The organism is Pseudoalteromonas sp. SR43-7 (assembly GCF_014163785.1).
Classification (GTDB): Bacteria; Pseudomonadota; Gammaproteobacteria; order Enterobacterales; family Alteromonadaceae; genus Pseudoalteromonas; species Pseudoalteromonas distincta.
Genome location: NZ_JACJDY010000003.1, coordinates 1 through 115,343, shown reverse-complemented (window position 1 = coordinate 115,343; position 115,343 = coordinate 1). Strand labels below are relative to the sequence as shown.

The 115,343-nt window shown below is 38.5% G+C and carries 101 protein-coding genes (1 of these 101 running past the window's edge); 54 read left to right on the top strand and 47 right to left on the bottom strand.

From position 1 onward, the window contains the following. Positions 1–347 carry the start of an insulinase family protein gene (locus H5087_RS03155; RefSeq protein WP_182671139.1) on the bottom strand. Its footprint begins 2,536 nt before the window's first position, so 347 of the gene's 2,883 nt are visible here — the first part of the coding sequence; it begins with the start codon at positions 345–347; the stop codon falls past the left edge of the window. Positions 348–586: 239 nt separating this feature from the next. Between H5087_RS03155 and H5087_RS03150 the strand changes: the two genes are divergently transcribed. Then, complete coding sequence (locus H5087_RS03150; protein WP_002959052.1) at positions 587–1,003, top strand: MAPEG family protein; 417 nt, start codon at positions 587–589, stop codon at positions 1,001–1,003. A gap of 67 nt (positions 1,004–1,070) precedes the next feature. On the opposite strand, the gene H5087_RS03145 is transcribed toward H5087_RS03150, so the two are convergent. Further along, positions 1,071–1,811, bottom strand: coding sequence for a peptidylprolyl isomerase (locus tag H5087_RS03145; RefSeq protein ID WP_138490388.1), 741 nt, complete (start codon positions 1,809–1,811; stop codon positions 1,071–1,073). Positions 1,812–2,061: 250 nt separating this feature from the next. Here H5087_RS03145 and H5087_RS03140 point away from each other — a divergent pair, with 250 nt between their 5' ends. Together H5087_RS03140 and ushA are read left to right on the top strand one after the other, a co-directional pair. Beyond that, complete coding sequence (locus tag H5087_RS03140) at positions 2,062–2,247, top strand: hypothetical protein (protein WP_024594581.1); 186 nt, start codon at positions 2,062–2,064, stop codon at positions 2,245–2,247. Positions 2,248–2,334: 87 nt separating this feature from the next. Next, on the top strand, positions 2,335–3,966 hold the full coding sequence (ushA, locus tag H5087_RS03135) for a bifunctional UDP-sugar hydrolase/5'-nucleotidase UshA (RefSeq protein ID WP_182671138.1): 1,632 nt from the start codon (positions 2,335–2,337) through the stop codon (positions 3,964–3,966). Between the two features lie 29 nt (positions 3,967–3,995). On the opposite strand, the gene H5087_RS03130 is transcribed toward ushA, so the two are convergent. Continuing rightward, the gene (locus H5087_RS03130) at positions 3,996–4,940 is read right to left on the bottom strand and encodes a hypothetical protein (RefSeq protein WP_182671137.1); all 945 of its coding nucleotides are present in this window, start codon (positions 4,938–4,940) and stop codon (positions 3,996–3,998) included. Then, a complete protein-coding gene (locus tag H5087_RS03125) occupies positions 4,933–5,799 on the bottom strand; it encodes a hypothetical protein (RefSeq protein ID WP_182671136.1) in 867 nt (288 codons plus the stop codon). The genes H5087_RS03130 and H5087_RS03125 overlap by 8 nt, the downstream gene beginning before the upstream one ends. A gap of 251 nt (positions 5,800–6,050) precedes the next feature. Between H5087_RS03125 and H5087_RS03120 the strand changes: the two genes are divergently transcribed. The 3 genes from H5087_RS03120 (at position 6,051) to H5087_RS03110 (ending at position 13,590) form a co-directional block, all read left to right on the top strand. Next, positions 6,051–6,905: a S1/P1 nuclease gene (locus H5087_RS03120; protein ID WP_182671135.1), complete on the top strand. Its 855-nt coding sequence runs from the start codon at positions 6,051–6,053 to the stop codon at positions 6,903–6,905. A gap of 43 nt (positions 6,906–6,948) precedes the next feature. Beyond that, a complete protein-coding gene (locus H5087_RS03115) occupies positions 6,949–10,131 on the top strand; it encodes a TonB-dependent receptor (protein WP_182671134.1) in 3,183 nt (1,060 codons plus the stop codon). A gap of 336 nt (positions 10,132–10,467) precedes the next feature. Next, positions 10,468–13,590 (top strand): TonB-dependent receptor, encoded by a 3,123-nt coding sequence (locus H5087_RS03110; RefSeq protein WP_182671133.1) that lies wholly within the window; start codon positions 10,468–10,470, stop codon positions 13,588–13,590. Between the two features lie 52 nt (positions 13,591–13,642). On the opposite strand, the gene H5087_RS03105 is transcribed toward H5087_RS03110, so the two are convergent. Continuing rightward, positions 13,643–14,074: a MarR family winged helix-turn-helix transcriptional regulator gene (locus H5087_RS03105; protein WP_182671132.1), complete on the bottom strand. Its 432-nt coding sequence runs from the start codon at positions 14,072–14,074 to the stop codon at positions 13,643–13,645. Between the two features lie 150 nt (positions 14,075–14,224). Here H5087_RS03105 and hmgA point away from each other — a divergent pair, with 150 nt between their 5' ends. Beyond that, positions 14,225–15,526 (top strand): homogentisate 1,2-dioxygenase, encoded by a 1,302-nt coding sequence (gene hmgA, locus H5087_RS03100; protein WP_182671131.1) that lies wholly within the window; start codon positions 14,225–14,227, stop codon positions 15,524–15,526. Between the two features lie 2 nt (positions 15,527–15,528). Beyond that, a complete protein-coding gene (gene maiA, locus H5087_RS03095) occupies positions 15,529–16,158 on the top strand; it encodes a maleylacetoacetate isomerase (RefSeq protein WP_182671130.1) in 630 nt (209 codons plus the stop codon). Positions 16,159–16,169: 11 nt separating this feature from the next. On the opposite strand, the gene H5087_RS03090 is transcribed toward maiA, so the two are convergent. Then, positions 16,170–16,403 (bottom strand): TIGR02647 family protein, encoded by a 234-nt coding sequence (locus H5087_RS03090; protein WP_007375551.1) that lies wholly within the window; start codon positions 16,401–16,403, stop codon positions 16,170–16,172. Positions 16,404–16,529: 126 nt separating this feature from the next. Here H5087_RS03090 and H5087_RS03085 point away from each other — a divergent pair, with 126 nt between their 5' ends. Then, a complete protein-coding gene (locus tag H5087_RS03085; RefSeq protein WP_182671129.1) occupies positions 16,530–16,832 on the top strand; it encodes a DUF1496 domain-containing protein in 303 nt (100 codons plus the stop codon). 54 nt (positions 16,833–16,886) lie between these two features. Continuing rightward, the gene (locus H5087_RS03080) at positions 16,887–17,195 is read left to right on the top strand and encodes a VF530 family DNA-binding protein (protein ID WP_024591820.1); all 309 of its coding nucleotides are present in this window, start codon (positions 16,887–16,889) and stop codon (positions 17,193–17,195) included. A gap of 51 nt (positions 17,196–17,246) precedes the next feature. Here the strand turns inward: H5087_RS03080 and H5087_RS03075 are convergent, their stop codons facing one another. Further along, positions 17,247–18,866, bottom strand: a complete 1,620-nt coding sequence (locus tag H5087_RS03075) for a diacylglycerol kinase family protein (protein WP_165742538.1) — start codon at positions 18,864–18,866, stop codon at positions 17,247–17,249. A gap of 349 nt (positions 18,867–19,215) precedes the next feature. Here H5087_RS03075 and H5087_RS03070 point away from each other — a divergent pair, with 349 nt between their 5' ends. From H5087_RS03070 to H5087_RS03045, 6 genes are all read left to right on the top strand, one after another. Further along, positions 19,216–19,740, top strand: a complete 525-nt coding sequence (locus tag H5087_RS03070) for a sigma-70 family RNA polymerase sigma factor (protein WP_007582398.1) — start codon at positions 19,216–19,218, stop codon at positions 19,738–19,740. Next, the gene (locus tag H5087_RS03065) at positions 19,737–20,420 is read left to right on the top strand and encodes an anti-sigma factor domain-containing protein (RefSeq protein WP_182671128.1); all 684 of its coding nucleotides are present in this window, start codon (positions 19,737–19,739) and stop codon (positions 20,418–20,420) included. The genes H5087_RS03070 and H5087_RS03065 overlap by 4 nt, the downstream gene beginning before the upstream one ends. A 156-nt stretch (positions 20,421–20,576) precedes the next feature. Beyond that, entirely contained in the window at positions 20,577–22,169 is a 1,593-nt protein-coding gene (locus H5087_RS03060) for a DUF4331 domain-containing protein (protein ID WP_182671127.1), read from the top strand. An 11-nt stretch (positions 22,170–22,180) separates the two neighbouring features. Continuing rightward, positions 22,181–22,690 (top strand): Ig-like domain-containing protein, encoded by a 510-nt coding sequence (locus tag H5087_RS03055; RefSeq protein ID WP_182671126.1) that lies wholly within the window; start codon positions 22,181–22,183, stop codon positions 22,688–22,690. Between the two features lie 53 nt (positions 22,691–22,743). Beyond that, positions 22,744–23,769, top strand: coding sequence for a hypothetical protein (locus tag H5087_RS03050; RefSeq protein WP_182671125.1), 1,026 nt, complete (start codon positions 22,744–22,746; stop codon positions 23,767–23,769). Next, positions 23,766–24,878 (top strand): HupE/UreJ family protein, encoded by a 1,113-nt coding sequence (locus H5087_RS03045; protein WP_182671124.1) that lies wholly within the window; start codon positions 23,766–23,768, stop codon positions 24,876–24,878. Before H5087_RS03050 ends, H5087_RS03045 begins: the two co-directional genes overlap by 4 nt. Positions 24,879–24,946: 68 nt before the next feature. Here the strand turns inward: H5087_RS03045 and H5087_RS03040 are convergent, their stop codons facing one another. From H5087_RS03040 to H5087_RS03010, 7 genes are all read right to left on the bottom strand, one after another. Beyond that, positions 24,947–25,570, bottom strand: coding sequence for a TetR/AcrR family transcriptional regulator (locus tag H5087_RS03040; RefSeq protein ID WP_182671123.1), 624 nt, complete (start codon positions 25,568–25,570; stop codon positions 24,947–24,949). A gap of 96 nt (positions 25,571–25,666) precedes the next feature. Continuing rightward, positions 25,667–27,085, bottom strand: coding sequence for an efflux transporter outer membrane subunit (locus H5087_RS03035; RefSeq protein ID WP_182671122.1), 1,419 nt, complete (start codon positions 27,083–27,085; stop codon positions 25,667–25,669). After that, positions 27,082–30,216 (bottom strand): efflux RND transporter permease subunit, encoded by a 3,135-nt coding sequence (locus H5087_RS03030; protein ID WP_182671121.1) that lies wholly within the window; start codon positions 30,214–30,216, stop codon positions 27,082–27,084. Before H5087_RS03030 ends, H5087_RS03035 begins: the two co-directional genes overlap by 4 nt. A gap of 12 nt (positions 30,217–30,228) precedes the next feature. Continuing rightward, the gene (locus H5087_RS03025; RefSeq protein WP_182671120.1) at positions 30,229–31,398 is read right to left on the bottom strand and encodes an efflux RND transporter periplasmic adaptor subunit; all 1,170 of its coding nucleotides are present in this window, start codon (positions 31,396–31,398) and stop codon (positions 30,229–30,231) included. Between the two features lie 284 nt (positions 31,399–31,682). Continuing rightward, the gene (locus tag H5087_RS03020) at positions 31,683–32,984 is read right to left on the bottom strand and encodes a hemolysin family protein (protein WP_002959027.1); all 1,302 of its coding nucleotides are present in this window, start codon (positions 32,982–32,984) and stop codon (positions 31,683–31,685) included. 147 nt (positions 32,985–33,131) lie between these two features. Further along, positions 33,132–33,821 carry a transporter substrate-binding domain-containing protein gene (locus tag H5087_RS03015; protein ID WP_182671119.1) on the bottom strand — a complete coding sequence of 230 codons (690 nt, stop codon included), beginning with the start codon at positions 33,819–33,821 and terminating at the stop codon, positions 33,132–33,134. Between the two features lie 129 nt (positions 33,822–33,950). Further along, positions 33,951–35,060: an arginase family protein gene (locus H5087_RS03010; protein ID WP_182671118.1), complete on the bottom strand. Its 1,110-nt coding sequence runs from the start codon at positions 35,058–35,060 to the stop codon at positions 33,951–33,953. Between the two features lie 454 nt (positions 35,061–35,514). Between H5087_RS03010 and udp the strand changes: the two genes are divergently transcribed. Next, positions 35,515–36,270, top strand: a complete 756-nt coding sequence (gene udp / locus H5087_RS03005) for a uridine phosphorylase (RefSeq protein ID WP_007375563.1) — start codon at positions 35,515–35,517, stop codon at positions 36,268–36,270. Between the two features lie 90 nt (positions 36,271–36,360). Here udp and cdd read toward each other — a convergent pair whose 3' ends face one another. Together cdd and ppc are read right to left on the bottom strand one after the other, a co-directional pair. Next, positions 36,361–37,287, bottom strand: a complete 927-nt coding sequence (gene cdd, locus H5087_RS03000; RefSeq protein ID WP_182671117.1) for a cytidine deaminase — start codon at positions 37,285–37,287, stop codon at positions 36,361–36,363. 136 nt (positions 37,288–37,423) lie between these two features. Further along, positions 37,424–40,069 carry a phosphoenolpyruvate carboxylase gene (gene ppc, locus H5087_RS02995; RefSeq protein WP_024594555.1) on the bottom strand — a complete coding sequence of 882 codons (2,646 nt, stop codon included), beginning with the start codon at positions 40,067–40,069 and terminating at the stop codon, positions 37,424–37,426. A gap of 120 nt (positions 40,070–40,189) precedes the next feature. Between ppc and H5087_RS02990 the strand changes: the two genes are divergently transcribed. From H5087_RS02990 to H5087_RS02965, 6 genes are all read left to right on the top strand, one after another. Continuing rightward, positions 40,190–40,588, top strand: coding sequence for a thiol-disulfide oxidoreductase DCC family protein (locus H5087_RS02990; RefSeq protein WP_182671116.1), 399 nt, complete (start codon positions 40,190–40,192; stop codon positions 40,586–40,588). After that, entirely contained in the window at positions 40,585–41,307 is a 723-nt protein-coding gene (locus tag H5087_RS02985) for an SDR family NAD(P)-dependent oxidoreductase (RefSeq protein ID WP_182671115.1), read from the top strand. The genes H5087_RS02990 and H5087_RS02985 overlap by 4 nt, the downstream gene beginning before the upstream one ends. A 9-nt stretch (positions 41,308–41,316) precedes the next feature. Continuing rightward, on the top strand, positions 41,317–41,925 hold the full coding sequence (locus tag H5087_RS02980) for a flavin reductase family protein (RefSeq protein ID WP_149593093.1): 609 nt from the start codon (positions 41,317–41,319) through the stop codon (positions 41,923–41,925). Positions 41,926–42,026: 101 nt separating this feature from the next. Continuing rightward, positions 42,027–43,247, top strand: a complete 1,221-nt coding sequence (locus H5087_RS02975) for a Xaa-Pro peptidase family protein (protein WP_033029765.1) — start codon at positions 42,027–42,029, stop codon at positions 43,245–43,247. Between the two features lie 114 nt (positions 43,248–43,361). Then, a complete protein-coding gene (locus tag H5087_RS02970) occupies positions 43,362–44,021 on the top strand; it encodes a DsbA family oxidoreductase (protein WP_182671114.1) in 660 nt (219 codons plus the stop codon). A gap of 167 nt (positions 44,022–44,188) precedes the next feature. Further along, positions 44,189–44,536: an energy transducer TonB gene (locus H5087_RS02965; RefSeq protein ID WP_182671113.1), complete on the top strand. Its 348-nt coding sequence runs from the start codon at positions 44,189–44,191 to the stop codon at positions 44,534–44,536. An 80-nt stretch (positions 44,537–44,616) separates the two neighbouring features. On the opposite strand, the gene H5087_RS02960 is transcribed toward H5087_RS02965, so the two are convergent. The 6 genes from H5087_RS02960 to H5087_RS02935 form a co-directional block, all read right to left on the bottom strand. After that, on the bottom strand, positions 44,617–44,895 hold the full coding sequence (locus H5087_RS02960) for a peptidylprolyl isomerase (RefSeq protein ID WP_002959014.1): 279 nt from the start codon (positions 44,893–44,895) through the stop codon (positions 44,617–44,619). A 102-nt stretch (positions 44,896–44,997) separates the two neighbouring features. Continuing rightward, positions 44,998–45,420, bottom strand: a complete 423-nt coding sequence (locus H5087_RS02955; RefSeq protein ID WP_182671112.1) for a thiol-disulfide oxidoreductase DCC family protein — start codon at positions 45,418–45,420, stop codon at positions 44,998–45,000. 27 nt (positions 45,421–45,447) lie between these two features. Continuing rightward, complete coding sequence (locus H5087_RS02950) at positions 45,448–45,975, bottom strand: response regulator transcription factor (protein ID WP_182671111.1); 528 nt, start codon at positions 45,973–45,975, stop codon at positions 45,448–45,450. Next, positions 45,972–47,213, bottom strand: coding sequence for a sensor histidine kinase (locus H5087_RS02945; RefSeq protein WP_182671110.1), 1,242 nt, complete (start codon positions 47,211–47,213; stop codon positions 45,972–45,974). The genes H5087_RS02950 and H5087_RS02945 overlap by 4 nt, the downstream gene beginning before the upstream one ends. Positions 47,214–47,274: 61 nt before the next feature. Further along, on the bottom strand, positions 47,275–47,679 hold the full coding sequence (locus H5087_RS02940) for a DUF4440 domain-containing protein (protein ID WP_182671109.1): 405 nt from the start codon (positions 47,677–47,679) through the stop codon (positions 47,275–47,277). Between the two features lie 8 nt (positions 47,680–47,687). Next, a complete protein-coding gene (locus H5087_RS02935) occupies positions 47,688–48,995 on the bottom strand; it encodes an amidohydrolase family protein (protein ID WP_182671108.1) in 1,308 nt (435 codons plus the stop codon). Between the two features lie 153 nt (positions 48,996–49,148). Here H5087_RS02935 and H5087_RS02930 point away from each other — a divergent pair, with 153 nt between their 5' ends. Further along, positions 49,149–50,228: a ketoacyl-ACP synthase III gene (locus H5087_RS02930; RefSeq protein ID WP_182671107.1), complete on the top strand. Its 1,080-nt coding sequence runs from the start codon at positions 49,149–49,151 to the stop codon at positions 50,226–50,228. 70 nt (positions 50,229–50,298) lie between these two features. Beyond that, positions 50,299–50,685 (top strand): VOC family protein, encoded by a 387-nt coding sequence (locus tag H5087_RS02925; protein WP_182671106.1) that lies wholly within the window; start codon positions 50,299–50,301, stop codon positions 50,683–50,685. A gap of 34 nt (positions 50,686–50,719) precedes the next feature. On the opposite strand, the gene H5087_RS02920 is transcribed toward H5087_RS02925, so the two are convergent. Continuing rightward, on the bottom strand, positions 50,720–52,084 hold the full coding sequence (locus tag H5087_RS02920) for a M17 family metallopeptidase (RefSeq protein ID WP_182671105.1): 1,365 nt from the start codon (positions 52,082–52,084) through the stop codon (positions 50,720–50,722). 87 nt (positions 52,085–52,171) lie between these two features. Next, on the bottom strand, positions 52,172–52,594 hold the full coding sequence (locus H5087_RS02915; protein ID WP_182671104.1) for a hypothetical protein: 423 nt from the start codon (positions 52,592–52,594) through the stop codon (positions 52,172–52,174). A 103-nt stretch (positions 52,595–52,697) separates the two neighbouring features. Between H5087_RS02915 and H5087_RS02910 the strand changes: the two genes are divergently transcribed. The 3 genes from H5087_RS02910 (at position 52,698) to H5087_RS02900 (ending at position 57,455) form a co-directional block, all read left to right on the top strand. Further along, entirely contained in the window at positions 52,698–52,871 is a 174-nt protein-coding gene (locus H5087_RS02910) for an oxidoreductase-like domain-containing protein (RefSeq protein WP_149603594.1), read from the top strand. A 317-nt stretch (positions 52,872–53,188) separates the two neighbouring features. Continuing rightward, complete coding sequence (locus tag H5087_RS02905; protein WP_182671103.1) at positions 53,189–55,771, top strand: TonB-dependent siderophore receptor; 2,583 nt, start codon at positions 53,189–53,191, stop codon at positions 55,769–55,771. Between the two features lie 250 nt (positions 55,772–56,021). Continuing rightward, a complete protein-coding gene (locus tag H5087_RS02900; RefSeq protein WP_182671102.1) occupies positions 56,022–57,455 on the top strand; it encodes a sulfotransferase in 1,434 nt (477 codons plus the stop codon). A gap of 267 nt (positions 57,456–57,722) precedes the next feature. Here H5087_RS02900 and H5087_RS02895 read toward each other — a convergent pair whose 3' ends face one another. Continuing rightward, a complete protein-coding gene (locus tag H5087_RS02895) occupies positions 57,723–58,625 on the bottom strand; it encodes an alpha/beta fold hydrolase (RefSeq protein WP_182671101.1) in 903 nt (300 codons plus the stop codon). Positions 58,626–58,753: 128 nt separating this feature from the next. On the opposite strand from H5087_RS02895, the gene rlmF reads away from it, so the two are divergent. Both rlmF and ltaE read left to right on the top strand, forming a co-directional pair. Then, the gene (rlmF, locus tag H5087_RS02890) at positions 58,754–59,686 is read left to right on the top strand and encodes a 23S rRNA (adenine(1618)-N(6))-methyltransferase RlmF (protein ID WP_182671100.1); all 933 of its coding nucleotides are present in this window, start codon (positions 58,754–58,756) and stop codon (positions 59,684–59,686) included. Positions 59,687–59,726: 40 nt separating this feature from the next. After that, positions 59,727–60,731 (top strand): low-specificity L-threonine aldolase, encoded by a 1,005-nt coding sequence (gene ltaE / locus H5087_RS02885; RefSeq protein ID WP_182671099.1) that lies wholly within the window; start codon positions 59,727–59,729, stop codon positions 60,729–60,731. Here ltaE and H5087_RS02880 read toward each other — a convergent pair. The 8 genes from H5087_RS02880 to H5087_RS02845 all read right to left on the bottom strand — a co-directional run bounded on the left by H5087_RS02880 (position 60,714) and on the right by H5087_RS02845 (position 70,634). Further along, on the bottom strand, positions 60,714–61,298 hold the full coding sequence (locus H5087_RS02880; protein ID WP_182671098.1) for a thymidine kinase: 585 nt from the start codon (positions 61,296–61,298) through the stop codon (positions 60,714–60,716). The two genes, ltaE and H5087_RS02880, sit on opposite strands and share 18 nt — an antisense overlap. A gap of 93 nt (positions 61,299–61,391) precedes the next feature. Continuing rightward, a complete protein-coding gene (locus H5087_RS02875; RefSeq protein ID WP_182671097.1) occupies positions 61,392–62,186 on the bottom strand; it encodes an amino acid ABC transporter substrate-binding protein in 795 nt (264 codons plus the stop codon). A gap of 72 nt (positions 62,187–62,258) precedes the next feature. Then, entirely contained in the window at positions 62,259–62,729 is a 471-nt protein-coding gene (locus H5087_RS02870; protein ID WP_182671096.1) for a methylated-DNA--[protein]-cysteine S-methyltransferase, read from the bottom strand. Beyond that, entirely contained in the window at positions 62,729–64,081 is a 1,353-nt protein-coding gene (locus H5087_RS02865; protein WP_182671095.1) for a DNA-3-methyladenine glycosylase 2 family protein, read from the bottom strand. Before H5087_RS02865 ends, H5087_RS02870 begins: the two co-directional genes overlap by 1 nt. A 74-nt stretch (positions 64,082–64,155) precedes the next feature. Then, on the bottom strand, positions 64,156–64,767 hold the full coding sequence (locus H5087_RS02860) for a superoxide dismutase (protein WP_182671094.1): 612 nt from the start codon (positions 64,765–64,767) through the stop codon (positions 64,156–64,158). Positions 64,768–64,789: 22 nt separating this feature from the next. Then, complete coding sequence (locus H5087_RS02855) at positions 64,790–65,296, bottom strand: hypothetical protein (protein WP_182671093.1); 507 nt, start codon at positions 65,294–65,296, stop codon at positions 64,790–64,792. Positions 65,297–65,375: 79 nt separating this feature from the next. Continuing rightward, on the bottom strand, positions 65,376–65,858 hold the full coding sequence (locus H5087_RS02850) for a GNAT family N-acetyltransferase (protein WP_002958990.1): 483 nt from the start codon (positions 65,856–65,858) through the stop codon (positions 65,376–65,378). A 12-nt stretch (positions 65,859–65,870) separates the two neighbouring features. Then, positions 65,871–70,634, bottom strand: a complete 4,764-nt coding sequence (locus H5087_RS02845; RefSeq protein WP_182671092.1) for a PAS domain-containing protein — start codon at positions 70,632–70,634, stop codon at positions 65,871–65,873. 251 nt (positions 70,635–70,885) lie between these two features. Between H5087_RS02845 and H5087_RS02840 the strand changes: the two genes are divergently transcribed. The 5 genes from H5087_RS02840 (at position 70,886) to bfr (H5087_RS02820) (ending at position 76,365) form a co-directional block, all read left to right on the top strand. Continuing rightward, positions 70,886–71,764, top strand: coding sequence for a cation diffusion facilitator family transporter (locus H5087_RS02840; RefSeq protein ID WP_182671091.1), 879 nt, complete (start codon positions 70,886–70,888; stop codon positions 71,762–71,764). A 102-nt stretch (positions 71,765–71,866) separates the two neighbouring features. Further along, complete coding sequence (locus H5087_RS02835) at positions 71,867–72,937, top strand: PepSY domain-containing protein (RefSeq protein WP_182671090.1); 1,071 nt, start codon at positions 71,867–71,869, stop codon at positions 72,935–72,937. Between the two features lie 72 nt (positions 72,938–73,009). Beyond that, on the top strand, positions 73,010–75,145 hold the full coding sequence (locus H5087_RS02830; protein ID WP_182671089.1) for a TonB-dependent receptor: 2,136 nt from the start codon (positions 73,010–73,012) through the stop codon (positions 75,143–75,145). A gap of 272 nt (positions 75,146–75,417) precedes the next feature. Next, positions 75,418–75,888 carry a bacterioferritin gene (bfr, locus tag H5087_RS02825; RefSeq protein WP_002958985.1) on the top strand — a complete coding sequence of 157 codons (471 nt, stop codon included), beginning with the start codon at positions 75,418–75,420 and terminating at the stop codon, positions 75,886–75,888. A 12-nt stretch (positions 75,889–75,900) separates the two neighbouring features. Further along, a complete protein-coding gene (bfr, locus tag H5087_RS02820; RefSeq protein WP_002958984.1) occupies positions 75,901–76,365 on the top strand; it encodes a bacterioferritin in 465 nt (154 codons plus the stop codon). Positions 76,366–76,431: 66 nt separating this feature from the next. On the opposite strand, the gene H5087_RS02815 is transcribed toward bfr (H5087_RS02820), so the two are convergent. After that, positions 76,432–76,626, bottom strand: coding sequence for a (2Fe-2S)-binding protein (locus tag H5087_RS02815; protein ID WP_002960627.1), 195 nt, complete (start codon positions 76,624–76,626; stop codon positions 76,432–76,434). 342 nt (positions 76,627–76,968) lie between these two features. On the opposite strand from H5087_RS02815, the gene H5087_RS02810 reads away from it, so the two are divergent. Next, positions 76,969–77,526 (top strand): TMEM165/GDT1 family protein, encoded by a 558-nt coding sequence (locus tag H5087_RS02810; protein ID WP_182671088.1) that lies wholly within the window; start codon positions 76,969–76,971, stop codon positions 77,524–77,526. Positions 77,527–77,586: 60 nt separating this feature from the next. Here the strand turns inward: H5087_RS02810 and H5087_RS02805 are convergent, their stop codons facing one another. The 3 genes from H5087_RS02805 to H5087_RS02795 form a co-directional block, all read right to left on the bottom strand. After that, a complete protein-coding gene (locus tag H5087_RS02805; protein WP_182671087.1) occupies positions 77,587–78,111 on the bottom strand; it encodes a DUF6436 domain-containing protein in 525 nt (174 codons plus the stop codon). Next, positions 78,095–79,561 carry a methyl-accepting chemotaxis protein gene (locus H5087_RS02800; RefSeq protein WP_182671086.1) on the bottom strand — a complete coding sequence of 489 codons (1,467 nt, stop codon included), beginning with the start codon at positions 79,559–79,561 and terminating at the stop codon, positions 78,095–78,097. Before H5087_RS02800 ends, H5087_RS02805 begins: the two co-directional genes overlap by 17 nt. Before the next feature lie 147 nt (positions 79,562–79,708). Beyond that, the gene (locus tag H5087_RS02795) at positions 79,709–80,260 is read right to left on the bottom strand and encodes an isochorismatase family protein (protein ID WP_182671085.1); all 552 of its coding nucleotides are present in this window, start codon (positions 80,258–80,260) and stop codon (positions 79,709–79,711) included. Between the two features lie 166 nt (positions 80,261–80,426). Between H5087_RS02795 and H5087_RS02790 the strand changes: the two genes are divergently transcribed. After that, positions 80,427–84,926, top strand: coding sequence for an EAL domain-containing protein (locus H5087_RS02790; protein WP_182671084.1), 4,500 nt, complete (start codon positions 80,427–80,429; stop codon positions 84,924–84,926). 54 nt (positions 84,927–84,980) lie between these two features. Here H5087_RS02790 and H5087_RS02785 read toward each other — a convergent pair whose 3' ends face one another. Then, positions 84,981–85,874, bottom strand: coding sequence for a cation diffusion facilitator family transporter (locus H5087_RS02785; protein ID WP_182671083.1), 894 nt, complete (start codon positions 85,872–85,874; stop codon positions 84,981–84,983). Positions 85,875–86,071: 197 nt separating this feature from the next. Between H5087_RS02785 and H5087_RS02780 the strand changes: the two genes are divergently transcribed. Next, positions 86,072–87,511, top strand: coding sequence for a diguanylate cyclase domain-containing protein (locus H5087_RS02780; protein WP_182671082.1), 1,440 nt, complete (start codon positions 86,072–86,074; stop codon positions 87,509–87,511). 239 nt (positions 87,512–87,750) lie between these two features. Here H5087_RS02780 and H5087_RS02775 read toward each other — a convergent pair whose 3' ends face one another. Continuing rightward, entirely contained in the window at positions 87,751–88,623 is an 873-nt protein-coding gene (locus H5087_RS02775) for an SMP-30/gluconolactonase/LRE family protein (RefSeq protein WP_182671081.1), read from the bottom strand. 167 nt (positions 88,624–88,790) lie between these two features. Here H5087_RS02775 and H5087_RS02770 point away from each other — a divergent pair, with 167 nt between their 5' ends. After that, positions 88,791–89,627, top strand: coding sequence for a patatin family protein (locus tag H5087_RS02770; protein WP_182671080.1), 837 nt, complete (start codon positions 88,791–88,793; stop codon positions 89,625–89,627). Positions 89,628–89,636: 9 nt separating this feature from the next. Here the strand turns inward: H5087_RS02770 and H5087_RS02765 are convergent, their stop codons facing one another. From H5087_RS02765 to H5087_RS02755, 3 genes are read right to left on the bottom strand one after another with little or no spacing between them, the layout of a single operon-like run. Then, positions 89,637–89,882 carry a hypothetical protein gene (locus H5087_RS02765; RefSeq protein ID WP_024597364.1) on the bottom strand — a complete coding sequence of 82 codons (246 nt, stop codon included), beginning with the start codon at positions 89,880–89,882 and terminating at the stop codon, positions 89,637–89,639. Further along, positions 89,879–91,474, bottom strand: coding sequence for a PepSY domain-containing protein (locus H5087_RS02760; RefSeq protein WP_182671079.1), 1,596 nt, complete (start codon positions 91,472–91,474; stop codon positions 89,879–89,881). Before H5087_RS02760 ends, H5087_RS02765 begins: the two co-directional genes overlap by 4 nt. Then, positions 91,471–91,758, bottom strand: coding sequence for a hypothetical protein (locus tag H5087_RS02755; RefSeq protein ID WP_182671078.1), 288 nt, complete (start codon positions 91,756–91,758; stop codon positions 91,471–91,473). The genes H5087_RS02760 and H5087_RS02755 overlap by 4 nt, the downstream gene beginning before the upstream one ends. 236 nt (positions 91,759–91,994) lie before the next feature. On the opposite strand from H5087_RS02755, the gene H5087_RS02750 reads away from it, so the two are divergent. From H5087_RS02750 to H5087_RS02735, 4 genes are all read left to right on the top strand, one after another. Further along, on the top strand, positions 91,995–92,768 hold the full coding sequence (locus H5087_RS02750) for an undecaprenyl-diphosphate phosphatase (protein ID WP_182671077.1): 774 nt from the start codon (positions 91,995–91,997) through the stop codon (positions 92,766–92,768). 206 nt (positions 92,769–92,974) lie between these two features. Next, entirely contained in the window at positions 92,975–93,196 is a 222-nt protein-coding gene (locus tag H5087_RS02745; RefSeq protein ID WP_007375621.1) for a hypothetical protein, read from the top strand. 171 nt (positions 93,197–93,367) lie between these two features. Next, entirely contained in the window at positions 93,368–95,386 is a 2,019-nt protein-coding gene (locus H5087_RS02740) for an ATP-binding protein (protein WP_182671076.1), read from the top strand. A 58-nt stretch (positions 95,387–95,444) separates the two neighbouring features. Next, complete coding sequence (locus tag H5087_RS02735; protein WP_182671075.1) at positions 95,445–95,705, top strand: hypothetical protein; 261 nt, start codon at positions 95,445–95,447, stop codon at positions 95,703–95,705. A gap of 117 nt (positions 95,706–95,822) precedes the next feature. Here H5087_RS02735 and ahpF read toward each other — a convergent pair whose 3' ends face one another. Both ahpF and ahpC read right to left on the bottom strand, forming a co-directional pair. Beyond that, complete coding sequence (ahpF, locus tag H5087_RS02730) at positions 95,823–97,397, bottom strand: alkyl hydroperoxide reductase subunit F (RefSeq protein WP_182671074.1); 1,575 nt, start codon at positions 97,395–97,397, stop codon at positions 95,823–95,825. 155 nt (positions 97,398–97,552) lie between these two features. Further along, the gene (ahpC, locus tag H5087_RS02725) at positions 97,553–98,122 is read right to left on the bottom strand and encodes an alkyl hydroperoxide reductase subunit C (protein WP_002960601.1); all 570 of its coding nucleotides are present in this window, start codon (positions 98,120–98,122) and stop codon (positions 97,553–97,555) included. A gap of 281 nt (positions 98,123–98,403) precedes the next feature. Between ahpC and H5087_RS02720 the strand changes: the two genes are divergently transcribed. From H5087_RS02720 to H5087_RS02710, 3 genes are all read left to right on the top strand, one after another. Beyond that, positions 98,404–98,823: a DUF3429 domain-containing protein gene (locus H5087_RS02720; protein WP_182671073.1), complete on the top strand. Its 420-nt coding sequence runs from the start codon at positions 98,404–98,406 to the stop codon at positions 98,821–98,823. Between the two features lie 67 nt (positions 98,824–98,890). Next, on the top strand, positions 98,891–99,292 hold the full coding sequence (locus H5087_RS02715) for a hypothetical protein (RefSeq protein ID WP_182671072.1): 402 nt from the start codon (positions 98,891–98,893) through the stop codon (positions 99,290–99,292). A 3-nt stretch (positions 99,293–99,295) separates the two neighbouring features. Beyond that, the gene (locus tag H5087_RS02710; RefSeq protein WP_182671071.1) at positions 99,296–100,111 is read left to right on the top strand and encodes a class I SAM-dependent methyltransferase; all 816 of its coding nucleotides are present in this window, start codon (positions 99,296–99,298) and stop codon (positions 100,109–100,111) included. A gap of 27 nt (positions 100,112–100,138) precedes the next feature. On the opposite strand, the gene H5087_RS02705 is transcribed toward H5087_RS02710, so the two are convergent. Then, entirely contained in the window at positions 100,139–101,743 is a 1,605-nt protein-coding gene (locus tag H5087_RS02705; RefSeq protein WP_182671070.1) for a GMC family oxidoreductase, read from the bottom strand. 102 nt (positions 101,744–101,845) lie between these two features. Between H5087_RS02705 and H5087_RS02700 the strand changes: the two genes are divergently transcribed. From H5087_RS02700 to H5087_RS02685, 4 genes are all read left to right on the top strand, one after another. Further along, positions 101,846–102,856, top strand: coding sequence for an AraC family transcriptional regulator (locus H5087_RS02700; protein WP_182671069.1), 1,011 nt, complete (start codon positions 101,846–101,848; stop codon positions 102,854–102,856). 37 nt (positions 102,857–102,893) lie between these two features. Further along, a complete protein-coding gene (locus H5087_RS02695; protein WP_182671068.1) occupies positions 102,894–103,880 on the top strand; it encodes a Gfo/Idh/MocA family protein in 987 nt (328 codons plus the stop codon). 425 nt (positions 103,881–104,305) lie between these two features. Then, on the top strand, positions 104,306–105,049 hold the full coding sequence (locus H5087_RS02690; RefSeq protein WP_182671067.1) for a FadR/GntR family transcriptional regulator: 744 nt from the start codon (positions 104,306–104,308) through the stop codon (positions 105,047–105,049). A gap of 232 nt (positions 105,050–105,281) precedes the next feature. Continuing rightward, positions 105,282–106,145, top strand: a complete 864-nt coding sequence (locus H5087_RS02685) for a DMT family transporter (protein ID WP_149603566.1) — start codon at positions 105,282–105,284, stop codon at positions 106,143–106,145. A gap of 81 nt (positions 106,146–106,226) precedes the next feature. Here H5087_RS02685 and H5087_RS02680 read toward each other — a convergent pair whose 3' ends face one another. After that, positions 106,227–107,423, bottom strand: coding sequence for an MFS transporter (locus H5087_RS02680; protein ID WP_182671066.1), 1,197 nt, complete (start codon positions 107,421–107,423; stop codon positions 106,227–106,229). A gap of 74 nt (positions 107,424–107,497) precedes the next feature. Then, positions 107,498–108,592: an NADH:flavin oxidoreductase/NADH oxidase gene (locus H5087_RS02675; RefSeq protein ID WP_182671065.1), complete on the bottom strand. Its 1,095-nt coding sequence runs from the start codon at positions 108,590–108,592 to the stop codon at positions 107,498–107,500. A 477-nt stretch (positions 108,593–109,069) separates the two neighbouring features. Here H5087_RS02675 and H5087_RS02670 point away from each other — a divergent pair, with 477 nt between their 5' ends. The 4 genes from H5087_RS02670 (at position 109,070) to H5087_RS02655 (ending at position 115,217) form a co-directional block, all read left to right on the top strand. Beyond that, entirely contained in the window at positions 109,070–111,487 is a 2,418-nt protein-coding gene (locus H5087_RS02670; RefSeq protein WP_182671064.1) for a TonB-dependent receptor, read from the top strand. Positions 111,488–111,572: 85 nt separating this feature from the next. Further along, positions 111,573–113,156: a sulfotransferase gene (locus H5087_RS02665; protein WP_182671063.1), complete on the top strand. Its 1,584-nt coding sequence runs from the start codon at positions 111,573–111,575 to the stop codon at positions 113,154–113,156. Between the two features lie 325 nt (positions 113,157–113,481). Continuing rightward, entirely contained in the window at positions 113,482–114,189 is a 708-nt protein-coding gene (locus tag H5087_RS02660) for an AraC family transcriptional regulator (RefSeq protein WP_182671234.1), read from the top strand. Positions 114,190–114,290: 101 nt separating this feature from the next. Then, positions 114,291–115,217 carry a DMT family transporter gene (locus H5087_RS02655; protein ID WP_182671062.1) on the top strand — a complete coding sequence of 309 codons (927 nt, stop codon included), beginning with the start codon at positions 114,291–114,293 and terminating at the stop codon, positions 115,215–115,217. The last annotated feature ends 126 nt before the right edge of the window (positions 115,218–115,343 follow it).

Sequence of the window (115,343 nt, the reverse complement as noted above, 5' to 3'; positions counted from 1 at the left end):
TTGGTCATAAAATCAGAATACCCTTTTGTGTCTGGGTAGCGATCTGTGCCTAAAAACAGCATGTGCTCTAAATAATGCGCCATACCTTGTTGCGACATTGGATCGTGCAGTAAACCAACACCAACGCTGAGCGCCGCTGCTGATTTTTCAGCACCTGGATCTGACACTAAAATAACTTCAATGTCGTTTGCCAGCTTAAGTGTTTTATATTCACGGTTATCGTTAGGACTAACGACTAACGTATCTGATAGTAAAGAGGCCTGAGGCGCCACTGAAACCGAAGCCGTATTTGAACAACCACTTAAAACTGCAAGTGCGATAGCACTAAAACCAATAATCTTTTTCATTTTTGTTTTCCATTAAAAAGTATTGCGCAAAATAGCGTGCGCCAATTCAAAGCAATATAGTTAAGCTAAACTAACATTTTCAATTAATAACTTTCTACAAAATAACGCTATTTTGTGTAACACATTGTGAAAAATGTCTTCATAATCGGATATTAGTTGGGAGTCTGCCAACCTTGCGAGATTAAAAATCTTTCAATATCAAAAAATACGCAAATTCTAAATAATAATAAGGAAAAACAATGGAAAAAATCATCATACTTGCCATGTTTGCACAAGTTACGCTTTCACTGGTTGTCATGCTCATTATGGGTAAAAGGCGCTTTGCCGCAGCTAAAAACAAACAACTAGATTTAAGTGATTTTAAAACAATGCAATTAGATAAGGCTGGCGACACTATTAGGGTGGCAGATAGAAACTTTTCAAATCAGTTTGAAATACCTGTGCTTTTTTACGCGGGGTGTTTACTTGCACTGCAACTAAATAGCGCCAGTACACTTGTGGCAATACTGGCCTGTTTATTTGTAGCAACACGTATTGTGCACAGTGTTATTCATTTAGGTGAAAATAACGTACGCGCACGCTTTAAAGTGTTTTTACTGGGTTGTATTTGTGTGTTTTCAATTTGGCTAGCAATGGTTTGGCGAGTACTATTTTAAACAGCAAAGTTTAATAATAGTAATGTGGACGGCTGGTTTAGGCCATCCACATTACCGTTAATTTTAATTATTTAGCACGTTTTAAACGAGGTACCGCAAGTAAAAAAGCACCTAAAAGCCAAATTAACCCGCCGCCAGAACTGCTACTAGAACCTGTTGATGTGTCAGAATCAATTAACGTATTTTCAGTGACAGTAAGGCCTGCTGCTGAATTAGGATCATCATCCATTACCGCCACATTTTGAATAGTCACTAAGTTAGCACTACTAATTGTTACATCAGTACTTGCACATTGCTCAGCAGTAATATCAACCACGGGTGTTTCACCACAGTGTACTAACGCTGCAATTTTATCTAAAGTTGATTGGCTTGCTGCAGTAATTTGTCCAAACACAGTAAAGCCACCATTTTGCGTATCAAGTGCTGCACTATTGTCTGTAATATTAAAAAACCACTGACTTGTTGCGCTATTAGCATCACCCGATAATTTAGCCATCGCAATGGTACCCTTAACATTAGAAAAAACGGGCTCATTTTCTACAGCAGGCTTTGTAGTAATCGCATCTAGCGAATCAGAAAATGTAAATCCACCACCTTGAATAACAAAGTTACTAACAGAGCGGTGAATTACTGTTTCGTTATATGAATCGTCTTGAACGTAACTTAAAAAATTTGCGACTGTTTTGGGGGTTTGTTGATCAAACAGGTTAATTTCTATGACACCTTGGCTCGTGTTCATTTCAACTATAGTAGCGGTGCTTGTAAAACTTGCTGCAGCAAGTGCTGAGCCAAGTAAAAGTTTTTTCATGTTTTATTCCTGTTGTTATATTTTTTAAATAATTAGTTAAAGCGTTAACACATTAATGCCATCGGCGACTAAAATCGATTCTAAAGTGTGAGTTGATACAATTAAGACCGTGTTGATAACAAATTAATTACATATGTCATTATTTATATTCTTTTTTGCTATATAAATCTAACTATTTAAAATTAAATCATCTTAAAAGTGTGGTCACTTATTTGTTACCTTAAAAAAACACAAACAACAGGATCTAACAATGCCACATACTAAACAAACAATTTGCGACTTTGGTTTACACAAAGGTGAACCATACACAAAACTACCGGCGAGCTTTTTAACGTGGATGGTAGGTATAAACCATACTAAGCGGGAATATGCGGATGCAGAGTTAAAGCGTCGCGAAAGTGCCGCCACAAATCGATTAACTGTACCTTCTAAATAAAATGTCAATAAGTACGTTTTTTTAGCATAAAACTAGTTTAAACTACCCGCTTGATAAATTAAGTAGACCTTAATCCATAGGTATTTTATGCGTATAATTATTTTATTTTCGATTATTTTTAGTGTACTTGGATGTACATCTCCTGCTCCTGAATCAACCTCTAACATTACTCCTACTGAATATTTAACTGTTCTTCATACTAATGATAATCACGGCCGTTTTTGGCAAAACGAAAAAGGCGAATACGGTATGGCCGCTCGCAAAACGTTAATTGACTCTTTACGTAATGATGCCCAAAAGCAAGGTCATGCCGTTTTACTTCTCTCTGGTGGTGACATTAATACCGGTATTCCTGAGTCAGATTTACAAAAAGCAGAACCTGACTTTAAAGGTATGTCGCTGATTGGTTATGATGCAATGGCATTAGGTAATCACGAATTCGATAACCCTATTGATGTATTGAAGCAACAACAAAAATGGGTGAACTTTCCTTTTCTATCAGCCAATATATTTGAAAAAGAATCAGGCGAACATGCGTTTGATAGCTATAAAATATTCAAAAAAAATGGCTTAACTATTGCTGTTATTGGATTAACAACAACAGACACAGCTAAAATTGGTAATCCTCAGTATATTGGCCACTTAGAGTTTAAAGACCCTGTTGACGTTACCGCAAAACTAGCTAAAGAAATAAAAGCTAAGTATAACCCTGACATTACCATTGCGCTGACTCATATGGGTCATTATGTTGATGCTAGCTTTGGCATTAATGCACCAGGTGATGTAACACTTGCTCGCTCACTTCCAGCAAACACACTTGATATGATCATTGGCGGTCACTCACAAGAACCTGTGTGTATGAGTGATACAAATGTAAATGACGATAACTTTAAACCTGGCCTTGCCTGTAAACCAGACCAGCAAAACGGTACTTACATTATGCAAGCCCATGAATGGGGTAAGTATGTTGGTAAAGCTGAGTTTAAGCTTGAAAACGGAAAATTAACGTTATTAGACTACAAACTTATGCCTGTTAATTTGTATGTAGATAAAGTTCAAGCTGATGGCTCTACTAAAGCAGTATTAGCAAACGAGTACATTAAACCAGACCCTAAACTTGAATCTTATTTAGCGGTATACCAAGCTAAAGGCGCTAAACAAATTGAAGGTACCATTGGTGAAGTAGATGCTCGCTTAGAAGGTGACAGAAACAAAGTTCGTTACCAACAAACAAACCTTGCACGTGTAATTATTCAAGCTCAAATGGATGTAGTAAATGCAGACTTTGGATTAATAAGTGGCGGTGGTATTCGCAGCTCAATAGAGGCTGGTAAAGTAAGCTATAAAGATATTTTAAAAGTACATCCTTTTAAAAACCGCATTACTTATATGGATTGGCAAGGCAGTGATTTATGGGATTACTTAAATACAGTAACGAGCTTCCCACCGGATGCTGGTGCTTATTTGCAATACCATAAAATATCGTTTGAGCGTAAAAATAATCAGTTGGTTAATGTTTTGATCAATGGCGAACCGCTTGATAAAAATAAAACATACAGAATGAGTCTAAATAGCTATAACGCATCAGGCGGTGATGGTTATCCTGCACTTACAAATAAAAAAGGCTTTGTAAGTACAGACGAAACAGATGATAAAGCACTTCAAGACTTTATTTCAAAAAATAGCCCTCTCAAAGCGGCTGAATTTACCCCTAAATAACCTCTAAGAATAAAAGGAAAGTAATTTAGTTACTTTCCTTTTATTTCAATATTACCTTTTTTAATATTTGCCAGCCCATAACTATGCAAACGAGAACGAGAGCCTTCTCCAAAAGCTTTAGGTGGATAATATAGCTCTTTTTCTTCAGGACACTCGCTAAGTACCTCATCTAATGCCGCACGTATTTCGCTCAACGTTTTTTCTAGGCTATTATTAAAGTTAGGCCTTTTTCTAACTGTATGACCAAGTTCGACCAACCTATAAAAATACTTGTTAGCGAGCTCTAGAAGCTCCTCTGGTACATCTTTGTTATGGCTAAGCGCTACATCATCGTTATTTGTACAATACTCTACAAGTGCTAAATAAAAGCATAATGGCTTATTGGCTAAACCCACTTTTTGCTCTGCATTACAACTACTTGATAGTGTTTTATCGTTAAGATCAACTATAAGTATCAGCGGCGTAGGCTCTGTAATTGATTGATGCTGTGCATTATTAGACTGCTTATTGCTTTGTCTGATAAACGCAAACTTTACCCAAAAACTAATCAACACACTTAATACTAAAAATATAAAATAGTAAATAAGATGGCTCACTGTAAAGTGGGTTTGCTGAACGTTAAATACAACTAATACAGGTCCGTTATTAGTGCTCAAACTACGTGTTATTTGGTGTAAGTTTACAGGTGCTAGTATTTCGCCTTTTGGTGCAATAGTAACAACTTTAAGATCATTCGAATTAATGTAGCTGTTTAAGGTTTTAATGTAGCTATTAACCGCATCTTTATTCCCTGAATGCTTTAGCAGCTCATTTGATAAATCAAGTAAGGGTAAGTCGAGTGCTATTTGCCTTTCTATCTGCGTTATTTTTTGTTTAGTCACTTGCTGGCTTTTTTGAATTACAGAAATATAAAACACAGAAGATAAAGTTAAAAATAAGCATAGTAAAACAAGTAGTTGTTTATATTTACTCATCACTAACTTCCTCTTTTAAGTTTACTGAGCTAGTACCGCAACTCCAAAACGATTGTGCATTTTGATAATAATGCAAACTTTGATCTTTAGACATATCAAGCAAATTTGCCTGTACTGCACATAATAAATCAGTATTGTTTTGCTGCATTTTTAAATACCATCTTGTTCCAGTAATATTATTACTCAAAGGCGTAATATAGTTTTTTGAAAAACGTTTTTCGTCACTCTCTTTCCAAAACGAAGCAATAATATCTACTTTTCCGTCGGCGAGTAAATCGCGTAATTCGTTATGAGAACTAGCATAAGTGATTTTCAAATTAGCTAAATTTATATCCAGTTCTTTAAACATTTGCTTTGGTAAAATATGCCCTGATCGGCTGGTAGGATAATCAAGCAAACCTATGCGTTTATCTAAAAAATATTGTTTAGTGACTCGAGGTTTTTCTTTAGAAGATATAAAAAAAGCCGTGTAGTCAGAAAAACCAACAACGGGCTGGTAGTTATATGTCGACTCTGCTTTAAAGGCTGCCATAATATTGTTTTTAGCCAAAATTAAGTCAGCAATTCCTTTACCCACAAACTCAAAGCTGTCTGCCGTTCTATACCCCCAATACCCTTTTACAGAGCCATATTGCTTAGCTACTACGTTATCAGAGCATAACTTTTGTGTTAATAATTTGGCTATTTTTTTTGATTGTGTAAAAACAATTAATTGGCCTTTATTACTTGTAGCAGTTGTTTGACACTCTGTTGAGGTTTCGATCATAACCGGAAAATGTAAATCATCATTGTATACACTAACTTGACCGCAAACCCACGTAACGACCAATAATAGAAACAAAAATGTAACAATTAACATTTTGTGCAACACAATATTTTTATAATTCAAAGCAATGCCACCCAAAAATAGACGATATAGTGTATTTGAACAATTTCGCTTACCCATTACAACAAGTAATTTTACCTGTTAAATATAAGATACTGATTTTAAAAGTAATTTAATAAGAAACTATGAATTTTAATAAGTCCTTCCTATCAACATTAAAAATGAGGACAATTGACCGCATTAGCTTATAGCAACCCCATGAAATATTCATTTAGGAAGTTTTAATGCATAACAATATAAAGTACTCGATATCTTCTGCGCTTTTGATTAGTGCGATATTCACAAGCACTAACTCACACGCTTGGGGTCAAAATGGCCACCGTATTGTAGGGCAGATTGCACAATCTCATATAAGCGAAACAACTAAAGCAGCAATTAAACCTTATTTAGATGGTGAGTCACTTGCGCAAATATCAACGTGGCCTGATGAAATGCGCTCTGCTCCTGGCGACTTTTGGCAAAAGCAATCATCTCGTTGGCATTATATTAATGCAGCACCAGGAAAATCTTTCAGCTTCAATCACGATCACACTAAAAACAAAGAATCTGTAAGTAATATCCTAGAAGGCATTCACTATTCCATGCAAACACTCACTGATAAAAATAGCACCTTAGATGCTAAGCAGTTCAGTTTGCGTTTTTTAGTGCATTTAGTAGGCGATAGCCATCAGCCATTTCATGCCGGTCGAGGTGAAGACAGAGGTGGTAACCGTATTAAGGTTTCATTTTTTAACGAAGAAACAAATCTTCACAGCCTTTGGGATACAAAGTTAGTTGAGAACGAGAACTTGTCGTTTACTGAATACGCTCAATTTATTGATACAAATAACAGCGAGTTAATTGCTGAGTATTTACAAAGCTCACCTAAAACTTGGGTTGAAGAATCACACAATTTAGCAACAAAAATTTATAAGTACACCAACGACGAAGTTGGGTACAGCTACATTTATAACAACACTCCAATTGTTAAAACACGCCTACAACAAGCGGGTATTCGACTAGCTGGACTATTGAACGCCTTATTTGACCCTTCTGCAAAAGAGTTAGAAACGGCACTAAAAATGACGACTGACAAATAAACAGTATTAAATTTATATAACCTACACACGGGAAATCAACATTATGACTAAGCTTCGCCTTTCGAAATTAACTGGAGCGGTAATTTTAGCTCTAGGTGTTTCTACAAGCGCAATGGCTGCTGATACTTCATCTGCAATGCGTGGTAAAATTACAACGCCTTCAGGTGGCAGTGCTGCAAACGTTAAAATTAAAGTAGTTCACCAACCAACGGGAACTATTAGCGAGCTAACTACAAACGAAAGTGGTACGTTTATCGCTAATGGCTTACGTGTAGGTGGTCCTTACATGGTTATCATTGATTCTGATACGTTTAACGATACCACTGTTGAAAATATCTACTTGAACCTTGGTGAAACTTACCGTTTAAGCTCGCAGCTTGCTCCGTTAAACATCGAAAAGATTGAAGTGTCTGGTTATAAAATCGTTCAGCAATCTGGTGGCTCAAGCAGCTCATTTGGTTCTGATACTATTGAAAATATGCCAAGCTTTAACCGCGACATTAAAGATATTGCGCGCTTAAACCCACTTGCCAGTATTAATGGTAATGGCGAGCTAACGTTTGCAGGTAGTAACCCCCGTACCAACGGTTTAACTGTTGACGGTATTGGTCAAAATGATGACTTTGGCTTGAACTTTGGTGGCTACCCTACTTCTCAGCCTCCTGTAGCACTTGATGCTATTGAACAAGTTTCTGTTGATGTATCTCCTTTCTCAGCTTCTAAAGGTAACTTTGGTGGCGGTACTATTAATGCAGTAACAAAATCTGGTACAAATGAGTTTAAGTTCTCTGGTTTTTATGAGATCTCTACTCCAGAGATAGCTGGTGATGTCGATAGCATTGTTCAAGAAGATGACCTTGATGAGCTAGGTCATAAAACTTATTCTACAAATAAAGTAGAGCCGATTAAAACTGAAGAAAGATTTGGTTTTAACGTTGGTGGCGCAATTGTTAAAGACGAACTGTTTTATTTCGTTAACTATTCAGAATGGTCAAGCGAATTAGATCTTGATTACGGCTTTGACGGCTCTGGTGCAGCCAACGAATTTAATACTTCAGAAGCTAACTATAACCGTTTCATTTCTATTTTAAATAATGAATATGGCTTGACTGATTCATTAGCAGGTGCGCCAGAAGATACAAATAAAAACCTGTTAGTTAAGCTAAGCTGGAACGCAAGTGATGACCATCGTTTAGATTTTACTTACCAATGGCAAGACGATCAAGATGAGCGTAACACTAGCACCGGTGGCGATAATATTGTACTAACATCGAACACCTACGCCTACGTAACGAAGTTCAATAACTTTTCAACAAAGCTTTACTCTGATTGGACTGAAGATTTTTCTACTGAAATTGGTGTGTCATATAAAGATGTTACCTCTGATAGCGCAACTCGCTCAAACCTAGGTAGTATTTCAGTTGATGAAGATGGTCGAAATGGCCCTTCTTACAACTTTGGTACAGATCAATATCGTCATGCTAACCGCTCTGAAACGCAAAATTTAACTTTCACACTCGATGCTACCTATTTAATGGATGAGCATGAAATAAACTTTGGTGCTCAATATGAGTCACTTCGTTTATATAACTTATTTGCTGAAAACTCTCTTGGCACGTGGAAGTTTGATAGCTTAGAAAATTTTGAAAACCGTGAAATTGGTTCTTATGATTTCTCTTATCAGAATGCTTACACTAATGATTCAGCTGATACAGCATATGATGTAAGACGTAACCAACTAGCACTCTACATTGAAGACACTTTTTATGTAGGTGACGATTTAGAAGTTACAGCAGGTGTTCGTTATGAACGTTTATCATCAGATGATAAACCAACTCTAAATGAAAATTTTGCGAATACGTATGGCTTTACTAACCAAGAAAATCTAGATGGTCTAGACATTATACTTCCTCGCGTTGGCTTTAAATACTACGTAACAGAAGCCCTTACTATTAACGGTGGTATTGGTCGCTTCCAAGGTGGTATTCCAAATGTTTGGTATAACAACTCATTCCAAAGCGATGGTATTACATTAGTATCTGCTCCTAACGATGTAATTAACGACTACTATGCAAATAACACTGCCGATATTACTCAGGTGCCTGATGAAATTAAAAACTCATTAGAACAAGGTGCTGGTAGCGTTGCTTATATCGACCCTGATTTTAAATTGCCTTCAAGCATTCGCACCCAAATTGGTTTTGAATATGAGTTTGATTCTGAACTATTAGGTGATGGCTTTAAATGGCAAGCAGAGATTGCTTATCATAAAAAAGAGAATGAGGCGGTATGGCATAATACATCTATTAACCCAATCGGTGTTGCAGCTGATGGTGAACGCGTCATAAATGAAACTATTTATAGTGGCTCTTTAGCTGATAACGCTGACATAGAAATGACGAATTCATCTGATGATGGACGTTCAATTATTATTTCAACAGGTATTGCTAAACAGTGGGATAATGGCCTGTTTGTATCGGCAAGCTATGCTCACCAGGATGTTACCGAGTCATCAGCCGGTTCAGCTTCTCAAGCGGAAGGTAACTACAAGCATAATATTACAGTAAATCGTAATGAAGATATTGCAGCACGTGGTTTTTACGAAGTTGAGCACAGCTTTAAAATCAACTTAGCATATAACACAGAGTTTTTTGAAGGGTATGCGACTAAGTTTAACGTGTATTTTGAACGTCGTTCAGGTCGTCCATTTAGTTATACAATGAACATGTATAAAGACAGTGATTTGGGTGATACGAGTAGTTTCTTCAGTAATGGTGCTTACTTACCATATATACCTACAGGTGCTGATGATCCAAATGTAAACTGGGATGAATCAGGTATGACTTGGGCTGAGTTAGAACCATTACTAGAGCGTGCTGGTATATCTCAGCGTGGTGGTATTTTAGGTAAAAATACAGCAACTCAACCTTGGGTTACTACGATGGACGTTAGCATTAAGCAAGAAATACCAGGCTTTGCTGAAGGTCACACTGGTGAGGTTTATCTAATGATTGATAATTTCGCAAACCTTCTAAACAGCGACTGGGGTGTAGAAAAACGCTTAGGTTACTCTAACCAAACTATTTATGACTTTGGTGGCCTTGATGACCAAGGCAGATATAAAATAGACAACAGCTTTGGCGGTGCAGATGTGCGTAATTACTCACAAATCAATTCATCGTCATCAGCTTGGCAGGCTAAAGTTGGTATTAGCTACAAGTTTTAAGCCTTAATAGGTAAGTAATAACACATTAAGTTAATTGTTAACAAAACCCATTGCAAATTTGTAATGGGTTTTTTGTTTTTCACACCCCAATTTCACATGTTTGTCATAAAGCCCACGTAATATATACCCCGATATAGAGTTATTGCTCAAAAAAACACTCAAATAGACAAAAATAGTACTATTTATTAAAAATATATTGCAGTTGTATTTTATTTGTAACGAATAAATAAGGTACACTAGTAACGGATTTTGAATAAATGAACTTTAACTGTTTATTTTGAAAAATTTTAAAATAAAAATATAAAAATTTAATTAATAACTACACGGGAAAATTAAATGAAAACTCAATTACGCAAAACAGCTCTTTCACTTGCTATTGCAGCATGTGTTGGTGTAAGTGGCGCTGCAATGGCTAACGAAACGACCTCTGCAATTAAAGGTCAAGTAATGGGGCCTAACGGCAACCCAGCAGCCGGCACTAAAGTAACAATTTTACACGTACCTTCTGGATCAGTAAAAACAACTGAAGTAAATGACGCTGGTTATTTTACAGCTAAAGGCCTGCGAGTTGGCGGTCCTTATAAAGTAATTGTTGATTCAGATGTATATGCAGACCAAGAATTCAATAACATTATTCTTAATATTGGTAACGATTATCCAGTAAACGTTTCTCTTGAGTCACAATCAAGCATGGAACAAATTGTAGTTTCTGGCGCGCCAATTAGCGCTATGTCTGGTGGTACTGGTCCGGCGTCTACATTTACGCTAACTGATCTTGAAAATACACCAGCTATTAACCGTGATTTAAAAGACATTATCCGTATCGACCCACGTATCACAATTGATGATAGCCGTGGTTCAATTAACTGTGGTGGTGGTAACCCTCGCTACAATAGCTTAACGCTAGACGGCGTTCGTATGAACGATAACTTCGGCTTAAGCTCAAATGGTTACCCTACTATTCGCGCCCCTTTCTCTTTTGATTCAATTGAACAAGTTTCAGCTGAACTTGCACCGTTTGACGTTCAATACGGTGGTTTTACATCGTGTAACATCAACGCTGTAACCAAATCTGGCGGCAATGATGTTCATGGCGCTGTTTTCTACGATTACACTAGTGACTCTTTCAAGGGTGATAAAATTGAAGGTGATGACGTTGATAACGGTAACTATACTGAAAAACGTTACGGCTTCAACGTAGGTCTTCCACTAATTGAAGATAAACTATTTTTATTCACTTCATATGAAAAACTTGAAGGTGTTCAACAGTTTAACTACGATGGTTTAAGCAGCGGCAGTGTAACTGCTGATGATATCTCGCGTATCACAAGCGTTGCTCAAACTGTATATGGTTACGATGTAGGCGGAATGCCTTCAAGTATGCCTGTTGAAGATGAAAAAATCTTAGTTAAACTAGATTGGAACATCAACGAAGATCACCGTGCAAACTTAATCTATAACTACAACGATGGTAATACTGTTTCACAGTCTGATACTGGGTCTAGCCGTGTATCACTATCTAACCACTTTTATGACCAAAGTGCAGAATTCACTTCAATCATTGCATCTGTTTACTCTGATTGGTCAGATGACTTCTCAACTGAAGTTCGTATTGGTAAGTCTGAGCTAGATGCAACAGTACAATCATTAGATGCAGCAAGCAGCTTTGGTGAAATGCAAATTCGTACCGAAGATGGTGGTACAGTTTATATTGGTCCAGATGATTCACGTCAATCAAATGACTTAGATTACGATACAACTACATTTAAAGTTGCAGGTACTTACTACCTAGATCAGCACACAATTACTGCTGGTTACGAGTTTGAAGAGTTAGATGTATTTAACTTATTCGTTCAGCATACTGAGGGTGAATACCGTTTCAACAATGTTGATGATTTTGAAAACGGTATTGCAAGTGCAATTTTCTACAATAATGCAGCTGCTACAAATGATCCAAACGATGCAGCAGCAAGCTTTTCGTACGCTCAGCATACATTTTACGTGCAAGACGAGTATTCATTCACTGATTTAGATGCAAACATCACATTTGGTCTACGTTACGACAAATACACAAGTGATGATGTACCTAACTTAAATCAAAACTTTACTGACCGCTATGGCTACAGTAACCAAAGTACATTTGATGGTATTGATTTAATTCAACCACGTGTAGGCTTCCAATGGTACGCTACAGATGCACTTGAAGTACGCGCAGGCGTTGGCTTGTTCTCAGGCGGTAACCCTAATGTTTGGTTATCTAACTCTTACTCAAACGACGGCATTACTAATATTAGTGCAAACCAGTTTGGTGCTATCGACTTGTTCGCAACACCTAATGTAAATAATGGTACTCCAGGATTTGAAGTACCTCAGTCTCAATTTGATGCAGTAGCTGACACTGTAATCGGCTCAGGCGATTCAGTTGCAAACGCTGTTGACCCAGACTTTGAAATTCCATCAGAGTGGAAATACTCACTTGGTGCGACATATACAACAGAAAATGAATATGTAATTTCACTTGATTACTTATATTCAAAGAAAAAAGATGCTGCATTAATGCGTGACATCGCACTTCAAGATTCTGGCGAAACTACATTTGATGGTCGTCCTATATACGAATCAATTGAAGGTCGTAAAAACGAATACTTACTAACAAATGTTAGCGGTGATAGCGGTGATTCATCTGTTATCTCATTAGCTGTTAGCAAGATGTTTGATAATGGTGTGAGCGTTAACTTTGGTTATGCATACACAGATTCTGATGATGTTAACCCAATGACAAGCTCTGTTGCTGGTTCAAACTACGGTAATATCGCTCTTACAGATCCAGGTAACCCAGGTGTTGCTTCATCTGATTACGAAATTCCACATCGTTTTACTATGACTCTTGGTTATACTCATGAGTTTGTTGATGGGTTTGCTACTCGCTTTAACCTATTTGGTGAAGCATATAAAGGCTTACCATACAGCTACACATTTGATGGCAGTGACGAAAATGTATGGGGCGATGCAAACTGGAATGGTAACCGCCAGCTATTGTATGTTCCACTTGAAAACGATCCTAACGTTGTTTACAACATGAGTGCTGCTGATATCAATGAATTCAATGAATTTATTGCATCAAATGGTTTAGAGCGTGGTCAAATTACTAGCCGTAACGCAGAAAACTCTGATTGGTTTGTTAAGTTTAACTTTAAGTTAACTCAAGAGCTTCCAGGCTTTATGGAAGGTCACAAAGGTGAAGCATTCTTCGTAATTGATAACCTTACTAACCTGTTAAACGACGATTGGGGCGTACTTAAGAAAGGTCCTTTCGTAGGCGCTAGCATGATTTCAACATCACTTGATGATCAGGGTCGTTACGTTTACTCTGACTTTAATGCGAATAATGCAAATACATCAGTGCAATCAGATGCATCTGTCTGGCAAATGCGTGTAGGTGTTCGTTACACTTTCTAATTTAGAACTGTAACCTAAAACATCATTTAAAAGCCCACTTTGGTGGGCTTTTTTATGCCTTTAATTTGTTATTTAACTTTTCAAAAATACCCACTAACACTTCGTATTCTTCATTGGTCAAAGTGCTCAGTAATTGTTTTTCCCAATTAAGTGCATCGGGTGCTATTTGCTCATATAAGCTTTGACCTACTTTACTCAGTACAAGTAAGGCCGCGCGTTTGTCTTGTGCATTTAACTCACTTTTCACTAAACCTTTATCTATTAAAACTTTTACCGCACGCGACACTGTCGACTTGTCCATATTTGCTTGCGTGCATAAATCCTTTGCGTTGCTCTGACCATACTGCGCTAAATTAGCAAGTATTCGCCACTGGGGAATATTTAAACCGTATTTAGTTTGATAAACCTCGGCAAAGTCATTACTTACACGTGTTGCTACATTCGTTAATTGATAAGGTAAAAACGTTGCTAAATCAATTTTCATTTTTAGTTATCCCAGCTTTATAAGGCTTACTTTGGTGTTCATTAATATTTACACGGATGCGTAGTTGCACATTTGATATTAGTCTCACTTGAGAGTATCTTAACTGAAATAAAAATAATATTAAACCAACCCCTCTCACAGGAGTCAGTAATGGCAACACAATTAAGTTATATGACCGGTTTTGGTAATGAATTTGAAACACAAGCGCTACCCGGTGCACTGCCAATAGGACAATTTAGCCCACAAAAAGTTAAATACGATTTATACACGGAGCAATTTAGTTCGACTGCATTTACGGCTCCTCGCGCTTCAAATCGTCGCACTTGGTTTTACCGCCTTCGTCCGTCTGTAGTGCAAGGTGATTACCAAGCAATTGATAACGGCCTAATAAGAACAGCCCCAATCACTGAAGCCGTAACACCACCAACAATGCTACGTTGGAATCCTATTGATATGCCTTCACAGCCTACTGATTTTATTGATGGGTTAGTAACGATGGCTGCTAATGGCAGTGCTAATGGGCAATCTGGTATTGGCATTCATGTATATGTCGCTAATCAGTCAATGCAAGGGCGTTACTTTTGCAATGCCGATGGCGAAATGTTGTTTGTCCCTCAGCAAGGTGAGTTATTAATTCACACCGAGTGCGGTAAGTTAAGCATTAAACCAGGTGAAATTGCTGTAGTTCCCAGAGGAATTAAGTTCTCTGTTGATTTAATTGATAATACAGCCCGTGGTTATATTTGTGAAAATTATGGCCATGCGTTAGAGCTTGCAGAGCGAGGACCTGTTGGTGCAAACGGTTATGCCAACGACAGAGACTTTCAATACCCTGTAGCGGCCTTTGAAGATAAAGAAGGTGACTTTGAGCTTGTTTCTAAATTTAACGGTAATTTATTTAGCTGTGAAATTAAGCACTCTCCTTTTGATGTGGTTGCATGGACGGGTAATAGTGCGCCCTATAAATACGACTTATCGCGTTTCAATGTAATAAATACAGTGAGCTTTGATCACCCTGATCCTTCTATATTCACTGTACTAACCTCTCCTTCTGCTACTGAGGGTATGGCAAATGTCGATTTTGTGATATTTCCACCGCGTTGGATGGTAGCCGAAAATACATTTCGCCCGCCGTATTATCACCGCAATATTATGAGTGAATTTATGGGCTTAATTGAAGGTGTGTATGATGCAAAAGAGCATGGTTTTGTACCTGGTGGCGCAAGTTTACACAATTGTATGTCGCCACATGGACCTGAAGCCGACGTATTTGATAAAGCCTCAAACGCTGAGCTTACACCACAAAAATATGAAAACACATTGGCCTTTATGTTTGAGTCGCGCTATATAATTTCACCGACAAAATATGCATTAGAAGGTAAAGAGCGCCAACCAAATTACACCGATTGCTGGCGCACAATTAAAAAACAATTTACAGGTTCACAGGATTAATTATGAAATTATACAGCTACTTTCGCTCATCAGCGGCTTATAGAGTGCGTATAGCGCTTAACTTAAAAGCAATCGATCATGAACTTGCTATTGTTAACCTTTTAAAATCGGAGCAGCTTGGGAAAGAATACTTAGCGACTAATCCGCAAGGCTTACTACCGGCACTTGAAACCAATGATGGTGTTTTAGCACAATCGCTTGCAATACTTGAGTGGCTAGATGAAACTTATCCGCAATCGCCATTAATTACAGGGACTGCGTGGCAAAAGTCGCAAATAAGAAACTTAAGCTTTGCCATTGCTTGCGATATTCATCCTGTTAATAATTTACGCGTGCTGAAGTATTTATCAAACGAATTAGGTGTTGATGACGAGGCTAAAAATAAATGGTATCGACATTGGATAGAAATCGGTTTTGAAAAAATAGAACTGATGCTAAACGAAAATAATGGCTACTGCTTTGGTGACCAACCAACACTTGCTGACATTTGTTTAGTGCCGCAAGTATTTAATGCAATTCGTTTTAACGTAGATATGAGCGCTTATCCAAAAATTGCAGCCATTTACGAACATTGTAATAAATTAGCTGCATTTAATGACGCTGCACCGCAAAATCAACCCGATGCAAATTAAGCTAATTTAGATTAACTTTGTAGCGCGCTATGAATAACCGTAACGTGCTCAATTAAATCTAAGCCCAGATCAGTTAAATATCCGCCATCTGGGCTATCTATAATCCCTTTTTCAAATAAACGTTGCGCTGCGCTAAGTAAGCTTGGCTCTGCGTCTGAATGTAATTTAATACCCTGCATTTTACTGTCGCGAGGAAACTTTGCTAATAGTGTGAATTCTTCGATCATTGTTTGATTAAATTGCATTGTGTGCACCTTTTTATTGTTCTGTGAATAACTAAGTTTATACTTAAAATCACTTTGTGTACTTTACACTAGCACGTTTTTTAGCTTAATGTATTATTTTTAACCCTCCCTATTTAAAGGCCTCTAATGCGTAACTTTTTAATTCTATGTTTTTGTTTTAGCAGCTTATCGTATTCAATACTTAGTGAAGCAACAACGCTAAAAACCCATTCAATTATTAATTCAAACCAGTTTGTAAATGAAGAAGCTAACTGTTGGTACGACAACAAACGCTATAGCGAAGGCGCATTAATACAAGTTCATTCTTTTACACTTTTGTGTGGTGCTAAAACACCCCAACACAGTAACAGCCAACTCATTTGGCTTAAAATAGATAAGCAAGGTAATGCTATTTACCCAACAGCTCCTAAAACAATCACTGTGAATTAGCGCTAAAAGCTGATTTAAGCTACAATGCATGCAGTTTAAATAAGTAGTATGGCTATGAATAATCAACCTAAAAACCCTCTACATGGGGTAACATTAGAACAAATACTTGTTGAGTTAGAACAACGACTTGGCTGGAGAACACTTGGCGAGCAAGTAAAAATTAAATGTTTTACTGATCAACCCAGCATTAAATCGAGTTTAAAGTTTTTGCGTAAAACGCCTTGGGCTCGCGATAAAGTGGAAGCACTTTATATTCACACTATAAATAATAAGCCTATTCGTAGACCAAAAAGTGCACCAAGAGAAACATCTTCTCAAGCGCCGGATACAACAGGGTTTGTTTGGCCATCAATTAAAAAGTGATGTAAAAAAAGGAGCTAATTTAGCTCCTTTTTTGATTATAACTTGCGCGATTTATTGCTCTTTGCAAATCACATTTAATGAAGCCGGCTCAATAGTAATAACCAGTTTTTGAGCGGTTTTAACTTCACCATCTAGTACGTACTTAAGCTCTCCTTCGCCTGTAACCTCTACTCTTTTGGCATTTGTATGGTGAGAGTTTATAGCTAAATGTGTTTGCGTTAAGCTACTAAACATCAGCTCTGCAATACTTAGTACTGTGGTTGAATCTTCATTATTTGGTGTTAACCAATTTATATCGAGTAGCCCGTCACTATGATCAGGTTGCCCGCCACCTTGAGCCAATAACGTTGTAAAAGGCGCAGCATTGGCTACAATAAAACTATTAGTACATATTTCTTTTGGCTCATTATCATCGAGTTTTACTTTAAGTAACTGCGATTTTTGCTCGCCAAACGCTTCAAAAAAACCATTTAAATAGGCAAGTTGCCCCGACTTATTTTTCGACTCTCTATCTGCTTTTTCTATCATTGATTGCTCAAAACCAATACCCGCGAGCAGTAGTACTAATTCATTATTACAATAAGCAGTATCTATTATGCTTGTTTGACCATCTATAATTAAGTCACAAGCCTGTTCAACAGGAATAAATTTAGAGGTAATACCCATCAATACATGCGCAAGGGCGTTTGCAGTCCCCATAGGGATGATGCCTAGTTTACATTGTGTATTTACAAGTACGCTTGCAACTTCGGCCACCGTACCATCTCCCCCGCATGCGATAATAATATCCGGATTTTGCGCAATTTCCTGTTTAGCCAGCTCAATACCGTTAACTTCTTTTGTAGTAGTGAGTACTTTCAGATCGTAATAATCCGATAGCCGCGCAACAATTAAGTGCTCTTTTTCTTCCCATAATCGTGTACCAGATACAGGGTTTGCAATTAAAACGGCTTTGTTTTTAATCAGTAATTCGCCTTTTTTATGTCGCTTAGCTAAATGGCGAAGTTGATGCTTATTTAAATTTGCGGTTTCGCGGGTTTCTTTTATTTGTGCAAGTACTTCATGCACATCTGCATTTTTGTTTTGGCTCAGTAAATAAGCCGCCATTACAAAAACAGAGCGCCCACGCCCTAAAGCACAATGAACGACTACGCGATGGTCTTCTTTAATATGGTGATGAATCCAATTAATAGCCTGATTTAACTGAGAATGGGTAGGAATACTATGATCGAGCACCGGAATGTTTAAATAATTAATATTCTCTTGTGTTGAACTCCACTCGAGTCCGTCGAATTCACACGTAACATCTAAAATCGCCGTAATCCCGTTATCTTTTAATGTGTCTATATCTGAGGGAAATAATCGGCAAGCTAAAAATAGGTTTTCGTTTATTTGTTGAATGGGCGGCACTTTATCGCGCTTACGTGACCAGGCGTTATAAATTTGCACACCGAATAAAAATGGCACAAACGCCCACCGTATATAAAATGGGATCACCCCATTTTCACGCTTTCTAAATATTTTTGCTGTATTAAAAATATACGCGGTACTCACTAATAAAAGTGACAGCGCAGTCCAATAAAAAACAATAGCAAAATAAACAGAGTTCACTTCCCAACCAATAAAAATAAGCAGTAGTGCTAATAGTGAATAACTAATTGCAGCCCACATAGTCTCTCCTTTGTGAAAATAATGCCGATTTATAATCTTAATTTAAACGGCTTTAAGTAGTCTTTTGCAAATATCACGCCATATAAATGCCATTTAAAATTCAAACGCAAACAGTAGGCAATTGATATCTATAGTAATTAATAAACTAAAATCTACTACAGACCGCTCTTTGTGCATTTTTTACAAACATGTGAATAAATTATACTTACACGTCTAAATTTCAAACACTGATCGGTTATTGCTTGTACTTACGTATAAAGCAGCTAATCTAAAAGGCAATTAAATTTTTTTGCATCCAAATCACACCCTCAATCGTTTACTTAATGATAATAAGAAAAACAGGACCCCTATGGATAATGATGATTTACTCCCTCTTTTGTGCGCAACAGCACAAGGAGACAAAAATGCTTTCTCAAGCTTATATCAACAAACTAGCGGCAAACTTTTTGCTATTAGCTTAAATATGCTCACTAACAGAGCTTATGCAGAAGAGGCACTACAAGACGCTTTTATAAAAATTTGGCATAACGCATCTGAATATAACGCCTCTAAAGGCACCGTTATTAGTTGGATGATAAGTATAGTCAGATACAGAAGTCTTGACTCACTTCGCTATCACAAAGTACGAAAAGAGCAGTCGTTAGGCGATGACGAATATGAAAATGAAAGTGTTGACGTTAATTACGATGAAGAAACGAAACTGGTCAATTGTATCGAACAGCTTGAGCCGCAACAAAAACAAGCTATTCACTTAGCTTATTATAAGGGGCTGAGTCATAGCGAGTTAGTCGATCATATAGAAACGCCTTTAGGTACAGTTAAAAGCTGGATCAGGCGTGGGCTTATGCAGCTACAAAGGTGTTTAACATTATGAATTATAATAAACCCGAACTATTAGACGCGCTTGCTGGGCAGTACGTGCTTGGCACACTTAGAGGGCTTGCCCGAAAGCGTTTTCAGCGTCTGTTACTTAACTCAAATCAAACACGTGAAGCAACAAATATGTGGGAGCAAAACCTAAACAACTTAGCGAGTGCTATTGCACCGCAAACGCCACGTGACGATGTATGGGTAAATATACTACAGCGTATTGAAAACAGACCACAAACAAGTAAAACAGTCATACAAACCAAGCCTTCAATTTGGCGTACATGGTCTTTTGTGGCAACTGCCGCATGCATTGTTTTAGCCTTTTTGGTTATTCAGCCTAGTACCAATGTTATGCAAACTCAGCAAATTGCTTTGGTTCAAAATCAAGATAAACAATCATTGTGGTTTATTGATGTAAGCGAGCAAGGGCTCTCAATTAAAGCTAGCAGCCAATTGGTTGCTCAAACTAATAAAGATTATGAGCTGTGGATGATTTTAAAAGGTCAAGATGCACCTATTTCATTGGGTTTACTGCCCAAGCAAGGCAGTAAAATATTATTTAAAGATAACCGCTTCAACGCAAGTGATATCGCATTGTTAGCAGTGAGTTTAGAGCCTATAGGTGGCTCACCAAATGGCTCTCCCACTGAAGTGCTTTACACCACAGAGCTGGTACTTTTATAACCCGACTATTATGACCAAAGTTGGCTGCTTACACAAAGCAGCCAACCTACTTTTAAACTTTTTAACAAAAAATAAAATAATTTAACTTTTTTGCATCCAATTTAAATCTCGCCCCGTTATTAGCTATGACTTCAATCAAAATTAAAGGACAAAGTCATGAAAGCTTTAACTCCATCAATACTCGCAGTAGTAATATGTAGTACGTTTGTAAGTGCACCAAGTGAAGCATCTAGCCACAGAGAAGCGCCAAATATAAGCCGTTTCCCGACTTTAGATTCAACCGATTTTTATGTATTTAATAGTTACGAGCAAGGTCGTGATGATTACGTCACATTAATTGCTAATTACATCCCGCTGCAAGATGCATACGGCGGTCCTAATTACTTTGCAATGGACCCAGATGCTACTTACAGCATTCATATAGATAACGACGGCGATGCTGTTGAAGATATTACATTTGCGTTTAACTTTAAAAGCATGCTTCCTAATGATAACCAAGGTGTGCAATTAACTGTTGGACCTGAAGGTAATCAACGCACCGTATCTGTACCGCTTAAAAATGTAGGCGGTGTATCTGCTGGAGATAACAGCGCTGCAAATTTTAGCGAATCATACACAGTAAGCATGATAAGCGGCGCGCAGCGTACTGGCGAAACAACGCTACTAAATAACACTGCATCAAGCTCCAGCACATTTTCTAAACCGCTTGATTATGTGGGTAATAAAACATTTGGTTCAATGAGCGATTATCAAACTTATGCTGACCAATTTGTGTATCAGGTTTCAATTCCTAACTGTGAAAGCATGGCACAAGTTTTTGTAGGGCAACGTAAAGACCCATTTGTAGTTAACCTAGGTAAAACATTTGATTTAGTAAACTATGTACCTGTAGAGGGTGATAGCGCCCCAGGTGCTGGTGACGGCGGTGGTTTTCCTGGTGGCATAACACAATCAGCTGATAACGACGACCTTGCAGATAAAAACGTAACATCAATTGCTATCGAAATACCTAAAAGCTGTATTGTTGGTGAAGGTAACGGCGTAATAGGTTCATGGACAACAGCAAGCCTACCTCAAGCTCGCGTATTAAATCCTAATGCTAAATTTGCTAATAATGGTGTTAATGGTGGTGCTTTAACACAAGTTTCACGCTTGGGTAGCCCGCTTGTAAACGAGCTTGTAATTGGCATTAAAGACAAGGACACATTCTCCACTGCTCACCCTAAAGATGATGCACAATTTTTAGATTATGTATCTCACCCAGCACTACCAGAGTTATTAAACATTTTGTTTAAAGATGCTGTTAATACGACACTTGGAGCAAACTTAGAAACACTGGCACCCACAAACTTCCCGCGTACTGATTTAATCACTGCATTTTTAACAGGTTTTGCAGGAGTTAATCAGCAAGCAACTGTAACACCTTCAGAAATGCTACGTTTAAATACAGGCATTGCAGCAACAGCGCAAGCTGATCAATCTGCATTTGGTGTAGCGGGTAATGATTTAGCCGGCTTCCCAAATGGTCGTCGCCCGGGTGATGATGTGGTTGATATTGCACTTCGTGTTGTGATGGGTCGTTTATGTCATCCTATCCCTGTAAATGGTGAAGACACTGATTTAGGACTTTGTGCACCAGAGGATGCTAATACAGGCACAGTGCCATTTACAGACGGCGCACCTATTGATGCAACAATGATGGACTCAACATTCCCATACCTTGCAACACCGCTTGCTGGCTCTAAATAAGGAGTAAAATAATGCGTAATTTAAAAACTACCCATATTTGTGTTCTCCTCAGTGCATTAACATTGGGAGCATGTAGTAGCGATGATGATAAAAAACAGCCTACACCGGTTGTAAACACAGCGCCTACCGCAAGTGATGCAATGCTAACTACACAAACTGAGGTAAGCATTATCGATATGCTTAGCGCAACCGACAATGATGGCGATTCGCTTACTTATTCGTTAACAAGTGAACCAACTCTTGGAACTGTTACCGTTAATAGCGACGGTAACTTTACCTATACACCAAATAAAGAAGTGACAGGTTCAGATAGTTTTATGTTTGGTGTAAGTGATGGCTTTAATTCGCAAGTAACTGCAACAGTAAACATTACAATTGACGCACTACAAGTCGACTTTGCTCAATTTGCAACCGATGCATTTAATCAAGCGCCAAATGCAGAGCCGTTAACTGTTAACGGTCGGGTGTTTACAAACACAGATACCGATGTTGATGGATTAATTTCAACAAACGGTAACTAACCAAGTAATTAAGCTGACAGGCCATGGATGGCTTTTTTCAAAGGATATTTATAATGCATTTATCAATTTTTAAGTCCGTCGCATTTATTACTTTATGCCTAACGACCTTTGCATTAAGCGCTGCGCCTTTTACCCCAAAAGATGATGCAGTTATTGCTAACAGTAATTCAACGCTTAGTGCTTCTCTGTCTGTTGAGGAGATAAATACATTAGTCACTAACAGCCAATATGTAGGCCAAACAGAGCGTTTACAGGGGCTACTTAAAACCCGTTTAGCCCAGCTATATAAACAAACACCCTCATCTCAAATTGGTTACTTATATGCTCGCGTTTTACAAAAAGAGCACCTTTTCAACGAAGCTATTGATATTGCTAACAACGTTTTGATTAAAGAGCCACAGCATAGTAATAGCCATTTATTGCTAGCCAATATATTTATGACTCAAGGTAAGTTTGCACAAGCAAAAAAACACTGTGTCGCCTTAATTGGGCACGTAAGCACTATTACTGCTAGCACCTGTGTACTTGATGTACAAAGCCAACATGAAAGCGTTTTAGACAGCTACCAAGCATTAGTAAAAATTATAAATAATAATCAAACTAGCCTAGCTACAAACCATGTTTTAAGTGAAATGAGCTATCGTTTAAATAACTACAAACAAGCATTGTCTCACTTACAAAGTGTAGATTTAGTTCAAGCCCCTGTAAGCCTAATTGTTTTATGGGCCGATATTCAAATTGCTCTAAACCAACCACAACAAGTATTAAATACATTAAGCGTACTGCTTCCTGATAAAGGTAATTTAGAGGACGCTATTTTGCTAAGACTTTCAATCGCAGAAAAAAAACTGAATAAACGCGATAAAAAATGGCAAAATACAATGGCGCAAAGAGTTACGCTACGAGAGCTTCGTAAAGATTCTTTTCATGCAAGTGACTTAGCTAAATATTACCTTGATGTACAACCAAATCACGAAAAAGCACTTTACTGGGCTAATATTAATTGGCAGCAGGCTAAAATGAGCACCGATGAGCAATTACTTATTCAAGCAAAAGCGATGCAACGAGATACACTATGAAAACGCCTTATCTATTTATACTCACTTTAATGCTGTGCATTTTTTCAACTTACAGCTTTGCCCATCAACTAAGTACAAGTTATATAACCTTAAATAGCGAGCACAATAACGACACCAACAAAAATCTATACACGGGTACCTGGCAAATAAATATTGCCGACTTAGAGCACGCAGTGCCTCTGGATTTAGATAAAAACGGCCAAATTTCGTGGACAGAAATAAAAGCAAAACGCAGCTCAATTAATAACTTCATTAAAGAAAATTTAAATATCACGCAAAGCGCGCAAATATGCCCTTTAAAAAGTGAAGGTATCTATCAGCTAGATAACCATTTTAACCAACCTTATTTGGTTATTCCGCTGCAGTTTAGCTGTGATGACAATGAAGCAATCAGCCTTTCCTATTCCGCTTTTTTCAAAACTGATGCTAACCATAAATCCATCGTAAATATTAACGGTGTATCTCGTGTATTTAATATCAATGAGGCACAACAAACGTTCAGCTTTGAACAAACAAGTTATTTAAGTACCTTTAATCAATACGTTTACCAAGGTGTTTTACATATTTGGATTGGTATTGATCATATTTTATTTTTAATCGCTTTGTTACTTACCTGTGTTTTAAAACGCAGCGATAAAGCATGGCAAGGTATTAGCTCTAAAAAACACATTATTAAACACACAGCATGGATAGTAACCGCGTTTACGCTTGCGCATTCTATTACGCTTACCGCCACAGCTATGAACCTTGTATCACCAAATAGTCGCTGGGTAGAGCTTGGAATTGCTATATCTGTTTTATTTGCAGCATTAAATAATGTGTGGCCGTTGGTACTTCGTTTAGGTTGGCTTACTTTTGCTTTTGGTTTACTACATGGTATGGGATTTGCGAGCGTACTTGGCGAACTTGGCCTGTCGAGCGACTATCAACTGCTCAGTATTTTGGCGTTTAATTTAGGCGTCGAAATCGGTCAACTTAGTATATTACTGATAGCCTTACCAATACTCATTTATGTACGACACTACACTTGGTATAAAAAATGGTTAATGCCAATGGGCTCCGTTGCTATCGCAATTGTTGCACTTCAGTGGTCAATCGAGCGTTTTTAAATAGTATAAATAAAAAAGCTAGCCAAAATATTGGCTAGCTTACTTTTGGTTATTTATTTTTAGCGTTACTACGCTTTATCAAATGGCATCAGTAATGTTTTCATCGCAGGGCGAAGTGCTATGAGTACCGTTTCTTCGGTTAGCTCAGGGTAGAGTAACTTTCTAAGTAATAACCCTGCCATCATCGAAAAAATAACATTAATTCGGCTTTCAAGTTCACGCTCATCAATGTCTTTGAGCGCACTTCGCTGGCTTGTTAAAAGCTGCCTCATGCGCCCTCTTGCTTGAATATCGGTTTCACGCAAAAGAGTAGCGACTTTAATATTACGACCCGCTTCTGCCATCATATCTAAATCGATAACACATGAGCCTGTATCCATGTGTCTTTGCACACCAATATTTAAGCCATCTAAAAGAGCCGCCAAAACATCACCAGGGTGATCTTCAAACTTTTGAAAGATAGAGAACATTTCTTCCATGTCTTTTTCAATAATGCTTTCTATAATCGCTTCTTTGCTCTCAAAGTAATTATAAATATGGCCTGCACTCATCCCTGCCGTTTTAGATATTTCTGCCATGCCTGCACCGTGGTAACCTTTACGGCGAAAACACTCTGCAGCAGCTGTTAAAATTTGCTCACGCCTAGCAAGTGCTATCGCGGGATCTGTTTGCCTTTTTGCTTTAGGCTTCATGTTCAACTCCACTACCAAGTCATAAACTCAGTAAAGCAAGAGCTATAAATAGTCTCGCTATATAAATATGTAATGCGGCTTTAAAAGCCGCAAATATTATTTCTCTTCCTGAGTTGTTTCACTGGCTACATTCCATCCGCCACCAAGCGCTTTGTACAAGTTAATTTGACTCGCAAGATACGCTTGCTGACCCGCAATTAACTGCTGCTGCGCGCCGTACCACGTACGCTGAGCATCAAGTACTTGCAAGTAGCTATCTGCGCCTTTTTCGTAACGCATTTTTGATAAATCAAACGTGATTTGTCGACTACTTATAAGCATATCAAGGGCACTTAATTGCTCTTGGTAACCTTCTCTATCAGCAAGTGCATCGGCAACTTCACGAAACGCATTTTGAATTTTTTGCTGATACGTTGCCACTGCAATTTCTTGATCTGCTTTTGCTACATCAAGATTTGCTTGGTTACGTCCCATATTAAAAATAGGTAAGCTAATTGTCGGCACAAAACTCCATGTACCCGAGCCTGAATCAAACAAGCCACTTAAGTCACTTGAAGCAGACCCCGCATTGGCTGTTAAGCTTATGCTTGGATAAAACGCCGCTCGAGCAATACCAATATTGGCATTAGCAGCAAGCATTAAATGCTCAGCGGCTTTAATATCAGGGCGCTGTGATAGCAGATCAGACGGTAAACCAACGGGTACTTCTGGCATACTGATCAAGTTAGTCAGGTCTTTATTAGGCAGTAAATCAGCTGAAACAGATTTACCTACTAATAAATCTAAGGCACTTTTATCACGCTTTAACAAACGTTTGTACGTTGCTATGTCTACTTTTGCCGTAGCAACTGTGCTTTTAAGCTGCTCAAGGGTAATTGAAGACGTCGCACCTAAATCAAAGCTTTTTTGCGTAAGCGATAATGACTCCTGCTGAGAGGTAAGCGTTTCTTTTGCAAGCTCTAGCAGTTGCAAATCAGTTGCATAATTTAGCCACGCATTTGCCAACTCTGAAATTAAAGACACCTGCGTGCTGTATTGACTAAGCTCTGTAGAGTATAAGTTTTGCAGTGCTTGCGCTGATTGGTTACTTACCTTGCCCCAAATATCTAACTCGTAAGAGGTAATACCCACTGTTGCACTGTATTGCGAGCTAATAGCTGCATCGCCAGTACCTGATAAGTCAGCCGGTAAACGCTGGCGCGTACCTGAGGCAATTAAATCAAGGGATGGATACAAAGCAGAGTCTTCAATTTGATATAAACCACGCACACGCTGCACATTAAGCACTGCAATTTGCATGTCTTTGTTATGCTCAAGGCTTTGACTAATTAACGTTTGTAGTTTTTCGTCATTAAAAAACTGCTGCCAATTTAATTGCTGCGCAGCGCTTTGCCCAGTATCTGATGCATAAGTATCAGATACTGGTAGAGCAAGGTCTTTTTGCTCTGGCGCTAATTGGCAACCACTTAGCACCAATAAAGCAATTGCACTTAGGCTGAATGTTTTAATGCTCATTCTACGCTCTCCTTCGTTATCTCTTTAGCTTTGCCAGGAAATACACGGCGTACTAACACAAAGAATAACGGAACAAAAACAACAACTAATATTGATGATGCAAGTGTGCCGCCAATAATCGAAATACCTAGCGCATTTTGCGCACCAGAACCCGCGCTTGAGGCAATAGCAAGCGGTAAAACACCACAAATAAAGGCCATCGAAGTCATAAGTATTGGACGCAAACGTAGGCGAACAGCTGCAATAGCCGCATCAACTAAGCCAAGCCCTTCTTCCATTTTATGAATCGCAAACTCTACAATCAGTATCGCATTTTTAGATGCTAAACCAATGGTGGTCAACAAACCTACCTGCAAGTAAATATCGTTAGATAAGCCACCGCCAAGCGCTGCCATAATCGCACCAAATATACCCAGTGGCACAATCATCATTACCGCAAACGGTACTGACCAACTTTCATAAAGCGCGGCTAAACATAAAAATACAAACAACAGCGATAAGCCATATAATAAAGGTGCTTGACCGCTACTAGAGCGCTCTTGGAATGAAATACCGGTCCACTCAGACGAAATACCATTTGGTAATTGTTTAACTAAACGCTCCATTTCATCCATTGCTTGGCCTGTACTGTAACCTGGCGCTGCACTACCTTGAATTTCCATTGCTGAAAAACCATTGTAACGCTCTAAACGCGGCGAACCATACGTCCAGTAGGCACTAGCAAACGCTGAAAACGGCACCATATCGCCATTATCATTGCGTACATACCACTTATTTAGATCCTCAGGCACCATGCGAGATTGTGCATCACCTTGCATATACACTTTTTTCACTCGACCACGGTCAATAAAGTCATTCACATAACTACTACCCCATGCTGTCGAAAGTGTACTGTTAATATCGTTTTGCGACACACCAAGCGCTTCGGCTTTTGCAAGGTCTGTATCAAGTTGTAGCTCTGGCATATCTTCTTGTCCATTTGGACGCACGCCCGCTAAAATTGGACTTTGGCTTGCTAAACCTAATAACTGATTTCGTGCAGCTAAAAGTGCCTCATGGCCAAGACCTACACGGTCTTGTAAGAAAATATTAAAGCCATTAGCAGTTCCCAGCTCAACAATTGCAGGTGGCGGAAAGGCAAAAACAAATGCTTCTTTTATCGTTGAAAAGTAGCCCATCGCTTTACCTGCAACACCTTGAACAGATAACTCGTCACGCTGACGCTCATCCCAATGTTTAAGATTTACAAAGGCAATTGCTGAGTTTTGGCCAGACCCTGCAAAACTAAAACCAGTCACGGTAAAGATACCGTTTACTGCTTCAGATTGATCGTTTAAAAAGTGGTTTTCTACCTTTTTAACAACCTCAAGCGTTTGTTGTGTTGTAGAACCCGCTGGTAATGACACTTGGTTAAACAAAATACCTTGGTCTTCGTCAGGCAAAAATGCCGTTGGCAAGCTTGAGAATACATAAACCATACCGCCCACAATCACGCCATAAATAAGTAAGTAGCGTTTAGAGTGAGTAAGCATGCGCCCTACAAAGCTTTGTGCACCTGAATTTGTTTTATCAAAACCACGGTTAAAGCCTGTAAAAAATCGACCAAATAACGTGTCATTGTTATGTACATGGCTTGGTTTTAAAAGCGTTGCACATAATGCTGGCGTCAAAATAAGAGCCACTAAAACAGATAACCCCATCGCCGATACGAGTGTTATAGAAAACTGACGATAAATTATACCGGTAGAGCCACTAAAGAATGCCATTGGAATAAATACCGCAGAAAGCACCATGGCAATACCTACCAGCGCGCCTTTAATTTCATCCATAGATTTACGTGTAGCTTCAAGTGCCGAGAGTTTTTCCTCGGTCATTAAACGCTCAACATTTTCTACAACAACAATTGCATCATCTACCAATAAGCCTATGGCAAGTACCATCGCAAACATCGTTAGCGTATTTATTGAATAACCAAAGGTGTGTAAAATACCAAATGTACCTAGTAAAACTACAGGTACGGCAATAGTTGGAATAAGCGTTGCCCTAAAGTTTTGTAGGAACAAATACATCACTACAAAAACAAGTACAACAGCTTCAATTAATGTATGAATAACTTTTTCGATAGATAACGATACGAACGGCGTTGTATCGTAAGGTATTACGGCATCTAACCCCTCAGGGAAAAACGGTTTTAGCTCTTCAATTGCTTTTTTAACGCCCTCTGCGGTATCAAGTGCGTTAGCGCCACTGGCTAATTTAATACCTAAACCTGATGCAGGTTGCCCATCGTAACGAGCAACAACGCGGTAGCTTTCACCGCCAAGCTCTACTTTAGCAACGTCCTCTAGACGTACAAAAGAGCCATCTGGATTGGTTTTAACTAATATTTGTTTAAATTGCTCTGGCGTTTGTAATCGGCTTTGCGCCGTTACTGTTGCATTAAGTTGCTGACCATCAACGGCAGGCATACCGCCAAGTTGACCGGCAGATACTTGTGCATTTTGCGCACTAATTGATGCACTAATATCAGCAGGTGTAAGCTTATAATTTTGTAACTTTGCAGGGTCTAACCAAATACGCATCGCGTACTGAGAACCAAACAGTTGTACTTCACCTACGCCTTCAACACGCGAGACAATGTCTTGCACGTTTGATGAAACATAATCGCCAATATCAATATTGGTCATGCTGCCATCTTTAGACACAAAAGCATAAACCATTAAAAAGTTACGCGCTGATTTTGCAACTACCACACCTTGCCTTTGTACGGCTTCTGGTAATAGTGGAGTCGCTGTAGCTAGTTTATTTTGCACTTGAACTTGTGCAATATCAGGGTCAGTTTCAGCACTAAACGAAAGTGTAAGCGTAGCAGAACCACTCGACTCAGACGTAGATGACATATAAAGCAAGCCATCAAGCCCTTTCATTTTTTGCTCAATAACTTGCGTTACCGTATCTTCAAGTGTTCGTGCAGATGCACCAGGGTACGTTGCAGTAATACTCACTGCAGGTGGTGCAATTGAAGGATACTGCGAAATAGGTAAACTCCTAATCGCCAAAATACCTGCAAGCATCACTACAATAGCGAGTACCCAAGCAAATATCGGTCTATCGATAAAAAATCGTGACATTAAAACTCTCCGTTATTGCGCTTGATCGGCTTTAGCAGACGATTGAATTTCAGATGGGTTCACAGGTGCACCAGGGCGGATTTTTTGTAAACCTTCAACTATTAACTTATCGCCATCACTTAGGCCATCAGTAACAAGCCAATCAGAACCAATAGTTCTATCTACTTTCAATACGCGACTTTCTACTGTGTTGTCTTTACTGACAACCATTGCTGTTGGTTCGCCTTTTGAATTACGGCTAACGCCACGTTGCGGAGCTAAAATAGCACCCGCTTTAACACCTTCCACAATAGAAGCTCGGGCATACATGCCAGGCAGTAATAATTTTTCTGGGTTTGAAAATTTAGCACGCAGTGTTACTGAGCCAGTACTTGGATCAACGGTCACTTCAGAAAACTGCAATGTGCCTTTATGAGGATAAATAGAGCCATCTTCCATAATAAGTTCAACGTCAGTTTGACTAGCCGAATCGACAGTTAGAGTACCTGATGATATTGCTTTTTTAAGTTGGGTAAGCTCATTACTTGATTGTGTTAAATCGATATAAATTGGATCTAACTGAGTTACTGTAGCAAGTGCTGTACTTTGATTGGCACTTACGAGTGCACCCACTGTTACGCTTGATTTACTAATTTGACCACTAATAGGAGAAGAGACGTGGCTGTAATCGAGATTAATTTGCGCTGATTTTAACTGCGCTTTAGCTGTTAATAATTCAGCATTAGCTTGCTTATATGCAGCATCTGCTTCATCAAAATCTTGTTGGCTCACGGCTTTAATTTTTAAAAGCTCTTTATAACGCGATGCTTTTGATTTAGAGCTGGCAATGCTTGCCTCTGCGCGCGCTACGCTTGCTTCACTTGCTGCTAAGTCTGCTTCAAATGTAGCAGGGTCTATTTGATACAGTGCTTGGCCTTGTTTAACCTCATTACCTTCAACAAATAAACGAGATTGCACAATACCACTTACTTGTGGACGAATTTCAGCAATTTGAAATGCACTAATGCGACCAGGAAGTTCTTTTTTGAGAGTAAGCGCTTGGCTTTTTACTGTAATTACACCCACTGGGACAGCTTTAGGAGCTGAAGCTTGTGACTGCTCAGCAGCCTGATCACAACCAGTTAAAGCAACAGAACCGACGAGGGCTGATAATACAAATAAAGCGATGCGGGAACGCTGCATGTTAAATACCTTTTAGTTTAGAGTGAACGATCATTCTAAATTAAAATGCGCTGATAATGAAACTTAATAAGGAGAAATTTACACAAACTTACACTATTGAGTACAATATACGCCTTAGGTAGCATTTAATGTTAATTTGATGAAAATAGAATCAAAGCTGTTTGAAAATAAAGCAATTAAACAGATTGAAATAACCATTCATTTTAAGCACAGAACTTTTAAATAGGCACAAAAAAGCCAAGCAAAACAGCTTGGCTATTTATATAAACGACTATCTTACTTTTTTAAAGGGGGTTGTCGTTCTGTGGATTAATAACTCTTGAAACTAACAACTGCTCTACCCTAATGCCCTCTACATCAACAACTTCAAACTTAAAGCCTGAAAAAGTTAAATGCTCTGCACGTTTAGGGATTCGCTTCATACTGTAAATTAAAAATCCAGCGACAGTTTCATAGTGCATCTGATCTGGAAATTCTTCTATATCAAGTACCTTTGCTAAATCGGTAATTGGAGTTAACCCATCTACAAGCCATGAATTTTTATCGCGCTCTATAATTAATTCATCACCTTGATGAGTAATTAAATCTCCCATAAACCCTTTCATTAAGTCTTTTACCGTTACAATACCTACCGAAAGCGCGTATTCATTTACGACAACAGCAAATGGCTTTGCTGCGCTTTTAAACGCATTTAAGGCTTCTGATAGGCTTAATGTTTCCGGTAAGTAAAAAACATCTTTATCAATCAGCTCATCGTTTATATTGGCAGCTTCGCCTTTTAGTACTTGTCGTAAAATATCTTTAGATTCAACAGAGCCATGCAATTTATCTAAATTTCCTGACACTACTAAAAAGTGATTATGAGGGTGATCAATAATTTTGGTCGCAATATCATGGCTAGATTCGTTTAAATCAAAATAGACAATTTGGTCGCGTGGCGTCATTACGCTTGATAAAAACCGCGCTTCTAGGTCAAACACATTGCCAATGAGTTCATATTCTTGCTTTTGCAAACTACCATATGCAGCACCCGCTTCCATCATGGCAACAATGTCCTCAGTTGTAACGTTGTCTTCTCGCTCAGCAGGGACTTTAAATAAGCGCAGCACAAAGTTAGTTACCCCATTAAAAAACATCACTAGCGGAGTTAAGGCAAAGGTTACCCAGCGCATTATTGTAACGACTCTAACAGCGACAGCTTCTGGCATGATCATCGCTAAACGCTTTGGCATTAAATCGGCGAACAAGATAAACAGAGATGTAATAGTAAAAAATGAGAATAAAAAGCTAATTTTTTCTAAGTGTGCACCTTGATAAAAAAGCACTAAAACACTTTCAACATAAGGCGATAAAGCCTGCTCGCCCACAATACCACCCAATATTGCTATTGCATTGAGTGCTATTTGGATCATGGCAAAAAAAGCCCCTGGATTTTCTTGTAGCTTTAATACCGCTGCTGCTTTTATATTTCCTTCATCTGCCATCACCCGCAGTTTTATTTTACGCGACGCTGCAATTGCTATTTCTGACATAGCAAACAACGCACTGATCAAGATCAATAAGCTAATCCCGATTAAATCACCCATTTAACGCTCCAATAAGTTAGCGCTTTTTTAAACAAAAAGCAGCTGGATTATAATCGGTTTTTTAAACGCAGCAATTTATATTTACGAAATATATTTAAACTATTAATTTTCAATTATTTAAGAGGTAAAACAGTGAGTTTAAAGTACTTAAATTTTATTAAAGGCGACTTTTAATTGAGAAACTAAAGCCGGATCCATATTTATATTACAGGCAAAAAATAACGGAGACTGAGTTGTATTTAAATCAAGTAATGGTTCTAGTAACTCAAGCTTAGGCTCTGTTTTAACTCGATAGTTAAATTGCTTTTTGTTGAGGATAACAAAATCAAGTATATGGTGACGAGTGCTTATGAGTTTATCTATTTTATCTAGGCTATCGATGAGTAATAAATGCTTGCTTTCACTAAAGCCCCTTTCAAGCAAATAATGATGACTAAAGTTATCACGCAGTACTGCTATTTTGTATTTTTTAGCATCATTGAGAGTGTTTAACTTTATACCTCTGGATTTTAGACCATAAATGGCAGAGTCAAAGCTTTCCAGTTCACCTACCCAGTTAAACTTACTTTCTCTATTAGGTAATCGAACAATCGAAAATATACAGGTGTTTTTATCGCGTAGCGCTGCATTGTAGGATATGGCCCAACTATGCGCCAACATAGTGTAATTTATACCTGTACCTTCTAGCGCTTTATGAACTTTATCGACAGAGCGGCCAACGAGTTTGTTATCTTCATTAATGTACTGAAAGTCCGGAAATACTTCCGTTACTATTGTAATTTCAGCTGCATTAACTTTAATACAGCTAATGAACAATAAAAAGATCAACAATTTCATCTAGCGAGGCCTCAACCAACTCATTATATGTATTTAATAAATATAGCTGAGGCTTTGTGAACTGCTAGTTTTTAGTTATGTAATGCACACTTATACGCTGATAGTGCTAGCCTTTATAGCTTCTGCAGCTTACTTGTTCATCGCACTAATTAAAAAGGCTGAAATTTTAGCGCCTTCTCTAAGTGTCGTCTCAGAGCTTGATTGACCAACTAAAGAGCTGTCGGTAAATGGCGCTATCTCCATCATATCTGCACCCGTAATCGGGAACTCATCCGCAATGGCTGATAGAATATCAAGCGCATGCTGAGGCGTTAAACCGTGATGCTCTGGCGTACCTGTGGCAGATGCAAACTCTGCATCAAGTGCATCAATATCAAAGCTTACGTATATTTCATCAACGTTATCGGCTTTTAACTGTGCAATAGCGTCGGCAGCAACCGCTGCTGCGCCGCGTTCAATGATTTCATGTGCCCAGTGCTGTTTAACACCAAAAGTATTTTCCCAATGCGCTTTAGACTTGCCACTTGAGCGAATACCAAATTGTATTAAATGATGCGGCGCCGGTAAAAACTCTAGTATATGTGTACACCACGAGCCAAAACATAAATCAATACCTAAGCGCTCCACAAGTAAATCGGTATGCGCGTCAAAGTGAATAATAGCCGTGCGCTTACCTTGCTCACGTTTTGCTTTTAAGTACGCTTTAGTAAGTGGGTAACTAATTGAGTGATCGCCACCAATACCAAATAATCCTTTATCTTTAAACGTTGCGTAAAAACTGTCGCACACATCTTCAGTGATTGATAACGGGCTTACGTAATAATCGTTATCTTCATCACCATATAAGGCTTTTTGGCAATTAGAAATGGTTGCATCATTTAGGTATTTGTCATGAAGTAAATGTGGGATTACACGTACATCACCTAAATCAAACGAATGACACTGAGGTTGCTGATCAATTAATGCTGAGCGCACAAACAACGGACCCCAGTTTGCGCCGCGTAAAATACCACCGCCACAGTCTGAACTAATACCTAACATAACGGCTTTATGTGGTGAGTTTGGTAATTCGTTTAAAGACTCGCGCCACAAGTTATCAACGTTTTCAGTTTGTCCGTAAAGTTTATTACGTAGTGCGGCTTTGCGCTCTTTTGCAGTATTTACTGTGTATACACCATCGCCCGGTGCGCACAAACAGTGCTCAACTTTGTTTTTAAATGCTTCAAATTGTGTGCTCATAATAAACTCCTTCGGTTTTTATTCTGTACGTAGCTAATTAGTTTTGATTAGTTATGCAAAATTACTAAAAGTGCCTAAACTTCAAATAAATGCCACTTCGCTAAATAAGTCAGTGCTTAATATAAGTAAACACGTTAGCTATTACGTGTTCACTACAAACTTAAATCATTGAATTTGTTTGATATTAGCAAAGCTTTGTAATCATCACTTTAATTGTAGTTACGCGCTTGAGTGATACTTATTATGTCTGCTTGAACATGTCAACAGCGCAACAAGGCTACGTATATAAGTACTTGAGTGAATATTCATAGTTGGTGAATAAATCAAATTAGCCCTTAAAATTATTAAGGCTTTATTGGAAGAGTTAAGACAAAGCGGACAATCGTCCTGTACTTGATAAACGTTTCTAGCAATCATGCTAGATTGACAACAAATTATTATAAAAGGCTTAGCTATGGAAAAGGTATTTCACTTAGGACTATGTATTGACGATCTTAAAGGTGCAAAACTTGCGATTGTACCGGGCGATCCAGATCGTGCAGCACGTATTTCACAATTCCTAGACAACCCAACCTGCCTTGCTCAAACTCGCGAGTTTCATGTTTACTTAGGTCAATTAAACGGCCACTCTGTGGTTATATGTTCTACAGGTATTGGTGGTCCATCTACGTCGATTGCAGTAGAAGAATTAGCACAACTTGGCGTGCGTAAATTTTTACGTATTGGTACAACCGGTGCAATTCAGCCACACATTAACGAAGGCGAAATTTTAATTAGCCAAGCGTCTGTACGTTTAGATGGAGCTAGCCAACATTTTGCACCACTTAGCTACCCTGCTGTATCTGACTTTTATGCAACACAAGCTATGGTACAAGCATGTAAAAACCTAAATATCGATTTTCATATTGGCATTACTGCATCAAGCGATACATTCTACCCAGGGCAAGAGCGTTACGATACGCACTCTGGTTACGTTCCTAAATCACTACAAGGTAGCTGCGAAGAGTGGCAAAAATTGGGCGTGATGAACTACGAAATGGAATCGGCAACATTATTTACTATGTGTGCAGCCCTTGGATTACAAGCAGCATGTGTAGCAGGCGTACTTGTTAACCGTACTCGCCAAGAAATACCAAATGTAGATCACGGTGAAATTGAGCGTAAATCTGTAGCAGTAGTATTAGAAGCAGCTAAAGTATTACTTGATTAATACAGGTTATAGCAGTGAGTGAGTTAATTCGATAGAATTACTCGCTTTAATAAAGCACAGCTCCGGCTGTGCTTTATTGTATGCAAGCCACTATTTAAGTGGTGCGCTAATTACTTTAAGTGCTGGTAAATGCGTAAAACTGGCAAGCACAGCTTTTGCCACTTGCGACTGGTTTTCACGACCCGCTGTTTCGAGCAATGTTATTCCCTTCACCGTACTTTCGTTAAAGCTAAGCCCAGCTAAAAAGAACTGACTTAGTGCACTTTGTAGTGGCGATAAACTTGGACTGTAAGCTGCATTTTCGGCGTAACTTCCGTAAAAATCACCATCACTAAATGTACTTATTTTTACGGCGCTAAAGTTTTGACTGTAAGGCACGTACGCATTAAGTGCAAAACGCGCAAGGGTTTCATCAAGGCCATCAAAGCTAAAATTACCTTGCTGTGGTTTTGGGTTAAACAAGCTAAATTCGTTACCTAAATCGGTAGGTCCAAATGAATGCGGCAGTAATTCAGCAAGTTTAAATTGCTGATCAGGAAGTAAAATATCAAACTCTTTCGCATCAGCTAGTTCGTTCATAAACTGGCGACAATACCCACAAGGCGCATCGCTAATCGCAATTTTAACTATTTTTTTAGCGCCGTTTAACCATGCGTTATTTATAGCCGATTGCTCTGCATGAACCACTAAACTCAATGCTTGATGATCAAACTCTACATTCGCACCAAAGTAAAAGTTTACCTCACCCTTTTCATCAAGCGCTTTAACAATTGCGCCTACATGAAAATCTGACACTGGCGCAACGGCATACTCAGAAGCTAAAGGCACTAAACCTTGTAGTAATACATCATCAGACACATTTAGCTGTGCACATAACTGTTTAATATTATTAGAATTTAATATGCCACGTTGTGATTTTAATTGACAACGTAATGACGCTGTTTGCGCTACGCTTAATGTGAAGTGCGAATTTGTAAGTGCTGTATCTTGCTGTACAGTAAAAGTTGCTGAAGCCATAATATTTTTTAATTATTCAATGGCTAAGTAGTTTAAAAGGTTAGGGTGTTAAATACCAGCCTATTTAACGCAAAAAAAGGGAGCACATCGCGTGCTCCCTTTTAATATCAATAGGTATACCTAACAAAATAAAGTGTTAGCCGGTATTACGCATACCTGCAGCTATACCTGTCATCGTGATCATTAACGCATTATCAATGTCACCTTCGTTTCGTTTTTCCTCTGAGCGAGCACGGCGTAAAAGCTCAACCTGTAATAGGTTAAGTGGATCGGTGTACGGATTACGTAAACTAATCGACTCCTTAATCCAAGGTTGTTCGGCGAGTAGGCTTTTTTGTGGGCTAAGTGATTGCACCAAGCTAATCGCTTCTTGAAGCTCTTTACGAAGTGTTACACCCAATGGTTTGTACATATCTTCCACCAGCGCATTATCGTAATGCTCACTCAACCAGCAATCGGCTTTACTAAATACCATTTCTAGCATTTCTAGGCGCGATCTAAAGAATGGCCACTGTAGGCTCATTTCGTTTAGGGTTTCTGCGCCGTACTTATTAAGCGCAGCTTTTAAGCCAGTTAACGCACCTAACCATGCAGGAAGCATTAAACGGTTTTGGCTCCACGCAAAAATCCATGGAATAGCACGCAGGCTTTCAACGCCACCATTAGGATTACGTTTTGCTGGACGCGAGCCAAGCGGCAACTTAGACAGCTCAAGCTCAGGCGTTGCCATTCTGAAGTAAGGTACAAAGTTTTCATCGTGGCGAACTACATTACGGTAATGTTCACACGACTCCTCACTTATTAGCTTCATTACTTCGCGCCACTGCGGTTTTGGTTCCGGCGGCGGTAATAAGTTACTTTGTAGTACTGCACCTGCGTAAATATTTAAGCTTTGCAGTGCTACATCAGGTAAACCAAATTTAAAGCGGATCATCTCGCCTTGCTCGGTTACACGCAAACCACCTTTTAACGAACCTGGCGGTTGTGAATGCAGCGCTTGTGCAGCAGGTGCGCCACCACGCCCTACTGTGCCACCACGTCCGTGGAATAAAATAAGTTCAATACCACGCTCATCAGCAAGCTGCACTAGTTTATCCATAGCTTCGTACTGCGCCCAACCTGCTGCCATCATGCCGGCATCTTTAGCAGAATCAGAGTAACCAATCATTACATTTTGGGTGTTTTTAATGTGCCCGCGATACCACACATTATCAAGTAATGTAGTAATTACATCACTGCCTGCGTTTAAATCGTCGAGTGTTTCAAATAACGGTGCTACTGGTAAATCAAAGCTACAGCCGCTTTCTTTTAGCAATAATTGTACTGCTAAAATGTCTGATGCTGTTCGCGCCATCGAAATAATATACAAGCCAAATGTTTGTTCGTCTTGCTTAGCAATAACATCAAAGGTGTCTAGCACTTCTTGAACATCAGGGCTTGGTTGCCAATGTTTTGGAATAAGCGGTCTGCGAGAGTTAAGTTCAGTAAGTAAAAAAGCTTGTTTATCTTGCTCTTGCCATTGGTTGTAGTCGCCTAAACCTAAATAACGAGTCAGCTCAGAAAAAACATCGCTGTGACGAGACGAATCTTGGCGCACATCGAGTTTAGCCAAACGCAAGCCAAAGCTATTAATACGGTACAGTAAATCAAGCAATAATCCATCAGCAACTACTTTCATATTACACTTTAATAACGAGCGGTAGCACACCTCAACCGGATGCTTAAGCTGATTAATATCGGTAATTAAATCTTGTGAATCGCTACGCTTATTTTTAATTTTAGCGCCCAAGTGAGCCACGGTCTCTGCAACTTGGTTTTTAAGCTTTTTGATCACCGCTCTGTATGGTTCAAAGTCTTGACCTGCCAACTCAATAAGCTCATCACTGGCGTCTGACATAGAGAGTTCAGCGCATAACGTTTTTAAATCTTGAATATATAAGTTAAGCGCCATCCAACGACCGTGGTCAAGCACCTCTGCTGTAACCTGCGATGTTACGAATGGATTTCCATCACGGTCCCCACCCATCCAAGATGTGAACTCAATAGGGCTGTAATCTTTTGGTAGCTCTAAACTTAATTGATCTTTAACATTGGCTGAAAATTCACGTAAAAAGCGCGGAACAGCGTGCCAAAGACTGTTTTCGATTACCGCATAACCCCATTTAGCTTCATCAACTGGCGTTGGGCGAGAGCGACGAATGTCGTCGGTATGCCAAGCCTGGCTAATAAGCTGTTCAATACGATTTAAAATAGCATCTCGCTCTAGCGGTAAGTTATCTTTTCGCTCTAATGACGCTAAGCAATCACTTAGTTCAACATGTTTGTTAATAATAGTACGGCGCGTCACCTCGGTTGGGTGGGCGGTTAATACTAAGTTTATGTGGAGTTTTGAGAGTGTTTCGGCCAAATGATTACTATCTAGCTGGCCTTGTTCTGCTTTTGTAACTAACGTTTTTAATGTTTGAGTGAGAGGGTTTTGTTGACCAAGGCCAACGTCATTAAAACGCGAAACGGTATGAAATTGTTCTGCTACATTAGCAAGGTTTAAAAAATGATTAAATGAACGGGCAACCGGCAAAAGCTCTTCATCACTAAGCGCATGTAAAACATCTATTAGCGCTTGTCTGTCGTCTTCATTACCACTGCGAGATGATTTAGATAAAGCCCGAATTTCTTCTACTTTATCTAAAATAGCTTGGCCTTGAGCATCCTTAATAGTTTGTCCTAGTAATTGCCCAAGTAAATTTACATTACCTCGCAAGGCGGCATATTGTTCACTCATTTCTCATTCTCCTTTGTTTCGTAGGACACTATTAATATCATCATGAAGAGATATTTAATAGATCCATTTGCAATGTCTTGTCGTAAAAAAGTATATATAAAATAATCACAAAGCAATTACATGATCATTTTTTACGACGGAAACTGCCCACTTTGTAGCACCGAAATGCAGCAACTAAAACATGCAGACTCTAAAAATCTAATTACGCTTGAAGATCTTAACGCGAGCGACTTTAGTGAACGCTACCCGTATATTGATAAAGACAAAGCAATGAACTACCTGCAAGCCCAAAAGCAATCAGGTGAAATGATTTACGGGCTTGATGTAACGTACGAAGCATGGAAAATAGTGGATAAACACAGCTGGTTGAAAATTTTTCGCTTGCCAATAATTCGCTTTTTCGCTGACTGCGGATACCTGTTATTTGCTAAATATAGGCACCCCATCAGTCGCTTTTTAATGCCAAATACTCAGTGCAGTAACGGCCAATGTGGACTAAAAGCAAAAGGTGATAAATGAAAACTATTGTTTTATTCGGCGCAAGCAGTGCCATAGCAAATGCATATATAGAACATCTACAAATAAACACGCCTACTCATCAAATTGTTTGTATTAGTTCAAAAAGTATTGAATCTGGTTCAAGTGTTGTCCACCTGCATACTGACTACACAAAACAAAGTTTAGCGCGTGTTACTAATTACCTGAAAGAGCAAAATGCCGATATACAACAAGTTATTATATTCAATGGTAAACTGCACAACGAAACCCATATGCCTGAAAAAAAGCTAGAGGATTTAGACGCTGAGTATTTTAGCCAACTTCTAAATTCAAACACCCTAACTCCCCTACTTTGTTTGCAGAGTATTTTGCCTCTTTTAACACACAAAACGCAGTGCACTATTACAGCACTCAGTGCGCGTGTGGGCAGCATCAACGACAATAAATTAGGAGGTTGGTATACGTATCGCGCCTCTAAGGCTGCGCTTAACATGCTATTTAAAACCGCAGCGATTGAACTTGCACGCAGAGCTAAAAATACCAAGCTCGTTTTATTTCACCCAGGGACTACTGATACTGCGCTTTCAAAGCCATTTCAAAAAAACGTACCTGCTGGAAAACTCTTTACAGCTGAATTTGTAGCCAAGCAGCTTTTTACACTTACTTTTAATAACCCTCATTTAGAACTCAATGGTGAGCCTGCCTACTTAGATTGGCAAGGCGAAACCATACCGTGGTAAGGACCTTTAATGCATTTTACTAAAGAACGCATAAACGCACTTGAAAAACATACCCGTACTCATTTAATTAATTCGCTTTCGGGTTTTAAAAGCGCCAACTTAATTGGCACGCAAGACAAACAAGGCAATACTAATCTCGCCATTGTTAGCTCAGTTATTCATTTAGGTGCTCACCCGCCGCTAGTTGGGATGATAATGCGCCCAAATAGCGTGCCTCGCCATACGTTCGAAAACATAATCGAAACTGGTAGTTACACCATTAACCAGGTTAATAAGGCTATTTATAAGCAAGCTCATCAAACATCAGCCCGCTACAATAAAGGCGAGTCGGAATTTACAGCGACAGGTTTAACGACCGAATATTTAAATGACTTTGCAGCGCCTTTTGTTAAAGAAAGCCGCTTAAAGTACTCGGTTAAATTTGTAGAAAACCAACATTTAGCCATCAATGGCACAGAGCTTGTAATAGGTGAAATCACTGATGTGTATTTAGATGAAGTAGCACTTCAAAGTGATGGCTTTTTAGATTTACAGGCTATTGAAACGGTGGCAGTAACCGGGCTTGATAGCTACCACACAAGTAATAAACTCACGCGTTTACCTTACGCTAAAAAATAATATGCCATTTTAAGAGGCTATAAACTAATAGCCTCTTATCGCATAACATTGAATTTTACCTTGGTATTAATCACACTAGCTAAAAATCCAAGGAGAAAAATATGACCACCATCGGTATTGGTACACAATCAAGCGAGCAAGCGCTGGCAAGCCTAAGTAACATGACGCAAACGCTGACCCCTATCGCAGCTGACGAACATTTAGAGCGCATAGCCAAGGCTCAAGCGTATATGCTAGCAAACAACATAGATGCAATTTATTTAAACGCTGGCACCAACCTTACCTACTTTACAGGCATGAAATGGTACGCGAGCGAACGTATGGTTGGCGCGATATTACCCGCCCTTGGTGAAGTACAGTACATTGCGCCTTATTTCGAAATTGGTTCACTAAACGGGTTTAAAGTAATAGATGGGCCTATTCATGGGTGGCAAGAGCACGAAAATCCTTATGCACTTTTTGTCGAAGTATTAAAAAAGTTAAATATTAATGAAAACGCAACTATTGGCATTGATGAAAGCGCACAATTTTTTATATTCGACGGCATTAATAAAGCACAAATGGGTTTAACCCTCATAAATGCACAACCTGTAACGGCGCATTGCCGTATGCATAAATCAGTTCATGAACTTAGCTTAATGCAACGCGCGATGGACATGACCTTAGCCGTACATCAAGCCACAGCAAGCATGCTTTATGAGGGGATAACCACCACCGAAGTAGAAGCTTTTATTAAGCAAGCACACCAAAAAGTAGGTGCACCAGGTAACTATTTTTGTATTGTTTTATTTGGTGTTGCAACGTCTTTCCCGCACGGTGTTAAAGATGCCCAAATACTTAAAAAAGGCGATATGGTGCTAATTGATACTGGCTGTAAAGTACACGATTACTTATCAGATATAACCCGTACCTATGTATTTGGCGAACCAACAATGCGCCAACGGATGTTTTGGGATCATGAAAAAGCAGCGCAAATGGCCGCGTTTAATGCAGCTAAAATTGGTGCTACGTGCGAAGACGTTGACGCGGGCGCACGTAACTATTTAGCAGCGCAAGGGCTAGGCCCGCAGTACCAAACACCGGGTTGCCCGCATCGAACGGGGCACGGCATTGGGCTAGATATTCACGAATGGCCATACTTAGTTGGCGGTGATAAAACCCCACTTGCCCCAGGCATGTGCTTTAGTAACGAGCCAATGTTAGTTATACCCGATGAATTTGGCGTGCGTTTAGAAGATCATTTTTACATGACCGACAACGGCCCTCATTGGTTTACACAACCAAGTTATAGTATTGACGACCCATTTGGCCTTAACGCTTAAAACTGAATACCTTCAAGAGCAGCTGCTTAGCTGCTCTTTTTAGTTTGGCATTGATAAAGTGCAGTTCATCCCAATATCCCCTGTTATACCAAAGCAATCCTCAAAAGGATAAATATGAAAAACTTTAAAATTGATATAGTTTCAGACGTAATGTGCCCTTGGTGTGTAGTGGGTTATAAAAACCTAGAAACTGCGCTAGAGCAACTCAAAGACGAAATGAGCGCAGATATTACGTGGCATCCTTTTGAACTAAACCCAGATATGCCAATTGAAGGTCAAGACTTAAACGAACACTTAATGCAAAAGTACAACCTAACAGAAGAGCAAGGCGACGAAAATCGTAAAAACATGTTCGAAGCTGGTCAACGTGCTGGGTTTACCTTTAATTTTGATGGCAAACGCATCATGATCAACAGCTTTGATTTGCATCGTTTATTAATGTGGGCACGTGAAGAAGGTAAGCAAACGAAGCTAAAACTCGCCTTTTTTGAAGCACATTTCACCGATTTAAAATACTTAAATCAGGAAGACGCTCTGCTTGATGTAGTAGCAAGTGTTGGCCTTGATAAAGAAGAGGCACGTAGTATTTTACACTCAGACAAATACGTACAAGACGTACGCCAAGAGCAAGACAACTTTAAACAAATGGGCATTACGTCAGTACCTACGTTTATCATAAACGATAAGTATGCACTTACTGGCGGACAACCAAGCGACTCATTCATTCAAGCACTAAAACAGATTAGTGAAGAAGAAGCCAAGGAAGACGCTTAATACACAAATAAAGTTTAAAATTAAGAAAGGCTGCGCAATGCAGCCTTTCTTGTTTATTCATCAGTTCAAAAACAATACAAATTTATTATTTACCTTGAATCTCTTTTGGTGTCATTATAGAAACGACCTCTAACAAATCGATAATAATACCTATAAAGGGATTTATAATGAAATATATAATTACAACATTGACGTCACTGTTTCTTTTAACCGCTTGTTCGACAACACATCTACCTGATAGCCCTAACGCTACACTGATAATGCCCAGTCCTCCGGAGTATCCAATTAAAAGTGTCCGTGAAAAAATTGAAGGTAGTGTGACAATGTCTTTTGATGTAGATACATCTGGTAAGCCAGTTAATATTAAAGTGATTAAAGCTGAGCCTGTGAAAATTTTTGATAAAGCAGCGATTCGCTCTCTTTCTAAATGGCGTTATGCACCTAAAGTAGTTAATGGTATTGCGGTAGTTGATGAAGACTTAGAAATGACTATAGATTTTAATTTAGCAAAATAATAACTAACTAAAACTAAAAAAAGCTGCACATTGCAGCCTTTTTCTATACAGCGAAGGTTACTTCTTTACTTAAAAGTAAACTAAGTACGATAAAGTACTTTAATTACATGCCAGCCAAATTTAGTTTTAACTAGGTGGGGCTCTAAAATTGCGCCTTTAAATGCAATTTTGTCAAACTGTGGAACCATTTGTCCGCGTCTAAATTCACCTAAGTCACCGCCTTTTTTACCCGATGGGCATGACGAATACTTTTTAGCTAAGGTCTGAAACTTTGCACCTTTACCTAATTGCTTAATAATATCTTCTGCAATCTCTTTGTGCTTTACCAAAATGTGAAGTGCATGTGCTGTGTTTGCCATGAAAAAAGCCTTTTATACCGTTAGCTAAAATTAAACGCGGCGATTTTAACACAACCTCATAAACCTATCATCTACTTATACTGCAGTGTATTAACGCCTAATTTATAAATAATGTTTAGCATTATCTGGGTTGGGAATTCTGCAATACTGATATTTTCCAAATAAGGTATAGCGGTTTAAAGCAACCCTATCGTATAACCAATTATTAAAACTATTTGGCAAAATACTAAATACGTTTGCTAGCTTGTATGGGTAACCTAGCTGCTTAACAACATTAAAAAAAGCATGGCTTTGTGTAAATGCTTTACCATTTTCAACAAGCACCATTGAGGCATATTCAGTTGTTGAAAAACCAAAATGCGTTAACAGCAATTCCCCTTTTGGAGATTGCACGCTGCATAATTTAAAAATAGTATTTTTATCGTGAGCAATAATAAAATTACACCACGCGCTGCACAGCTTACATTGCGCATCAAATAATATAATTTTTTGATTTTGCATGAGTGCTGCTGCATCATCGCTCATAACACTTTCCTTAAATTAAGTACTAAATTACTGTTGCACCGGCTTTTTTTGTAACTTGCGCTGCAAAGTACGCCTATGCATATTAAGTTGCCGCGCGGTAACCGACACATTGCCATTATTGCTGTGCAATACTTGTTGAATATACTCCCACTCTAAGCGCTCCGGCGACATAACCGCATCATCAATAACATTCGATGCCAATGCCACAGGCTCGGTGTTAAGCGCTTTTAATAATGTTGCCATATCAACCGGCTTAGTAAGGTAATCGTTTGCACCTAACCGCATTGCCTCTACTGCGGTTGCAATACTTGCAAACCCAGTTAGTAAAACAATATGAGTTTGGGGGAGCAAACTACGCAGCGGCTTTATGAGTGTAAGTCCGTTATCGTCACCTAGTTTCATGTCTAATAAAACAAAGTCGGGCAATAGTTTACGCGCGGTAAGTAACGCATCACTTTGATTATGCGCCACCTCACAGGTAAAGCCCTGTTTAGTTAAACGCCTTGCCAGTGTGCTGGCTAAATTAATGTCGTCTTCAATTATAAGTAACTTCATGAGGCGTTATTCTCAATGTTTACAATAGCGAGTTTAACTTTGGCAACAGCGCCGCCATCTGCATGGTTAAACAAGGTAAGTGAGCCATTTAAACGCTCAAAAGTAACGTTTGATAAAAGCACAGCAAGCCCCATTCCTTGATCGCTTGGCATAAGTTGACCACCCAGCTCTGCTAATTGCGATGACGAAAAGCCACGGCCAAAATCACGAATTAACAAGTAAACGCATTCGCTATGTAAGTTATCTTGCTGCCAACTCAGCTCTAATTGAGTTTTACCTTGTTTTTGATTAGCGAGCGCGGCGTTTTGCAATAAATTTAAAATAGCAGGCAATAACATCGCATCACTCAATAGCGTTGCCGCAATAGGTGGCGTAATCCATTTAATGTGCTGATCAGGGTATTGCAGTAAAAGCGTATCTGTAATTTGCGTTTGCAGTTGCTTTACTGTGGTATGCTCTTGTGAATTTTTAAGACGTAATTGCTCTGAGAGTTTTCTAAAGTCGTTAAGTTGCGTACTACACTGAGTAAGCGGCGCTTGCATGTGCTTTACAATAGGGTTGTTTGGTTGGTCTTCTAATAACTCTTCAAACAATAGCTGTAAATTCGCAATTGGGGTCGCTAGTTGATGGGTGATTTGTGCAGCGGCCCCATCAAGGGTAACAAGCTGTTCATTACGCAATTGTTTTTCACGCACGTTTGCAATAATTCGCTCTCGCTCTTTAAGTGCCCTGCTCATTGCGCCAATAACAAGTGCGATTACGCTGGCACTTAAAACAAAATTAACCCACATGCCAATAAAATGACCACTCATATTCATTTGATGCATATTGTGATCGGGCATCTTTATAAGTAGCAAACTGTATGCGGCAATGGCTAATACCGCAATATAAGCTAATCCTTTTTCTCGCAGCGTAACAGCAGCGATCATTATCGGGAGCAATAACAGCGAAACAAATGCATTAGTTGCACCGCCGCTTAGCGATAGTAAAACCGTTAAAAATAATACGTCTGCAGTTAACTGCATCAACATACCCAAAGGTTTTGCGCGACTTACATTACGATAAGCAAATAGGCTAATAAGCTGAAACACAGCCTCAACGGCAATAACAATAAGTAAAGGCAGTAATGCAATTTGATGTTCTAGTAAAAAATAAACGCTAAGTACCGCAATTAATTGCACGGCAATAGCGCCGCTTCGCAGCATTAATAATCGACTAATGGTGGGGTCGGTACGCATTAACAACAGGTTATTGCCCAATCAAATATTTAATAAGGTTATTTTAACGGTTATATGATTTTTAATCATCATCCATCGAAATTGAAAACGGCCCACAAGGCGTTCCTTGGTGAAACACCATTTTCCATTGTTCATTACTTTTACGCCAAAGCGACATACGCAATGAATAATTAAACTCAGCGCGAGCAGAGCGCCTAAAAGCAGCTTGGTAACTAAGTTGCACTACATCATCGCTCAGCATTCGGCCCTTAAAATGCTGATTATAAAACTGTGGCACAACCTCGGTAGGTAAACGAGTTAGTACTTGGTATTTATTAAATGTAGTGCCATTAGCAGCAATTTCGATAAATTCATCATCGAGTAAAGCGTCTAATGCGCGCTCAGATTGGCGAACTTCTGGGTCTAGTAACTGGCGCTCAGCGTCAATCAAATGATTAAACAACGACACTTTTATTTTGCTGCTCATAACCTTCCCTATTGTTTATAAACTTGCCCGGCTTTCATAACAAATTGTACGTTTTTAAGTACGTCAATATTTTTAAGCGGTGAGCCATCCACACTGATAATATCTGCTTGTTTACCAACACTCAAGTCGCCAATGAGTGCGCTTTGCCCCAGCAGTTTAGCTGCATGTATGGTTGCTGATTTAATAGCTTGGGCTTCGCTCATACCATTGTTTACCATTAAACTAAATTCGTTAGCATTGAACCCATGACGCGACACCCCAGAGTCTGTTCCAAAAGCTATATTAACCTTGTTTTTCAGTGCAAGTTTAAACGAAGCCTGCATTTTTGGAGTTACTTCGCGCACTTTGTCGGCTATTGCCGGTGGCATATTTGGATTTGTAAGCACCTCTTCACTTACCGTTGCACCCGCTAAAAGCGTCGGTACTAAATAAGCTCCCGTTTTTTTAAATAACTTTATTGCCTCTTTATCTAAATAAGAGCCATGCTCAATAGAATCTACACCGGCTTTTAAGGCTGCTTTTATACCTTGTGTACCGTGTGCATGGGCTGTAACTTTACGTCCTAAGTGGTGAGCAGTATCAACAATTGCAATCAGCTCTGCATCTGTAAGTTGCTGATTAACCCCAGCAGCGGTATTACTTAGTACTCCACCCGTGGCAGTAATTTTAATTACATCAGCACCACTTTTAATTACCTCGCGTACCGCACGGCTACAATCATCCGCGCCATTACAAATACCAATCCCGCCTGTAACCGCATCTGTAATATCTTTTCGATATCCGTGCATATCTGCGTGTCCACCAGTAGGCGATATTGTATTACCCGCTGCAAAAATGCGAGGGCCGTTAATATCATTTCGCTCAATAGCACGCTTTAGCGGAAATATTACTTTGTGATCGCTACCTAAATCTCGCACTGATGTAAAACCCGCATCGAGCGTACGTTGTAAATATTTAATTGAGCGCAAAGCATAATCCGCATCATATTCTGTTGTCCAACGATGAGGGTTTGCTTTAGCATCTCGCTCAAACGTAACGTGAACATGCATATCAATAAGACCAGGCATTACAAATTGATTTTTAAGATTGATAATATCGGCATCAGGTAGGTTAAGTTCTGCTTTTGTGAGGTAGCCGTTTTTAATAGCTGTTATTGTATTATCTGTTATGACTAACGTTTGCTCTGTTTTTACTTTTTGATCTTCGGATGCAAGTAAACTGCCCGCATAAATAATTTTATGCTGTTGAGCAAAAGCCCCAGTTGTTATGAATGCCAGCGTTATTGCAGTGAATGTTGTTATTAGTGTTGTTTTCATACTTGCTCCTTTTTTATACTAGCATTACCTTAAATAACCTGTAATTGCGAATATTTACGACACAAAGCATGCTATAAACTAGTCTTGAAAGCCGTTTTTTGGTATAACTCCCTCATTAGTAATACATGTCAGACCACCTTAAGAGAACATACTATGCCTTACGCACATATCACTGGTTGGGGTAAATGCATTCCACCAGCAAGCATTAGCAACGATGAAATTAGTGAAATAGTTGATACCACCGACGAGTGGATAACCACGCGTACTGGCATTAAATCTCGCCGAGTGAGCCATGTAAGTACCGCTGAGCTGGCAACCGTTGCCGCTAAGCATGCTATTGCGTGCGCGGGCATTGATCCTAAAGATATTGATTTAGTGATATTAGCAACCTGTACACCTTCTACCGTTGTGGCAAATACCGCCTCACAAGTGCAAAAAAATATTGGTGCAACAGGCGCTGCCGCAATGGATACAAACGCGGCATGCTCGGGCTTTTTATATGCGTTGCAAGCTGCAACAGCACAAATTCAAGCGGGTATGATTAAAAAAGCAGTGGTCATTGCCGCTGAACGTATGACCTGGTACGTAAACTGGGCACGTCGCGACAGCGCTGTTTTATTTGGCGATGGCGCAGGTGCAGTAATACTTGAAGCTGCCGATACACCTGCTGGTTTACTTGGTACCAAAACCGGTTGCGACAGCGAAGACCGCGATATTTTACACATCACCAACTTTGGTAGCGATTTAAATAAGTATGAGCCAATTGGCCCTTCTGATTTATTATTTGAAGGTCGTGAAATTTTTAAACGTGCTGTTAAAGGTATGAGTGAAGCGTGTGACGACGTACTGCAACAGGCCAACTTAAACCTTGACGACATTAATGTACTCGTTCCACACCAAGCTAACTTACGTATTATTCAGGCTATTCAGCATCGCTTAAAAGTACCTGACGAAAAAGTAATGGTTAACATTGGTGAGTATGGTAATACCTCTGCTGCGACTATTGCTATTGCGTTATGTGAAGCGGTTGAGCAAGGGTTAATTAAACCGCATTCAAATATTATGTCTGCTGCATTTGGTGCAGGTCTTACATGGGCTGCAAGTTACATAAAATGGGGCGAACGTGTAACGCCTATTAGTGTAAGTGATGCCGCTTTACCGCCATGTGATAAAACTGGTTTAGAGCTTGTAGCACCAGCGGTTAAAGCATGTAAAGAAGCCGAGCAAAGCTAACACAACATGTAATAAGCCACATTTAAAACGCACTTATTTAAGTGCGTTTTTGCTTTTTAAGGAATTAAACTTGAAACTTTTAGGTATTCATCACGCTGCGATTATTTGTAGTAACTACGCACGTTCTAAACACTTTTATAGCAATATACTTAAACTTGACGTTATTAATGAGCACTTTAGAGCTGAGCGCAATTCATATAAATTAGATTTAGCCATGCCAGATGGTAGTCAAATAGAGCTATTTTCGTTTGATGGTTCGCCCGAAAGACCCAGCTATCCCGAAGCACAAGGCTTAAGACATTTAGCTTTTAAGGTAGCGGATGTACAGATTGCAAAAACGTATTTAGAGTCGTGCGACGTAAAAGTTGAGGATATTAGAGTGGATGAAATAACTGGCAAAAAGTTTACCTTTTTTGCCGATCCAGACAACTTGCCACTTGAGCTTTATGAGGTTTAAAGCTCAAGTTATTTCTTACTATTGAATCAAAAACTTACTTATTAAAACGATTTTGTAAGTAGTTAAATACAGCACGAATACCTAATGCTTCACCACCCGTTGGACGACCTGGTAATGCGCGTAAGTTCCATGCCATTACATCAAAGTGTACCCACGGTGTTGTTGGTTCAACAAATTCTTTTAAGTAAAGCGCTGCGGTAATAGCACCACCAAACGGTGTGCTTGCGCAATTTGCCATATCGGCTACATCACTTTTTAGTAAGCTTTTGTATTGCTCAAACAACGGAAGTTGCCAAACAGGGTCATGTACACTTAAACCGGCGTCAATAATGCCATTTGCTACATCGCGTTCTGTTGAGAAAAAGCCCGGAAGCTCCGTGCCCAGTGCAACACGACATGCACCCGTGAGGGTAGCAAAATCAATAATTAGCTCAGGATTATCGTTTTGCGCTTCGCTTAATGCATCACACAATACTAAGCGGCCTTCAGCGTCTGTATTATCAATTTCGACCATAATACCTTTGCGCGTTTTAATAACATCGCCTGGGCGAAATGCATTGCGCGATACTGCATTTTCAACCGCTGGTACAAGTACACGTAATCTAATTGGTAAGTTAGCTGCCATAATAAGCTGCGCTAGTGCAATTACATGCGCCGCGCCGCCCATGTCTTTTTTCATGTTACGCATGCCAGAGCTCGGTTTTAAATCAAGTCCGCCTGAGTCAAAACATACGCCCTTACCGACTAGTGTAATTAATGGAGCATCTGTCGCGCCCCATTTTAAATCAAGTAAACGCGGTTTATTTTCGCTTGCACGACCCACCATATGAATAGTCGGGTAGTTTTGCTCTAGTAACTCATCACCAACCCACTGTGAAAATTCGCCATTGTAAGTTGCAGCTAAATCTTCCATAACTTGCGATAAATGTTGCGGCATCATATCTACCGCTGGAGTATTAACTAAATCACGTGCAAGTGTAATGGCATCAGCTTGTTGGCTAATGCGTTCATATAACGCTTTATCGCTAATGGCTAATTGCGCCTTTGCTGTTGGTTTTTCTTTGTATTCACAAAATTCGTAACCACCAAGTACAAACCCTAAAGCAACCTGCTCTACAAAAGCGCTGTCGCCTCGAATTTGATAAGTACCTGTAGGAAGTGTATTTGCTAAATTACCCGCAGCCCAAAAATCATCGCTGCTTTGCATTAAACAAAATACCTGGCTTAACTCGCCCGTTTTAGCATCAGGAATTAAAGCAACACCTTGCTTTTCAAAACCTGTATTAGTTAACCAATTTTGTATAAATGCAGGCTGCTGTGCTTGCCAGTCAGATAATTCGTTTTTAAGAATAAAAGATAAAGGAATACCAGAAGATGTATGACGTAGTAATGCACTCATTAAAAAGCTCATATAATATAAAAATGGTACTTAAGAGCATATCAATAAGCGCACCTAAAAGGTATCGCTAATTTGAAGGGATTTTAGCTACTTTTTAAAGCTATTTTTAGATTCTTGCTTTTGATTTTCTTGATCTATTTTAGCATCTAGTTCTTTAATAGATTTGTTCATATTAAACGAACTTGGCAGTACATCAACTCCCACCAAACTCCCTAATTTAACAACTAAAGGAATTGTAAGCGGAGCAAAAGGTAATACAGCAAATACACCGAGCCCTAACCCTTTTAAAATATCAACAAATTGCTCATTTGCGCGTTTTAACTCTTCTTTACTTGTGTGGCCTTGAGTGTAACGCCTATAAATAGAGAGCATTTCTTTAGTTTCTTGTTTTTCTTGGGCGAGTGCGATTTTAAGCGCCACCATAGCACGGCGAAAACGCAGCTGTTGGCGTTTTTTACTAATTTTAACTACCCGCCAAGGTGCACGGTGAATAACTTTATATAATCGCATAACTTTTATTTTCACACAGCAGCACAGGTTCACAAAGAATAATTTACTTTCAACACCCTTTAACTTACCCTTTGCACCAAATTAGTATTAAATACATACAACAATGCAGAATATAACAAATCAATTACCGCAAAAACCTGAAAAACCAAAATCTGATGAATGTTGCGGTGGTGGCAGTTGCTGTCCCTGCGTATGGGATGAATACAAAGAAAAATTAGAAGCTTGGCGGTACGCACAAAACATTGAAAACCCCACAAAAAAAGAAACAAATAAATAACATTTAAATGCAGTTAGCGCATTAATATTCCCCTCAATAGCCTTATTTGCACTTATTTAGTTCATTTTAGATTCACTTTGCACCACTGTTGCATTTTTTCTTAAATTGAATCTTTTTGTTATCAAACGGTTAATTAGTAATTGCCCTTCCTGTTTTTTATCTATAGTCTGTAGATAGGACTTCACAAGAAGTAAGCTTAATTGATTAGGCTTTTGAGCTAAAACCTCAAACTTATGTGAAACAAAAAATTAAGTTAAAAACAAATGATGTGAAATTTACATCAAAAATAAGAATTATTCTAACTGGGGAAAATTAGAATGAAATTAAAAAGTAATGCGCTAAACCAAGCAATCAAATTTGCTTTAGCTACAACCACTGCAGGGTTATTTATTTCTGGATCTGCTATTGCGGCAGACGAGCAGGAACAAACTAAAGTAAATAAAAACGTTGAAAAAATTGCCGTAGTAGGTACGCGTTCAGCTCCTCGTTCAATAGGTGACTCACCGGTTCCAATCGACATTATTGGCGGCGAAGAGCTTGAAAAGTCAGGTAACACTGACATGCTTGAGCTTTTAAAAGGTGCAGTACCATCGTTTAACGTACACCAAAACCCTATCAGTGATGCGGCTTCTCTTGTTCGTCCAGCTAACTTACGTGGTTTACCGTCAGACAGCACATTGGTTCTTTTAAACGGCAAACGTCGTCACCGTGCTTCTGTAATCGCATTTTTAGGCGGTGGTATCAACGATGGCGCACAAGGCGCAGATATTTCAGTTATTCCAAGCATTGCGATTAAACAAGTAGAAGTACTTCGCGATGGCGCGGCTGCGCAGTATGGTTCTGATGCAATCGCCGGTGTAATGAATTTCCAACTAAAAGACGCTTCAGAAGGTGGTAAATTAGAAATCCGCCACGGTCAATTTTATGAAGGCGATGGCGATACAACACAAGTGTCGGGTAACGTAGGTTTACCGTTTACCGACAATGGTTTTGCTAATTTAAGCTTTCAATATAAAACAGCTGATGCAACAAGCCGTTCAGTTCAACGTGCCGATGCTGCAGCACTTTCAGCTGCCGGTGTGCCTGAAGTATCTTCTCTTGCACAAGTATGGGGTGCACCAGAAGTAGATGACGATATTACTATTTTTGGTAATGTGGGTTTAGAGCTAACAAACGACTCTGAATTTTACATGTTTGGTAACTACTCTGAACGTGATGTACGTGGCGGTTTTTATTACCGTAACCCGCAAACACGTTCTGGTGTTTACTCAAATGATGGTGGCGAAACACTACTTGTTGCCGACACAACACCTGATATGAGCGCTAACTGTCCAACTATCACAATAACAGACGGCAATGTACTAGATGATCCTGCTTACATAAATGGTGTAGCAAACAACCCAGATTGTTTTGCCTTTAATGAGATGCTTCCAGGTGGCTTTACACCTAACTTTGGCGGCAACATTACTGATACTTCTTTAACTATTGGTACTAAAGGTCGATTCACTGGTGGCTTCTTAAAAGATACTTACTATGACTTAAGCGGCACTGTTGGCTTAAATGAATCACGTTACTTTATTTACGACACGGTTAATGCCTCTTTAGGTGCAGATACACCACGAGACTTCAGCCCGGGTAAATACGAACAACTAGAGAAGAACTTTAACTTTGATTTATCAAAAGGTATCGACTTTGGTTTAGCTTATGATGTAAACATTGCCGGTGGTTTTGAATGGCATGAAGAAACATTTACTATCGTCTCTGGTGATGAAGAATCTTACACTGCAGGCCCTTTAACAGCACAAGGTTTTGGTATTGGCTCTAATGGTTTCCCTGGTTTTAAACCATCACAAGCAGGTGAATTTTCTCGCCGTAACTATGCAGCATATGTTGATGTTGAAGCACCGTTTACTGAAGACTTTTTAATGGGCGTAGCACTTCGATTTGAAGATTACGACAGCTTTGGCACTACCACTAACTATAAAGTAATGGCTCAATACCATTTAACTGAAGATTTAAATATTCGTGGTTCTGTAAGCAGTGGTTTCCGTGCACCTACAGTTGGTCAAGCTAACGTAAGTAATGTACAAACAAGTTTAGATGGCGGTGTATTACAAGATTCAGCGCTTCTTCCACCAACAAACCCAATTGCAGTGCAATTAGGTGGTACAGAGCTTGAGCCGGAAGAATCACAAAGTTATACGCTTGGTGCTGTATACACAATTGGCGAATTATTTTTAACGCTTGATTACTACAACATCCAAGTAGATGACCGTATTAGCCAATCAGATAAAATCAATTTAAGCCAAGCAGACAAAGATACCCTTGCAGCAGCAGGAGTACCTAATGTACAAGGCCTTGCTCAGGTAAGCTTTTTTACAAATGACTTTGACACAACAACACAAGGTATCGATTTAGTTGCAAACTATACAGCTGAATTAATGGGCGGTAGCTCTACATTTAGTCTTGCATATAACTGGAATGATACTGAAGTAACTAAATTTAGTGAAATTACAGGTGCGTTTAAAGTTAAGCGTTTAGAAGAAGATTTACCTAATCATCGTGCAACGTTCACATTGTCTCAACAATGGGAATCAGTTTCTGCATTTGCTCGTGCAAACTACTACGGCGAATACCAAGGTGTTCACGTTGATTATGATGCAACAGCTAAAACAGCAGATGCTGCAGTCACTATTGATGCTGAAGTAACTTACTTCTTAAATGAATCAGTTAGCTTCTCTGTAGGCGCTCAAAACTTATTCGACCAAGATGCTGAAAAACTTGATTTTGCAGATGCAACGGGCATCCCTAATAACAACTGGGGTGGTCAGTTCTACGAAACATCTCCGTTTGGTATTAACGGTGGCTTTTACTACGCTAAAGCAACATATACTTTTTAAACTATTTTCATGAAGAACCAAAGGCGAAATGTTAAAGACATTTCGCCTTTTTAATTTTATAGTTAATAAAAATAATAATGAACAATACCAATTGCATTGAATAAGTGTTCTATTATAGCGCTCAGAAAATAGCGTAATTACAAGGCGAAAACTATGATATATAGTTGCTCTATATGAATAATTTTTAACGCAGTGAGTACGCTATTTAATGCGATAGAATGATTATTTTTTTAATAAAATTGGTATAACTATGCTACTTGAAAAAGCCAACCAACTACTGCAAGAAAATAAACTCAAAGAAGCCGAGTTACATTTTAAAGCAATTTTAAATAGTAACCCTGAAAATGGTGAGGCTTTATTTGGCTTAGGCAGAATTGCCTTACGACTAGAACGTTACGACGCTGGCGTATACCTACTCCAAAAAGCTTGTGAGCGCTTGCCTCATATGCTTGAACCATTACATGCCCTTGCTGATGCATTTAACGGTGTTCATTCGCCAAACGATGCACTAACGGTGCTTGAATACGCAAAAAAATTAGCAAGTCATAATCCAGAACCTCATTATTACTTAGCACAGCACTATTTAACACATGGCGAGTTAGATAAAGCTCATACAACTTTTGCTCATGCACTCAGCATTGGTGTATACCCTGTAACAGCCTATATTTTATTTGAACTTGTACAATTAGGTCGCTTTGATAAAGAACATAATTATGTAAGTAATTTGCACCACTTATTAACTCAAACGAGTAATTTACGTTTAAAAATGGTGTGTTACTACGCATTAGCAAACAGTTACGATGCACTTGAGGATACCGAGCAAGCATTTAATTATTTTATATTGGCGAATAAATTACAAAAAAAATTAAGTGAATTTAACACTAGAGATTTAATCCCTTTTTACGATGAAATAATAAAATACAACACCGAGGAATTTATAGCCCCTGCCGATAAAAAATTTACGGGTAATATCACGCCTGTATTTGTTATTGGCATGCCTCGTAGTGGTTCTACCCTTGTGGAGCAAATGTTGGCAAGCCATAGTCAGTTTTCGAGCCTAGGAGAGAGCACGAGTATTAGTAATAACGCAGTTGCTTTTATCGAACAAAAAACGGGAGTGACTTACCCGCAATGTTTAGCACATTTAACGCCGGATTTAATCAAAAAAGCCCGCGAGCTGTATATCACAACATTAAAAACAGCATCGCCCATCAGACCTTTTATAATAAATAAACTACCGAGTAACTATCAGTCGCTCGGACTTATATATATTCTATTTCCAAATGCTAAATTTATAAATTTAAGTCGTGATTTTAATGCCACTGCATTTTCTATCTTCACTAATTACTTTGCTGAAAACGAGCCTTACTTTTGCTCACTACCTGAGTTTAAGCTTTATCATAAGTTGTATGAAAAATTGATGAGCCATTGGCACTCTTTTAAAGAGATGCCAATTTATGATGTCAGTTACGAAGATTTAGTGAGTAACCCAAAAGAGCAGCTAACGCAGTTACTTGGTTTTTTAAACTGTCATTTTGAAGAGCGCTGCTTAGCGTTTTATAAACAAAAAACACCGGTAACGACCTTGAGTAAACATGCTATTCGCCAACCTATTAATAATGCCGCAATCGCTAAGTGGGGGCGTTACAAAACACCTCTTTTAAAGTTACTTGATGAGAATTAATTAGGGCCTGCTTATCTTTCGAGGTTAAATTTGCAGTAGGCTGTTTGGTATTTAGGCAAGGCAGAGCCTATGTAGTGTGGTTGTTCCCCATAAATAGGCGATAACGCAGCATAAAGACCAAACATCCACTGCCCTTTGGGTTCTCTCTAGGGACGATTAACTCTTTGTTGCTCGGTTTTTACTTAGCCCACTAGGTTACAAACTTCGCGCCGTGATTAAATCTTCCTTGGATTGAACAAATTTTAATCCTGAAAGGTCAACAGGCCCTTACAGATGTACTTTAAACCAATTAAGTAAATCTTTAAATTGATCATCACGCGCACTTGGGTGGGTAAGCATATTAATATGATCGTAATCAGAATTATGCCCGTGTTTACGACCGTAAATTTGCATTTGTTGAATGCCTAGCCCCGATTCGTCCATAAATTTTTGAATATCGATTGGTTGCGCTAATGCTTTATCTTTTACCGCAGCAATATGAAGCGTTGGCGGTAAATGCAGGTTGTTTAGCGCTTTTGCATAATCAAAATTATCATCAGAATCTATCCATGGCTTCTTTTTAGCCCATTGCATACTTTGATAATGCGACTTTTGAGTTTCGTTATCGCTGCCCCACTTATAACCTTTAGCATTTAAATAGCCATGTTTTTTAGCAAGTAAAGGCGCCATAAAATACCAAATTAAATTGGCTTGTAATAATTTTTGAGGATGATTATTAAATAAAGAACGCTTAGAGCCAAAATACACACATGCTTTAACGTCGTTAATATATTCTGGAAAACGTGCAAACGCGCTGTTCATCAATACCCCACCCCAAGAGTGAGCAACCCAGTAGTCTGGCTTTTTGCCTTCAATCAACTCTATTTGCTTAATAAAGGCAGGGATGTCTTCTAGGATAGACTCAGTTTGTCCATATTCGGACTCGCTCGAAATGATTGGCTTGCTATCACCTCGGCCACGTAAATCAGCCACATAACATCTATACCCATGCTCAGCTAAAAAAGGGGCAAGTCCTTTATTAGAGTACGTGTAAAAAATCTTACCGTTTTCTATTGCCCCATGCATAAAAAATACGATAGGCCCTTGCTGATCTTCATCGCTAATACGGCGTAAATGAAGAGTTTGCTGAGAGTCTAAATCAACTATTATTGATTGCTGAGAAATTGCCACAGTTATTCCTTTTTATTATTTTCAACTCATCCTACCAGTAATATTAAATATACCAAAGGAAATGTCTGCACTTTACTCATCAGCATTTGTTACAATCACCACATCATATCTGTTGTTTAAATGAAGCCATGAAAGAAAATAAAGCACGTTCAAAATTACACCCTCGTAACCTACATAAAAATGGGTACGACTTCGATTTATTAACAACAGAGCATCCTGCTCTACTGCCCTTTGTTATAACCACACCTGCAGGGACTAAAAGTATTGATTTTAGTGATAACAAAGCCGTTAAAACACTTAACCAAGCTCTTTTAAAAGCACATTATAATATTGATTTTTGGGATATTCCCGAGCACAACTTATGCCCGCCTATACCTGGGCGTGTTGACTACATTCACTACTTGGCCGACCTATTAAGTGATGATAACCAACAACAAATACCTTTAGGTAAGCAAATTAAAGTACTTGATATTGGTACTGGTGCTAATTTAGTTTATCCGCTTACTGGTACAAGTGAATATAAATGGCATTTTACTGGGACTGATATTGATACAGCCTCAGTAAAAATAGCAAAGCAAATAGCCCAGTTTAATGGTTTAAAAATAACCCTAAAACAACAAAAAAACGCATCACATATTTTTGAAGGCGTTATAAATCAAAAAGATCTATACCATTTAACGCTCTGTAACCCTCCGTTTCATGCAAGTGAAGAAGAGGCAAGTAAAGGCAGTGAACGTAAATGGAAAAACTTAGGAAAAACACCCAGTAGCACGCTTAATTTTGGTGGCCATAATAATGAATTGTGGTGTGAAGGCGGTGAAGTACAGTTTATCTCTAATATGATTAAAGAAAGCGAAGACTTTGCAGAGCAAGTACTGTGGTTTACATCGTTAGTCTCTAAAAAAGATAATATTGCAGCCCTTGAAGAAGTATTAAAAGCTCACCCAATAGCACAGTATAAAATTGTTGATATGGCACAAGGTCAAAAAATTAGCCGCTTTATTGCATGGACCTACTTTGATAAAGCCACTCGTGAGCAAATTTGTAGCGAGCTTGATTAATACCAATTTTATTAAAAATAATAAAAAGGATAAGGCAATCATGATAGATTTTCGCTCTGATACAGTTACAAAACCAACAAAAGAAATGCGCGATATTATGTACAACGCACCGGTTGGTGACGATGTATATGGTGATGATGAAAGCGTTAACCAACTAGAAGCCTATGCGTGTAAGCGTTTTAATTTTGAAGCCGTACTTTATTGCAGCTCAGGCACACAAGCCAACTTACTTGCAATAATGGCGCATTGTGAGCGAGGTGACGAATACATTTGTGGCCAAAATGCTCACAATTATAAGTTTGAAGGTGGTGGCGCAGCTGTATTAGGGTCTGTGCAACCACAGCCTATTGAAAACGAAGCTGATGGCAGCATCCCTTTTAGTAAAATAGCGGCGGCTATAAAACCAGACGATTGCCATTTTGCAAAAACGCGATTGCTCAGCTTAGAAAATACCATTGGCGGAAAAGTACTCCCGCTTGAGTACTTAGCCCAAGCACGTGACTTTGTTAATACGCATAGTTTAGCGCTGCACTTAGACGGCGCACGTGCTTTTAATGCCGCTGTTGAGCTAAAAGTTGATATCACTGAAATTACAAAGCACTTTGACTCAGTTTCTATTTGTTTATCTAAAGGTTTGGGGGCGCCCGTAGGCTCTTTATTATTAGGCTCACCAGCACTTATTAATAAAGCAAGACGATGGAGAAAAGTACTTGGTGGCGGTATGCGCCAAGCCGGAATGCTTGCAGCTGCCGGGCAGTTTGCACTTGAGCACAATGTAGAGCGCTTAAAAGACGATCATGAAAATGCACGTTATTTGGCTCAACAATTAAGTGAAATCAGTGGTTTTACTGTCGATATGACTAACACCACTAATATGGTTTACGCAACATACAGTAGCAGTATAAATATTGAAGATATTGCTGAAGCGCTTAAACAACAAGGCATATTATTTAGCCCAAGCAAGCAGCTTAGGCTAGTTACGCATTTAGATATAACCCGCGAAGATATTGATACATTTTTAAATGCTTTATCGGCCCATATTTAACGCGGCTTTATAATGTTTGCGGCATACCGAAACATATCGGTCATTGCCGCCAATTTCTACTTGTTTACCATCGGCTATTGCTTCGCCATTTTCATCGGTACGCAGTACATGGTTTGCTTTACGTCCACAGTGGCAAACAGTTTTAAGCTCAACTAACTTATCAGCCCACGCAAGCAAATATTGCGACCCTATAAATAGCTCGCCTCTAAAGTCGTTACGCAGGCCATAACACAATACCGGTATACCGAGTTCATCAACCACATCGGTTAATTGCATTACTTGTTCTTTTGATAAAAATTGGCACTCGTCAACTAACACACAATGGCGCTTTTTATCATTATTGAGTGATTGAATAAGATCAAAAACATCTTTACTAGCATCAAATACATGCGCATCAGCTTGCAAACCAATACGAGACGATACTTTACCCACGCCTTGTCTATCATCAATGGCAGCAGTCAGGATCACAGGTTCCATACCACGTTCTTTATAATTAAATGCAGATTGTAATAACGTGGTTGATTTACCTGCATTCATTGCAGAGTAGTAAAAGTATAATTGAGCCATTGCGGTGCCATTTTATAAAAAGTGCGCTTATGCTACCTTAATATTAAATTAATACCAATTTACAAACGCGAATTTTATTTTGTCAGGGCCTGTTTATTTAAGTGTTTGTAAGTATTTAATATACACAGGTGCACTTTCAAATTTTGATAACCACTGCCACATTTGCAAGCTTAGAGCATTATTTTCTTCGTAGAATTTTTTTGAAAATACAAGGTAACCATGGCTGGTTTCGTAAGGGGGATAAATAGGTTTAACATTATTACCCTCATACGGATAACTCGACACTTTTAAGCCATCTACTTGGCATAGATCAACGCTCGCTTGCACTACCCCCTTATCTAGCAACTCAAAAGCTTTGCTTTTAGAAAACGTATTATGAATAAAAAATGGTTCTTCTTTTAACGCGCTATTTAGCCCATAACCATTAGGAATAGCGATCGTAAATGCTTTATTTTGAAATACTTCACGAGACTCCCATTCCTTATGAAATTTATAACGCCCTATAAGGCAGCTGCCAAATTCACTTACTGCGTAGTCATCTTGTAACTTACCTTGCTCATCAACAGGGTAAACAGCAACGTTTTCTCGCCCTTTGCGGTAACTTGCAATAACAGCATTAACTCGATTAAATTCTAAATCGTTTAAGCATCTACGCCATGGCTTTCTAACAAATGATATTGCTACATTGGGCAATGCTAAATCAAGTTTTTGAAGTATTTCGATTGATGCACCAGGTTTATCTGTTGGTATATTTTGGCCATCACCTAAAAACATAGGAGCTATATTTTTGTCTTCGTAACAAAACACGAGACTTTGCGGCTTGCTAAACGCAGTAGCGGTAAACATTAAACTGGCAATAAAAAAGTAAACTAAGCTATTAATACGCATAATAATTTTTATTAGTTGATTATTTAAATTATAGGTTGAGTTAAGCAGACTGGCTATATTTTATCAATTAATTTACATTAATCCTTCGTGTTTCAGCAACCACAGTTTCCTTTCAAGCCCACCAGCATAGCCCGTTAACTTTGCATTTGCGCCAATAATGCGGTGGCACGGTACAATAATACTAATCGGGTTTTTACCATTAGCAGCGCCTACTGCCCTCACTGCTTTTGGGTTATTGAGTTGGTTAGCAATATAGCCGTATGTTTGCGATTGTCCAAAAGGCACAGTTAATAGTGCTTGCCATACACTTTGCTGAAATACTGTACCGGTTGTATCAAGTGGCACATCAAACATAGTGCGTTTTTTTGCAAAGTACTCATTTAACTGCGCAGCGCAAATAAGCACCGCCTTGTTAGTAACTTGCTCAAATGGCGTATAAGAGTATTCAACTGGTGGATAAAAACCAACGTAACTCACACCTTTATCAGTCGCTTGAATAATTATGTCGTCTATAGGGCTCGAAATTGATGTTTGAATGATCATTATAATTGCTGCCAAAGTTGAAACGTTAAGTAAGAGCGAAAGGGAGCGCAATTAGCAGGCTCAAAAGGGTTTGCCGCCGCTTGAGCTTTTTTAACACCTAAGTCGCCATCAAGTAATATATCGGGTTGGCTTTGTCCTCGCAGCTTTGCATAATTTACTGTCCATGGGCCAATTCCCTTTAAGCTAAGCCATTCGTCTAAATCGTCATTTTCAGGATTTAGTGCACAAAACTGGGCTAAGTTGTGTAGCGCATTTTTGCGTGCTTGTGGCATTTTAAAAAATGCAAAATCACTATTAGCAACAATTTTAGCCGTAGGAAAATAAACGGCATCGCCCTCTTTTTCGCCTAATTCATCAACTAACTTTGTTACTAAATTATGCGCCGCAGTAACACTCACTTGTTGCCCAAGTACAGCTCTTATACCGGCTTCAAAACTTGACCAAATCCCCGGAAGTCTGAGCCCTTCACACACTGTAAACGCATTGTTTATATTGGCGCTTAAATGCGTTTCAATTAAATTAATATCGGCATCTAAATCAAGCACACGGCGTATATTATTTATAACAGGTTGTAAGTACGCCGTATTGTCTATATTGATAGATACACTAAAGTGGTTTTTATTAGCTATAAATTCAGCGTTAAAGCTTCCTTTATATTTATCACTTGCAAAAGTACGCCCGTAGCTCGTTTGTGTTATCCACTCCATTGGTTTTATCAAGCGCCTTTGTAAAAAGCCCTGCAAAGCAGGCCAATTATAAGGCGGCCTAAATGGTAGGGTTAAAATGAGTGTTGACGTTGGCTTTTTATCGCCACTGCGCAGCTTCGAGGGAGCTATATTTAACTGCTGTAAAAATGCATCATTAAAGCGCCTAATGCTTTTAAAACCTGCGGAAAACGCTATTTCGGTAAGGGGTAAATGTGTTTCTTGAATCAGTTTTTTAGCAAAGTGGCATTGGTTAAATAATCGATATTGCGTAATCGACACGCCAAAATACTGCTTAAACAACTGCCTCAAATAACGACTACTTATACCTAAACGAGCTGCTAATTTTTCGCAGTCGTGCTCGTCATTTTGATCTATTAACTGTTTTGCTCTTAGTGCAGTCGTTTTTGTACCCTGCCATGCTGCGCTGCCAGGGGCACTATCGGGCCTGCAACGAATACAGGGCCTAAAACCATCTTGCGCCGCGTTATGGGCAAACTGATAATAAGCAACGTTTTTTTCGTGAGCCGTTGGTGCAGGGCAAATTGGTCTGCAATATATACCGGTACTTTTTACCGCTACGTAAAAAAGCCCGTCAAAACGAGGATCGCGACTCTGACGTGCTTTTTGCCAATGTGAAGTGTCCATAAACGGCTCTATAAATTAATCTAATAGAGCCTAGCTTATAGAAAATAAACTGTATTACTAGCCATATTCGGCACTCAACTTACTGCGGCTAGATAGCGTTTTTCAACTTCAGTCCAATTAATTACATTATAAAAAGCAGCAATATAGTCAGGACGCTTATTTTGATACTTCAAATAGTAGGCATGCTCCCATACATCAAGTCCCAAAATAGGGGTATTTCCCTGCATTAAAGGGCAATCTTGATTAGCACTATTTTCTACAATCAACTTTTTATCTGGGGTCACACATAGCCACGCCCAACCACTGCCAAATTGATTAATTGCAGCAGCAGTAAATTGGTCTTTAAACTTATCAAAACTGCCAAACTGTTCATTTGTTGCCTGGGCTACACTACCTTCAGGTTCACCTCCTCCTTGAGGGCTCATTACTTGCCAAAATAAGCTGTGATTAAAATGCCCTCCTACATGCTCTTGTACTGCTTTTTGTAAATTACTAGGCAGGCTGTTTATTCCCTTAAGTAATTTTTCAGCATTTGCGGTTGCATAAACAGTATCTGCTAAAGCAGCATTGGCTTTATTGATATACGTTTGATGATGCAATGTGTGGTGAATATGCATTGTTTTACCATCAATATGAGGCTCAAGCGCATCGTACTCATAGTTAAGTGCAGGCAAAGTAAAAGCCATAAATACTCCTTTTTCTTTTAAATTAGTGCAGTTGATTGTTTGTAGTGCTCTCTGAGCATAAGCAAAAATTCACTTGCTCTATTAGCTCAGGTAAAAAATGATAGCGTCTTGCAAATAATACAAGTTCAGAGGACGTTTTAGTGTAATGATGCTTACTCACTTTTTGTATATCGTAATGAGTATGCTTAATTAGCGAACAGAGTGTTAAGTGTACTTCGCATAGCCATTTGCATGCATTTTCAGGCTGTTGCAAAGCTATATAGGTATCAGCTAAATTATGCGACGCAACAACAAGTGCGGGTATGCAATGCTCAATAGCATGGATGACATTGTTATTAATCTGAGCATATAAAAACTGCTGAAGAAGATGATCTGCAAGTGTTTTAGCTAATAAGTATTTATCGCGGGCTTCGAGAAGTGCACCTTGTTCAAATGCATAATTACCTTGCATTATATTCGACTGCCAAGGGCTTAATGCTTGATCAAGACAAAGTAAATCTGAGTGGGATTGTTTTTGATTTGAGATCATATAATCATCTGCACGTTTATTTATGGGCGTGTAGTTAACTTACACACCCACAAACCTAAATGCAAATGATTTTCATTAACTATTTAGCAAAGTCTAGTAATTCCTGCCCCGTTAAGCGATATATTATCCATTCGTTTTGAGGCTTTGCACCAATGCTATTGTAAAAATCGATAGCGGGTTTATTCCAATCAAGCACTACCCATTCAAAACGACCACAGTCATTACTAATCGCCTTATTAGCTAAGTGCTTCATAATGGCTTTACCTGCACCATTGCCACGGCTATCTGGGCTTACGTATAAATCTTCAAGGTATAGGCCATTTTTACCTAACCATGTAGAGTAATTATAAAAATAGACCGCAAAACCAATTGGCTCATCACCTTCTAAACAAATTATGCTGTGCGCAGTAGCACCATCGCTAAACAGCGTATCTAAAATAGCCTGCTCGTCTGTTTTTACTGCATCCGGTTCTTTTTCATATATGGCAAGTTCGGTAATAAAGTGCAAAATTGTTTTTGCATCACTTGGTTTTGCATCACGTATTATAACGGGTTGGCTCATTGTATTTTTACCTTAAATATACTGCTCTAATTTATCTTTTAAAATATCTAATTGAATCGGTTTGCTCAAGTAGTCATCCATTCCAGCGGTTATACAACGCTCTTTATCAGAGTCCATTGCGTTAGCCGTAATAGCAATGATTCTAATGTTTTTGTGTTGTATACCCGCCATACCTTTACGTATAGCTGCAGTTGCAGCAAAGCCATCCATAACAGGCATCTGGCAATCCATAAGAACGAGCTTAAAGAAACCAGAATCGTGAGACTCCAATATATCTATCGCTAATTGACCATTTTCGGCAATTGTAACGTCACAATTAAGCTTTTTGAGCATTAATGTAGCCACTTGCCGATTAATTGGATTATCTTCTACAAGTAATATTTGGGTAGGTTCCTGCACCTTTTCTTTTTTAAGAGAGGAAATATAGCCTGAAGTAACAAGTGGGAGTGTCTCATCTGAATCATTACTTGTTATGACTGACAGTGCAGAAATTAAATCGGCAGTGGTTACAGGTTTGGGGAAATATGCCTGAAAGCCTGCATTAGAATAGCGCTGCGCACCTTCCATACCAGCAATACTGGTCATCATTACAAGTGGCATTGATTTATAATGTTCATGTGCTTTTAGTGCTTTACACAGCTCTATACCATCCATTCCTGGCATTTGCATATCAAGCACTGCAATATCATACATACAATTGTTACTTTTATACTGCTGCGCGCACATATCAAGAGCTTCGCGTGCGTCACATGCAAGCGCAACCTTAGCGCCCCAGTGCTCAAGCTGCTGTGAAATTACAATTCGATTTGTCTCGTTATCATCAACAACCAAAACGGTTAGCTCTTCCATATTAATATTAGGAATATAACGTTCTTTTTGATCTCCCGGAGTCAGCATTATAGTGGCAGTAAAAGTACTCCCTTTACCGGCTTCGCTAGTGAGAGAGATAGCTCCCCCCATTAGTTCACAAAGCTGCTTACAAATAGCCAGCCCTAAGCCACTGCCTCCATATTCACGCGTTGTTGATGCATCGACTTGAGAGAAAGGGGTAAATAATTGCTCTTGTTTTTCTAAACTAATTCCTATGCCTGAGTCCTTTATACTTACAACAAACTCTATACCTTGAGCTACTTTATTAATTTTCGCGCTTACAACAACCTCGCCTTGACTCGTAAACTTAACGGCGTTGCTTAATAAATTAGTAATAACTTGGCGAATGCGCCCAGGATCGCCGCATAACTGCGAAGGCTCTAGCGCTACCAGATCCAAAATAATTTCAATACCTTTGTCTTGAGCTGTAAATGCTTGTGCGGCAGCAACTTCACCAATTAAATCACGTCCATTAAAGTTAATCTCTTCAAGCTCGATTTTACCTGCTTCAGCTTTAGAGAAATCTAAAATATCATTAATTACACCCAATAAAGAATGTGCACTTTTTTTGGCTATATCTACTTTTGTTTCTATTGGTTTAGATAACGACTCTAATTGAACAAGCTCTAGCATACCGAGTACGCCATTCATTGGCGTTCTAATTTCATGGCTCATGGTTGCTAAAAATTGGCTCTTAGCAATGGCTGCATCTTCAGCTTTTACAAGTGCTACTTTTAGCTCCTCACTAATTACTTTTCGTTTTTGAGAAACTAAAGTGCTTCCCACTAAAGTAGCTAATGAGCGAAGATACGTTTCTTCACTTTGCGTCCAGTTGTGATGTTCGCCTACTGTTTCAGCGCACAAAATACCTAAATTACCATCGCCTGTTGCAATTACAGCATCAAGCATCGATTTAATATTTAGTGGTGTTACATATACTTTAATAAAATCAACAGTTGCTGAGTGAGTATAAACATCATCAATAGCCACTAAATTATGTTTATAAATAGCATTAAAATAAGCTGGGTAGTCTTTAGCAGTTAAAATAGCGTCGGTATCTACAAACCCTTGACCATTTATATATAAGCAATGACACGTCATCACATCTCGTTTTTCGTTAAAAATCCATACCGACGCACGTGTAACATTTAGCACTTCACACATAGATTTAACGGCTAGCTTTTTAACCTGTTCTACATCACTATTTTGCACCTCAGGTGCGACTGTAAGCGCGGCTAAATTTTTGTTATAACGATTTGCTTTTTCGCTCTCAAGTTCAAGTCGTTTATGTGCATCAATACTTTGAAATGAACCAAACACACGTACACATTTACCGTCTTTAAGCTCAGCTTGGCCCATCGATTTAACCCAACGCTCTTGCCCAGAATAGGTCAAAATAATAAGCTCTACACTCCAGCTTTCACCTAAAGTCACTGCGCACTCAAATAAGGTACTTATAGTATCTCGGTGTATGCCTGGTTTATAAAAGTTAATAGCGGTATCTATGCTCGGTTCAAAGTCCTCTGGTACTTCGTGAATAACTTTAACTTCATCAGACCAATAAAGTGTATGCGCATCTAAGTCCATCTCCCATGCGCCAATCTGCCCTTGCTTACTCATTGATTCAAGTAGGCTTTGCTGACGATTTATTTTTAACTGTGTATTGTAACGCTCTGTAATATCAAAAATAAATCCATCTAAATACAATATGCTGCCATCATCTGCGTAAATGGCTTGGCCTTTTTCATTTACCCAATGTAAGGAGCCATCGCGGGCTGTAATCCTATACTCAACAGACCATGACTGCTTAGCGCTAACACAACGTAGAATTTCATCTTTTATTTTTTTAGAATCGTCTTCGCATATCAAATCAAAAAAGCTGGGGGGTTCATCATGTATCAACTCATCAGGTGAATAACCTGTTATTCCACTCGCTTGCTCGCTCATATAAAGCATGCTTAATTTATTATCAAACTTACATCGATAAATAATGCCAGGGATATTTGATACCAAAGATTCAAACCTATCGCGGCTTCCTTGTAGCTCAAGCTCTGTAGATTTTCGTTCTGATATATCTAAATGCGTACCTATCATACGTTTTGGAGAGCCATCGGTATTCCACTCAACTACTTTTGCAGTATCGAGTACCCATATCCAATGTCCATTTTTATGCTTCATGCGGGCTTCACTAACAAAATAGTCAGTCTCACCGGCAAAGTGCTCTTGAAGTTTTTTATTTGATATCACTAAGTCGTCTGGGTGAGCATATTTATACCAAGTATCTATAGTACAAGGCTCAATCTCACTGAGTTTGTAACCTATTATCTCGGCCCAGCGGTTATTAAACGTCACTTTATTAGTATCAATATACCAATCCCAAATACCCACAGCTGTTGAGTCTATCACTAGCTGTAACTGTGTTTTGTGTTGCTCAAGCTCTAGCTCTTGTACTTTCAGGGCTGTAATGTCATTACGAATAGCAATATAGTTTTGCGGTTTTCCATTTTCATCTAAAAATGGTGCAATTGTCGTATCTACCCAATATATGCCACCATGCTTAGCTTTATTGCATATTTGCCCGTTCCATATATCACCACGTTTAAGCGTTTTATACATATTTTTAAAAAATGCTTTTTCGTGTTTTCCTGAATTTAAAAGGCGATGGTTTTGACCTATTAATTCGTGTTCATCGTAGCCACTAATCTCACAAAATTTCTTATTTACAAAAGTGATGGTGCCATGCAAATCAGTTACAGCAACAATAGCGTGTTCATCTAATGCACTTTTTTGCTCGGCTAATTGTTTTAATGCAATTTGAAGTGCAGAGCGTTGCTTTTGTAATATACTTTGTTGCTCTTCTTTTACGGCTACTAAATTACGTAAACCCAATGAAAGCTGGTTAAACTCAATACTGTCGTTTATTACAGGGACTTTTACCTTGTCTCCTTTTGTAATACTTTCAACAATTTTAGCTAAGTTAATTAAAGGTCTAAAAAGTCGACGCCCAAACCACCACGATGACGTTAATATAAGCAGTAATGCCCCCGCATTTGTTAATAAAGCAAGCTGTTTATAAAAATTAGCACCTTGTAGTGCAACTTCTTTTGGTTTTGTTACAAGTAACTGCCATCCAGATTCATTTAAAAACTCTAGAGAATCAATATACCCGTATAAAGTCTCTTCATTTTTATTACTGTAAGAAAAGACACGTTGCATTGGGGAGCCGTTTTGAGAGAAAAATAATGGTTGAGAATCTTCTGAATTATTATTTTTTTGAATTTTATTATTATGCATAACATAAAATGTTATGTCTTTATTTGCAGCGTGTATTTTACTTAGATTATTTAATAAGCCGTTTAAATTTATATCTGCGAGCAATATAGCTTGTAGCTTATTTTCGGTATTTACTAACGGTAAGCCAATAATATGATACTCACGCCCTGAGACTGTCATTGACTGAAATTGGATTTTACCTGTATTTTTAATACCAGAGAGTATGTTATTAAAACGTTGATCTTTAATAATATTAATAAAGGGAGATGAAGGTAGTGATTTAACGAGGTTTACATCAATAAGTTCTACATTATTAACAAAGTCGTACTGCTCAACAAATTGCGCTATTAATTGTTGTTTTTTAGTCGGGCTAATATCAAACTGCGCCCTAAGCAAATATAGATCCTTAACATGCTCTGCAAACCAAATATCAGCAAATTGCTTACCTATATTATTAAGCTCGTTAAGTTCAGCGTCTGCATTTTGCTTAAGCGTGCTATTTACATGTCCAAGGCTAAACCAAGTAAGTATACAAAGTGGCCCTAAGGCTATAATTATAAAGGTTATAATTAACTTACTTCGAACAGACTGTCCTTTACCTGTTAATTCACCAAAGTTTAAACCTTTGTGCATGCTTAATATCCAGCAACTTATAATCATTTAATATTACTTACATTAATGCACTAAATATATAAAGACGCAAGTTTTGAGCGGTAAACTCCTTAAAAAATGGGTGTTTAGCGTTACAATATTAAATTCACACTTTTTAAAATATACGCCTTTATTACTAACTTATAATTAGATTTATTGACGCTACCACATCTGTAGCGGTTTTAAACCAGCCATGATATAAGCAATATTCAATTAATACATTTGAGGTCATTATGGCGCACGATCACTCACATAGTCATGTAGACGAAAACCAGAGCGATAAACAGCTAACCGTCGCTGTGGTTATTAATGTATTGCTAACCGTAGCCCAAGTTATTGGCGGGGTATTTTCGGGCAGTTTGTCACTTATAGCCGATGCACTTCATAATTTAAGTGATGCTGCCGCTATATTTATCGCGCTCGTTGCACGTAAAATTGGTAATAAACCTGCTGACACCACTCATCATTTTGGCTATAAACGCGCTGAAATACTTGCCACACTTTTTAATAGCAGTACATTGATATTAATTGGTGTGTATTTAATTTTTGAAGCCATTTCGAGCTATTTAAACCCTCAACTAATCAATGGTTGGATAGTTGTGTGGGTGGCAGCAATAGCATTGATTATTGATTTAGCAACCGCATATTTAACCTACCGAGCTGGCGCAAATCACAGTATAAATATAAAAGCGGCCTTTATTCATAACGTATCAGATGCAATGGCATCTATTGTTGTTATTATTGCGGGCACCTTAATTATTTTATACCAGTGGTATATCGTTGACTTAATTGCCACTGTGCTTATTTCTCTTTATGTAATTTATCATGGCATTTTACTATTAAAGCAAAGCTGCAAAATTTTAATGCAAGCAGCGCCTAGCAATATTGATACAGATGCAATATCACATGCTATTAGTAATGAATTTAATATCGAATCGGTAATGAGCATCAAGCTTTGGCAACTAGACGATAAAGAAAATTATTGCGAGCTTATTATTAGCACTCAGCACGTAATTGATTTAGCCGCAGTTAAAAGTTTTTTACACAACAATTTTAATATCGAAAATTGCATAATAGAAATCCGACCAATCGCGAATAAAAGCCTAATTTAATGTTCTTAATAACAAGCTAAACCAAATACATAACTATTTAATTGAAAACAGCTCGTATTATCATTTACAATATTGTCATTAACTCATAATGAGATACCGTTTTTGAAACTTTGGTTACGTAGAATTCATTTTGGCCTTGCCCTAATTAGCGGACTATTTTTATTAATAGTGAGCCTAACCGGTGCTGTTATGATTTATGCAAAAGACATACAGCACCTAATAGAGCCTGCAAAATGGCAAGTAACACCCCAAAAAAACTTAATGCATTACGATGAACTTATACAAAATGTACAAGCTCAAACTAAGCAAAAAATCACCTTTTTTATGCCCGAACAAGCGCCAAACGCAGCATGGCAATTTCGGTTAGCCAATAAACACTACGCCAGTGTTAACCCCTACTCTGGGAGTGTACTAAACATCTATGAATCAACCGATACGATTTATGGGTTTGCTATGGGATTACATCGTTGGCTGTTATTTGAAAACAGTAAAGGTGAAAAAACCTTTCGAAATTGGATGTCAGTATGTGCATTGCTACTTTTAATAAATGTATTACTGGGCTTTTATTTATGGGTAAAGCCCAAAAACAGAGTTAAACGTTTAGCTATAAAACCAAAAGCCAAATTTAGAGTGCTCATGTATCAATTACATACAGTGCTTGGTGTTTACTTTTTTATACCGCTTATGCTGATTGCCTTTACTGGTATGGCATTTAACTGGAAAACACAAACTCAATCGGTATTAGAATTTGTGACCTTAAACAAGGTAGAACAAAGACCTAAAGCACCAAAAGTAATAACCCCTTCTCAAGCTGCTTTAAACTACAATGAAGCAATTAAAAATGCAGAGGACGTATTTCCAGACGGTAAATTATATAGAGTTTACTTACCTAAAAAGGATGACGAAGCAATTGCACTGAGAATGCAAAACCCTGGCGAAAGTCACGCTTACAGCTGGGTTTGGACTAACCCATTTACGGGTAAAGTATTAAACTCATTTGACGCCAGTAAAACAAACTTCACAACACAAGCATGGAACTTCAAATATAAGTTTCACATTGGTGATTTTGCAGGTCCTATCGTGCAGTTTTTATGGTTATTAATAGCCCTTTCACTCGCATTATTTATTGTAAGCGGTGTATATTTTTGGTTAAAACGCCATAAATGGAAATAAATCTCATTAACACTTGCGTCATTAGTTGATAATAATTACCATTACGTAAATTATTATCGACTAAGACACCCCATGTTAAAAACTTCGCTTTGCCTTATTGCTGTTGCAATAAGTACTAACACGTTAGCAAATGAAAATAATAAAAATGAATACAATTCTGATCAATTTGAGCATGTCATTGTTTCAGGCAGCCGCATATCAGAAAGCATTGACGAAGTACCAGCCTCGATCACCGTTATTAATCAGCAACAAATACAACGGCATTTAAAAGTAAGCTCAGAGCTGGGAAGTTTACTCGCGCAAATGGTTCCAGGGCTTGCCCCAGATACTGGTAGTTCAAGTAATTCAGGACAAACACTACGCGGCCGTGCGCCTCTAATAATGATTGATGGCGTACCGCAATCAACCCCTCTTCGTAATGGTTCTTTAGGCGTAAAAACACTTGATGCAAGTGCCATAGCGCGCATTGAAGTCATAAAAGGCGCAACGTCTATTTATGGTAATGGTGCCTCAGGTGGCATTATTAACTACATAACAAAACAAGCGCGTAGTGATGGTAAACCTGAAGGTGAAATAAGTATTTCAAGCCGCTTTAGCGCTGTTAAGTTAGCAGAAAGTGGTGGCGGCAGAATAGCGGCTGCAGTAAACGGTAAGCTCGACCAACTAAGCTACCTGTTAACGGCAAGCTATGAAGAAAACGGCGTACAACGCGATGCGCAGGGCGATATTTTAGGCTTACAATATGGTTTATCAGACTCTGAAACTCAAAACTATTTTACCAAACTAACTTATGATTTTGACGACGAAAAGCAACTGCAGTTTAGCTATAACTATTTCAGCTCACAGCAAAAAACTGATTTAGGCGATGTTACTGGCGATGGTAATATAGGAGAAAAAACATACGCTATACATGTCCCCTTAGAGCTTCAAAAACAAGGTAAGCCGCAAGGACCCGATGGCAACGAAAATATAACCCTAAAATATGTTGATTACGCGTTGTTTGAAAACACACAAATGACCCTCGATCTTTATAAACAAGATATAGAAAACGTATTCTTTTTCTCCACTAACCTAGCTAACCTCGATGAAGGCTATACCGGTGGCCAATCCGTTATTAAATCAGACAAGCAAGGTGCAAGGGCTACATTTAATAGTCAGTTTGATTTTGAAAACGTAACAGCCACCTTAATCTACGGTATTGATGCCTTAAACGATAAAACATCGCAACCTTTAGTAGATGGCCGTGTATGGGTGCCCGAAATGGACATGAAAAGTGTGGCTGGCTTTTTACAAACTAAATGGGTAATAAACGACGATATTATTGTAAAAGCGGGTGTAAGAAACGAAAGCATTGATTTGAGTGTAAGTGACTACCAAACGCTAAAACTTTGCAAAACCGTATCGCAATGTTCAGTACCATTAAATGTGCGTGGTGATACCATAAACTATGACGCTACAACGTATAACGCAGGCATAAAATACAATTTAATAGATGCATTCAGCCCATTTTTTAGTTATTCACAGGGCTCTGACATTTCTGATATTGGTCGCCTACTTCGCGCTGCAACCGTTGACGATATTGCACTTATTCAGACACAAGCATCTATAATTGACAACTACGAAGTTGGTTTTACTTCACAGTTTGAAAACGTTCGTTTTGAATTTGCACTGTACAGAAGTACTTCAGAGCTTGGCACCAGTAATGAATTTAACGAAGTAACGGGTGTTTACGAACCCGTACGCGCACCTCAAGAAATATGGGGTTACGAAGGTTTAGTTAATTATACTATTAACCAAGACCTTAAATTAGGTGCTACATACAGCTACGTAGAAGGTAAAAACACCGAAGCGGATGAATATTTAGGGGCAAAACAAATCAGCCCGCCGAAAGCCACTGCTAATTTAACATGGCAAACCAACGAAAAGTTATCACTTGCAATGAGTTTTTTATATGTAGGCGACAGAAAGCGTTTTGATAAAAATGCACAGGGCCAATACTCTGGCGATCAAGGCCCTGTTAGTAGCTACAACACATTTAACTTAAGTGGCCAATACAATGTTAACGCCAGCTGGAGTGGCTATTTTGGTATCGAAAACCTGTTCAATAGCGATTACTACCCTGCCCGCGCACAATCTTACACTTACGGCGGCTATAACATCAAAGGATTAGGCACAACGGCTACCCTAGGTGCTAAATACCAGTTTTAATTAGTAATAGACTCAATAAATAGGCATCAGCATGCCTATTTATTTAAAAAGATAATATGAAAAGCAGTATCTCTACTTATTGTTTATAAATACCTCTAGTAATCATTCTCAGATACTAATACAAATAAAAAACTGTCCATAAACCAAGCAGTAACGCAAACTTAAATAAGAATCAAAACCAATAGTAACGCAATGATTTTTATAGAGAAAACTTGCAATATAGGCTATATGTACTACACTGCATACAATTGAAATAGTTGAGGCGATTTATCATGAAAGGTAATCAAAAAGTAATCGATGCGTTTAATACATTGTTAGCTAACGAATTAGCAGCAATCGATCAGTATTTTATACACTCGCGCATGTATGACGACTGGGGTTTAAACAAACTATACGAGCGCCTTAACCACGAAATGGAAGAAGAAAAAGATCACGCAGACTGGCTTATTAAGCGCATCTTGTTTTTAGAAGGTGTACCAAATATGACTAAGCGCCGTGATTTACTTATCGGTAACGATGTAAAAAGCATGATGCAAAACGATTTAACACTAGAGCTTGAAGTAGTTGCGTGTGTTAAAGACGTAATCGCAATATGTGAAGAACAACAAGATTATCAATCTCGTAGCATTTTAGAAAAGCTGTTATTTGATACCGAAGAAGACCATGTTTACTGGTTAGAGCAACAACTTGGTCTAATTGATAAAATTGGTTCTGAAAATTATCATCAAGCACAAATGGCTTAGTAGGAGCATACTATGAAAGGCGATAAAGACGTAATTGCAGCGCTTAATAAAGTACTCGCTAATGAGCTTGTTGGTATTAATCAATACTTTTTACATGCACGCATGTTTAAAGATTTTGGTTTCACTCAATTAGACAAAGCAGATTACAAAGTATCAATTCAAAAAATGAAAAACGCCGATCGTTTAATCGAGCGTATTTTGTTTTTAGAAGGCTTACCAAATCTTCAAGACCTAGGCCGATTACGTATTGGTGAAAACAGCGAAGAAATGATTGCTGCTAATATGAGCTTTGAACTCGATACTATTGACGAGTTACGAAGTGCTGTAAAACTGGCTGAAAGTAAAAAAGATTACATTACCCGTGAAGCCCTTGATCACATTTTAAATGAGCAAGAAGAGCAAATTGATTGGTTAGAAACTCAACAATTGCTTATTAAAAATACGGGTATTAAAAACTACTTGCAGTCTCAACTGTAAATAGTAACAAGCATAAAAAAAGCAGCTAAAAAGCTGCTTTTTTTATATCTAAATTTTTATATGTAATTAAGCAACTTGATCCGTTACATCCGCAATTTGAATAAGTCTGCGATTAAGGATCTTTTTAGTACAACCACAACACTTACCGCATTGGCTGCCTACTTTAAGCTCTTTGGTTAATTCACGCATGGTCGTTGCACCATCGTCAATTGTTTGCTCAATTTTTTTATCAGTCACACCGTGACAAAGACAAATATACATCAATACAAACCGTGTTAATTACAATCAATAGATGCATACTAATCTAAACGACAATTGTTATCAATAGCTTCTTCACTAATAAATATAAATTATTTATTAGAATATGGTATTTGTTCTCTTAACTATATTTACCTAAAAATAAAGTTATGGAATAATGGCCGCCTCTTAGGGGAGTAGCCCGCTCAGTAATGAGTAAACTTATCAACATAATTGCACCTCATGTGCATGGTAAGTTTGTAATGTTGTAGCAAGCGTTATCGGCGAGACCTAGGTAGACACTATCCTCATGGCGGGAGATAGTTGTTTGCCTTGGTTTAGTATTCCCGCCTGTAAGAATCAATAATGGAAGTTTTTTTAACCTCAACCGTCACTGTCACTCTTGCCGAAATTGGCGATAAAACCCAGCTTTTATCGCTCCTGTTAGCTGCCCGTTTTCGTAATAAAGGCGCACTTATTCTTGGTATTTTAGCCGCAACTTTACTCAATCATGGCCTATCAGCGTGGTTTGGGCAGTGGTTAAGTAATAGTTTTTCTTCTGAATATTTACCTTGGCTTGTAAACATCAGCTTTATTTTTGTTGGCCTTTGGCTATTAGTTCCAGACAAAGACGAAGATGTAAGTAGTAAATACGATAGCTACGGGGCTTTTTTAGTCGCTTTTGTATTATTTTTTATTGCAGAAATTGGTGATAAAACACAAATAGCGACGGTGTTGTTAGGTGCACAATATCAGTCTGTGTTTTGGGTTACGGTAGGAACCACGTTAGGTATGTTAATTGCTAACGTGCCTGTTATATACGCCGGAAATGCACTACTAAAAAGAATATCGCTAAACACCGTACGTGCTATTGCTGCTTTTGTGTTTGTGTCATTAGGTATTTATGGCTTAGTTACAATTTAATCAATATTAAAGCTCGCAACTGTTGATTTAAGTGCGAGCTTTAGTTTATCGATACGTTATTTATGCATTATTTACACAGTAACATCCCTTGGTTTGTGTAATTAAGAGATTTGAGTTAAAACCAGCAGCTAAATTAGTGACCGCAGTTTCAACAAAGCCACTTCCCTGGGCACACGCTAACCCTTCGGAGAGAGGACCGGCATAAACAAAATCACCGTTTTTATTAATAATAACGGCGGCAGGCGTTGCCGGAATAACAAGTTTAAGCTTTGGTGTTAATTCAACTTGTACAACCTTCATAGCTTTATTGGCAGCAAAGGAGCTTAACGATGAAATATGCGGCTTGGCTTGTATGGTGCACCCGCAATTTTTTTCAGTTATAAGCACTAACGACGCTTCATTAGTGTCAACCCAGTCCAATTGCTTTTTAAAGTTATTAAACCAGTGCTTTTGCAATAAAACTTTTGAGCTATCAAACGGTTTAAGCTGCTCTAACTGAAAATAAACTAACCCTGCAACAACACAAACAAGCCATATAGTTATAAGCGAAAATACAAAAGAGTTAGATTTATTTAAACTTGGCAATGCTTTGCTCTAATACATCAATACTTACATCGATTAACTGCACCTTAGTGGTTAACTGCTGCACTATTTGCGTATCTTGGTACTGATTTTGGCGCATAGTATCAGTACTGCTTGCTATTAACTCGGTATTACCTGCCTGCTCCGCTACCACTTGTGCAACTGAGTCAGAGCTTGAAGATACTGCGGCTATTTGCTCGCTCATTGCTGAAATATTCTCTTTCATTGCAGCACTAATACTTGTTAAATCAACTACAAAACTCACACACTGACTCATTGATTGCGTTGACGTTTTACTATTATTAACAAGGTCTTTTAATGTAAGACTAATTTTATCTGTTGTTGCTTTACTGTGGTTGGCCAAAGATCTTACCTCATCAGCAACAACAGCAAAACCTCGACCGTGTTCGCCTGCGCGGGCAGCTTCAATAGCGGCATTTAAAGCAAGTAGGTTTGTTTGCTCAGCAATGCCTGATATTTCATTAAGAAGTCCTGAAATAACATCGCCCGCTGCCACTAAGTGATTTATTTTTTCTTCGGTATGGTTAAGCAGTGTTAACAACTCTCTACTTTTAGCGTCTGTTTGAAGCACCTCTTTTAATGCATCACCTGCAGATTGTGTAATATGGTCAACTTGGCGCTTAAGCACCTCACTTTCTTCTTCTACAAGTTTAAAGCCATTGGCAACTTGAGCGCCAGAATTAGCAATATCATCGGTTTGTCGCGTACGTTGAACCGCTCCACTCGCTAACTGATCGTGAACATCAATAAGCTCTTGTGAGTTTTTTTGCAATGACTCTGATTGAGTTTGTACCTGTTTAATAACATCAGATAAGTAATCTAGTAATGTGTTAAATCCTGCTACAGCCTCGCTTTTAGTGTCATCCGCGCGAAGAGAGAGTTTAATGTTTTCAGGATCTTTCATTATTTGTTCTGTCGCATAACTTAAAGATAAGCCCGCACGACGTTCCCGTTGCAGCGTTTTTGCAATATAGCCTGCAACTAATACTTCAACTATTGCGTATCCAGCATGAATTAGCACCGTAGTAAAAGCGAGTCTATCAGGGTCAAATACGTAAAAACCCGTATTTTGAGTTTGTAAATAATAAAAAGATAAATGATGAACCGCTACAAAAATAATAGCGGTAATAAACACTCGCCACTGTACAAAAACAATTAACATGGGCATTAAAATAAATATTTCAAAATGGACTTCAATCAACCCAAAAGTTTGTTGAATGTGCAAAAAAGAAAACATCATTATAGCGGCAGCTACCACATGCGGGGTAACAGGACTATCCCCTTGTGTGTTTAAAAGCCATATAGGTAATAAACACAATGGCAAACCTATCATAAAGGCCTGCGCTAATGTGTCGAAATACAAGCCAATAGCGATAGATTCGACAAACAAAAGACTAAAAATAATTGTAAATAACCGGCCAATACTAGACATAAGAACCTTAAAATTGTTGTTTGCATTGTTGTTTTATAAAGCAGTCTGCAATATACGTATTAAAACGAGTTTCAGTTTACTGAACACAATAATAAACTACCGACAAATCAAAAATAATACATTTAATTTACATTATATACATGCGGTCTACTTAATTATAGGCAGTATTTTTTTAAACGTAGGCGTAGCAGCTTTTTTTGTCCATTGAAAAATTACTATTTCAGCGCATGAAATTACAGCTCCAGCTTGACGTAGCTGCTCAATCGCCAAATTTTTATGTTGCGGGTTTCTCGAACCAACTCCGTCGTAAACAATAATAACTTCAAAGTCATTTTCTATTAAATCTAAGCATGTTTGTAAAACACACACATGTGCTTCAGTTCCCACAACAACAACTTGCTTTTTACCATGGCTTTTTAACGTATCAACAAAACCAGGCTCTGCACACGCACTAAAGTACGTTTTATGAAAATACGCGGCATTAGGTAACGTATTTTTAATTTGCTGATTAGTCTCGCCCAAACCTTTCACATATTGCTCCGTTACTAAACATGGAACGCCATGAATAATACCCGCTTGTGCTAACTGCAATGTGCTTTTTAAAATATTCGGAAAATCTTTAATTACAGGAGCAAGCAACTCTTGTAAGTCTATAACTAATAACACGCTATTTTTTGCATCAACATTAGAGAAAACCACTATACTCTCCTTATAAGCATTTACTATTATCTGTATAGAGTAGCTCACTATTTATAAATAGAACTTTTAGCGTTATGTATATTATTTGTAATTAAAAAATAAAAACTTATGCTATATTTACTATCTAGCTAAGCATCATCCTATCTTCCACTGAGAGTGTTTATAAGTGCGTTTGAGCAAATTTTTTTTTCATATCACCATTACTTTTTTACTATGCATCCAAAGCACTTTTGCATCACAAAACTATGCTCAGCAATTACAACGAATTTCTACTGACGAAGGCCTATCACAAAGTTACGTTTTGCAGACTCAAGAGGATGATATTGGTTATATTTGGATAGCAACCCAACAGGGTTTAAACCGTTTTGATGGATATAATGTAAAAACTTTTAGTGGCGGCTTTGGCCTAGATAAACACTATATTTATGCATTATTTAAAGCCGAAGACGGAAAAATCATTGTCTCAACAGATCTTTCTGGTGCTTATATAATAGATCCCCTCACTTTAAAAACCGAAAAAATCTATTCTGGTCAAATAGATAAAGAACAAAAAATATTCTCTCCGATCTCTGCAATGACTCAGCAACAAGGTACTTTTTACTTCGCCATAGATGCCCAAATATATACATTTGATGAGACGAGTAAACGCTTCACATTTAAGCTAATCTTGCCAAATAAAGGTGACTACATTCGGTCATTAACAATATATAAAAACACTTTATATATTGGTACAAATGATGGTTTATACACTGCAAATATAGATAATTCAGAACTTGTAAAAATACCTCTTCATCCCCCTGAAAAAAATACGATAGATAATGTAAACGTCAAATTCTTAAGTGTTGATAATGAATTAGGATTACTTGTTGGTACTGTTGAAGGCATGTATCAATTAGCATTCGATAATACCAAAAATATATCTGCAGCAAATATTACAACTTTAATTCCTAATTATAATATATGGGATTATGCCAATACTGTTTACGGGGAGTTTGTAGCAACCGAAAGTGGATTGTTCAGTTATCACCGCGAAACCAAAGAACTAGAATTCGTATTAAATTATGAAAAAAGTAAGTTTAATATTAATGAAAACTCAATAAACGATCTAATGGTTGATAAGTCCGGCGTACTTTGGCTCGCATCTAGAACCCAGGGCGTGTTTACATGGCCAATTAAAACCCGACGGTTTAAACACATTACTTTACCCGGTAACAATACTATTCATGCCACCTACCAAGACAAAAATAATATTATTTGGTTAGGAACAGAAGATGGAATTGCACGGTACGACAAAGCAACAAATAAAAGTGATGTATATCTGAGCTCAACCGACTCAAAAGCAATATACGGGGCATCTGCCGTTTATGATATTTTTGCGTCTTCAATTGGTGATAATCAATTCCTTTGGCTTGTTACTTTCGATGGTTTTAAACTGTTTGATAAACAAACGGGTAAAATTATTGAAAATAAAGACACAGAAAAAGATGTAATTAACCAATCCAACTTATTTGGCTTTGCCCAATTATCTGCAGACACATATGCATTTATGTCAGATGATAATTTTTATGTTTTTAATGAAACAACAGGAAAAACAAGAATTATTAAGGGGCTCAAAGAGCAAGTCGATCCTTTATTTTCTTACGCTTTTTATAAACACCTCGACACACATCCTGAAGAGTTTGTACTTGGCACATCAAAAAGCTTCCTTAGGTACAACGAAAAAACAAAAACTTTAACGACTATATTTCAGTCTTTTAACCCTAAAGAAGATATTTTTTACACTGTAGAAAACTTTTACTTAGACTCAAAACGAAACATTTTATGGTTAGCAACCACTCACGAAGGTTTGCTCGGCGTTGACCCCGTTACTTATGAAAGAAAGCACTATATAGGATTAAAAAATTCGTTTAATACTGATTCTATCTATTCACTACTTCCTGATGAAAACGGCTTTTTATGGGCAAGTACCGACAATGGTCTGTATCAAATAGACCTAGATACTCTCAATGTAGTGAGTTTTTCAGTAAAAGACGGTTTGAATATAAACCAATTTACACCAATAGCGGCAGCAACACTAAGCGATGGCAGGCTTATGTTCGGTAGCAATGCTGGAGCCTTACTTCTTGACCCGATAGACTTTAATGAAAATGAACAACTACAAAAAAGTAATCTAGCCATTACTGATATTAGCCTCCTTACTAGCGAACTCAATTACAATCCTCATAAATACCTTAGCAAACCACTTGAATTAAATTATGAAGACATGGGATTGACGGTTAGCTTTTCTAACTTCTCTTACCCTAATATTGATAAAGCATATTATAAAGTAATCCTTTCAGGGCCTGCGTCTCTTACATATGAAGATTTACAATCTAATCAAGTGTTTTTCACAAAGCTTCAACCTGGTAATTACTCACTAAAAATATCAGCACATAATCGCGATGGTATTGTTACAAGCGAACCTGCAACACTTAATATCAACGTGGCCTACGCACCATGGAAGTCGCCCTTTGCTATTGTCGCCTATGTAGTTTTAATAATTGCCGTGTTGTTTTTCATTTTTTGGCAATACCGCAGCCGCCAAGTTGCAATTGAACAAGCCCATAGAGCGACTATTCATTCGCAAAAGCAAACAGAACTCGCGCTTAAAAATAATAAAAGCGGCGTATGGGATTATAACTTTAAAGACGCTTCCGTAAATACGCTCAGAGGAAGTGAATTAGGCTATACAGACTTACCTGAACGCGTGCATATAGATCAATTTTTAGCGCTTATACACCCAGACGATCGACGTCGTTTTGAAAACCAATGGGAAAACTACTTCAAGTACAAAAAACAACAAAACTGGCAAGCAACTTACCGTTTACAGCATAAAAATGGCCATTGGCTCTGGTATCAAGATACAGGGCAAGTTATATACGATCCTCAAACAAATGAGCCTCTATATGTTTCTGGCATATATACCAATATCACCGAGCAACGAGCTAATGAGCAACAAGCAAAAATTTTAGGTGAAGCGTTTAGCCAAATAAACGATTGGTTACTTATACTCGATAAGCGTTTAATGCCATTTTCTGCGAACAATAGTTTTATTGAAACATTTTCAAACGAGCAAACGGCCACCAAAATTAGCCCTAAATTGTTTATTAAAGCAATTGGTAAAGATAAGTGCAGAGAGTTTGCTAGTATTTTAAAAAAATTAAAACCAACTGAAAACTGGCAAAATGATGTTTATATAAGAACAGCAAGAAATAACGAACACCCAATACATATAAGTGCCACAGCTGTAACAAAAGACACTGCAAGTTACTATGTGATTGTTATTACAGATTTAACTGAACAAAAACGTGCTGAAAACGAACTGCGCTATTTGGCTAATTTTGACCCTCTAACACATCTACCTAATCGTAGTTTAATGTATCAAAACATTGAAAAGGCGATTAAATATGCCGATAAAAACAATACCCAATGCGCATTATTATTTATTGATTTAGATAAGTTCAAACCTGTTAATGACTCTTTTGGTCATGCAGTAGGTGACAAGTTGTTATGTAATATTACCCAAAGAGTAAGCGGCATGCTTAGCGAAGACGCTATACTTGGCCGCCAAAGTGGTGATGAATTTTTAGTGCTGATTCAAAATATAAAATCACTCCAATCTCTTCGCGATACCGTAAGAAAAATTAGTAATGAATTAGCTAATAAAGTAATTATTGAAGACTTTTCTATTAATATTTCAGCAAGTATTGGCGTAGCTCTGTACCCATTCGATGCTGTAACCACAGATATACTCATCCGTAATGCCGATGTTGCAATGATGCACGCTAAGCAAGGCGGGAGAAACGACTTTAAGTTTTTTAGCGATGAAATGAATGAGCTAATAAAACAAAAGTTACTGCTTGAAAATGATTTAAAAGATGCAGTAAAAGACAACCGATTTTTTAATCACTACCAGCCTATTATCGACATAAAAGAGAAAACAATAAATGGCGTGGAGTTACTCATGCGCTGGAAAAATGAAGGCCAGTTAATATCTCCAGCTCTTTTTATTCCTGTAGCTGAGGAAACCGGTTTAATAGAACTTCTTACTGAGCAAGCCTTGCACCGTTCACTAATTGAACTTACGCCTATACTCAGCGAAAACCCGTTGTTTTATATATCTTTAAACTTATCGCCTAAACACATTTTAAAAACAAACATAACACAGCGGTTAATGGCTATATTAGCGGACTCTCAAGTTCATCCAAGACAATTAAGGCTGGAAATAACAGAAAGTATTTTATTAGAAGATAAGCTTAAAGCAGCCAAACAGCTGCAAAACCTAAAAGCTGCTGGATTTAAATTACTACTTGACGATTTTGGTACAGGATACTCATCTCTCACTTACTTAAGCCAATTCCCTATTAATGTTATTAAGATAGATAAAAGCTTTGTAAATAGTATTGGTATAGATAAGGGAGATGAATCAATTATTAAAACTATTTTTTCATTGGCAGAAAACTTAGATCTATACTGCATTGCAGAAGGAGTAGAAACGCGCGAACAGATGCTCTTTTTAGCCGAGGTTGGCTGCCATGTATTACAGGGTTATTACTTTGCAAAACCAATGAATGCTAAAGACTTACGTAAAAGCGATTGTTTTAGCAATATCATTGATTTGATTTGAAACATTAAAAGCGTGCTAATCATTATTACACGCTTTTATATTAATTAGATGCTATTAATGGATATGATGGCATTCATGGCTTTCAATTTGTAATACACTATTACGTACATTAAATTTTTCGGCTAATAATTGCTCTACCTTCATACGACACGCTTCATCATGTTTTTCAATCGTACAATGTTGTTTAAGTACAACGTGTGCGCCTACTACAATACCATTATATTTGCGCGTTACAGTGACGTTATGGACATTATGAACATGTTCCATATCTGTAATTTTACTTTCAATATCAGTAACTTTAGGAAGTTTCGCTTTATTTAGGCGTAAACCTTTTATACAACTAATTATGACCTTAATACCGGTGAATAATACGAAAGAAGCAATTAACATACTCGATAAAATATCGATTACAACCCAGCCTGTGAAATATATAAGAATACCGGCAACAAATGTCGATACGGTAGAAATCAGATCAAAGAATGAATGTAAAAATACCGCGTACACATTAATACTCGCTTTGCGGCCTTTATATAAAACCCATGCAGCAGCCCCATGAAATAAAAAACCAATAGCAGCAATAACCGACATTAAATAACTATTGATAGCCAGCTCATTTCCTTCATGTTGGTGTATATAGCGCTCACCACCTTCATACAAAATAATTAAACTGATTGCTAGGTATAAAAACCCGTTCACTAGGCCACCAAAAAGCTCTGCTCGTTGATGGCCATCGTTATAGGTTTTGGCAAAATGAATAGCGAGACTTGATGCTATCAGTGCGATGAATAACGAGCTATTGTGAACAAACAAATGCCCCGCATCAGCAAGAACAGCAAGCGAATTAGAATAATAAGCACCTATAACCTGAATTATCATAAACGAACACGTAATTGCTAGCGCAATGAGTAACCGACGACGAGAAGCTTGGTGTGTAGTGATTTCTGTCATGAAATGCTTGAATAACCTATACTTAAAGTGCAAATAAGCCAAAGATGGCTTAGAGTAGAAATGGGTAATGATATACAGTATCAATTATAATACGTACTGCCCGCAAACGCACTAAAAACTTAGTAAATCAAAAAAAATGTGCTAATAGTTAGTAAAGAAAAAGAATTTAATTATGGCTTGGACACATGGAGAGTTGAGTGAGTAATAACCTATCAGAAGAAGCATGGCAAAACTTGGAGTTATTGCCGTTTTGTGTATTACTTTATGATGCAAATGAAGATATATTTAAAGTTAACAGCCAGGCACAGGAGTTGTTTGACTTAAAAGACCAATCACATTTTTATAAAACTGATTTTTCACACATCACTTTAACCAATCATCACAGTAAAAAAAATCTGTTGATCGAGGAGCTATTCTTTGATTATTTTACGGCAAATAACCAATGCCAGTTTATTTTATCGAAACAATCATCCAAATTGCTACTCAACGTAAAATTTGCAAATTTACCTAATTCAAACTCCATTATTATTATCGATATATTAAATAACAACGTGGATGAACAATATGATTTTGATAATATTATATCGAACATCTCAACTGACTTAATTGATATTCAAAATGACGATGTTGATAAGCATATCAACTATGCATTAAAAGCAGTCGGTACGGTTTGCAATGCCGATAGAAGTTATCTTTTTAAGTTTGCCGAAGATGGTAAAACTATTAATAACACTCACGAATGGGTCAATGATGGTATCAAAGCTTTTAAAGACGACTTACAAAACCTTTTAAAAAGCGACCTCCCTTATTTTTTTAGTTCGATGGCCCGTACCCACTTATTCAGAGTGAATGATGTAACGTTGCTCCCCATTCAAGCAATGAGCGAAAAAACGATTTTCCAGCAACAAGAAATAAAATCGGTACTTTGCATTGGATTACGCTATGACAAAGAATTGGTTGGCTTTATTGGCTGTGATTGTGTTGTTCAAAAGCGAGATTGGACAGATTTAGACCTTATTCGCCTAAGGTTAGTAGGTGAAATGCTTGCTAATGCTTTCAAAAATTTAAATTATAAACAAGAGCTTCAACAAACTCAGCAGCAACTCATTAACGCCAACCAAAAACTCAATAAACAAGTCAATACTGATGGCCTTACAAGCATTGCTAATAGACGCTGTTTTGATCAGACTTTAAAATGCGAAATTAAGCGCTGTGCACGTAATAAGGAACCCATTAGTTTAATTATGTGTGATATTGATTTTTTTAAGCGTTATAACGATAACTATGGACATCAGCTTGGCGATGAAGTGCTAAAGCGAGTGGCCAAAGCGCTACACAATATTTGTAAACGGGAAGGTGATCTAGCAGCTCGTTTCGGGGGGGAAGAATTTGCGATAGTTTTACCTGCAGTCGACACAGATCACTGTCAAAGGTTTGCTGTTCTTATTCAGGAAAAAATCGCAGAACTCGCAATTGAACATAACTTTTCAACTGTCAGTAAATACCTCACTTTAAGCATTGGGTTTTATAGTTTCATACCCAATCACAAAACAAAACCCAAAGAGGTTATAACTAACGCCGACATAGCCCTTTATAACGCAAAAGAAACAGGCAGAAATAAAATAGCTAGTTTTTAAAAACCGACTAAGGTGGCGCACTGCAGTGAGTTTTAGTGGTTTAAAGTTTGCTGTAGTGATAATCCATACACCTGAAATTATAAACAATACAACTACTCAGTGATTTACGCGTAGTAAGCTAAGTAAGGCGTTGAAAGTGAGCAACCAATTATCGCCGGTACTGAGGCTTTAGTAACTAAAAAAGAAGTGGGTGTTATGTGGGTTACGCCTAAAAGCTAATCATCACTGAAAAGTACAAGTTACAGTAAAACTGGCGGCTCAAACTGCCCGTTTTTTATACCGGAGATCTGAAATACAGCGCCTTGTTCACCAACAGTATTATTAATCGCTTCATCAAATGCCGATGTAACAAGTAGTAACTCAGCATTTTCACCACCGAAGGCGGTGCACGTCGGTTTTAATGCACAAAGCTCTATTGTTTTAATTAACTCACCGCTTGGGGATAAACACATAACACATCCCATTCCCCAAACAGCTAGCCACAAATTACCTAATTTATCGGTTACGCAGCCATCGGGGTCAACATCAGTATTATTAAATTGATAAAAAACACGTGGCTCAGCGCAAGCCTCACCAGTTTTCTCATCCAAATCTAATACATAAATGCAACTCGTTAAAGAGTCGCAGTAATAACCGCGTAAACGGGACTTATCAAAACACAATCCATTTGGGATACTCAAACCACTTACAACGGCTTTAAGCTGGTTTTTATAATAACGGTATATTTTACCATCCCCTTTTTTAGCATTTACATCCATTGTACTTAACCAAAAGCCACCCCATGGATCAGCACGGCCGTCGTTTGAACGTCGATTTAGCTGTGTATTTTCAATATTAAGAATAAGATGGCGAGTGCTTGAATTAATATGGTATTTGTATATACCAGTACTTGTCCCTAGCAATAAGTGCTGCTCATCAATCCACGCTATTGCACTGAGCGTATCGGGCATATTCACGGTTTTTAGTTGGCTTTTGCTGTGTATATTTTTGCTTAAAAGTAATTTTTTATTTATATCGACCCAAAAAAAAGTGTTCAGCATAGGATGCCAAAGAGGACTTTCTGCAAGCTGACTCTGTGTGCTTTCAAAAATGGTTACGCTAGGATCAAACATAAGTAGTTATTCTTTATTATTAACAAAGCCTTGTAATACTAAACCTTACCAGAAAACAGTGAATTTCGCGATGTGTACCCGGCTTTAATTTTTTATCATCTTCAGTAATCTCTATCGCATTTTTTAGACTGAGTTGATAACATCAAATTTCATAAAAAGGATTGGCCATGAACAACAATAATAAAAACACACTCGTCGTTGAAGGCGGTGCAATGCGCGGTATATTTGCCGCAGGTGTGCTTGATGAGTTTTTAAAACAGCAATACCAGCCATTTGAACGCTATTTTGGTGTTTCAGCTGGAGCAACTAATATAGCCGCATTTTTATGCAAACAACCAATGCGAAATTATAAAGTAATTACCGACTATTCATGTCGTCCTGAATTCATTAATTTAGCGCGCTTTATTAAAGGTGGTCATTTATTTGATTTAGACTGGTTATGGCAAGAAACTATTCGCGAAATACGCCTTCATACAGAGGTATTTGAACAAACTCCACACGAATTTTATATTGTATCTACGGCAATCGAGTCGGGCAAAGCACACTATTTAAAAGCCACCAGCGACGATATGGTGGATCAATTAAAAGCATCGTGCGCTATACCTATTGCATACCGTGACTACCCTATTATTAATGGCATAGCGATGACAGACGGCGGGGTTGCGGATTCAATTCCGGTAATAAAAGCGTACGAAATGGGCGCTCGCGAAATAACTGTTATTTTGTCTCAATGTTTAGGCTATCGTAAAAAGCCAAGTAAGGCACCTTGGCTTACTAAAAAAATGTATAAAAACTATCCTGCATTAGTTCAAGCGACCTTAGATAGGGCTAATTTTTATAATAAGTCTATCGATTTTATTATGAATCCACCAAATGACTGCAAAATCAATATTATTGCTCCACCAGCTAATTTTAAAGTTGGCCGAACCACTAAAAAGTTTGAAATACTTAATAGTGGTTACAATATGGGGATTGATGCTGCTAAGGCCTTTTTAGCTAAATAACTGCATTTTTCACCCTAATAATTGCGGCGCTTTACCCGCAATAACTGCAGTTAGTAACCCTGCTAACATAGCTCCTACAACGGTGCATATTGCACCGCCTAAAATACCATAAACACTCATAAAGCATATCAGCGCTAAACTAAATAGCAGTGTACTTAAAAAAGCTTTAGTAGGTATTGTGAGTGTGTTTTTGCGTATATTGAGCATCATTAATAATAGACTTACCATGGCAATTATAATTAGTAGTTCGTTCATGCGGGTTGTACCTCTGCTTGTAATTTTTGTGTGTTTTTTATTTTTAAGGCACCAAAAATACACGCGATACCCACCACCATAAAGCTTATATCTACTATCGCGGCAAGCGAGCTATTAAGGTTAATAACATTGCTCACGCCAAATATAATATTGAGCGGCAGCACCAAAGCAAGCGAAGCGCCGCATAGCAAAAGAGTCAGCTTAAAATAGTTTTTATAACCTACAGGCAATACACTTGAGAGTAACCATGCCAACCACGTATAAAAAAACACGGGTCCAAAAAAGCTATTTTGCGCCACACCAATAACGGTATAATTAAGTACAACTTGCAAAGGAAATAACACAAAGCTTGCTAATACCAAGCCTCCACAACTACCAATAATAAAACGATTCCAGCGTGCATATGCCTGCACACTCAGCGACGGGCTACTGCCACGTGTACGCTTTGCTAGCCACATCATCATGCCCGAAATAGGTAAAAGCGCAGTACTTAAGCCAAGCAATACCCAAAGTAATTTTACAAACACCCCTGCAAAGTTCCCAAAATGCAGCGGAAACATCAACTCAATTACTTTTATCGAAACACCGGAAATATCACCAAAACTACTCATCGACTGCACAAACTCACCATTGCCTTTATAATGCAGTAATTGAGAAGCAACTGCCTCGCCACCTAACAAACGCAAATACACCTGCGCATTCGCATCGTTATGCGCCATTATTGTGACATCCCTAATTATTGCTTCAGGGTAACGACTATGAACATTGTCTAGAATAGTGTCTATTTTTGTAGGTTGCTTAATGTGGCTAACTACCGGCTCAGGAATTGCGGTAAACGTTTCTATTAACTTATCTTGATCGCCACCAAAGCTCACAAACGCAGCAGCTGGTAATAAAATAACGGTCGCAAGCCCTAAAAATGATCCTGTAAAACCAATTACAATATTAAATACGCTGCCCCAAATACCTATGACCTTATGAGCATCGCTCACTGCAATATCTAATCCTTTATCTCGCCTAAACGTAAAGAGCTCTTTTATCAATTTACGATGAATAAACAAGCCTGTAACTGCACTTACTAAAAGTGTTAAACCTAAAAAACCAGTGAGAATTAACCCAATTGGTCGCCCTAAATGCAAATCTGCATGAAACTCACCTATGTAGGTTGGCGCATCTGTTTTTTTATTAGCGTAAAACTCTTTACTAGGCCCATAGTAAGTATTTTCCAGCGCCAAAGTATCCGGATGAAACTGGAATACTCTGGCCACCTCTTGGTCATAGTTTTCATCGCCATGATGGGATTCAAATACCAACGTTAATAAATGAAAGTTATGTCCACTTGGTAAAAACACATGAATGTTTTCGCCAAATTCACTAGGCACCTGTTTATGGTATTCGTTTACTAGTCGATTAATTTGCGCGCTGGCAACGTGTTGGCTAGATTGTAGCTCTGGATTTGCCCATATTTTTAACTCAGGTCGCGACAGCACTGCTAACGCCCCACTAAATGCAACAATAAATAGCAGTACAGCAGTAATAATTCCTACCCAGCTATGTAATAAAAATAGCTTTTTTAAAGTAATCGACTTCATCCCTGCCCCTGCGTTAACGCCCAAAAACTCAATAAACCATGTAATACACACAGTGCAATCATTACAACAAACGGTTGCCATACCTTTTGCGCCAAATACGCATAAATAAACAACGCAGTCCAAATAACAGGAAAGAGTAAAATAGGCAGTAATATTTGTTCATTCATTTGAAACGGTAAATAAGTTGTCATACCCGGAATCATTATTACCGCAGTAATTAGCGCTAACACACATGCAATTAGGTGCCTTCGCCGTGTAGCTGTAAACGTTTTTTTATTATGCATTATTCGCTCATTAAATTTGCCCAAACATATACAAAACAGTATATGCAAATGATAACAATTGTTATTATATTGTGCATTTAACACTTAATGCAATTTATTAAACACATTAATTCTAAAAATACTGTTGGTTTGCTTTAAGAGCTTTTATGCTACGCCTCGCAATTTAGGTACGCAGTAATGCGTCATTTCAGTTAAGCCGAGTTCGGGCTTTTTAATTTTTCAGGAAGCAGTAAACCGTGGATATAATTAACGCGATTATTTTAGGTATTATTGAAGGAATAACAGAGTTTTTACCCATATCATCAACTGGGCACTTAATTGTAGCGTCAAAGTGGTTAGGCATTGAATCAACAGACACTAACCTCGCCTTCGAAGTCATTATCCAACTTGCCGCCATTTTAGCGGTACTAGCTAACTATAAAGATAAGTTCAGCCCTAAACATTTTAATTTATGGATTAAAGTTGCCATTGCATTTATTCCTTTGGGCATTATTGGTTTTATATTTAGTGATGTAATAAAAACACTGTTTAGCGTACCGGTAGTAGGTGTTATGTTTATTGTAGGCGGTGTGATTTTTTTACTATTAGAGCGCAGTTATAAAGAGGCTCACTGCACAACTACCGATGTAACCCAAGTTACTTATAAACAAGCACTTTGGATTGGCGTAGCACAAGTATTTGCGTTAATTCCGGGGACTAGTCGTGCTGGGAGCTCTATTGTTGGTGCCATGTTGTGTGGTTTAAACCGAAAAACCAGCGCTGAATTTTCATTTTTACTTGGTTTACCTGTACTTGCAGCAGCCTCAGGGTACGACTTACTTAAACATTACCAACTGTTTAGCTTAGATGACCTAACTGCCCTTGCTGTAGGTTTTTTAACGTCTTTTATAGTGGCTTATTTTACTATTAAACTATTCATACGCTTTCTAGAAAATTTCACTTTTGTTAGTTTTGGTCTTTACCGAATCGTATTTGGTGTTATTTTATTAACTAACCTAAATTCTGGTTAAGAGATTTAAAAACACTATAAATAATAACGATATTTAAGTCTGTTTCTCTCTAGCTAGAAATTTTTGGTGAAAACAAGGTGAATTTACGCGTCAATAGCTGGTCTATTGCAAGGAAATTCAACGTAGTTAGCGCTAAAAATAGCTGCTTGAGATAGATTTATTATCCAGAACTCAGGTTAGCCATAGCCTACACATAAGAGAACATTATGAGCGAAAAAATAAACGAAGAAGCACTCCACGCCCTAAAAATAGCTTTTACTTACATGCCTAAAGCGATTGAAGTGACAAAGTATGAATATGGCGAGCGCTACCAAAGCGTACTTGATCACATTGAAGCTGTACGTGAAACACTGCTTATTAACGATGTTGACCCAGAGGAAGTAGGCGGCGATATCAACCCTGAGTACACACCAAACTCAACGTACTAATATACACAATAAGCTGCGAGCAACTTACTCGCAGTTTTGTTTAAATCAGTTGTGCTTAATTAGAGAAAGTTTATATAAAGTTATAATTAACTAAATATATTTAATTTTTTTGTTAAACTAGTGCTTTATCAAGCTATAGACTCAGTTCTAAAACCAACAGGATGTTTACTATTGAATTTTCTTAGGCAATTTCACGACATAGTATCTAACCAAAGCTTAGACTTTGATGAAAAAAACCATCAGCTACTAGCATTTGGACTTAAAGTGTTTAACCTTGATTTAGCTATTATTAGTAAGGTCGAGAAAAACTGCTATACCGTGCTACATGCCATTACGCCAGATAATGCATTAGAAATAGGTACTCAATTTGATTTAGATGGCACCTATTGTGTACACACTCTTAGTGCGGGTTCTGCACTTGCATTTCATAACGTCTCACAAAGCGCAATTGCTGACCATCCTTGCTATGCAAACTTTAAACTTGAGTCATATATTGGGGCACCTATTAAAATAGGTACCGATATATTTGGAACTGTAAATTTTTCTTCTGCCAATCAATCTCCAGTATTTACAGATGCCGCCTACGACTATATTGAGCTATTTGCGCAGTGGTTAGGGGCAGAACTAGCTCGCAGCATCACTAAAGAAAAATTAATAAAAAACAGCAATAGCTTATTAAAACTAGAAAGCATAGCAAATATAGGCACGTGGGAAGTTGACCTTACTAATAATAAAATTTATTGGAGTCAGCAAACTAAACAAATCCATCAAGTTGATGAAAACTATCAGCCTGAAATGGAATCTGCAGTTAACTTTTATAAAGAAGGTACAAGCAGAGACGAAATAAGTAAAGCAGTTGAGCTTGCTATACAACACGGCGAAAAGTGGCATCTAGAGCTTGAAATTATTACAGCCAAAAATCAGACCATTTGGGTATCTACATTTGGTGAAGCCGAATTTGACGGTGATACCTGTGTACGTTTGTTTGGTACCTTTCAAAATATTACCGAAGCAGTGGCTTTAAGAGAAGAGCTTAAAAATAAACAAGAACAAGCCGAGCGATTACTCGAAGATAGAAGCATGCTTTTTGCAAAAATAAGCCACGAACTTAGAACACCGCTAAATGGCATTACGGGCATGCTTACTACGTTAATAGATGAACATAACGAACAAAAGAGAACCGAAAAAATAAAAGTCGCGCTGCGTAGCGCAGATATACTCTTGAGCATAATAAACGAAGTACTCGATTTTTCTAAAATTAACCACGGTGAGTTAAAACTAGAACCCACGGATGTTTTATTAAATACAACATTTACTGATCTCATTTCTTTGTACACCCCGTTATTTAAAAACAGCAATGTAGAACTAGAAGTAAAAAATGAAATTTCTGATAGCTGCTGGGCATATTGTGATAACACACGCCTAAGTCAAATTACCTCCAACTTATTAAGTAATGCGTTAAAATTTACTGAGCGTGGTTGTGTAAAACTGCACACGTCTGTGATTAATAACAATAATAAATTAACGCTAAACATTAAAGTCGCCGATACGGGAAGAGGCATGACTAGCCAATTTCTTGAATCTTTATTCTCCCCTTTTACTCAAGAAGTAGATGCTAAAAACAGTAAAGGAGGCACAGGACTTGGCCTCGCAATAGTTAAAGAACTTGTTGAGTACATGGGCGGAACAATCAAGGTAAGTAGTAAAGTAAATCAAGGAACTACTTTTTCGCTAAGTATCCCTATAGAGCTCGGTAAAGAGCAAAAAGTAGAGCTAAATCCACTATCAAAAATAAACATTAACGCTTCTAAGCTTTCTGTTTTAGTGGTGGATGACAACGACATAAACAGACTCGTTCTTGATGCGTCGCTTAATAAACTCAATATAAAGCCAGACTTTGCAGTAGATGGGCAAGATGCCATATTTAAATGCGAGCAAAAGCATTACGACCTTATTTTTATGGATTGTATTATGCCTATACTCGATGGTTTTGAGGCTACAAAACAACTGCGTTCAAAAGGTATCTGTCCGCACGATTCAACCTATATTGTTGCCCTTACAGCTAATACTTCATCGCAAGATAAATTAGCATGCAAACAAGCAGGTATGGATATGTTTATTTCAAAACCGTTTAAAATGCATTCTTTAGAAGTCGCTATTGCGTCAGCGGCGCAATTACTAAAGATTTAAAAATATTAGCTTTGCACACTTAACCGCGTGCTAAATATAGTTAGATAAGGCATTAACAATGAAAAACATAATTAGAACTATATTACTAACTGTCCTTATTGTTGCAGTATTTAAAGGCGTTTCCACTGGACAATGGAGCTCATCAATAACAATAGTTATCGTATCAGGCGTATTGCTGTTAGTTACATTTATCAGTGCTAAGTCATCACGTGGATCATCTGCTTATACTGGCAGTGACTCAGCAGTTTACTCTAGCAGTAGCTCATCGCATTCTCATACAAATTGTAGCGGCGGTGATTCTGGCGGTGGGTGCGATTAAATCGTGAGCTAATTCTTAAGCATTAAAAAAGCCGCCTTTGGAGAAGGGCGGCTTGGGTTAACAAACAGCTATGGGTGTAGCCTTGCTGTTATATCAAGAGAGTTTTTACTAATTACATTAAGCAGCGCTTTGATCAGCTTCTTCAGAGTGACGAATTAAATAATCAAATGCACCTAAACTTGCTGTTGCACCGCTGCCCATTGCAATAATAATTTGTTTAAACGGAGTATTGGTTGCATCCCCCGCGCCGTAAATTCCTGGTAATGAAGTTGCGCCTTTAGCATCAATCAGTATTTCACCAAATTTACTTAATTCAAGGTCGCTGTCTTTTAACCACTCAGTATTTGGTATTAAGCCTATTTGTACAAATATACCGGCAAGTTCAAGCTCTTTGCTCTCTCCCGACACTCTATCTGTGTACATTAAGCCAGTTACTTTTTTACCATCACCAAGTACTTCGGTTGTTTGTGCACTTTTGATAATGGTAATATTAGCCATGCTTTTAGCTTTACGAATAAGCACTTCATCGGCTCGTAGTGTGTCTGCAAATTCAAGTACCGTAACGCTTTGCACAATATTAGCTAAATCGATTGCCGCTTCTATACCTGAATTACCACCACCAATTACAGCAACAGGTTTGCCTTTAAATAAAGGGCCGTCGCAATGTGGGCAATATGCCACACCATGGCCGCGATATTCTTGCTCCCCTGGTACGTTCATTTCGCGCCAGCGTGCACCAGTTGCAAGTACGAGCGACTTAGCTTTAAGTACTGCGCCATTTTCTAGTGTAATTTCATAACCATTGTTATAACCAAGTGCCGCTGCACGCTGATTATGCATTACATCTACATCGTATTCTTTAACGTGCTCTTCAAGCTGAGCAACCAATTTAGGCCCTTCAGTCGCTTTAATCGAAATAAAGTTTTCTATTGCTAATGTATCTGCAACTTGTCCACCAAATCTATCAGCCACAATGCCTGTATTTAACCCTTTTCGTGCTGAGTAAATTGCAGCCGACGCGCCCGCTGGGCCGCCACCAACTACAAGTACATCAAACTCGCCTTTTTCGCTTAGTGCTGCTGCTTGTTTAGCAGCCCCTTTGCTATCTACTTTATTAAGTATGTCAGTAAGGCTTAGTGCACCTTGGCTAAATAGTTCGCCATTTAAATATACAGCCGGTACAGCTAAAATATTTCGCTCTTCTACTTCATCTTGAAATAATGCACCGTCAATCATGGTGGCTTTAATATTACTGTTTGTCGCTGCCATAGTGTTAAGTGCTTGCACTACTTGCGGGCACGTTTGGCAACTTAAACTTATGTATACTTCAAAGTTCAGCTCTTGAGTAAGCGATTGTATTTGCTCAATGTCTTCGCTTTTAGCTTTACTTGCGTGTCCGCCAGTATGCAAAAGTGCTAACACTAAACTTGTGAATTCATGACCCATAGGTACGCCTGCAAACGTAACATGAGTGTTTTTAATAGGCGAATGTACAACCATTGATGGGCGACGTGCGCTTGTATCAGGGTTGCTTATTACAGTAAATTTATCGCTTAGTGAGGCTAAATCGTTTGCTAAGCTTTCTACTTCTGCTGATTTTTTGCTGTCATCCAAGGCAATAAGCAGCTCAACAGGTTGAGTAAGCGATTCGAAATGGCTTTTTAATTGATTTTTTATGTTGTTATCTAACATGGCTTAACCCTTTTAGGAAAATTTAAACAGCAAGCCTCCCATGCCAAATAATGCATGTGCTTAAACAAGTATATTGATATAGGAGGCACCAACAAACGAATGTTCGATGATTTAAGGGCAGTTACCTGCCCTTATAAAAGTGGGTAAACCTATATTTAGATTTTACCAACTAAATCTAGTGAAGGTGCAAGTGTGTCTTCACCTGGCTGCCAAGATGCAGGGCAAACTTCACCATCGTGAGTTGCAATGTATTGTGCAGCTTGTACTTTACGAACTAGTTCTTTAGCGCTTCGGCCAATTCCTAAATCGTGAGTTTCGATTACTTTAATTTCGCCTTCTGGGTTCATTACAAATGTACCGCGAAGTGCTAAACCTTCTTCTTCAATCATTACACCAAAGCTACGTGTAATACGCCCTGTTGGGTCGCCAATCATTGGGTAAGTAATTTTACCGATAGTGTCTGACGTGTCGTGCCATGCTTTATGAGTAAAATGAGTGTCAGTAGATACTGAGTAAACTTCTACGCCCATTTCTTGAAGTTGTGCATAGTAATCTGCAAGGTCACCTAATTCGGTAGGACATACAAATGTAAAGTCTGCTGGGTAAAAGAAGAAGATAGACCATTTACCTAGAACATCTTTTTCAGACAATTCTACAAAGTCACCGTTGTGGTAAGCGGTTGCATTGAATGGTTGTAATTTTGTATTGATTAATGAAGTGCTCATGGTATTTCCTCATCTGTGTTTATGTATTTTAAAAGTAATCAACGCTTTCGTTTTAAACGACCTTCTGCGTTGGCTTGATTAATACAATAAGGCCAATGGAAAATTAAATAAAATTGATTGTTTAGATTAAAACAATCGATTTTTTGGGTTGAACTATATAATCATTGTCATCGTAAGCATTAGTTGAATTGTAAACGCTGGCGAATTATTAAGACCGCTAATCGCAATACTGCTACAATAGCCCCGCTTCAAATAAGTCATTAAATATAAGGCACACCGTAATGGAAAAATTTGTTAACCATATACAGCTAGGTTACCTAGGCTTAATCCCGTTTTTAGGGTGTGTAGGTTGGCCACTCATGTTTGGCAGTAATAGCCTTAACTTGGAGTTTTTTACTTTTTACAGTATCGCCATTTTAGCATTTATGGCGGGTAACTTATGGCGCGCCGGAGAGCAAACTTATAGCAATGCTATAAAAGCTGTTGCGCCTGTAATACCTATACCATTTTTATCATTTTTACCTGTTGAGTGGGCACTCGCTTGGTTAGGTGCTAGTTTTTGGCTAGTACTTTTATTTGAAAAAGCCACGCCGCAATGGCAAACCTATCATAAAGATTATCAAAAAATGCGCTTTGTACTTACCTCTGTTGTATTTGTTTGTCACATTTTGACTATTGGTATGGGTATTTACCCTAAATAGCAGCTGTAAACTTAAATATTGCGTGGTAATAAGGTAATATCCGCGCACTGCTATTTGAGGACACACCATGATTGACCAACTACGCCAACAACTCGACGAACTTGGCGAAAACTACGTAGAAAAAAACGCTGCATTTAAAATCAAAGTGATCCCATTTTTTTGTGCTATTCGCATTAAAAAAGATCATAAAAGCGAAGGTCGTTTAAGCTTTTATTCAAGTCAATTACTCGAAATATTTTTAGTCGTCTTATTTTTGCTATTCGGTTTAACACTGTACGATACAGATGCAGGATTTACTCACGGCCCTATTCATATTGCCTTTGCCATTTTAATTACCTTTAATCTTATTATTAAACAAATCGCTATTGAAGGGTTAAAAACCAGACTTGCGTTTCATCGTTTACTAGCAAAAGACGCACAAACAAATAGCGATATAAATAATACTGCTACAAACATAAACGCTAAATAAAATATGTATTTAAATCCTCAATGGCGAATACTCACCGTAGGCGATGGCGATTTATCGTTTTCGAACGCTATTTACACTCATCTATCGCCAAAAGCTTTGGTTGCATCTACTTACGATGACCAAACTACTATTGAGCAAAAATACCAGCACAATGCACTTAGCAACTTAAAAGCGCATAACGTTGAGGTACTTAATAGTTTTGATGTTACAAACCATGCATGTTGGCAAGCTCTAAGTGAAAACCAGCACAGCTTTGATGTGGTTATTTTTCAGTTTCCGCTTATACCTGCATTTGTTGGCCGTGAAGCGTTTGAAAACAACACGCGCCAAACCAGCATGAACGTATTAAACCGCGCTTTACTGCACCAATTTATTAAATACGCTAACGAATACGCGCTTGATAAAAATGGGCCAATGCTTTGTTACATCACCTCAAAGGATGTAAAACCTTATCGAGAATGGAATATAGAGGGGAGTTTAAATAACGGTTTAACCGCAGATTATTTAGGCCAAATCCCATTTGATATTAGCCATTTTGAAGGTTATAAAATTCGTAATGTTGACCGCGACAAACACGTTAAAGACACAAGCGGCATAACTTACGTTTTCAGCCCAAAAAGTCTCGATAAACATACTAGCGAATTAAGCTCACGCCTTACAAAGCCTGCATACTTAACATCTAACCATTGCCCCCTATGCCGCGTTGGGCCTTATGTGGCAAGCGAGGACGAAGCCAAGCATCTAAACGCTAAAAAGCATCAGCAAATGCTACATCTCGAAAGCGATTGGCAACAATGGCTAAATGAGTTTTATCGCTAATTAATAGCCCTGCTATTGTTAATTCAATTATACGTTTTCGTGTTTAATTAAATCAGCCGCTTTTTCAGCAATCGCAATTACCGGCGCATTTGTGTTGCCGGTAATAATAGTAGGCATAATCGACGCATCAACTACGCGTAAGTTACTTACCCCGTGTACTCGTAAATTAGTATCTACTACTGCCATTGAGTCTTGCCCCATTTTACATGTCCCTACTGGGTGATATTCGGTATCTGCAGTTTGGCGTATAAACTCAATTAGCTGCTCATCATTATTTATATCAAGCGGGTAGAGCATTTTACCGCGTATGTTATCAAAAGCGTTGCTTTGCATAATAGCGAGTGTTTTTTTAAGACCAGCAAGCATTACAGTTAAATCATCTGGATGGCTTAAATAATTAGGGTCAATAAGCGGTGCACTACGCGGATTGTTATCAGCTAATGTAATAGTACCTCGGCTTTTGGGGCGCATAATACTGCTGTGTATACTGTAACCATGCCCAGTGTGTAATTTACGACTATGATCGTCCACCAACCCAATTACAAATTCTAGCTGCACATCGGGCGCTGGCGAGCCTTCAAATAATTTAATAAACGCGTGCGACTCTGCAAAATTACTGGTTAATCGCCCTTCTCGTTTACTAAACCAGTTAACGCATCCTTTTAAAATGCTGGCAATGCCAAGCGGGCTTATACCAAATGTGCCTTTACTTGTTTTTGATTTATAAAGTGGCACTACCGTTAAGTGATCTTGTAAATTAGCGCCAACACCTTCAAGTACGTGCTGAACCTTAATGTTATGTGCACTTAACTGCTCTTTTGGGCCAATACCCGAAAGCATTAATATTTGCGGCGAATTAATAGCGCCAGCACTGAGTATTACCTCTTTTTTAGCACGTAAATTAATAACCTCCTTATTACGCCCTATTTGCACGCCTTGCGTTATCTTATTGGTTATATTTATTTTATTAACGTGGCTATGGGTTAATACCGTTAAATTTGGGCGGTTTAAATGCGGTGTTAAATATGCTTTTGCTGCACTACAACGCTCGCCATTGTGCTGAGTTACCTGCGATAAACGTGCGCCGCTTTGCTCTTTACCATTTATATCGTCGCTTAAATTAACGCCCTGCTCAGCACAGGCATTTAAAAAATATTGGTTTACATTGCTTGGGTTACTTAGCTCTTGTATATGTAGCGGGCCTTTTATTCCGTGCAGCTCATTATTTATAAACGCTTTATTGTTCTCAGCTTTAATAAAGTACGGGAGTAAACTCTCAAAATCCCATCCCGTATTGCCATTAGCAGCCCATTGGTCGTAATCGTATTTGTTACCGCGAATATAAACCATTGCATTGGTAGAGCTTGACCCACCCAATACTTTGCCGCGCGGCACAAAACCACAGCGGTTATTAAGCTCTTTTTGTGGCACCGTATTGTAATGCCAGCTATTTATGCCATAAGGCACACTCGCTGCTATGCCAGCTGGCATTTGCACAAATGCACTTTTATCGCTGCCGCCAGCTTCAATTAAACACACACTGACATTTTTATCCTCAGACAATCGCGATGCCATAACGCAGCCGCCACTGCCTGCGCCAATCACAATGTAATCAAATGTTGTATTGTTCATAGTGTACCTTAATAAAAGTTTTAAACGGCCTTAACAGTAATAGTGCATAGAAAAACCCAATAAAACTTGATATTTTTAGACATCACTTATTTGGGGTTAACCATGAGCAGCCTAATCAGAGCCACGTCATTACAAGGTATAGACACGCTAATTAGCGAATTTGGCGGCGATCCGCATGAAATAATGCAAAGCTGTAATATTAGTAACGTTGACTTTAAAAATCTCGACAACCAATATTTACCTTATCGAGATTACGCTGAGCTTTTAGAATACTGTGCTTGTAAGTTCAATTGCTCTAGTTTTGGCCTTAAGCTCGCAAGTAGACAAAACTTTGATATTTTAGGACATATTGCAATAGCTGCCAAAAGTAGTACTAATTTAGGTGATGCACTTAATTGGGTTATTAAATACCTTCACTTACACAGCCCTGCACTTAGCTTAAATTCGCACCCTTTAGAGAATGATAAAAGCTTGTTTTTATCATTCGAAATTAATTTAAAACCATTACCGCACATAAACCAAGTCATTGAGCTAACCATTGGTTTAGCATTAGCTGTTATTAAAAAGCTGAGTAATAACCGCTGCAAACCAATTAATATATTTTTGCCAAAAAAGTTAAGTACTAATACTCGTGCCTATAACACTTACTTTGGTTGTAACGTTATAGAGCATCGCAACAGCGCTGGCATTGTAATCTCAAAAAGTGATTTAACTCTTGAGCTTGATCACCCTAAACTAAATAAAGTACAAGCAGCGCTAAACTTCTTGGCAAAAAACAAAGAACACACACAACCGTTGCCCAACCAAGTTAGTGCGCTAATTAGGCCTATGCTTCCTATTTATCAATGTAGTAACCAAACTATTTCAGCTGCGCTGGGTATGCACCCGCGTACTCTGCATCGAGAACTTATCAAACATAATACGAGTTTTGTAAAACTAAAAGATGCCACTCGCCGCGCTTTAGCTGCACACTATTTAGCGCAAAACCAATTTACAATCTCAACCATATCTGAGCTTTTAGGATATCAGGAACAAGCAACACTAAGTGTTAATGTTAAACGCTGGTTTGGATGTTCTCCTCGAGCATATAGAACTAAAAAAATGTTAAACTAAATACTCTTATTATTTTTATTTAAGCTAAGGAGTGAGCATGAACTTTGTTATTGTTGGCACCAATTTTATTAGCGACACATTGTTAGCCGCTGCAAATACGTTAAACGATTTTAATTTATATGGGGTGTGCTCGCGCGCAGTATCTAGCGGCGAAGCATTTTTAGCCAAACACCCACAAAATGCACAAGCAAAAATTTTCACCTCAATCGAGCAAGTTTGCCAAGATCAAAATGTCGATGCTGTCTACATAGCCGCCCCTAATAGCTTACACAAACAATATGCCGTTATGAGTCTAGAAGCGGGTAAACATGTCCTTGGCGAAAAACCATCAGCTGCCAATTCTAAAGAGCTTGCAAGCATTATAGCTACAGCAAAAAAGCATCAGCGCCTTTACATGGAAGCCATGATGACCACTCACTTGCCTAACTATGAACAGCTACAACAGGCAATGGTAAAAATTGGCACACCACGTAAATATATTGGCCAGTACAGTCAATACTCATCGCGTTACGATAAGTATAAAAATGGAGAACGCCCAAACACATTTTTACCCGAGTTTGCAAATGGTGCTTTAGTTGATTTAGGGATTTACCCGCTGTATTTATTAATTGCACTTTGGGGGGCACCAAAAAGCGTGAGTGCCAGTGGCGTATTGCTCGATACTGGTGTAGATGGTGCGGGCGATGTATTACTAAACTATGCAGATAAACAAGCCGTTATTAGTTACTCCAAAATATCGCAAGGCGACAACATAACCGAAATACAAGGCGAGCTTGGGCGCATACGTATAGAAGCCGTATCGCAACTTAAAAAAGTGGAATTTATTGCTAATAATGGTGATGTAGAGATTATATCCCAGCCGTTTGATGAGCACTTTATGAAATACGAAGTTGAGCATTTCATGTCATTAGTGAAGCAAAATATCCTTGAGTCACCTGTTAATACGCACATTTTAGCCAGTAACGTAATGAGCGTTCTTGATGAAGCGCGCAAACAGCTTGGAGTTGTGTACCCTAACGACTAATTAAATAAAATATGGGCGTTAACCAACGACAGCTAACGCCCAGAAGAAAGCTTAAATAGCTCTCGTACAACGACAGATTTTATAAAACACTTTAAAATAGCGATCCCCATCCATGGGCAATCAAATACTTCTACAACAAACTTAACACTGACAACCCAACTCGGTTTATTACCAATATTTATTACTCCATAACCTAAATCTACCTAACACATAAAAACATTACCAATCAAGCTGGCCAATTACATTATTTTAAACTAAATTGGTAATACAAGAATACAACCATTGGTGTATAGTGGTTTTTAACCCTAACATCGCGTTAGAATTTTGACATAATAGTGAATTTTAAGGTAACCTCTGATATTAACAGTTGGTTTTGACTTATAGGCCCCAGAGGCCATTATTCCTTAAGGTAATGAAGGTAAAGTATGGGTAATCGTCGCTTATTTTGGCGCATAGTTGATAAAATTGAGTCTTTAATAAATCAAGGCGAATTTTCTGCTGGGAGTCGTTTACCACCTGAACGTGAACTTGCAGAAATGTTTGATGTAAGCCGCCCTACCATTAGAGAAGCTATTATCGCATTAGAAGTACGTGGCCGAGTTGAAGTTAAAACTGGCTCTGGTGTTTACGTAGTAGAACAAAAAAATGCATCTATAAAATCAAAAGAGATCAGTGCATTTGAACTTACTCAAGCTCGCGCATTAATTGAAGGCGAAATTGCCGCTTTAGCTGCTCAAAGCATTACAGAAGAAGAACTAGAGCAACTAAATAAAACATTAATTGCCATGCAAAAAGGCCTTTATGTTGAGCAAGCCGACCGTGAGTTCCACGAAATTATAGCTAGAGCAACGCGCAATAAAGCACTTGAATTTGCAGTGTCTAACTTGTGGGATTTACGTTTAACAAACCCACAAATTGTTGCTGACTATGGCAGTGTGTGTAAAAACAATGACGAGTGCGTTATGGATGAACACACCGCTATTTATACAGCCCTAAAGTCGCATGATGCAAATGCAGCACGTACTGCAATGCATAAACATTTTAACCGCTTAATTAATGCTTTATTTGACGCTGTAGAATCGCGCGCACTTGAAGAAATTAAACGCAAAAATGATGAAAAACGAGGTCTTTACTCGCTTGATGGCTTAGTTAATAAAAGTGCCCACTAAGGCCTTTTAACCAACTGATTAAAGTTAGCAAACGCCTGTTTGCTAACTTTACCTCTTACTTTATTTACCTGCCCTATTTAATATACTTTTAATTACGCCATTTTTGGTCGCAAACACTTACCTATAAATTAAAAAAAAGATACTATGCCGCCATTAATATCGGGCGGGTTTAGCTTTTATACTCCCTGCATTACATAACTAATTGATAGAGTTACTCAACTCAAGGATTAAAATGCAAGCATCTTCAAAAAGTTATTTACTGGCTATCGTGTGTGTACTGCTTGCCATGATGACCATTCAAACGGGCGCGTCATTTGCAAAGCAGCTTTTTCCTATTGTTGGCCCTGAGGGTACGACGGCCCTTAGGCTTGGTTTTTCTGCCTTTATACTTTGCTTAGTGTTTAAACCTTGGAAACACTTACCCACTACGGGTAATCGTATTCCTATAATTGTGTATGGTTTAAGTTTAGGCGGCATGAACATTTTGTTTTATTACGCTATTGAACGCATTCCACTAGGCATTGGTGTAGCACTTGAATTTACAGGCCCGCTTGCTGTTGCCTTATTTTCATCTCGCCGCAAACGTGATTTATTTTGGGTTGCCTGTGCTATTGCTGGTATTTTGCTTCTGCTTCCAGATATGAGCGGCCAAGATAGCCTTGATCCATTAGGTGTAGCGCTTGCGCTTGGTGCTGGCGCGTGTTGGGCAGGTTATATATTATTTGGTAAAAAAACCGGCACACAAAGTTCTGGTGGAGCCACTGTCGCATTGGGCATGACTGTTGCCGCTATAGTGCTAGTGCCTTACGGCGGCATTATGCAAAGCACCGCGTTTACATGGGAAATTATCCCACTGGGGATTGGTATCGCTATTTTATCAAGTGCACTGCCTTACACACTTGAAATGGTTGCACTGCGTAACATGCCTTCACAAGGGTTTAGCGTAATGATGAGTTTAGAGCCTGCAATAGCCTCGCTCGCAGGGTTTATTATACTGGGTGAGTTACTTACTTTATGGCAGTGGCTCGCTATTTTACTTGTAATTATTGCATCTGTTGGTAGCTCGTTTTCAAACGCAAAAAAACAGGCTACTTAGTTAACTACCAAACGAACCTAAACAAGCTAAATAAAGTCACCACGCACATGGTGACTTTATTGTGTTGTATCCGGTAATTTTTTAACTCACAGCCTTACTTTGCTTTTTAGTTGTAAGCAAATAGCCAATCAACGAAATAAGCGGCATGCCGGCAGCCACCAGTGCAATAGCTGTCCACCCACCCGCTTCATATAGTGGGCTGGCAATAAGCGAGCCTACTGCGCCACCTACAAATATACTAGTCATGTAAATAGCGTTTAAACGCGCACGGCTTTGTGGTTCTAGTGCGTACACTGCACGTTGACCCAATACCATATTGGCCTGCACAGAAAAATCAATAAACACACCGGTTAATGCCAATACTATAATGCCGTAAGGTAACTCAAATAAGCTAGGTAAAAAGCACAATGCTGCAATGAGTTTGGCCAGTAACGATAGCTGGTGTGTATAACCTTTATCAGCCAAACGCCCAACAATGGGAGCTGCTACAGCACCTGCGGCGCCCACTAGTGCAAACAATGCTATTTCCGATTGGGATAAACCATACTCACGGGCAAGCACAACCGGTACGCTTGTCCAAAATAAGCTGAACGATGCAAACATTAACGCTTGAAAAAGTGAACGTTGGCGCAGCACTGGCTGGCTTATCATTAATTGTTTAAGCGATTTTAATAACTTAAAATACGTTGTTTTATGGGTTGGTTGCCTACTTGGAATAGCAAAATAAATTACGCCAGCAATAAACACCATACACCCTGCTGCAAAGTAAAATACAGCGCGCCAACCAAAGTGATCGGCTATTAAGCTCGATATAGGTCTTGCTAGCAAAATACCTAACAACAAACCCGCCATAATATTACCAAGAACTTGTCCGCGTTTTTCGTCAGACGATAAATGCGCAGCAAGCGGAATAAGCACCTGAACAGAAACCGAACTTATACCTATCATTAAACATAAAATAAGCATTACATTAGGTGAATCAGCAAGTGCCGTACCCACTAAACTCAAAAACGACACACCAAGAGTGCCCAACATAAGCTTTTTATTTTCAACTAAATCAGCTAATGGTACTAAAAAAAACAACCCCAAAGCGTAACCTATTTGTGTAAGCGATACGATAAGACTAGCACTGCGTGAACTTAATCCAACTTTTGGGGCAAGTAACTCAATAATAGGTTGAGCGTAATAAATATTGGCAACAATAAGACCGCAACACAAAGCAATAATAGTAACGAGTGTATTGCTAAGAGGTTGCGCTGAAACGCCTGTTTGGGTCATGTGTGTCTCTACTTTATAAAAATAATAAAACCCAACCAGCAAACGCGGGTTGGGTTTTTACAAAAAACTTCGTTTTACTTAATTGGTGATGGCTGCCCATGTGGGCTTGAGCGTAAATACTGTTTAGGTGCAGTTACTGTAGCGCCAAGCTCTGCAGCTGCATGCCACGGCCAATGCGGGTTATATAAAATGCCACGCGCCAGCGCTACACCATCGGCTTGCTGCTCACTAATAATATCTTCGGCTTGTTGCGCCTCAGTAATTAAGCCCACCGCTATAACAGGCATTTTAACCGCTTCTTTTATGGCTGTTGCAAACGGTACCTGGAAATTAGGTTTAACTGGTATTTGTTGCTCTGGGCTTAGGCCCGCCGTACTTACATGAATAAAATCACAACCTAGTTCATCAAGCGCTTTACTAAGCACTATCGATTGCTCTAAATCCCAGCCACCTTCAACCCAATCGGTTGCCGAAATACGCACACCCACTGCTTTATTACTGGGGAATACCGCTCTTACCGCTTTAAACACATCAAGTAATAAGCGCATTCTGTTTTCTAGGCTGCCACCGTAGTTGTCATCGCGCTTGTTTGAAAGTGGCGACAAAAATTGATGTAACAGGTAACCGTGCGCACCATGTAGCTCTATTAAATCAAGGCCGAGTTCATCAGCGCGTTTAGCTGCACTTACAAAATCTTTAATTAGTGAATCTATGTCGTCTTGGCTCATTGCTTTTGGCACTGGGCTGTTAGCGTCGTACGCAATTGCCGAAGGTGCGAGCGTTTGCCAGCCATTTACATCATCAGGTGCAATGGCATCACCACCGTCCCATGGTTTTTCAGTCGATGCTTTGCGCCCAGCATGCGCTAACTGAATACCAATAGGCATAGGGCTGTATTGCCTTACTGCTTTTAGACTTTTGCCTAGTGCTTGTTGGGTTTCGTTATTCCAAAGCCCTAAATCGCCGTAACTAATACGCCCTTCTGGGTTTACTGCTGTTGCTTCTAAAATAAGTAACCCTGCACCACTTAAACTCAATTGGCCTAAATGAATAGTATGCCAATCGCTAGCAGCGCCATTATTGGCTGAATACTGGCACATTGGTGCAATAATAATACGGTTATCTAACGTTACTTGCCCAAGTGATAAAGGCGAAAATAGTTGGCTCATTGTTAATCCTTAAAAACACGCACAAAAAAATGCGGACAAAACAAAAAAAGAATACGAAGCGGCAATCAAACACGCTCACTCAATAACTTAAACAGTTACTTATAATTCCGACTTAACACTCTTAATGGGGATAAAAACATACTTTAATAGTGCTGATAAAAGCATAACTAATGACATTATAAACTATCAATTTTAATGTAATAATTTGTTTAACGAGCACATCATAAAGCCATTTTTAAAAAATGAATGACTATTTACCTTTAAACAAGAGTGTGATTTTTAACCTAGCTGTACCTAATAGTACTAAGCTATTGCTTATATTGCCTATTAACTAAATAAACCCCCTACAAATAAACCATATTTATTCTATATAAGTGAATTAAAATTCAATTTAAATATTCCAAGCTACTTCACTCCCTGATAAACTGCTTAACTTAATTTACTAATGTAAAACATTTGAACTGGGGATCACTTTTTATGTTTAAACCAAGCTTGTTAACCTTGGCTATTTCGAGCGCTGTTTCCAGCGTATTTTTATTGCCTAATGCCGCACTTGCTCAAGAAGAAGTTGCAGCTAAAAACAAATCACTCGAAGTAATCGAAGTTACAGCAACAAGGCGCAGCGGCTCTGTGCAAAATGCACCGCTAAATATTACAGCCCTTGATGCAGATATTATGAAAGATCAAAATATCAATGAGCTTGCCGATGTAGCGCGCTGGGTGCCTGGTTTAACAATTACCGATCAAGGTGGTCGCTCAGGCTCGCCTATTATTGTTCGTGGTTTAAATACAAACTCGTCTGGTCCATCATCAGATGGCGGCACGGTATCTACTTACATTAACGAAATTCCGGTTTCGGTAGATATGCGCCTAGTAGATATTGAGCGTGTTGAAGTATTAATTGGGCCACAAGGCACCTTATATGGTGCAGGCACATTAGGCGGTGCAATTCGTTACATGCTTAAACAACCTGAGCTTGATTTTACATCGCTTGAAGTTTACGGCGACCTATTTCAAACAAAAGAAAGTGACTCTTTAGGTGGCGAAGGCGGTTTTATATTTAACCTGCCACTTATTGAAGACAAACTTGCAGTACGCGCCAGCTTAAACGTATATGAAGACCCTGGTTTTATCGATTACGGTTACGTAGTGCGCGAGCCTGGCGTATCGTTACCAGATCCTGATTGGAGCGACAGCTCAGCAGTTAACAACAATCTTAAAAATGTAAAAGACGCCAACGGCGAAACCACCACAACAGGTCGTATTTCTGTTCGCTTTAAACCAAACGAATCGTTTGAAGGTACGCTTAACTACTTTTACCAAAACCAAGATAGCGAAGGCCGCTCGATTGTTCATTACAACAGCCTTAATGCAAACAACGGTTTAAGCGATGTAATAGGTAAATACGAATCAGCTTATCGCTTTGAAGAACCGCGCGAGAAAAAAGACCAATTACTAAGCCTTGAACTAAAAGCCGACCTAGGTTTTGCAGAGCTAGTATCGGCAACCGGTATTTCGAGCTTTGATGCCGACGGTCAACGCGATCAAACAGACTTACTTATTCGTCTTGATTACGGCTATGAAGAATTCCCTTCGTTTTCAACGTTTACCCGTGAAATAGACGAAGAAGATACCTTCACTCAAGAAATTCGCTTAGTGTCACAGAGCGACAGCGACTTTAACTGGATTGTGGGTGGCTTTTACAACAAAACAGAAACCGAAGCGTCAAGCAGAGAGTTTACGCCTGGGTTTGACCAATTCGCTGTTGATAACTTTGGTGGCGAGCAGCTAAGACCTGACTCATTAGAATACTTAGAGCTTACAAAAAGTACCGTCACTGAGTCTGCACTATTTGGTGAAGTTGGCTACCAAGTTACCGACAAATTAGATGTAACCATTGGTGCCCGTTTTTACAAGTACGATATAGAGTCGCAAGCGGCTTTTGACTTCCCACTAGCAAATACATTGTATGGTGGAGTAGATCCTGACGAAATCACCGTTGCATATGAAAAAGACGAAGCAGCCGATAACGGTAACTTATTTAAATTTAATGCTAAATACCAGTTTACTGACTCTGTAATGGGTTATGTAACCGTAAGTGAAGGTTTCAGAATTGGCGGCTCAAACGGTTTAGTGTCTTGCCCTGATCCAATTGTTGAGGATCAACAAACAGGTTGTGGTAAACCTGACGAATTATTATATGAAGCCGACACCACAACAAACTACGAGCTAGGCTTTAAAAGTACATGGTTTAGAAGCCAGCTACACTTTAACGCCGCGTTATTTAACGTAGATTGGGATGATGCACAAATTACAGGCGCTACAGATATAGGTCAATTAACGTACCTTTCAAACGCAGGCAGCGCGAATGCAAAAGGGATTGAAATTTCGACCCGTGCCATTTTATCTGACTCGTTTTCAGTTTACGCAACTTATGCCTACACAAAAGCAGAGCTAACATCAGACGCACCATTTTTGTTTAATGCAGATGGTACCGATGGCGCAGAAGACGGCGACCGTTTACCAGGCTCACCTGAAAATCAATTTTCGATGGGTGTAAACTATCAAACAGACGTGTTTAACGACAAAACGCTTGATATTAACTACGGTTTAACTGCGCAAAGCGACGTGCTTTCAAGAGTAGGGCTTCGTGATAACGGTGAAACACTACCAGGTTACAGCTTAAGTAATATATCAGCTAAATTAACAGCTGATGCATGGTCAACTACCCTATATGTTGATAACCTATTCAACAAATACGCGGTTACATCCGTTCGTCGTTCAGATGCCGATATAACATCAGCAAATGGTGCCGACATACAACGTAACTACGGCCATTACATTAATCGCCCGCTTACGGTAGGTGTTAAATTTAACTACAAATTTGAAATATAATTTATAGTAATTTTTAAACAATGTTTTAAGGCTCAAATTTATTTGAGCCTTTTTATTTTCTTTCACAAAATAATTACCAAAAACCATGCAGCCAAATTTAAAGCAACTTCATCAAAGCGCAATACACTCCCTAAACCAAGGTAAAATAGAGCAAGCACACAAAGCCCTAGTGGAGTTAGTTACACTCAAACCAGACTTTGCTGATGGGTATTTTTTGCTGGCAATGGTTAATTTAACTGTTGGGCAAATACACAAAGCAATAAAGCTCATCGAAAAAGCCCTCACCCTTGGCCAAAGTATTGAATACACCGCGCAACTTGCTAAATGTTACGCACTTACTGGCGAATTACAAAAATCAAAAAACACCGCACTATCGGTGCCATTAAAGCAAATAACTAAAGCCCTTGATGCCGACACACTTGGCGTTGCACTTACTCAAGCAGGTATTCACGAGCAAGCACTTAACTACTTTGAGCGCGCTATTAAACTGGCTAATACAGCCAACAAAGCTCAACCTCAGTTTTATTATAACTACGGTGTAAGTGCTAAGTTTTTAGGGCTATTTGATAAAGCCCAACACGCTTTTGAAAATGCCATAGCGCTTAACCCGCTGCACCACCAAAGTCATTTTGCATTAAGTGATTTAACTAAAGTAAGTACACAAAACAATCATATTGAGCGCTTAAAAAATGTATTTGAGCAAGTAACACACCCCGATGCAAAACTGCATATTGGCCATGCACTCGCAAAAGAGTATCAAGATATTGGTGAATATTCAGAGGCTTTTAACACGTTAGAGCAAGGTAAAGTAGTAAAACGTGCTGTGCAGCCGTTTGATCATAAAAGCTCAACTGAGTTATTTGAACACATTAAACACTTAAGTGAGCAGCACACACAAGCGCTGACACAAGGTAACCCAACGGCCGAACCTATTTTTGTATTAGGCATGCCCCGCTCTGGCACCACATTGGTTGAGCGTATTTTATCGAGCCACAGCGACGTGCAATCAGCCGGTGAATTACAAGACTTTGGCCTAAGTGTTAAAAAGCTGAGCCAAACACAAACACCCCATGTGCTCGACACTCAAACGCTCAGTAAAGCCTACGAGCTTGATTTTAATCAGCTTGGGTCAACCTATTTAAACGCAACACGCGTAATAACAGGCAGCCATAAACACTTTATTGATAAGCTCCCGTTTAACTTTTTTTATATCGATTTAATAACCAAAGCACTGCCAAACGCCAAAATAATTTGTATGCTGCGCGATCCAATGGACACCTGTATTGGCAACTATCGCCAATTATTTACCATTAATAACCCCTACTACGCGTACTCGCTCGATTTACTCGACACAGCAAAATTTTACAGCTGTTTTTACAAACTAATGCAGCACTTTAGTACCCTGCACAGCAATATAAAATTAGTAAAATACGAAGAATTAGTCGCACAGCCCGAGCAACAAATTAAAGAGTTAGTCAGCTTTTGTAACCTAGAGTGGCAGGAGCAATGTATAGATTTTCACTTAAACACCGCACCAGTTTCTACTGCAAGTAAAATGCAAGTACGCCAACCACTTAACAATAAAGCAATCGGCCGTTGGAAAGCATTTAAGCCACATACTAATAAAGCAGTGGAGTACCTTTTAAAGCAAGGTATTAGTATTGAATAAACGCTTTATTTTACCGGTAAGAGACGCCAAATAAGAGGCTTTGTGTAAGTGTAGATCGGTTAAGCGAAGCGCCATCCGACACAGTAAAATACCTTGCCAATTATTATCTATATTTTATGTTGTGGAGTGGCGGAGAATGCCAACAGCAGATATTACCTTTCAAAGCCTTTGAGTGGGACTGCTAAGCCATGTGAATTCACACACCATTGCAGTCATTGAGGTTTAAGTTAAAGAGCCAATAAAACTAACACTTCACTTTGTCATCCATTGCTCTACTATGTATAACCAAAATCAGGATGAAATAAGGCCATACATTTCTGTTATTATGAAAAATCTATTATCCATTCGTTCTTATAGCACAAAACCAACCCGTCACTCACATCACTTTAATCAATTGGTTTTACCTTTACGTGGTGTCATAAATATATGCGTTGGTGATTTCAATGGTAAAGTTGCGCCAAGTGGATGTGTTGTAGTTAAAGCCAATGAAGAGCACTTGTTCACTGCAGATACTGAAGCTAGATTTGTAGTTGTGGACATGAAAAACCTACCCCTAAATATTTCATCTTCTCACTGTATTGTTTTTGCAATTAACTCATCCCTTAAAAGTTACTTAACCTTTATCGAAAACCAATTAGAAAATAAAGTTAATGCTCAATTAGAACAGGCGATGTTTGAAATGTTCAGTTTACTGCTTGCAGAGCAACCTTTATTGCCAAAAGTAGATAACCGTATTGGTACAGCAATATCCTTCATAGAGCAAAATATTGCAGAGCAACTTCACATTAAACGCCTGGCTGAATCTGCTTTTCTAAGCGAAACGCAGTTTAAGAAACTATTTAAGCAACAAACAAATATGACTGTGATGAAATACGTAACCAAACTTCGTATGGAAAAAGCGCAAGCTTTACTAACACACACAGATTATCCACTATCAATCATTGGTGAAAAAGTAGGCTGCAAAGAGCCGTCAGCCTTTAGCCGAAAGTTTTCACAATACTTTGGCCTACCACCTAATAAATTCAAAAAGTAAACTTAGTCTTTATTGTCAACGATAGCGTCTTAATTGTTAAAAACTCCTTTCATCATTAGCATACAATTTCTGGATTGAAATAATAAAAAACAGGTTTCACTATGCAAAGTCATCACGGAAGTTTTAAAGGTGTAATTGCTATCATTATTGCTAGTTTTTTGTGGGGAACAACAGGCACCGCAGCAAGCTATTCCCCTGATGTGAGTTCGTTTGCAATTGGTGCATTCTCTATGGGAACAGGGGGAGTGCTACTTGTTATTACAGCACGAAAAACGTTGTTTATAGATTATAAGCTCATGATTTCACAGCCTAAGGTATTACTTTTAGGTGCCGCTTCTGTCGCTATTTATCCATTAGCATTTTATACTTCAATGCGTTTATCAGGTGTTGCAATTGGCACTGTAGTTTCAATTGCTACGGCACCTTTTTTTGCTGCAATCCTTGAAAGCCTAATTAGTAAAAAAAATATATCACTGGAATGGGTACTGAGTTTTGTTATTGGAGCTATAGGTATTACTTTATTAACGTTAGGTAGAGATCAGAGTAATGATCCTTCATACAGTATTAATCAACAGAGCCTGGGTATTCTTTTGGGGTGTATTGCAGGATTAACCTATGCAGGTTATTCATGGGCAGCAAGGAGTTTAATTGAAAGTGGAGTTCATTCGAAATCGTCAATGTCAGGACTGTTCGGTTGTGCTGCTTTATTGTTACTCCCTTCATTATGGTTTACAGGTGATAACTTATTTTCAAGCGCAACCAATGCATTGGTATCTTTGTATATGGCAGTAATTCCAATGTTTTTAGGATACTTACTATTTGGTTTTGGCTTGAATTATATAAATGCAAGTAAAGCGACATTAATTACCTTAATAGAACCATTAGTTGCAACTGTTTTAGCCGTTTTCGTTATTGGTGAAAGGTTTAAGATAATTGGTTGGATAGGTGTGGCTTTGGTATCACTATGCCTATTAATGCAAACCATCAAACCTCAAAAGCAATTAAGAGTACCTATTAAATCTATGTAGCTGTACTAGCTCAGACTTGATCTGACAGTTACCCGTTTTTTAATCGGTGACTGTCAGTCTAGATTTGAGCTAAATTTTTCTCAGCCCAGATCAATTTTCCATCTAATAAAGTTTCTAATGGCGTTC

What these genes read in the sequence shown, in the direction of transcription:
- H5087_RS03025 (WP_182671120.1), bottom strand. Translation starts at nt 31,398, where the DNA reads ATGCAGCGTTCCCGCATCGCTTTATTTGTATTATCAGCCCTCGTCGGT.
- H5087_RS03120 (WP_182671135.1), top strand. Translation starts at nt 6,051, where the DNA reads ATGCATAACAATATAAAGTACTCGATATCTTCTGCGCTTTTGATTAGT.
- H5087_RS02945 (WP_182671110.1), bottom strand. Translation starts at nt 47,213, where the DNA reads ATGCGTACCGACCCCACCATTAGTCGATTATTAATGCTGCGAAGCGGC.
- H5087_RS02850 (WP_002958990.1), bottom strand. Translation starts at nt 65,858, where the DNA reads ATGAGCCAACCCGTTATAATACGTGATGCAAAACCAAGTGATGCAAAA.
- H5087_RS02985 (WP_182671115.1), top strand. Translation starts at nt 40,585, where the DNA reads ATGAAAACTATTGTTTTATTCGGCGCAAGCAGTGCCATAGCAAATGCA.
- H5087_RS02765 (WP_024597364.1), bottom strand. Translation starts at nt 89,882, where the DNA reads ATGAACGAACTACTAATTATAATTGCCATGGTAAGTCTATTATTAATG.
- H5087_RS02865 (WP_182671095.1), bottom strand. Translation starts at nt 64,081, where the DNA reads ATGGACACTTCACATTGGCAAAAAGCACGTCAGAGTCGCGATCCTCGT.
- rlmF (WP_182671100.1), top strand. Translation starts at nt 58,754, where the DNA reads ATGAAAGAAAATAAAGCACGTTCAAAATTACACCCTCGTAACCTACAT.
- H5087_RS02690 (WP_182671067.1), top strand. Translation starts at nt 104,306, where the DNA reads ATGGGTAATCGTCGCTTATTTTGGCGCATAGTTGATAAAATTGAGTCT.
- H5087_RS03125 (WP_182671136.1), bottom strand. Translation starts at nt 5,799, where the DNA reads ATGTTAATTGTTACATTTTTGTTTCTATTATTGGTCGTTACGTGGGTT.
- H5087_RS02935 (WP_182671108.1), bottom strand. Translation starts at nt 48,995, where the DNA reads ATGAAAACAACACTAATAACAACATTCACTGCAATAACGCTGGCATTC.
- H5087_RS02810 (WP_182671088.1), top strand. Translation starts at nt 76,969, where the DNA reads ATGGAAGTTTTTTTAACCTCAACCGTCACTGTCACTCTTGCCGAAATT.
- H5087_RS02870 (WP_182671096.1), bottom strand. Translation starts at nt 62,729, where the DNA reads ATGATCATTCAAACATCAATTTCGAGCCCTATAGACGACATAATTATT.
- H5087_RS03010 (WP_182671118.1), bottom strand. Translation starts at nt 35,060, where the DNA reads ATGAGCACACAATTTGAAGCATTTAAAAACAAAGTTGAGCACTGTTTG.
- H5087_RS02965 (WP_182671113.1), top strand. Translation starts at nt 44,189, where the DNA reads ATGAAATATATAATTACAACATTGACGTCACTGTTTCTTTTAACCGCT.
- H5087_RS03105 (WP_182671132.1), bottom strand. Translation starts at nt 14,074, where the DNA reads ATGAAAATTGATTTAGCAACGTTTTTACCTTATCAATTAACGAATGTA.
- H5087_RS03130 (WP_182671137.1), bottom strand. Translation starts at nt 4,940, where the DNA reads ATGAGTAAATATAAACAACTACTTGTTTTACTATGCTTATTTTTAACT.
- H5087_RS03060 (WP_182671127.1), top strand. Translation starts at nt 20,577, where the DNA reads ATGAAAGCTTTAACTCCATCAATACTCGCAGTAGTAATATGTAGTACG.
- ltaE (WP_182671099.1), top strand. Translation starts at nt 59,727, where the DNA reads ATGATAGATTTTCGCTCTGATACAGTTACAAAACCAACAAAAGAAATG.
- ahpC (WP_002960601.1), bottom strand. Translation starts at nt 98,122, where the DNA reads ATGAGCACTTCATTAATCAATACAAAATTACAACCATTCAATGCAACC.
- H5087_RS02785 (WP_182671083.1), bottom strand. Translation starts at nt 85,874, where the DNA reads ATGACAGAAATCACTACACACCAAGCTTCTCGTCGTCGGTTACTCATT.
- H5087_RS02680 (WP_182671066.1), bottom strand. Translation starts at nt 107,423, where the DNA reads ATGACCCAAACAGGCGTTTCAGCGCAACCTCTTAGCAATACACTCGTT.
- H5087_RS02655 (WP_182671062.1), top strand. Translation starts at nt 114,291, where the DNA reads ATGCAAAGTCATCACGGAAGTTTTAAAGGTGTAATTGCTATCATTATT.
- H5087_RS02705 (WP_182671070.1), bottom strand. Translation starts at nt 101,743, where the DNA reads ATGAACAATACAACATTTGATTACATTGTGATTGGCGCAGGCAGTGGC.
- H5087_RS02760 (WP_182671079.1), bottom strand. Translation starts at nt 91,474, where the DNA reads ATGAAGTCGATTACTTTAAAAAAGCTATTTTTATTACATAGCTGGGTA.
- H5087_RS03140 (WP_024594581.1), top strand. Translation starts at nt 2,062, where the DNA reads ATGCCACATACTAAACAAACAATTTGCGACTTTGGTTTACACAAAGGT.
- H5087_RS02720 (WP_182671073.1), top strand. Translation starts at nt 98,404, where the DNA reads ATGGAAAAATTTGTTAACCATATACAGCTAGGTTACCTAGGCTTAATC.
- H5087_RS02970 (WP_182671114.1), top strand. Translation starts at nt 43,362, where the DNA reads ATGAAAAACTTTAAAATTGATATAGTTTCAGACGTAATGTGCCCTTGG.
- H5087_RS02910 (WP_149603594.1), top strand. Translation starts at nt 52,698, where the DNA reads ATGCAGAATATAACAAATCAATTACCGCAAAAACCTGAAAAACCAAAA.
- H5087_RS03035 (WP_182671122.1), bottom strand. Translation starts at nt 27,085, where the DNA reads ATGAGCATTAAAACATTCAGCCTAAGTGCAATTGCTTTATTGGTGCTA.
- bfr (WP_002958985.1), top strand. Translation starts at nt 75,418, where the DNA reads ATGAAAGGTAATCAAAAAGTAATCGATGCGTTTAATACATTGTTAGCT.
- H5087_RS02905 (WP_182671103.1), top strand. Translation starts at nt 53,189, where the DNA reads ATGAAATTAAAAAGTAATGCGCTAAACCAAGCAATCAAATTTGCTTTA.
- H5087_RS03150 (WP_002959052.1), top strand. Translation starts at nt 587, where the DNA reads ATGGAAAAAATCATCATACTTGCCATGTTTGCACAAGTTACGCTTTCA.
- H5087_RS02915 (WP_182671104.1), bottom strand. Translation starts at nt 52,594, where the DNA reads ATGCGATTATATAAAGTTATTCACCGTGCACCTTGGCGGGTAGTTAAA.
- H5087_RS02675 (WP_182671065.1), bottom strand. Translation starts at nt 108,592, where the DNA reads ATGAGCCAACTATTTTCGCCTTTATCACTTGGGCAAGTAACGTTAGAT.
- H5087_RS03090 (WP_007375551.1), bottom strand. Translation starts at nt 16,403, where the DNA reads ATGCAATTTAATCAAACAATGATCGAAGAATTCACACTATTAGCAAAG.
- hmgA (WP_182671131.1), top strand. Translation starts at nt 14,225, where the DNA reads ATGGCAACACAATTAAGTTATATGACCGGTTTTGGTAATGAATTTGAA.
- ahpF (WP_182671074.1), bottom strand. Translation starts at nt 97,397, where the DNA reads ATGTTAGATAACAACATAAAAAATCAATTAAAAAGCCATTTCGAATCG.
- H5087_RS02775 (WP_182671081.1), bottom strand. Translation starts at nt 88,623, where the DNA reads ATGTTTGATCCTAGCGTAACCATTTTTGAAAGCACACAGAGTCAGCTT.
- H5087_RS03040 (WP_182671123.1), bottom strand. Translation starts at nt 25,570, where the DNA reads ATGAAGCCTAAAGCAAAAAGGCAAACAGATCCCGCGATAGCACTTGCT.
- H5087_RS02950 (WP_182671111.1), bottom strand. Translation starts at nt 45,975, where the DNA reads ATGAAGTTACTTATAATTGAAGACGACATTAATTTAGCCAGCACACTG.
- H5087_RS03115 (WP_182671134.1), top strand. Translation starts at nt 6,949, where the DNA reads ATGACTAAGCTTCGCCTTTCGAAATTAACTGGAGCGGTAATTTTAGCT.
- H5087_RS02830 (WP_182671089.1), top strand. Translation starts at nt 73,010, where the DNA reads ATGTTAAAAACTTCGCTTTGCCTTATTGCTGTTGCAATAAGTACTAAC.
- H5087_RS02735 (WP_182671075.1), top strand. Translation starts at nt 95,445, where the DNA reads ATGAAAAACATAATTAGAACTATATTACTAACTGTCCTTATTGTTGCA.
- H5087_RS02960 (WP_002959014.1), bottom strand. Translation starts at nt 44,895, where the DNA reads ATGGCAAACACAGCACATGCACTTCACATTTTGGTAAAGCACAAAGAG.
- H5087_RS02840 (WP_182671091.1), top strand. Translation starts at nt 70,886, where the DNA reads ATGGCGCACGATCACTCACATAGTCATGTAGACGAAAACCAGAGCGAT.
- H5087_RS02875 (WP_182671097.1), bottom strand. Translation starts at nt 62,186, where the DNA reads ATGCGTATTAATAGCTTAGTTTACTTTTTTATTGCCAGTTTAATGTTT.
- udp (WP_007375563.1), top strand. Translation starts at nt 35,515, where the DNA reads ATGGAAAAGGTATTTCACTTAGGACTATGTATTGACGATCTTAAAGGT.
- H5087_RS02990 (WP_182671116.1), top strand. Translation starts at nt 40,190, where the DNA reads ATGATCATTTTTTACGACGGAAACTGCCCACTTTGTAGCACCGAAATG.
- H5087_RS02670 (WP_182671064.1), top strand. Translation starts at nt 109,070, where the DNA reads ATGTTTAAACCAAGCTTGTTAACCTTGGCTATTTCGAGCGCTGTTTCC.
- H5087_RS02975 (WP_033029765.1), top strand. Translation starts at nt 42,027, where the DNA reads ATGACCACCATCGGTATTGGTACACAATCAAGCGAGCAAGCGCTGGCA.
- H5087_RS03055 (WP_182671126.1), top strand. Translation starts at nt 22,181, where the DNA reads ATGCGTAATTTAAAAACTACCCATATTTGTGTTCTCCTCAGTGCATTA.
- H5087_RS02800 (WP_182671086.1), bottom strand. Translation starts at nt 79,561, where the DNA reads ATGTCTAGTATTGGCCGGTTATTTACAATTATTTTTAGTCTTTTGTTT.
- ushA (WP_182671138.1), top strand. Translation starts at nt 2,335, where the DNA reads ATGCGTATAATTATTTTATTTTCGATTATTTTTAGTGTACTTGGATGT.
- H5087_RS02920 (WP_182671105.1), bottom strand. Translation starts at nt 52,084, where the DNA reads ATGAGTGCATTACTACGTCATACATCTTCTGGTATTCCTTTATCTTTT.
- H5087_RS03030 (WP_182671121.1), bottom strand. Translation starts at nt 30,216, where the DNA reads ATGTCACGATTTTTTATCGATAGACCGATATTTGCTTGGGTACTCGCT.
- H5087_RS02940 (WP_182671109.1), bottom strand. Translation starts at nt 47,679, where the DNA reads ATGAGCAGCAAAATAAAAGTGTCGTTGTTTAATCATTTGATTGACGCT.
- H5087_RS02700 (WP_182671069.1), top strand. Translation starts at nt 101,846, where the DNA reads ATGAGCAGCCTAATCAGAGCCACGTCATTACAAGGTATAGACACGCTA.
- H5087_RS02665 (WP_182671063.1), top strand. Translation starts at nt 111,573, where the DNA reads ATGCAGCCAAATTTAAAGCAACTTCATCAAAGCGCAATACACTCCCTA.
- H5087_RS03020 (WP_002959027.1), bottom strand. Translation starts at nt 32,984, where the DNA reads ATGGGTGATTTAATCGGGATTAGCTTATTGATCTTGATCAGTGCGTTG.
- H5087_RS02930 (WP_182671107.1), top strand. Translation starts at nt 49,149, where the DNA reads ATGCCTTACGCACATATCACTGGTTGGGGTAAATGCATTCCACCAGCA.
- H5087_RS03085 (WP_182671129.1), top strand. Translation starts at nt 16,530, where the DNA reads ATGCGTAACTTTTTAATTCTATGTTTTTGTTTTAGCAGCTTATCGTAT.
- H5087_RS02715 (WP_182671072.1), top strand. Translation starts at nt 98,891, where the DNA reads ATGATTGACCAACTACGCCAACAACTCGACGAACTTGGCGAAAACTAC.
- H5087_RS02660 (WP_182671234.1), top strand. Translation starts at nt 113,482, where the DNA reads ATGAAAAATCTATTATCCATTCGTTCTTATAGCACAAAACCAACCCGT.
- H5087_RS02955 (WP_182671112.1), bottom strand. Translation starts at nt 45,420, where the DNA reads ATGAGCGATGATGCAGCAGCACTCATGCAAAATCAAAAAATTATATTA.
- H5087_RS02815 (WP_002960627.1), bottom strand. Translation starts at nt 76,626, where the DNA reads ATGTATATTTGTCTTTGTCACGGTGTGACTGATAAAAAAATTGAGCAA.
- H5087_RS03050 (WP_182671125.1), top strand. Translation starts at nt 22,744, where the DNA reads ATGCATTTATCAATTTTTAAGTCCGTCGCATTTATTACTTTATGCCTA.
- H5087_RS03015 (WP_182671119.1), bottom strand. Translation starts at nt 33,821, where the DNA reads ATGAAATTGTTGATCTTTTTATTGTTCATTAGCTGTATTAAAGTTAAT.
- H5087_RS03075 (WP_165742538.1), bottom strand. Translation starts at nt 18,866, where the DNA reads ATGTGGGCTGCAATTAGTTATTCACTATTAGCACTACTGCTTATTTTT.
- cdd (WP_182671117.1), bottom strand. Translation starts at nt 37,287, where the DNA reads ATGGCTTCAGCAACTTTTACTGTACAGCAAGATACAGCACTTACAAAT.
- H5087_RS02855 (WP_182671093.1), bottom strand. Translation starts at nt 65,296, where the DNA reads ATGATCTCAAATCAAAAACAATCCCACTCAGATTTACTTTGTCTTGAT.
- bfr (WP_002958984.1), top strand. Translation starts at nt 75,901, where the DNA reads ATGAAAGGCGATAAAGACGTAATTGCAGCGCTTAATAAAGTACTCGCT.
- H5087_RS03045 (WP_182671124.1), top strand. Translation starts at nt 23,766, where the DNA reads ATGAAAACGCCTTATCTATTTATACTCACTTTAATGCTGTGCATTTTT.
- H5087_RS02980 (WP_149593093.1), top strand. Translation starts at nt 41,317, where the DNA reads ATGCATTTTACTAAAGAACGCATAAACGCACTTGAAAAACATACCCGT.
- H5087_RS02900 (WP_182671102.1), top strand. Translation starts at nt 56,022, where the DNA reads ATGCTACTTGAAAAAGCCAACCAACTACTGCAAGAAAATAAACTCAAA.
- H5087_RS02695 (WP_182671068.1), top strand. Translation starts at nt 102,894, where the DNA reads ATGAACTTTGTTATTGTTGGCACCAATTTTATTAGCGACACATTGTTA.
- H5087_RS03080 (WP_024591820.1), top strand. Translation starts at nt 16,887, where the DNA reads ATGAATAATCAACCTAAAAACCCTCTACATGGGGTAACATTAGAACAA.
- maiA (WP_182671130.1), top strand. Translation starts at nt 15,529, where the DNA reads ATGAAATTATACAGCTACTTTCGCTCATCAGCGGCTTATAGAGTGCGT.
- H5087_RS02755 (WP_182671078.1), bottom strand. Translation starts at nt 91,758, where the DNA reads ATGCATAATAAAAAAACGTTTACAGCTACACGGCGAAGGCACCTAATT.
- H5087_RS02685 (WP_149603566.1), top strand. Translation starts at nt 105,282, where the DNA reads ATGCAAGCATCTTCAAAAAGTTATTTACTGGCTATCGTGTGTGTACTG.
- H5087_RS02880 (WP_182671098.1), bottom strand. Translation starts at nt 61,298, where the DNA reads ATGGCTCAATTATACTTTTACTACTCTGCAATGAATGCAGGTAAATCA.
- H5087_RS02745 (WP_007375621.1), top strand. Translation starts at nt 92,975, where the DNA reads ATGAGCGAAAAAATAAACGAAGAAGCACTCCACGCCCTAAAAATAGCT.
- H5087_RS03145 (WP_138490388.1), bottom strand. Translation starts at nt 1,811, where the DNA reads ATGAAAAAACTTTTACTTGGCTCAGCACTTGCTGCAGCAAGTTTTACA.
- H5087_RS02845 (WP_182671092.1), bottom strand. Translation starts at nt 70,634, where the DNA reads ATGCACAAAGGTTTAAACTTTGGTGAATTAACAGGTAAAGGACAGTCT.
- H5087_RS03065 (WP_182671128.1), top strand. Translation starts at nt 19,737, where the DNA reads ATGAATTATAATAAACCCGAACTATTAGACGCGCTTGCTGGGCAGTAC.
- ppc (WP_024594555.1), bottom strand. Translation starts at nt 40,069, where the DNA reads ATGAGTGAACAATATGCCGCCTTGCGAGGTAATGTAAATTTACTTGGG.
- H5087_RS02770 (WP_182671080.1), top strand. Translation starts at nt 88,791, where the DNA reads ATGAACAACAATAATAAAAACACACTCGTCGTTGAAGGCGGTGCAATG.
- H5087_RS02710 (WP_182671071.1), top strand. Translation starts at nt 99,296, where the DNA reads ATGTATTTAAATCCTCAATGGCGAATACTCACCGTAGGCGATGGCGAT.
- H5087_RS03110 (WP_182671133.1), top strand. Translation starts at nt 10,468, where the DNA reads ATGAAAACTCAATTACGCAAAACAGCTCTTTCACTTGCTATTGCAGCA.
- H5087_RS02860 (WP_182671094.1), bottom strand. Translation starts at nt 64,767, where the DNA reads ATGGCTTTTACTTTGCCTGCACTTAACTATGAGTACGATGCGCTTGAG.
- H5087_RS03070 (WP_007582398.1), top strand. Translation starts at nt 19,216, where the DNA reads ATGGATAATGATGATTTACTCCCTCTTTTGTGCGCAACAGCACAAGGA.